Here is a 115,343-nt window from a genome sequence, read left to right on the forward strand (position 1 = left end):
CCAGATGCGGTTCTTCCGACAATGGGTGGTCAAACGGCATTAAACTGTGCATTGGCACTAGATGCCAACGGTATTTTAGAAAAATACAATGTTGAATTGATTGGTGCGACCAAAGAAGCCATCGAAAAAGCAGAAGATCGTAAACTTTTCGATATCGCAATGCGTAAAATTGGTTTGGAATGTCCGCGTGCTGATGTTGCAGAAAGCATGGAACATGCGCTTGAAATTCAAGCCCGTTTTGGCTTCCCTGTGATTATCCGCCCATCATTTACGATGGGTGGTTCAGGTGGTGGTATCGCCTATAACAAAGAAGAATTCATTGAAATCTGTGAACGCGGTTTTGATCTTTCTCCAACCAAACAATTATTGATTGATGAATCATTAATTGGCTGGAAAGAATATGAAATGGAAGTTGTTCGTGACAAAAACGACAACTGTATCATTGTATGTACCATTGAAAACTTCGATCCAATGGGTGTGCATACCGGTGACTCCATTACTGTTGCACCTGCACAGACACTAACAGATAAAGAGTTCCAATTACTGCGTAATGCTTCTTTAGCGGTGCTACGTGAAATTGGTGTAGAGACAGGCGGATCAAACGTTCAGTTCGGTATCAACCCGAAAGATGGTCGTATGGTTGTGATCGAGATGAACCCTCGTGTATCTCGTTCTTCTGCGCTTGCGTCTAAAGCAACAGGTTTCCCTATTGCCAAAATTGCAGCAAAACTTGCAGTGGGCTATACCCTTGATGAATTGAAAAATGACATCACTGGTGGAACAACGCCTGCATCGTTTGAACCTGCAATCGACTATGTTGTAACCAAGATTCCTCGCTTTAACTTCGAGAAATTCCCACAAGCTGATGCAACACTCACAACACAGATGAAATCTGTGGGTGAAGTCATGGCAATTGGCCGTAACTTCCAAGAATCTGTACAAAAGGCACTTCGTGGTCTTGAAGTCGGTGCTTGTGGTTTTGATGAGAAAATTGCAGTGGGTACTGAAGGCGCGAAAGATAAAATCTTGGTCGAGCTTAAAGTGCCAGGTCCTGAGCGTATTTGGTATGTTGCTGACGCATTCCGTCATGGCTTCACATTAGATGAAGTATTTGCTGCAACCAATATCGATCGTTGGTTCTTGATTCAAATCCAAGACATCATTCAGTCTGAAGAGCAAATCAAAACTTTAGGTTTTGGTGATTTGAACGCTGACAATATCCGTGCATTTAAACGTAAAGGTTTATCTGATTTACGTATTGCTGACTTGATGGGCATTTCGCAAAAGCAATTCCGTAAGCACCGTTGGAACTTGGGTGTATACCCTGTTTACAAACGTGTAGATACCTGTGCAGCTGAGTTCGAGTCAGATACTGCTTACATGTACTCAACTTATGATGACGAGTGTGAAGCGAATCCGTCTAACCGTGACAAGATCATGGTGATCGGTGGTGGTCCTAACCGTATTGGTCAAGGGATCGAGTTCGATTATTGCTGTGTTCACGCTGCCCTTGCAATGCGTGAAGATGGTTATGAAACCATTATGGTTAACTGTAACCCTGAAACGGTTTCAACTGACTATGACACATCTGATCGTTTGTACTTTGAACCGATCACTTTAGAAGACGTTTTAGAAATCGTACGTACAGAAAAACCAAAAGGTATTATCGTACAGTACGGCGGTCAAACACCTTTGAAATTGGCTCGTGCTTTAGAAGAAGCAGGTGCACCAATTATCGGTACGTCTCCAGATGCGATTGACCGTGCAGAAGATCGTGAACGTTTCCAACAGATGATTCAACGTTTGAATCTTCGTCAACCAAGCAACAGCATTGTTAAATCTGCTGAAGAAGGTATGGCTGAAGCATCTAAAGTGGGTTATCCGTTGGTTGTACGTCCATCTTATGTCCTTGGTGGTCGTGCGATGGAAATCGTATACAACGACGACGAACTTAAACGTTACTTGCGTGATGCTGTACAAGCGTCTAACGAAGCACCTGTACTGCTTGACCATTTCCTTGATGATGCAACAGAAGTCGATGTTGACTGTGTATCTGACGGCAAAGATGTGGTGATCGGCGGTATTATGCAGCATATCGAACAAGCGGGTATTCACTCTGGTGACTCAGCATGTTCAATTCCGCCTTACTCTCTTTCTGCAGAGATTCAGGATGAAATGCGTCGTCAAACCGTTGCTATGGCGAAAGAGCTTGGTGTGATTGGCTTGATGAACGTACAGTTTGCTGTTAAAGGCAATGACGTTTATATTCTTGAAGTGAATCCACGTGCGTCTCGTACAGTACCGTTCGTTTCTAAATGTATCGGCGAATCATTAGCAAAAGTTGCAGCACGTTGTATGGCGGGTCAATCTTTAGAATCGCAAGGATTCACAAAAGAGATTATCCCAACGCATTTTGCTGTAAAAGAAGCAGTATTCCCGTTCAACAAATTCCCAGGTGTAGACCCGATCCTTGGACCAGAAATGAAATCTACTGGTGAAGTGATGGGTGTTGGTACAACTTTTGGTGAAGCTTTCTATAAAGCTGTGTTAGGCTCTAACGATCGCTTACCAGGTAAACCAACTGATGGTGAAGTGAAGCACGTATTTATTTCAGTACGTCATTCAGATAAGCCTCGTGCCGCGGGTATTGCGAAACAATTGGTTGATTTAGGCTTCAAAATTATCGCAACTGGCGGTACTTATGATGTCATTAAAGAGGCTGGTATTGAATGTGAACGTGTGAATAAAGTAACTGAAGGTCGTCCAAATATTGTCGACCGCTTGAAAAATGGCGAGATTCACCTCATTATCAATACTACTGAAGGTAAACAAGCTCAGCAGGATTCATTCTCAATCCGTCGCTCTGCTCTTCAAGGTAAAGTGTATTACACAACTACCTTGAATGGTGCTGATGCTGTATGCCAAGCTTTAGCAATTAAATTGCCAATGGATGTATATCGCTTGCAAGATTTGCAAACACTAGGTTAATTCGTTTCCGATAAGTCCCGCCATCTTATCGGTGGCGGGCTTTTTTCATTTTATAAACCTGTATTTTTTAAATACTGAACTGAGGGACAACAATGCAACGTTATCCTATGACTCCTGAAGGCAAGGTAGCCTTAGAGAAAGAATTGCAACAGCTCAAATCTGTTGATCGTCCACGTATTATTGCAGCAATTGCAGAAGCACGTGAACATGGGGATTTAAAAGAAAACGCAGAATACCATGCAGCGCGCGAGCAACAAGGTTTTTGTGAAGGTCGTATTCAAGACATCGAAGGTAAACTTGGTGCTTGCCAAGTTATTGATGTTAAGGAACTTGAGCAAACTGGTCGTGTGGTTTTTGGTGTGACGGTAACCATTGAGAATTTGGATACTGAAGAAAAGAAAACCTATAAGATTGTAGGTGATGATGAAGCTGACTTTAAGATCAATAAGATCTCAGTGAACTCGCCTATTGCGCGTGGTCTTCTTGGCAAGAATGAAGGTGACGAAGCTAAAATCACTACACCACAAGGTGAAGTGGAATATGAAGTGGTGAGTGTTGAATATATTTAACACATACTAGGGCTGATGATTCAGCCCTTTTTATTGAGCTAAAAATATAAAATGAATAACAAAAAACTAATCGCTTTTATATTCAACCATCAGTTATTGACTAAGACAAAACGACTCAAAATATTTTTGTCAAAGCCTAAGACACAAAAATACAATTTCAATAATTAATATTCTCAATAAAATCAAAAAAATGTAGAAATAAATTATTCAATTATAAAAAGCTTGCAATGCCACACATTACATTTAAAGTCTAAATAGCTTTGTTTAGGCAAAGGGTACATCCTGTACCCCTGCATTCCCAAACATCAAGGGCAACATCCATGTCGCCCCACAGTAGGATAATCATCTAGAATTCAAAAATACAAAAACTTATTCATAGCCGAAAATTCTCAAGTTCATACAAAAACATAAGCTTCATTGATGATCAATGACAGGATGCAAATCATTTGTATATACAATTAGAAGGTTTAGCTATATAGATAAAAAGTTTAAAAACATTCACATCAGAACAATCCTGCATTCACATAGAAATTAACACTGATCACGTATCTATTTAATAAATATCAAACATCATCCATACATTTCTCAAATCTTGCTCCAAGCAAAATATGATGCATCCGCCATACGAACTCAAAGAAAACTAGCATTTATCACCAACCGCTCTAAGTAAATTGCCATTGTTAAATATTTTCGATGCATTACATTGAGGAAAAATTAAAATTCATTGAGAACGAGAATGAAAGCAGGACGAGCAAGTAAAACTGCTGAAGCAGCGGCAGCAATTAGAGCCAATCATCATTTAAATGCCAACGATCCAGTATTCTCTGACCCTTATGCATTTGAAATGACCAATTCACAATGGCGTTTACTTTTAAATAATGCTCTTCTACGTAAAGCGTTAAACTCCAATTTAATGAATCAAACTTTTGGTAAATTGACAGGCCAAGTGGTTGGACGTTCTCGCTATACAGAAGATCTTTTAAAACAAGCGATTGAACATGATCATATTCAACAATATGTATTGGTTGGCGCTGGTCTAGACTCTTTTGTATTACGCTTGGCCCAGCAATACCCCCAACTCAAAATATTTGAAATTGATCATCCTGATACACAAAGAACCAAATTAGAAAAATTAAAAAAGCTTAGTAATACAGGTGAGCTCCCAAGCAATGTGGAATTTGTTGGCATTGATTTTGAAAAAGAAAAACTGTCTGATGCTTTGGCGCGTAGTGGATTTCAAAACACCCAAGCCGCATTTTTTTCATGGCTGGGCACAACCCATTATTTAACTCCACAAGCAACCCTAGCAACCTTACACAACATTGCATCCTTTACTGGCAAAAATAGCCAAGTTGTGATGGATTATTCGATTGATTATAAAGTCTTACAAGGTATTGAGCGTTTGGGTAGCTTCGCAGTGTCACAGTTTACCCGTTTCTTAAAAGAGCCTTTGATTGGTGCGTTTGCTTCGCAAGCATTGCATCATGCAGTTGAAATGATGGGTTATCAGGTGGTTGAAGATTTATCAGGTAAAGACATTACCCATCGTTACTTTAACCATCGTGCTGATCATATTCGTCATACCCATGCCACGCATTTGATCCATTTAAAAATAGGTTAATACTTGAATACCAGCCAAGGAATAGCTGAAGAATTGATGTTTAAACCCAATACACTGAATATTTTTTAATTGCTGATCAAGATCTAAGTTCAATCTAAGGTTACAATGCGCGCTCTAGCCCTTGCACTTAAGCTTTTGTACTCCCATGACTGACGCTATTCACTCCCCCGTAAAACACTGGTGCGAATTTGAGTTTATTTCTAAAACTGTGAAAAATCCCAATATTCATATTAAAGGAAATTATTCTTATTATTCGGCATATTGGGATCAGGGATTTGAACGTTGCGTGGTGCGTTATTTGCATGATAAGCCGTCAACTGTAGAGAAACCAATTGACCAATTATATATTGGTAACTTTGTTTGTTTTGGGGCTGAATGTGTGGTCATGATGGGTGGCAATCAATTACATCGCTCTGACTGGATCTCTACATTTCCTTTTGATACCCGTAGCTTTTTACCCGCTGGGGATACAGTGATTGGCGATGGTTGTTGGATTGGCAGTCGTGCCATGATTATGCAAGGGGTAACGCTAGGTGAAGGTGCCATCGTTGCTACAGGTGCAGTCGTCACTCAAGACGTGCCAGCGTATGCAATTGTCGGTGGTGTACCGGCAAAACTCATTAAATATCGGTTTTCTCAGGATCAGATTGAAAAATTACAGTCAGTTAAATTGTATGATTTAGATGAGAAGCAGGTTTTAAAAATTCGTGAACAATTACAAAGCGATGATATCAATCAATTGATTGATTTTTTAAAAGCAGCAGAATAATACCCTCGGTATAGGTTAATAATCACACAAAAAGCAAAAAGGGCTAAATATCAATTTAGCCCTTTTGCAAAGATTAAAATCTTTTGCTACACATCAGAATTTAACACAACATTTTGCTGTGCATTTTTTAACTTTCGTTGTTTCAGATAATAAGCAAGCATCAAACAAAGAATCCATGCTGGAATCATCATTACCGCAATACGCATATTCTCGGTGAATGACATTACCACCAGAATACCCAACATAAAGATAATGCAAAGATAATTACTGAATGGATAAGCAATACTTGGAAACTTGGTGGTCTGCCCTTGTGTTTGCATGGCTTTACGGAACTTTAAATGCGTCCATGAAATAACCACCCAGTTAATCACAATTGCAGCAACCACTAACATCATCAATAAACCAAATGCTTTTTCTGGAAATGCATAATTGAGTAGTACACATAAAACCGTAACAAAAGCTGAAACATAAACCGCATTGGTTGGAATACCACGCTTATTAATATGCTTAAGGAACTTCGGTGCATTACCCTGTTGTGCTAAACCAAGTAACATTCGACTACTACAATAACTGGTCCCGTTATACACCGAAACAGCTGCGGTAAGAATGACAAAATTCAGTAAGGTCGCAACACCATGACTATCCAGTGAAGCAAATACCATTACAAATGGGCTACCACCTTCTGCCATTTGGTTCCATGGAAAAAGTGCAAATAAGATAAACAGTGTTGCAATATAGAAAATCAAAATACGATAAATAATTTGATTGACTGCTTTAGGCAGAGTTTTATCAGGATCACGCGCTTCTGCTGCAGTAATACCAAATAGCTCAATCCCACCAAAGGCAAAAATAATCACAGCCATTGCCATGACTAAACCTTCCACACCAAATGGGAAAAACCCACCCAATGCCCAAAGGTTACTAATGCTTGCCTGTGGCCCTGCTGTACCTGTTGCAAGTAGATAGGAACCAAAGCCGATCATGGCTAGAATTGCCAAAATTTTGACGATAGAGAACCAAAATTCCATTTCACCAAAAAATTTTACATGCAATAAGTTGATACCGTTGATTAAAACAAAAAACACCAATGCTGAAATCCAAGTTGGGATTTCAGGCCACCAATATTGAATATAAAGACCAATTGCGCTCAGCTCTGCCATACAGACCAAAACATTGAGTACCCAATAATTCCAGCCAGACATAAAACCTGCAAATGAGCCCCAGTATTTGTATGCAAAGTGACTAAATGAACCACTGACTGGTTCTTGCACCACCATTTCACCTAACTGTCGCATCATTAAAAACGCAATAAATCCAGCAATCGCATAACCGAGTATGACTGAAGGACCTGCAAGCTTAATCGATTGCGAGATACCCAGAAACAATCCTGTACCAATTGCACCACCTAGCGCGATAAGCTGGATGTGCCGATTGCTTAAACCATGTTTCAGGTTTCCTTGCTCATGTTTTGACATATGATTATTCTCATCCCTGTCTCGTAATTTTTGTATTCAAAATTACGTATATCATAAGTTAATCAAAAATGCCTATATCTAATCGAAAAATAATTGATTTACTTTTCTCATAACCGCGCATATAAGCAGAAAATTCAACAAATAACAATTATTATGAATTATGTAATTAAATTATGTATTGCGTAATTAAATATTTTCAGTATGATAGAAATCATAAGACACTGACAGCTTGCTTGAGTCATTTGAATAAGGCATTTAAATAAATCTATATTCATTTGTTTTTCAAATACTTAAGAAAAATATCAAAGATTTTGATCTTCTCTAACAAAATTAAAGACAAGGAAAGCAAATCATGAGCTCACATTTAACTTGTTTTCTTGAAATTGACTCACAATCAGATTTCACCATACATAATTTGCCCTACGGTATTTTTAGTGAAACACCCCAAGGCACAAAACGAGTGGGTGTTGCCATTGGAGATTGGGTCATAGACCTTGCCCACTTAGAGGCACATGGACTATTAGCGATCAATGGACATCAAGATTGTTTTAATCAAGCGACACTGAATAAATTTATAGAAACGGGTAAACACAACTGGCAAAAGGTTCGTACTACATTACAAAGTCTACTCTCTGCTGAAAATCCAACACTTCGTGATGATGTGGTTTTACGCCAAAACGCATTATTTAAGCAAAATACAGTCACTTTGCACTTACCTATTCAAGTCTCTGGCTATACAGATTTCTACTCGTCCAAAGAACATGCCACCAATGTCGGAACCATGTTTAGAGATCCTAAGAATGCATTGCTTCCAAACTGGAGCGAACTTCCTGTGGGATATAATGGTCGTGCCAGCTCTGTGATTGTCAGTGGCAAAGATATTGTTCGACCTTCTGGGCAAATCAAATTACCTGATCAAGAACGCCCTGTTTTCTCTGCAACACGTAAACTCGATTTTGAATTAGAAACTGCCTTTATCGTTGGCAAAGCGACTGAATTGGGTGAGCCTATCGTGATTGCAGATGCTTGGGATCATATTTTTGGTATGGTTTTGCTCAATGACTGGTCGGCACGTGATATTCAACAATGGGAATACGTACCATTAGGCCCGTTTAACGCCAAGACTTTTGCAAGTGCAATTTCACCTTGGGTGGTGACCATGCAAGCACTGGAACCGTTTAAAGTCAAAGGTCCAGAACAACAACCTAAACCACTTTGCTATTTAGAAGAAAATATTGCCAACAGCTATGATATTCACCTCAGTATTGAAGTTCAAAGCCCTCTATCAACACAAGCTGATGTGATTTGCCAAACCAACTTTAAATATATGTATTGGTCTATGGCACAGCAACTCACCCACCACACAGTTGCAGGTTGTAATGTCCAAGTCGGTGACTTGATGGGTTCAGGCACAATTTCAGGTCCTACAGAAGATGCTTATGGTAGCTTACTTGAACTGACATGGAATACCACCAAACCGCTAACTCTCTCGAATGGAGAAAAACGTGGTTTCTTGCAAGATGGTGACCGTGTCGTGATGAAAGGCTACTGTGAAAAAGCAGGGATCCGTGTGGGCTTTGGTGAGGTTGCCAATCGCATTTTGCCAGCGCGCCAGTTTAGCTTCCATCAAACAGAAGACTTGAGCTATGAAACTGTATAGTTATTTTCGTAGCTCTGCGGCTTATCGGGTTCGGATTGCACTGAATCTCAAACAACTGAGTTATGAAATACAACCCGTGCATTTGGTCAAGAATGAGCAACTACTAGAGCTTTACCGAGCCGTTAATCCAAGCCAATGTGTTCCAACTTTAGTGGATGAAGATCAAAGCTTTTTACAGTCACTCAGTATCTTGGAATATCTTGAAGAACGTTATCCAGCAATTTCATTATTGCCTGAAAATATCGTCACGCGAAGTAAAGTACGTGCTTTTGCACAAGCGATCGCCTGCGATATTCATCCGTTAAATAATTTAAGAGTCTTAAAGTATTTACAAGATGATCTTGCTCTCAGTGACGAGCAAAAAAAACACTGGTACCAACACTGGATCGTAGAGGGTTTTAACAGCTTAGAAGCCCAACTACAAGATTCAAATGGGAAATTCTGTTTTGGTACACAACCGACATTTGCAGACTGTTGTTTGATTCCTCAAGTCTATAACGCCAAACGCTTTAAAATTAATTTAAGCACTTTTGCAAAGATTGAGTCGATTAGTCAACACTGTTTAACCCTTCCAGCCTTCTTCAATGCTGCTCCAGAACAACAACCTGATTGGGAATAAAGATAAAGGAGTTTTATCATGAGCTTTGCGATTAAAAAAATTCACCATGTGGCTTATCGTTGTAAAGATGCCAAAGAAACCGTGGAATGGTATAAAAAAATGCTCAATATGGATTTTATTTTGGCCTTTGCTGAAGACCATGTGCCTTCGACCAAAGCCTTTGATCCGTATATGCATTTGTTCTTAGATGCTGGGCAAGGAAATGTATTGGCATTTTTTGAGCTGCCTACTCAACCAGATATGGGGCGTGACGAAAATACCCCTCAATGGGTTCAACACATCGCATTTGAAGTTGAAGACCTGAATACTCTACTGATTGCAAAAGAGCATCTCGAAGCACATGGCGTTAAAGTTCTTGGCATCACCAACCATGGCATTTTCCACTCGATTTATTTCTTTGATCCCAATGGTCATCGTTTAGAACTAACCTATAACGATGTGCATGCAGATGCAAAAATTGCACGAATTACCGAAGAAATGAAATTAGAAATGCTGGATGAGTGGAGTCGTACCAAACGCGCACCTCAGCATACTCATTTTTTGCATGAAGACGAGTTGGGAGCATAATCATACTCAATTGAATATGTCTAGGTGCCAAAGCCGACTTGGTATTTACTAAGTTTATTAATCGAATAATTCATGATTTGGTATCCTATATCTAGTTGAACATCATAATAAGCAGCTTTAATGGTACACAATGCTCGTTTTGCTGAAGCTTATATAAGCTTCAACTAACAACAGCAATCAGTATTTAAAATATTGCTGTTGGACAATGCTAGAACTCATCGGTATTGAAGCGTTGTAACTCCAATACCGATTTTTATCGGCTGAACTTTAATGGTCTAGATCTTTTGATGATGTACTGTTGTTTAACAAATAATATGTAACACCTCGAAAAACAATTGTATGCTTATAGCATTCGCCTATTTAAATCATTTAAAAAGATGATTTCTATTTTGTACAATGCTCAGGCACTATGTGTTAAATATGTAAATCAAATATCGACAGCAAATGAACACTGCTAAATCGTATGCAGATTAAGGGTTATTCAATGATTGAAGAAAAGTTGTCTGGTGGGGTTCAATCACTTGAGGTGGGCTTAGCCGTTCTCAATGCCCTTTTGGAGCATAACAAGCCGATTATTTTAAAAGAGCTGTCCAGTAAACTTGATATGCATCCAGCTAAGGTACATCGTTACCTTGTTAGTCTGATTCGCATGAATTATGCAAAACAACTTGAAAATGGTCAGTATGCGCTAGGGGATCAAGCTTGGCGATTGGGCTTAAACTGTATACAGCACACAGATGTTTTACAACTTGTTCAGCATCTTATTTATGAACTACAAAGTAAAATTGGTTGTGGTATTCAAATCAGCAAATGGTCACCTAAAGGCCCTTTAGTTGTACAGTCGATTGAATCAAATCATCCAATTTCCATTGTGACCAAAGTAGGTTCGATCATGCCCTTAGTCAATTCGGCTGCTGGGCGGGTTTTTGCCTCATATTTGCCTGAAGCAGTAATTAAACCATTAATGCACTCAGAATGGGAAAAAGTAGCACTCAATCATATTCAAATTAAACCAAACAATTGGGATGAATTTCTTGTTTTAAAAGAAAATACTTTACAACAAGGTATGGCGATTGCTCAAGGAGACTTACTTGTTGGCATCAATGCTGTGGGTTTACCTATTTTCAATGCGCATCTTGCAATGGAGTTTTGCATTGTTGCATTAGACAGTGAAATGTTTTTACCAGTCAACGCGGGCAGTGAAAAACTTGAACTATTTAAACGTGAAGTTGCTACGATAAATCAATACATACAAACACGTTAAGTTTTTAGCGAAAGATCGTGAAAAGCCAAGAATTTAATTCTTGGCTTTTCACTTTCAATACGATTTTGTTATTTGGCTTCTAACACACCACGGCGGATTTGGTCACGTTCGATTGATTCAAACAATGCCTTGAAGTTGCCTTCACCGAAACCATCGTCATCTTTACGCTGGATAAACTCAAAGAACACAGGACCAAGCATATTTTCAGAAAAAATTTGTAATAATAGTTTCTTCTGACCTTCTTTGGTATTGCCATCTAACAGAATACCACGCTTTTGCAGTTCTTCTGTCGGTTCACCATGATCAGGTAAACGATCTTTTAACATTTCATAATAAGTTTCAGGAGGCGCCGTCATAAATTTCAGCCCTAAACCTTTTAACTTATCCCATGTGGAAATTAAGTCATCGGTAATAAAAGCAATATGTTGAATGCCTTCACCATTAAAGTCAGCCAAAAACTCGGCGATTTGCCCATTGCCTTTGTCTGAGTCTTCATTCAAAGGAATACGAATCATCCCATCAGGTGCAGTCAGCGCCTTAGAGGTTAAACCCGTGTATTCACCTTTAATATCAAAGTAACGAATTTCTTGGAAGTTAAAGATTTTTTCATAGAAATTTGCCCAATAATCCATACGCCCTTTATAGACATTATGGGTTAAATGATCAATTTCATTTAAACCAGCACCACGTGGGTTGCGATTTTCGTCATCAAAGAATACAAAATCATTTTCATAAATATCACGATCGACCAAGAAAATTGGCATACCGCCTATGCCTTTAATCGCGGGGATATTTAATTCCATTGGTCCTGCTTGCGAATACATTGGCTCTGCGCCAAGTTCAATTGCATTTTTAAAAGCTTTGGCTGCATCACGTGTTCTAAACCCCATTGCACATGCTGATGGGCCATGTTCTTTAAAGAAGAATGATGCATAAGATTCAGGTTGATAATTCAAAATAATATTGATATTACCCTGACGCCATAAATAAACTTTTTTTGATTTATGCTTTGCGACTTTAGCAAAACCAATTGCTTCAAAGATTTGATCTAATCCATTTTCCGTCGAAACAAACTCAATAAAAGCAAAGCCACATAGTTCTAATGGGTTATCTAAAATATCCATCTAGTTTCCCTTATTTGAATAAATTCATCCGTTTTTTAATGCCGAGAAAAGATCACAGGTATTTAGGTCAATCGACAAAATATTCTGATTTGAACTCTTCCTTTCCATAATTTAGTCCACGTAAAGCTCTAAGTTTAAGCTGCATTTACAGTGACGTTTAACACTAAATTTATCCTACAAGAAAGCTTTGATTTATGCAATACATAATCAAATTATGTTATATGTAATTTTATTTCTTATTTTAATAAAGTCGAGCATACTATTTTTGTGCAAAATGTGCTTGAACTGACCTGTTTAAGTATCCATTTTAACCTGTGGAATTGCTTTGATTTGATCCGCAATTGCCTGTTTTTTGGAAAAAGAATAATCCAGAGCACATCATTCATTTTAATGTCTTGATCGTTTGAATCTTAAGGATAAACATCATTTATCGTACTTTAAATTTAGCTTATCTTTCATTAAAAAACGTGAACACCTTTAAAAAAATCTGCTGACTACCCCGCCTATCTTTGCAAATCCTGCTCAACTTTAACTGGGCTGGTAAAATCATTTTGCATACAGACTCGCAAAGCTATTCCAATCGCAGCAATCACAATAATGCGGCTTCCAGTATCATCTTTCAATTATGTTAAAGCCTATACAATTTCAAGGCAGATTTGCGCTGTAAAACTATTAAAGCGTTCAGGCTGATTTAAGCTCAAATATCCAGCTTCGTTTTTTCTTCGACGATAATTGTTTGATATTCCATTGTCTTTTCCTTTTAATCCATGATTTAAATTGTAATGTTCTATTCTGTTCAGTATTTATATTTAAAATATTTTAAAGGAAGAAATGGATTTACAATTTGCCAATTGTTTCATTCAGCCTCTATATTTTCTCAATTGTGTATGTCTTTTATTTAAACCATTTAAAGCTTTACTTTGATCGTGCTAGATTGCATCTCGATCTTTATTTTATTGATTGATTTATCTTTTATTTAGTTGCATTTAAAAGCAACAAAACGATGTAACTTGATGCCAATGCTTTTAATTAAATTTATGATATTTATATGAATTATCCATACACATTTACTCGGTTTTATTCATCTCATATTCACGTTATGATGGTTCTATAAACTTAGAATTGTAATAAATAATCATCTCAGCTTTTCGGTAAAATAAGGAAAATAGACATGGCTTATCAAAATATCCTCGTTCCAGTTGATGGTTCAGAAACTTCATTATCTGTTGTGAAACATGCAGTTGAGTTTGCAAAAGCATTTAACAGTAAAATCACGGTTGTGCAAGTGATGACTTTAGACCCTTATATTGCATCAGAATATTTGGCAAATGGTCAAAGCAATATGCTGATTGAACGGGCTCGTGAATTTATTCAAGCAAATATCAATGTAGCTAAAGATCAATTTGCTGCAGAAGGCGTTCAAGTTGAAACACGGTTACTCGAAGGCGAAAACATTGCGCATACTTTAAATCAAGCTGTACATGATTTAAAAGTTGATTTGGTCATTCTCAGCTCACATGGTCGTACGGGGCTAAAAAAAATTATTATGGGCAGTGTGGCGCAAAGTTTATTAACTGAATTGCAAATCCCAGTCTTAGTGATTAAATAATTTTTGTCATTCCTTTTATGATTCCTCACTACATCTGAAAGTGAGGAATTATGGTATCCATTGATATTTGTTTAAATTTATTTTGCCATCAATAACAACCACATCTTCTGCCAACAGCTTTATCGTCTGAATACACATACCTTTTTCGTCCAGTTTTTTTAAGCTGATTCGACCTTGTGAATTGACCACTCGATACCAAGGGATATTATGATCTTCAGGTAATTGTCCTAAGACACGCCCAACCAATCGTGCATGTTTAGGTAAGCCTGCAAATTTAGCCACTTGACCATAACTGGCTACTTTGCCTTTGGGGATTTGAATGATGACACTTAAGATCATCTGAGCGAGCTCATGATTTGACATTTTTCAGATCAATCAAGTAATAAAAAATAGTATTCATAATCGTCTTGGCAAATAACATTAAATTGACTTTGAAAATAAGCTTTAAACATTTTAGGCAAATGTAATTTGACTGTACATAAACTAATCTTAAATCGTACATCAAATACAACAACAAGAGTATTCAAAGATGAAAGGAATCTTCAACAAACTGATTTTATCAACGGCATTGGCAATGGGTTCTGTGGTAACAGTTGGTTTATCAACTACAAGCTATGCTGCTCCAGCAATTGACATCCAAAGTGTGCTGCAACAAGAACGAGCGTGGGCTGGCATGGAAACCAAACGTGTAAAAGTAGGTGATATTGACTGGGCATATAGTGAAGGTGGGCCAGCAGGTAAACCGACGATCATGTTAGTTCATGGACTCGCAGGAAGTCGTGACAACTGGAATCGTGTTGCACGCTATTTAACCCCTTATTACCATGTAATAATTCCTGATCTTCCAGGTCAAGGTGACAGTAAGGTACCAAATGATTTTGATTATTCATTGCCTAATCTAACTGAAAAATTACGTCGTTTTGCCGAAGCGATTAAAGTAGACAATGGCTTAAACGTCGCAGGTCACTCTATGGGGGGATCTATTTCATTACTTTACGCAGCACAATACCCTGTCGATACTAAATCATTATTTTTGATTGATAGTGCGGGTGTGTTTAAATCAGCCAATACGCCTTATTTAAAAGATCCAACAACTTTACGCAACATGATTGTCAGTAAACCAGGCGACTTTGATCGTTTAATGAAAATCGCAACCAGCATGCCTCCTTTTATTCCTAAAGAATTAAAAGATGCCCAAGAAAAATTGATGATCAGCCAATCTGCAAACACAACCAAATTGGTTGAACAACTGATTGTCATGTCTAAATTATTTACCCCAGATTCATTTGCAATTGCAGCACGCTCTATTGACCAACCCGTATTGATTGCATGGGGAGACAAAGACCAAATTATCAATGTTGAAGCTGCGGCTGAACTCAAAGGCTTATTGAAAAATGCACAAGAGCCGATAATTCTCAAAGGAGTCGGGCATTTACCGATTTTAGAACAAGAGCAACTTTTGGTGAAACCTTACCTCGATTTCTTAGCCAAAAACGCAAAATAACAGCTCTAATAAAAAAGCCAGTATTGTTACTGGCTTTTTTATGGCGCTAAACCTTTAAAAATATTTAATTTTTAGTCGCTCAGTTTTATATCTTAACTATTCATTTAGCTTAATGCGCTATGTTTAAAAGTTACCAGGATGTTCCAATCGCTTCATTTCCTGGGCTTTTTCAGGATGATGTACCGATGCCACACCATCTGCAGCTTTCTTGTCAACAAGCGCTTCAGGATTATAAATGGTAATGGTTTCATGTCCTTCGTTATCTTCCCCCACAATATATTTGATACCTTTACGATTCATTTTATTGCACATGCGCTGATACCAACCTTTAAAACCTTGTGTTTCTTCATTTGGGTTGTAATAAAATGCATTCATGACTGCTGGTAAACCCAGCCCACAGACCACACCTGAAAGTAATACACTAATGAAGGTATAACCAATTAAAATACTACTGTAATCACGTAGCTCAGGGACGTTTGCCACAGCAAGGATCAATGCAAGGGAAATTCCTCAACGAACCCCTCCCCACGAAAGAATAGCTAGACTACCGTTATAACTCTTTTTGCGAAATGATGGGAAAAATGCAAAAGCTAAGAAATTTGCAGCAAAACGAGAAAGATGCAATGCAAAGAATGCAAAAATACCGCCAAGAATCAGACTTGTGCTTAAGTCTAAAATAAAGATTTCTAGACCAATCAGTGTGAAGAGAAAAGAATTAATAATCCCTTCTACCGTATGCCAAAAATGATTAACCTCTCGAATCTCACGATCCTGTAAAATTTCTTTCCACTTATTACCTACGATTAAGCCCCCAATTACACAAGCAATTGGTGCCGATGCATGAGCAAATAATGCAACAAGATAAGAGCCACATGCCAATAACGCAGTTGTGAGAATCAATGATTCCATCTCATGCTTGCCACGTAATAAACGCAAGATTCCTAAACCAAAAGCCCAACCAATGATGACCGCAACCACAATTTCATATAAGAATGTTTGTAATGTTGCAACTAAACTAAAATGCTCACCTTCAAGGACATTTAATAAAGTCATGAAGACCGCGATACACATCGCATCATTAAATAAGGATTCACCTTCCAATTTAACAATGAGATGATGTGGCGCTCGTACTGAACTGAGAACACCTTTGATCCCAATCGGATCTGTTGCACCTAATGCTGAACCCAGTAATAATAAAACTAAAATTGGGACTGGATTACCAATCAAAAACTGAAAGCCAAAGACCAATCCTGCAAAAAATACAGCACAGAGCAGTAAGGCAATCGTTGCCAATATACTAATCGGCTTCCAATAAACTTTTAAATCTGAAACTTTAAATTTAAGCGCTGAAGATGTCAGAATGAAACAAATAACGCCATTGACTAAAAAATCATAAAAATCGACATGCCTTACAGCTTCTTCGATATTATGGATATTAATAGAGATAAATTGATTGCCATTAAGTAAACTGGCGCCCCATTGCAAAATAAAGACAAAAATTGCAGAGACAATAGGAACACCGATGGCTTGAGGGAAACCTAATATTCGCTTATTAAAAATTGTAGTCGCGATAGAAAGCGCAAAAATGACTGTAAAGACCTGAAGAAAGAAATAGTTACCCATCAGAAACCTGTTTAGATTTTTAATTTAAATGCACATCAAACACTCAATCATTTTTTTATAAAATATAAAATAAGAGACCATTTAACAATCTGGATAATTGTACAAAAAAAACTGAAATATGATGATTACTGGTTATATTTTTTAACATAAAAAATGCTTGAAAAAATTGATTCAGAAAAAAAGAGAACATGATGTTCCCTTTTTTAACGCAATACTGAGTAGCTATCTATTTAAAAGTATCACATGCATTGATATCACCAGAATTCATACCAATATTAAACCATTGCATACGTTGCTGGCTGGTACCATGGGTAAAGCTGTCTGGAACAACATAACCCCGTGCTTTTTTCTGCAAGTAATCATCGCCAATTTTTTCAGCTGCATCCATCGCTTCTTCAATATCACCCTGTTCTAAGAACTGAGTCCGTTGTTGAGTACGATTGGCCCAGACCCCAGCTAAACAGTCTGCTTGTAATTCTAGACGAACTGATAGTTGATTGCCCTGAGTTTCACTGGCACGCTGGCGTGCTTGCTGAACCTGAGATGATATTCCCAATAAATTCTGTACATGGTGCCCCACTTCATGCGCGATCACATAGGCTTGAGCAAAATCACCTGCTTCATCTTTAGCTGAAAGCTCAGATTGATTTTTTTCACCAGAAATACCCATCTGCTGGCGCATATCTTTAAAGAACTGGGTATCGATATACACCTTTTGGTCTGCTGGGCAATAAAATGGCCCCATCGCAGATTCAGCCGTACCACAACCCGATTGTATCGCACCACTAAACATCACCAGCTTAGGTGAAACATACTGTACACCTTGTTGTTGGAAAATTGGCTTCCAGGTATCTTCGGTATCTGCCAAAACCGTTTTAACAAAAGATGAGGTTTCCTGCTGTTCAGGGGTTAAATTCGTCGGTGCAGAATTTTGACTTACACCAGCCGAAGTCACCTGTTTAGTCGCTTGATAGGCTTGCTGTGGGTCAACACCAAAGAATTTCCATGCAACAAAAGCGACGATTAAGCCTAGTATACTAATCCCACCCGCTTTTACGCCACCACCACCACGGCGATCTTCGACATTATCACTTTCTCTACGTCCTTTCCAACGCATAGATCGGTCCTTTTATTTTATATTGGCTATCATTTAGAATGTGCTTTGCATTTATGCAGTAGTTGATTTACCACGAACTTTTTGAATAAGTCCAACAACCAATACCACAGCTAAGCCGGCTACGATACCAATCAGCAAATTGATTAACGTTGGTGTTAATGCACCAATAACACTACCAACGGTTGGAATATGTTGAATATGATCAACGGCTTCTTCTGACCAATGATGCAAAGTTGAAACAGCATGGGTGATGATCCCCCCACCGACAAGGAACATTGCAATGGTTCCAACAATTGTTAAAGTCTTCATTAACTTTGGTGCAAATACCAGTAAACCACGGCCAATGCTTTGTTTAACATTTGATGTTTGTTGGGTTAAATACAAACCTAAATCATCAATCTTTACAATCATGGCGACAAAGCCATAGACACCGACGGTCATTAAAATTGCGATGACAGATAGCACCATCACTTTGGTACCAAATGTTGCAGCCGCAACAGTGCCTAAAGAAATCACCACAATTTCAGCAGAGAGAATAAAATCTGTACGTATTGCGCCTTTAATTTTATCTTTTTCAAATGTGGCTAAATCAGTTTCAATTTGTTCAAATTCCTCTTGCGCAGCTTCACCTGTTTTGGCTTTTTTATGCTGCAAACTATGTAGAACTTTTTCAACACCTTCATAGCAAAGAAACAGACCACCAATCATCAACAATGGGTTAATCAACCATGGTGCAACTACACTGATCAACAAAGCCAAAGGTACTAAAATTAATTTATTGATAAATGAGCCTTTCGCGACACCCCAAACCACAGGAAGTTCACGCTCTGCTCTTACACCACTCACTTGTTGTGCGTTCAGTGCTAAATCATCACCTAAAACACCTGCAGTTTTTTTAGCCGCCATTTTACTCATGACTGCAACATCATCGAGTACCGCTGCGATATCATCTAATAATATTAATAGACTACTTGCCATTTTTTATCCAAAATTTTAGTTATCCTGTCATTTTAAAGTGAAAATTCATTTTTCTATATAAAATTTTGTAGATTTTCACATTTATTGATAAAAATTGGTTCTACACCATTTTTCGCTGACATTAAAATAAATTATCTCGTACAATAGTGCCCATTCATAAAACACGACTGTCTATATAAAGACTTTGGAAGCGATAATGACGAATCAAGATAATCGTCCTGTGATTTTGACAGGCGACCGTCCTACTGGACAACTACATTTGGGACATTTTGTAGGTTCTTTGCGCTCACGAGTAGGCTTACAAGATTCTCATCATCAACACCTCCTTCTCGCAGATGCTCAAGCTTTAACAGATAATGCGGATAACTTTGAAAAAGTTCGTCGTAATATTCTTGAAGTAGCAACAGACTATTTAGCAGTCGGCATTGACCCAACAAAAACTACAATCTGTGTTCAATCTTGTTTACCCGCGTTGAATGAACTCACCATGTTGTATTTAAACTTTGTGACGGTTTCACGTTTAGAACGTAACCCAACCATCAAAGCTGAAATTCAATTACGTGGTTTTGAGCGTGACATTCCAGCTGGTTTTCTTTGCTACCCTGTTGCACAAGCTGCCGATATTACTGCATTTAAAGCCACTGTCGTGCCAGTTGGCGAAGACCAAATTCCAATGATCGAACAGACCAATGAAATTGTTCGGCGTTTAAACCGTCAAATTGGACAAGAGGTTTTACCAGAGTGTAAAGCGCTTTTATCTAACATGAGCCGTTTACCTGGCTTCGATGGTAAAGCAAAAATGTCGAAATCATTGGGCAATACCATTGTATTAGATGCAACCGATAAAGACATCAAAAAAGCAGTCAATGCAATGTATACCGACCCAAACCATCTGCGTATTGAAGATCCTGGTCAGGTTGAAGGAAATATTGTATTTACCTATTTAGATGCTTTTGATCCAAATAAAGAAGAAGTTGAAGAACTTAAAGCACATTATCGTCGTGGTGGTTTAGGTGACGGTACTGTGAAAAAACGTCTTGAAGGTGTGTTAAAAGAGTTGATTACACCAATTCGTGAACGTCGTATGGAACTTGCCAAAGATCCAGATTACATCATGGATATCTTAAAAACTGGTACGGAAAAATGCCGTATCATCACTCAAGATACTTTAGATGAAATTAAAAATGGTTTAGGCGTATTTCATTTCTAAAATGCCCTGATTGTCTAAGCAAAAAAAAGCCACTGAATTCAGTGGCTTTTTTTACAACATCTTTTATAACATCATAAATTAATTTTTATGACGCATATGTGGGAATAAGATCACATCACGGATACTTGCTGCATTGGCAAATAACATCACCAAACGATCGATACCAATACCTTCACCTGCTGTAGGAGGTAAACCGTATTCTAATGCTTCAATAAAGTCAGCATCGAAATGCATTGCTTCATCATCGCCCGCATCTTTTTCAGCAACTTGCGCTTGGAAGCGTTCAGCTTGGTCAATTGGATCATTTAATTCCGAGAAACCATTTGCCAACTCACGACCACCGATAAAGAATTCGAAACGGTCAGTGATATGCGGATTATCATCATTTCGGCGCGCTAACGGGGAAGTTTCCGCAGGATATTCTGTGATAAATGTCGGCTGACGTAATTGAGTTTCAACAGTTTCTTCAAATACGATCGTTTGTAATCGACCTAAACCAAAACCTGGTTTAACTTGCTCTTTTAACTCTTCACGAATAAATGTTGCCAAGAATTCACGATCCGAAACATTTTCAGCAGTGAAATTTGGGTTATGCTCAAGAATCGCATCAAACATCGAGATTTTCTTAAATGGGCCTTTGAAGCTATACACTTCTTCACCATAAGGAACATCCGTTGAGCCCAAGATGTCGATTGCTAATTTTTCTAGCATACCTTCAGTCAAAGCCATAAGATCTTTGTAATCAGCATAAGCTTGATAGAATTCAATCATCGTAAATTCAGGGTTATGACGCGTTGAAACACCTTCGTTACGGAAGTTACGGTTAATTTCAAATACACGCTCAAATCCACCAACAACCAAACGTTTTAAGTAAAGCTCAGGTGCAATACGCAAGAATAATGGCATATCTAATGCATTATGATGTGTTTCAAATGGACGCGCTGACGCACCACCTGGAATCACATGCATCATCGGAGTTTCAACTTCCATAAAACGTTCATTAATGAGATAGTTGCGAATACCAGACACAACTTTTGCACGAATTTCAAAAGTTTTACGTGTTTCTTCATTCACAATTAAGTCTAAATAACGTTTACGGTATTTTACTTCTGTGTCATTCAAACCATGAAACTTGTCTGGAAGTGGACGAAGAGATTTCGTCAATAATTCAAAATGTTCAATATGAACATATAAATCACCTTTGCCAGAACGACCGATATAACCTTGTACAGCAATAATATCACCAAGATCTAGACTTTTTACAGTTTCTAAAACTTCTGGTGCAAGCTCTTTGCGTGGCACATATAATTGAATACGGCCCGTCATGTCTTGAATCACGATAAATGAACCACGATTCAACATCACACGACCCGCTACAGATACGTGAACTTGCTCGCCTGCTTCGATTTGTTCTTTAGATTGATCTGCAAATTGTTCTTGTAGATCTTGCGCATAATGCTCACGTTTAAATGTGTTTGGCCATGCGCTAACACCTGTTTCCTTGGCGTGATCTTGAATTTGCTTTAACTTGGCATGACGCTGTGCAATTAAATCGTTTTCGGAAATGTGTTGTTCAGAAGTCGATTGAGCGTTATGTTGCGTCATCTCTGCCTCGATTATATTAAAAAACGGAAGTTGCATAGCATAGCAGATTTACAACATAATGCGTATGAATATAACTCTACGAACCATTTAAAAATTAAAAATCATGAGTAAATACTGGCAAAGATTCGCCCAAAGTATCATTCTTTTCAACGTTTTGTCATTTTCAACTGTAGTTGGAGCCGAGCAAATCATTGTTATGAGCAATACTCAAAAAGATCTTCTCATAAAAATTGAAAGTACCAATCTCAATAATCAAGATTATATTTGGCAATTAGAAATCACTCCAAATCGAACTAGTCTGCAAAGCCAAGTCAAATTAATGAATCCACACCTCACTCAAAAAGCACTCAATTTAAGGGCTTTAGAACTGGCAAAAAAACTCACTCTAGATCAATTACCACAGGTCACTAATGATTTTAAAAATAAAGCGCTTAATTTTGATGAGCAAAACATCGCAAAAACAAAATACTATTATGGAAAATACATTCTGTTTATTAAATTTCCCACCACCGTCCAATACGCCATAAAACCTAACTTCTCACAACTACAAAGCGCTTTAGAACCTTTTTGTACTCAAAGTAAGACGCCATCTCAGAATAAAATTAAATTTGATCAACAAGGTAATATCTTGCTCTCAGCAAAATTTTTAGTAGAGGCACAAGGGCAAATCCTTAATATCCGTTACCCCCCTTTAATTCACGAACATATGAAATCAATACTCCAACCATTACTAGAAAAAATTCGCTTCCAACCACGTAATGAAAATGGTGTGGCAAAATCATTTTCTATTGAACAACCACTGATCATTCAATGCCATTAAATAATGAGAAAAAACATCAGGGCTAAGCTACGCAGTAAGCGCAAAGTTTCTCAATGGTTTTGTTCAGCCAATGATTTGACTATGGCAAACCCTTGCTGGAAAGCACGATCCATCATGTCCTTATATTCCTCAGAGGTTTCTATTTCAGCAGATAATGTGGTTATTTCACCCTGTTCATTTAAGAAATATTTTTCTAAAGAGCCACTCCAACTTTGAACATCTGCACTTGTTGAATCTAAAACACCATTTTTCAAAACACCCAAATGTTTAAATACCACTTTTTTAAACTGCTCCAACTCTACAATGGTGGCGACCATACCATTGCCACTAGCATCCTGAAATAAGGTTTCCCCGCCAATTTTCCAGTCAGACTGCATCTGCGAAGTTTCCGAAAACGGTTGGGTCCATTTGGAATAAGTATGGGTATCCCACAGAATATTCCATACTGTTTGTGCATTCGCTTGAATGACAATGTCATAGCTTAAAGTCATCATTTCTTTCTCTTATTTTATTGATCCAATCTATAGCTTAGTACAATAAAAACCCAGAATGATTAATTTTTGTTAATAAAAATCCATCACCTAAAAAATTTAAACCTAAACATTCAATATGTTAAACAATAAATAACAAGCATGTTGATCTGTTACACAACACTCTTAGACCAAAATCTAAGTTTTTAAAAAAGTGCAGCTAAGTAGAATATTTGAATATAAAAATAGTTAAATGGAAAATTTTAAATCCATTGATAACTTTTTCTAGCTTTGTTCAATTTCTACCTTTGCTCAATAAAGAAAGACCATATGAAAACGATAACAATGAAGAGTATTCATTCTAAAATCTTATTTTTACATGGACTAGATTCTTCCAAAGAATCGACAAAATTCCATGCAATAAATGCTGAAAAAAAATACTGCATTGATGTGGATTACCGTAACCTTAACTACAAAACGGTTGAATGTTTCTATCAAGATATTATTGAAAAAATTAAACCCGATTTATTGGTAGGTCATAGTTTAGGGGGATATTGGGCATTAAAAATGTCACAACAACATCGAATTCCTGCAATCATTGCAAATCCAAGCTTAGATCCAGATTTCCGTGAGGATTATGTAGCGATTGATGAACATGATTTAGACCATGATATACCACAGATTGCTTATCTGGAGCTTGGTGATGAGGTTTTAGATATGTATAAAGTAGTTGAGCAACTAGAATCCTATATGCAGATTGAAGCTGTTGAAGGTGGACATCATCGTTTAGTCCAACCTGAAAACTTAAATCATTTAATTGAATATATGGAACAAACCTTTATTGCTTGAAAAAAATCAGCAAAGCACAAATTGGCGTACTTGGCATAAAAAAGCCTTGTATTTACAAGGCTTTTCCCACGACGAGACAGACAAACAAAATGATTTAAGTATTCAATGACAAAAATTGAGTTCGAAAACTTAACCTGTTATTGCCTTTAAGCAACCGCTTTTCCAACTGGCTTGGAATCCTCATCGAGCACTGACCAAACCTTTAAACCAAGATCTTGATGTAAATCAGGTAGGTCAAGAAAAATACTTGCACCCAATACCGTATGTTGGCATTTATGCATCAATTGATGGACTGCTTTTAAAGTACCGCCTGTAGCCAAGACATCATCTACAATAATCACTTTTTGTGCTGCGATATCCGCTGACATTTCCAAGCGATCTAAACCATATTCTAAGCTATAGCCCACACCAACCACTGGAGGTGGCAACTTACCTGCTTTACGAACCAACAATAAGCCTTTGCCGGTACGTTGTGCCAATAAGCTGGCTAAAACATAACCTCGTGCCTCAACTGCAACAAAACTATCCACTGCATCCAATTGCTCTACAGGAATACTCGCAATCAATGCATCGGTTAACTCCACAAGATTGTTCATAAACAATGGGGTTAAATCATAAAAACAAATACCTGGTTTTGGGAAGTTTTGGACAGTACGAATACTTGACCACAAAGCAGTAGACATGTTCATCATGGGGGAGATTTAAAAAAAGATAAATAATACGTGAATTTTAACGTTTATTAGCCAAAATTGACAGCAGCTCGCTACCTATTCAATATTATGTTCCGCTAAGCTGTTGAATTTATTAAGTCCATTTTCACACAAAATGATGGCTATAGAATGAGCTAATTTTAGCTTAATATTTTTGGCTAAAATATTCATCTAGACCTTTGTCTAAATTCAAATATTTTTAAACTTTTATATCAGCGCTCAACCCTTGTTATGACAGGATTGTAATTAAAATTGTCTGACAAAGTTGGCATAATAAACATCGCTTTTGTCCTGAGCTGCCATTCAGCTTTGAGATTAGTTAGATAAACTCCGATATTTACTTTACTTTAGATATAGAACTGCGTAAGAATTTAGAGGAATATGTACACATTTTATTTGCATATTATTTGAGTCAAGCAGCAGAAGGAATTTTACTGACAGAAAAAACAATGCATCTGTCAGATATCGGAGAATCAGATGAAGAAATATCAATGCATCGTTTGTGGTTGGATTTATGACGAAGCAGAAGGTTGGCCACAAGATGGCATCGCAGCAGGTACCAAGTGGGAAGACATTCCTGATGACTGGACATGCCCAGACTGCGGTGTTTCTAAAGCAGACTTTGAAATGGTCGAAATCTAAGATATTGCGTAAAGACCATGTTTACATGGTCTTTTTTACATTTATTTTCAACAATACAAAATTATTCAATTCACCGCTAAATTTGAAACAGGTATGGAGAAAGATATGCAACCGATCATCATCATAGGTTCTGGCATGGCGGGTTATACCCTTGCAAGAGAATTTCGTAAGTTAAACACCGAACAGGAATTGGTGATGATTTGCGCAGATGATGCGGTGAATTATGCAAAACCGACCCTATCTAATGCATTAGTTGGGAAAAAAGCACCTGAACAAATTGGTTTAGGCGATGCTGAAAAGATGAGCACCCAACTGAACATGCGGATTGAAAAAGAGACATGGGTTAAAAATATTGATGTAGAGAAACATGAATTAACCCTTGAAAAAGATGGACAATCTTCAACTCAAGGCTACTCAAAACTTATTCTTGCCGTGGGCGCAAATCCGATTCGATTAGCGATTGCTGGTGATGGGAGTGATGATATTCATGTGGTTAACTCACTAATTGACTATCGAGCATTCCGTGAAACTTTAGACAATTGCAGCACGGGTGAATGTGGCAACAAACGTGTGGTGATTTTAGGCGCGGGCTTAATTGGTTGTGAATTTGCCAATGACTTACAAAATACTGGGCATCAGGTTACGGTGATCGACTTAGCACCACAACCTTTAGGGCGTTTATTGCCTAATCATGTTGCACAAGCATTTAAAGACAATCTTGAACAATCAGGAATTAAATTTGCCTTGGGTACCACTGTAGAAAAAGTTTCTAAATCTGAGCGTGGTTATATCGTTTCATTGGCCAGTGGTCAATCCTTGCTCGCGGATGTTGTGCTTTCTGCAATTGGCTTACAACCTAATATTGCCTTGGCTAAAGCTACGGAAATCAACACCAGTCGTGGTGTCATTACCAACACCTTGCTCGAAACCAGTCAAGCAGATATTTTTGCCATCGGTGACTGTGCCGAAGTGAATGGAACACTCTTGCCATTTGTCATGCCAATCATGCAACAAGCGCGTGCATTAGCCAAAACCTTGAGTGGACAAACCACCACTGTACACTACCCTGCAATGCCAGTCGCGGTGAAAACCCCAGCTGCACCTTTGACTGTACTTCCAGCTCCAATTGATGTAGATGTTACATGGGAGAATGAAGAGTTTGAAGATGGGATGTTATCTAAAGCAACAGATGCTGAAGGTACCTTACGTGGTTTTGTATTGTTAGGTGCAACTGCTGGAAAACAGCGTTTAACTTTAACAAAACTGGTTCCAGACTTGATTCCTGCATCCGTTTAAGGTTTTAATAGCAAGGATATTTTTTAATCAAAGAATATCCTTGCTTAGGAAAATAACAATGAATAGCGCACTTCAATTTCAAGTTTCACCTTATGCCTCGTTCATGAATGAAACCAAAGTCGACTTAGGTAATGGTATTCAGCTTCATGTTGAAACTGGTGGAAATCCACAACACCCGACCATTCTGTTGATTATGGGTTTGGGTGCGCAAATGTTATTTTGGCCTGATTTTTTTTGTAAATCACTGATTGATCAAGGCTTTCATGTGATCCGCTTTGATAATCGTGATATTGGCTTATCTTCAAAAATTCGCCACCAAGGTCCACGTTTAAACTCTTATAAGCTGATGGGTCGCTTTGCTTTGGGCTTACCAAATGACGGCGCGCCTTATAACTTATTTGATATGGCGGATGATGTTGCATTATTGATTGATCGTTTAGGCATTGAAAAACCACATATTTTGGGTGCTTCAATGGGGGGGATGATTTCTCAAATTTTAGCAGCAAAATATCCTGAAAAAATTGATAAAGTCGGCTTACTCTTTACCAGTAATAATCAACCTTTGCTACCTCCACCATTTCCAAAACAACTCTTTAGTCTTATCGGTAAACCTGAATCACGTGATGAAGAAGGGATTGTGAATCATTCCTTGAAAGTTTTTCATATGATTGGTTCACCTGGTTATATCAACCAAGTTGAAGCAATTCAAACTGCTCGTAAATTATATCGTCGTAGTTATCACCCAGCGGGTGTACTTCAACAGTTTTTAGCAATATTATGTACAGGTTCCTTACTTAAATTGGATAAGCAGATCAAAAAGCCAACTTTAGTGTTACATGGCTCTAAAGATCGGTTACTACCTCCAAGTCATGGTAAGGCAGTTGCTAAAGCAATTTCAGGCGCTAAATTTGAATTAATTGAGGGAATGGGGCATGATATCCCACCGCATTTTGTTCCTCAACTTAGCGGGTTATTTGCACATCATTTTAAATCATAAGCATTAGGACACTATGGCTGCATTACCATCCCTAAGACAGTTGTCATATTTAGTGACACTGTCTGAGACGCTGCACTTCACTGAAGCAGCGCGCCGTTCGTTTGTAACTCAATCTACTTTATCTGGTGGAATCATGGAGTTAGAACGTTTATTGGGTGGCGTACTCGTAGAACGTGATCGCCAAAACGTACGTTTAACTCCTCTAGGTGAGCAAGTTGTTGCCCGAGCCCGTGTTCTACTCGCCGATGCTCAGGACTTGATGCGGTTAAGTCGAGAAATGAGTGAACCGTTAACTGGTGATTTGCATTTAGGGATTATTCCAACCATCGCCCCTTTCATTTTGTCGCAGCTTTTGGAAGAAGTGCATAAACAACTTCCAAAAATTCAGTTGCATCTGCATGAAGCACAAAGTGAAAAAATTGTTGAAAAACTTGAGCATGGCAATCTAGATGTGATCATGCTGGCTTTACCATTCGACACACGTGGTTTGAAAGTTGCTGAAATTGCGAAAGAAGATTTATTCTTAGTCTGCAATAAAGCAGATCAAAATGCGATGAATGCAAGAAGCTTAGATGATTTAGATCTTTCTCATCTCATGCTCCTTGAAGAAGGTCATTGCTTACGTGATCATACCTTAAGTGTTTGCCCAATCGGTGAGCGTAAAAATGATCACCGTTTAAAAGCAAGCTCATTGCCAACTTTAGTGGAAATGGTCAGTTCAAACTTAGGCTATACACTGCTTCCTGAGATTGCAATTCATGCACATATGCTGAAAAACAATGATCAGATTGTGGTTAAACCTATTGAGAATGCGCCTTCACGCACTTTGGCTTTGGTTACACGTAAAAGTACACCGCTACAAAGTGAATTTGATGTGTTGGTACAAATTCTTCAAAAAATCACGCCAAATTTACGTTAATTTTCCAATACTGAAAAGGAGTCATGATTGACTCCTTTTTTATTGAAGATCTAAAAAGTCTATAGATCACCTCAGCATAAGCAAAATTAAAACGATCTTGTTTTTACTAGATCAAGAATGATAATATTTGAGCAGTACAAAATACTCGCTTATTTTTGTATGTATTGTTACGATGAAAATCGCGAAAAATCGACCTATCCTCAGCTTGTTTTAAAAAGCATGCATCCATCTCGTCGACACATATCCAATCCTTTGCATTGGTCAGCGTTCCACAGGGCTTGAATCTTCCAAGCATCGTTAACAGGTTTTCACAGTTTTCTGTGCCTGAATTTTCGATAGGACGCGTATGAACCGACCTTTATATATTATTTTTTCAACGATTGTCTTAGATGCAATTGGCATTGGCATCGTATTCCCTCTGTTTCCCTCACTACTGAAAGACCTAAGCCATCAGCATAACGTTGTCTTGTTAATGGGGGTTTTCCTAAGCCTGTATGCGCTTATGCAATTTATGTTCTCCCCGATCTTAGGTGCTTTGAGTGACCGCATTGGTCGAAGACCTGTTTTGCTGATTTCACTTGCGGGTTCTGCAATCAACTATTTTTTTCTTGCTTGCTCACCCTCTCTTATCTTGCTGTTCATTGGACGAATCATTGCTGGAATAAGTAGTGCCAATATGTCCGTGGCTTCAGCCTATATCGTTGATACCACGTCAGAAGAAAATCGAGCAAAATACTTCGGTTTAATGAGTGCCATGTTTGGTATAGGATTTATTCTCGGTCCTATCCTCGGTGGATTATTGGGCGGGTATTGGTTACGGCTACCTTTTTTCGTTGCGGCAATTTTAACAACAGTTAACTTGCTTATCGCATTCTGGCTACTCCCTGAATCCCAAAGCAACAATCCTTTACCCACCATTTCTCGACCTGCGATTTCTTTACTTTCCAGTTTAGAAATGAATCCATTTAAAAGTCTTAGTTTTATCCTTGCTCAAAAAAATATACTGCCCATTTTACTGATATTTTTTCTGTTTAGCGCCTGCGGTGAAGCTTATGGTGTCTGCTGGGCACTTTGGGGACATGATACCTTTAAATGGAATACATTTTGGGTTGGTCTTTCTTTAGGCACTTTTGGTTTATGCCAAGTACTGGTTCAGTCATTTATACCTCAACATGCCGTCCGATATTTTGGTGAAAGAAATACCGTGCTGATTGGTCTGGCATGTATATGTATGGCATTAATCATCATGGCTTTTACCCAACACGCTTGGATCATTTTTGCAATCATGCCGATCTTTGCCCTAGGAAGTATTGGTACTCCTGCACTACAAGCTGTTGTTTCACAAAAAATCCCAGCTGCACAGCAAGGACAGTTTCAAGGTGTTATCACCTCAACCATTAGTCTAGCCTCGATTATTGCCCCCTTATTGTTTTCTACACTTTACTTTCATTTCCAAACACGATGGACTGGCGCTATATGGTTGGTTGTCGCGATGATTTATTTAATTGCACTACCTGCAATTTTATCGAGTTTAAAACCACAACAGCTTAAGTCATCCTAGTATTTAAGAACTTCAATGCTTTATTAGAAGCGTTGATTGCTGATTTAAAAAAGCTTAAATCTAAAATAACCAAGTCATTCAATTTCATTAAAATCCGACTGACTGATACAAAAAAGCCCGATTAATTTTAATCGGGCTTAAGACAATCAGATTATCTTGGCTTAACCATTTACAAAGTGCTCAAGCAAAGTTTGTTGAGCATTGTAAATTGCCTCGCCTTCTTTAGGTTGCACACGAGTCCAAGTCCCATCGCCTTGCAATAGCCAAGCGCGGATATTGTCTTTTAAGTAATTGACTAAACCTTGCTGGTAAATGCGTTTTTTTAATGCTGGATCTTCGATCGGGAAGCACACTTCTACACGATTAAATAAATTACGATCCATCCAGTCTGCACTGGAACAGTATATACGTGGATTGCCATTATTTCCGAAATAATAGACACGGGTATGTTCTAAGAAACGCCCGACAATTGAACGAACTCGAATATTTTCAGACAGATTTGGTAACCCTGGACGTAAACAGCAAATTGAGCGAATAATCAGATCAATTTGTACCCCTGCTTGCGAAGCTTCATATAATTTATTGATCAATTGAACTTCAGTTAACGCGTTAACTTTAACAATAATTTGTGCAGGCTTGCCCGCTTTGGCATTGGCAATTTCATCATCAATAAAAGCAATTAACTGAGCATGAAGAGTAAACGGCGCATGTAACAGTTTTTTCAACTTTGCCATTTTCCCCATACCAGTCAATTCTTGAAAAATACGATGTACATCTTCGCAGAGCTCTTTATCTGTAGTGAGCAAACCATAATCGGTATAAATACGAGCATTTGTTGCATGGTAGTTACCCGTACCCAAATGCACATAACGTACTAACTTATTATTTTCACGGCGTACCACCAAGATCATTTTGGCGTGCGTTTTATAGCCCACGATGCCATAAACCACAACAGCACCCGCCTCTTGTAATACATTGGCAACGGCGATATTTGATTCTTCATCAAAACGCGCCCGTAACTCAATCACAGCAGTGACTTCTTTACCATTACGTGCCGCTTCTGCAAGTACCTGAACAATTTCAGAGTCAGCACCACTACGATATAAGGTTTGTTTGATCGCTAGCACTTGGGGATCACGTGCAGCTTCACGCAACAAGTTAATAACTGGTGCAAATGATTCAAATGGATGGTGTAAGAGAATGTCTTGTTTTTGCATTGCTGAAAAAATATTTTCAGACTTTTTCAATACTTTTGGAATCGCGGGTACATGCGAATCATAACGCATATGTGGACGTTTAAAATTTGACACAAGACGTGCCAGATTTACTGGCCCATCCACTTTATAAAGTTGTTCTTGTTCTAGATCAAATTCTTCAAGCAAGTATTCATAAATATGTTTTGGACAGTTTTCTGTCACTTCTAAACGTACTGCACGGCCAAAACGACGTGAACTCAATTCGCCTTTCAATGCTTTGGCTAAGTCTTCTACATCTTCATTCAGCGCCAAATCCGCATTACGTGTGACACGGAACTGATAACAACCTGTAGCTGTCATCCCAGGGAACAAATCCGATACATGCTCATGAATAATCGCAGACAACATCACAAAATGTTCTTTACCGCCTGTAAGCTCATCAGGTAAACGCACTACACGAGGAAGCGAACGTGGTGCTGGTACAACTGCTAAATCAATTTGTCGACCAAATGCGTCTTTCCCTTCTAGAGTCACAATAAAGTTTAAGCTTTTATTGACCAGTCGTGGGAATGGATGTGCAGGATCAAGGCTAATTGGGGTAAGTACTGGTGCAACTTGTTCTTGGAAATATTTTTTAATCCACACAGATTGTGCAGGCGTTAACTCACCACGACGTAAAAAACAAATGTCTTCTTCACGTAACTTAGGAAAAATTTCTTCATTAAGAATACGGTACTGACGCTCAATCGCTTCATGTGCAGTTTTAGAGATTTGGTCTAAAACTTGTTTTGGCGTCAAACCATCTGGTGAACGACTTTCATTCCCTAAAGTTAATTGCTCCATCATTCCTGCAACACGGATTTCAAAAAATTCATCCATATTACGAGAAAAGATCAACAAGAAATTCATACGTTCAAGCAAGGGGTGTAAAGGATCAACGGCTTGCTCTAAAACACGTAAATGGAAATCTAAAATTGAAAGCTCACGATTTATATATCGTTCATTATAAGAATATTCTGTAGGCGTTGTTGTCGTCACTGCGGTATTCATGCAATAAACCTGCATCAAAAAAAATGTCTTAATTCTAGTATGCTTCAAATTTGTGACAATTTCATAAAAAAAGCACATCAATTTGTGCTTTTTTAAATTCATTTATTTAGTGTCAATCTGGAATACGGGTATAACGCATATACTTCAAAACCAAACGCTTACGGTATTGAAGCTTAGAATCATCACGATTTTTTTGATAATACTTCGGATTGGTTAAAATCACCGCTAAAAATGCGGCCTGCTCACGACTTAAACTTGCCGCACTCTTAGAAAAGTAATGTTGTGATGCAGCTTCAACACCATAGATATGATCACCAAATTCAACAGAGTTCATATAGACTTCTAAAATGCGCTGTTTAGTCCACATCCGCTCCATCATGGTGGTGGCAATCGCTTCCTGACCTTTGCGGATAAATGAGCGACGATTATAGAAGAATAAATTTTTAGCCAATTGTTGAGAAATCGTTGAACCACCAGCGACTACTTTGTCTTTTTTTAGATTACGTTGTAGTGCATTTTCAATACCATCCCAGTCGAAACCATGATGATCGAGAAATTTAGCATCTTCAGCAGCGACAATTGCATGTTTAAAATTATCACTGATCTTGTCATAGTCGCGCCATTGATGTTGAATCGGCTCAAAATCAGACAGATATGTCCAACGCATAAACATGGTGGTTTCTACATCATGGGTACGCCAATAAATTAAACTTGAGAAAATCCATAGCTGAATCATGATCAAAATACTGACCACAATTAACAAAGCACGAACAATAAAAGCTTTCATGTCAGCTGCTTACTCCGAAAATTCTGACGTTTCATGTTAAGCTGAATCTATCTATAAAAAGCTAAGCAATAGCATGTCTAAATATCAAGATCTTTCAACTTATAGCCAACCCAATTCTATTGGTAAAATAACCTTATTGCTGATTGTCATCAATGTCGGTTTATTTGCCATCCAAGTCTTATCAGGTGTCAATATTACTGACCCGACAACATTGGACGCGTTGCGTTGGGGTGCTGATTATGCACCTTTAACCTTCTTAGAGGAACCATATCGCTTATTCAGCAGTATGTTTTTTCACTTCGGTATCCTGCATCTAATGATGAATATGTGGGCACTGTATATTTTTGGTGATGTTGCTGAAAAAACTTTAGGAAAGTTTTATTTCCTTGGACTTTATATCCTTGCTGGACTCATGGGAAGTTTATTAAGTGGTTATTTGGATATTCGAAATAGCTACGAACTGCTGCAAAATTTTGATCAAAAACTCTTTCCTCATGTATCTGCAGGTGCATCGGGTGCTGTAATGGGACTTGGTGGTGCACTGACACTACTATCGTTGTTCCCACCTACCCCGAATCAAAGATTCATTTTAGATAAAAGATCACTTTTAACCGTACTTGCGGTCAACTTAGCTTTTGGCTTTTTAGCCTCTGGAATTAACAATGCGGCCCATATCGGTGGGATGTTAATGGGTGCGGTCATGGCTTTGGCTTGGTATGCAACACAGCGTGCCAAAATGGGTAAAGCTGCCAATATTATCATTGTGATTTTAGGGATTGCAGCAACCTATGGCGTTTATCTCTATTGCCAGCATCTCGTTGGACCACTTAGCCCACTTTGGCAACAAGCCATTGCACAAATGCGTGAGCAATTAAACTTTTAATCTCTAAAATAGCTTGTCTATGCCGTAATAAAACATTACAGAGTACACTGAATTCAAGAAGCATAAAAAATGGCGACCTAGTAGGTTGCCATTTTTTAATTTACTGTCTTCACTGGGCAGCCTTTTAAAGGCTCAACTGAGATTAAACAGTCAAATAAAACCACTTAAACAAAGCGGTTTAATTCAACTCTCTTAGACTTTGCAATGGTGGGATTTCAGATAAATAGCTCAATCGGTAACGTCCAATCAATGCGCACAACACTGCCATCGAAATTGGTAAAATCAACCAAATTTCCCAATGTAATTGCACCACCATTTCCATACGATAACTGGCAACTGCACTAATCACCTCTGCAAAGAAACAGGAAACAATCCCCGCCAATAATCCAATAAAACCGATTTCAAAACTCATCATATTTTTTAACTGACGCTTTGAACTACCAAAAGAACGTAACAATGCCACTTCTTTTTTACGTTCATCCATCAGCAAATTGATACAGGCGATCAGCACCAAAAAACCAGATAAACTTACCAATACTGCCAAAACTGTAATGATTTTGACCAACACAGAAACCAAGTTTTTAATTTCATCAAAAATTAAAGTGACGTCAATAAATACCGTATTGGAAAATTGCTGAATCAGATTAACCATCTTGATTTTTTCACTCGGTGGCACATAAAAACTCCCTAAGTAGCTGCCTGCGTTTTCATCCAACGTCTTTGGAGTAAAAATAAAGAAAAAGTTTGGACTAAAGCTTTGCCATTCCACGGTACGCAAATTCACAACTTGCGCGTCCAAATTTTCCTCAGGCAAACTAAAGGTTAAACGATCACCAATTTTAATGCCCAATTCTTCAGCCAATTTGGCCTCTACAGATACCTGCCCAATTTGAGTTAATTGAGCATTTCCCGCAACAATAATATTATCTTGTGGATAATGATCTGCTTGGGTGAGATTTAACTCACGACGTAAAGAATTATTGGTTTTTACCAATTGGGCAGGAAAAGCTTGACCATTTTTTGCCAATAAGCGCCCTTTTACATTGGGATATAACGGTGTACTTTTCCATTGTTGCTGTGCTAATTGTTGCTTAAAGGCATCCAGTTCAAATGGTGGTAGACCATAAATAAACTGGTTAGGCGTTCCTTCAGGCAATTGTTGCTGCCAACGCTCTAATAAATCAGTTCTCAATACAGCAAGTACCGTGATCAGACTTAAACCCAATGCCAAAGCGGTAATTTGCAATGCGGTTTGCGAAGGGGTTCGGATATAGGCTGAGAGCCTATTTTTCATTGATTTTAAAGTCTTTAAAATCATCCAAACCACTGCATATAACAAAGCTGTTAACACAATGACTGCACCCATTACCAACGCAGTAAGTATCAGATTTTCGGTCAAGACCAAACTAAAAATAATCAAGCTGACTAAACCTGTAGCCATCATCCACAACATTGAACGTGCCGACTTTTCTTGTTGGCGTATCACCCGAATAGGCGGTGTATTTAACAGTTGCCACAAGCTCGGTAAAATAAATCCAATCAATACAATTGCACTGGTAAAAATTGCAATAGGCAAAGGACCAACCAGCATCTGCAACATTGAAAATTGCAACTCTAGGTTCGGAATCATCTGCAACATCAATTGCAACAACGAATAACCTAAAATCAGTCCTAAAATACTGCCAATGACAATGGCGATTAAAATAACAACGCTCAGCAACCCGAGATAGGTTTGAAAAATCTGCCGTTTCGTTGCCCCCATACAACGCATCAGTGCAATATGATCTTGGTTCTGCTGTACATAACGCTGACTGGTTAAAGCGATGGCTAAACCACATAAAAGAATCGTCAGAATATTGGCCAATTGTAAGAAAGTATCGAGGTTTTCAATTGGTTTAAGTAAGCGTGAATTACCCTCATCTGCATTACGTAGTCTTAAATTACTTTGTGCATCTAGTTCATTATCCGCATTTTGTTGATCTTGTATGGATTGATCTGTTTGTGAGTGTGTTGCTGGCTGATTTTCAGTCGATGTAGTGGCACTTGGTGCACTTAAAGCTGAATCTGCATCCGAATTTTGTGCAATCTTTGGATTCACATTTTGCTTTTCTTGCGCTTTAAAAGTCTTAAAAAATTGCTGATATGTTGCAATCGACTCCGCATCCCCTGCCATCAACAAACGATATTCAATCCGACTTCCAACTTGAATTGCACCCGTTTTTGCAACATCTGCTTGAGAGATAATCACGGTTGGCGAAAAGGCAGAAAAGCCTAATTCTTGATTTGAATCATGTTCAATGATGCCAGTAACTTTAAACTGACCATTGGCAATTTGAACGCTATCGCCTAGGTTTAATTTTAATAACTCTTGTGCGCGTTTGCTTAGCCAAACCCCGCCACTTTGTAAGGCTTGTTTTGGCGCAATCCTTAATTCACCACGTAAGGGAAATGCTGTGTCAATGGCTTTCACATTGACCATAACAAACTGATCCTGTGTAGAGGCCATTGAACCAAAAATGGTGACATGGGACTGTTTTAATTTTAAATCATCAGCCTGTTTGATCCATTGTTGGTCAATTGGATCTGTATCACTAAGTTGTAAATCTGCAGCTTGCATTTTGGCAGCTTGTAAGGTCACTGCTTGTTTGACTTGATCATTGCTAAACTTTAATGCAGTAGTCGCACTAATGGCTAAACTCAATGCAATAATCAGCAGATATATGCCTGAACTGGCAAAACTTTGCCTAAATAAGGGTTTAAACAAGGTCAACATTACACCACCTCATTCGATTGAGGAGTTTGCACATGTTCAATCAATTGACCATCTTTTAATTCATAATGACGTTGGCACTGTGCGGCCAATTGCGAATCGTGAGTGACAAGCACTAAAGTTGTACCGAGTTCTTTATTTAAATCAAATAAGAGTTGTTCAATTTCAAAGGCGGTATGTTCATCTAAATTGCCTGTAGGTTCGTCGGCAAAAATAATTTTGGGGTCAGAAATTAAAGCTCGTGCAATGGCAACCCGTTGTTGCTCCCCACCAGACAATACTTTCGGTGTTTGCTGGCTTTGTCGTTCTAAACCAACTTTGGCCAATAAACTTAAAGATTTTTGTTCTGCGTGTGCATAATTAAAATTCTTCTGTAAACGTAATGGTAACATCACATTTTCTAAGGCAGAAAGATGTGGGAGCAACTGGAAAGATTGAAATACAAAACCAATATATTGAAGTCGAATCAACGCACGTTGTTCTTCATTTAAATGCTCAATTGATTCACCACAAACACTGAGTTGACCTGCACTGGCTTGATCGAGAGTAGCAAGGATGCCTAATAAAGTTGATTTTCCGGAACCAGAACGTCCAGTAATCGCGACCTGTTCACCTGTATAAATATTAAGATTTAGATTTTCAAAAATTGTAAGCGTTTGATGAGGTAATTCTATCTTTTGTGTAAGTTGCTGTGCAGAAATTATCACTTGTGGCATGATGGGAGAAGTTGAATCATCCTGAACCTTAGACATCATAAAGTACCTTATATGCAAATCAAAAAATTGTTAAATTTGAAAATGATGAAAAATCTAATTCATTGTTTATTTTTTAGCATATTCTGTCTGTTGCCCGTTAGTAGTTTTGCAAAAACGATCATGATTTTAGGTGATAGCTTAAGTGCGGGTTATGGTATTAGCCCACAACAAGGCTGGGTTTTCTTGCTACAGCAACGCTTAAACCAACAATTTCCTAAACAACATAATGTGTTGAATGCCAGTGTAAGTGGTGAAACCACCAGTGGTGCGTTGGCGCGTTTTCCAAAACTATTACAAAGCCATAAACCTGATATCGTGGTGATTGAGTTGGGTGGCAATGATGGTTTACGCGGTCAACCGCCACAAATGATTCATAAAAATCTTGCGCAATTAATTCAACAAAGCCAGAACAGCCAAGCCACGGTCATTTTATTGGGAATGAAAATTCCACCGAATTATGGCGCAGCTTATAGTCAAGCTTTTGAGAAAAATTACCAAACCCTAAGCCAACAATACAAAGTTAAAATGCATCCGTTTTTTATGAATGGAATTGCAGGCAATAAAAGTTTGATGCAAAAAGACTTAATCCACCCCAATGCAACGGCACAGAAAATTCTGCTAGATAATATTTATCCTTTAATTCGAGGCGCGCTTTAATTTTTTCTCAAAGCCGAAATGATTGCAGCTGTTTATTTGACTAAATCGGATGTCGTGTTTTTAAGGACATCCGCAAAATTAAATAAACGCGCTAATAAATGGTAAATATAGTCCAAACTCGATTCTTGTTCGGTAAATAGAATCCGATGTAACATCGGTGCAATAACAATTTCAATAATCAGTTGATTTTCGATGCTTGTTTCATTCCTTTGCTGGGCACGTTGCTGGATAATGTCTAACTGTTGAATCAAAAAGTCATAACACTTACCAGAGGTCGGCGAATCATTTTCCGCCACAATATCGCTTAAGATTGTACGCCCAACGGGTGAGGCATATTCCTCAAAATATTGCTCCATCCATGCATATAAGTCTTGCTTAAAACTACCAAGATCCGCAGGTACACTGTCTGGATGTAAAATATTAAAGCCAACATCTGCAAGCAGTTGAGATAAATCTCCCCAACGTCGATAGATCGTAGAGGGGGTGACCCCTGCAAATTCAGCAATCATCGGAATCGTCAAATCTGCCACAGCAACATTTTGCTGTAATGTTTGCACTGCATTATGAACTGCAGCTTGTATTCGTGCACTGCGCCCACCGGGACGCAAACCTGTAATCACTTTCGTCATCAGCAAATCACTACAAATCTATAAATGAAAATCTATCAATGGGTTAATAATTAAAGAACAGCTTTAAGCAAAAATCATCTTAGCTAAACCTTTGTGTTTAATCCAAAATACGGTATAAAAGCTAATTAATAGCTTTTATGTACATGTTGATTATGCGCAACTCTAATTTTAATCGTCAAGTGACTTCCTATAAATTAAGCCATAATGCTGCACTGTACACACATACTTTTACCCTGATGACCTTTTTGGCAGCCTCAAGCGCACCAACACCGTTATATCGTTTGTATCAACAACACTTCCATTTTTCTCCTGTTTTATTAACGCTTATCTTTGCCACCTATGCGTTTGCATTGCTATTAACCTTATTGGTGGCAGGATCATTGTCTGATTATATTGGACGTAAGCCAGTTATTTTTGTGGCATTGATTTTAGAAATTATGTCCATGGGCTTTTTCTTGTTTGCATCCAATATCGAAATGCTGTTTATCGCACGAGGTTTGCAAGGTATTGCCACGGCTTTAGCCGCATCTACATTTGGAGCAGCTTTACTTGATTTAAGTAAAACACAGGGTTCTTTAATTAATAGTATTTCTCCAATGCTCGGCATGGCTGCGGGTATGCTGATGACCTGTATTGTTTTAGAGTTTTCAACTGTTCCATTGACACTAATTTTTGAAATACTCATCTTTCTTTTTGTATCTACCAGCTTTATCGCAATTTTTAGCCCTGAAACAGCAACTAAACGTGTGGGTGCTTTGGCATCATTAAAACCGCAACTGACTATTCCAGTACAAACCCGAAAAGCACTCTTGATCGTAAGTCCAATTAATATCTCGTTATGGATGGTCAGTGGGTTCTTCCTCTCGTTAATGCCGTCATTGCTGGCTCAAGCTTTCCATGTGCAATCGGCATGGCTGAATGGCATGATGTTTATTACTCTATCAGTTTCAGGGGCTGTTGGGATTTTAACACTGCGCAATGCGTCAACATTTAAAATTCTAATTACTGCTGCAATTACGATTGTCTTGGGCTCAAGTGTTATTTTGCTTGGCATTCATCTGGTGCAACCAATCTTATTGTTTATTGGTGCTGTGGTGACTGGGATTGGCTTTGGTACAGGTTTTATGGGTGCAATTCGTGCTGTAATGCCCTTAGCTTTACCTGAACAACGTGCAGGTTTAATGGCCGCATTTTTTGTTGAAAGCTATTTGGCCTTTAGTATACCTGCGATTATTGCTGGATACTTTGTCAATAAAGTTGGCTTAATTTTTACAGCAGATGTCTATATTTGTATGATTATTTTGTTGGCCAGCTTGGCGTTTGTTTTTGCTTTTAAAAATAAACAGAACATCCACTAAAGTATGTTAAAAATCAAAGCAAAACAAAAGGCGCATTGAGCGCCTTTGGATTTAAATCTTAGATTAAGCAGGAATATCACGGATAGATGCTTTGCGAATTGCTTCTTTAAGGGCGTCATAGCCATGAATTGGTGGGAACTGTGGAAATTCACGAATCACATTTTCAGGCGCATCAAATAAGAAACCATGATCAGCTTCACCCAACATTGTTGTATCGTTATACGAATCGCCTGCTGCGATGACACGGTAATTTAGACCATGTAATGCTTTTACAGCTTCACGCTTTTGATCAGGTTGACGCAATTTATACGCAGTGATCATACCATTTTCATCAGTTTCTAATTTATGACAGAAAATTGTTGGCCAACCTAACTGTTGCATCAACGGATGTGCAAACTCATAAAATGTATCTGAAAGAATAATCAACTGAAAATGGGTACGTAACCATTCTACAAACTCTTTTGCACCCGGAAATGGCCCCATGTCTGCAATCACAGCTTGAATGTCATTTAAGCCTAGACCATGCTGTTTAAGAATATTTAAGCGTTGAGTCATCAACACATCGTAGTCAGGGATATCACGAGTTGTTGCTTCTAATTCTTTGATTCCTGTTTTTTTAGCAAAATTGATCCAGATTTCTGGTACCAATACACCCTCAAGATCAAGACATACGATTTCCATGGGTTCTCCCAAATGTCAGTTAAAAATTTTGGGCTTATCATAGCACTAAAGTTTAAAAAGAATGCTGAAAGTTTTTACAGCAAATCTATTTCATTTGGTTATGCATAAGGCTTGTAAATGTTTACAAATCTGTTTTATTCATAAGCATTTTAATTAATCTGCTAAGTGGCATATTTCATTTACTTTAAAATATCTGATTGTCAAAAGCAGCAATTCACAGAAGTTGAATTGAGCTAATTTTTGCCAAAATGCTTAAATTCAAATATCTTTTGAATATGTTTACGAAAAATGTAGCTTCAAGCTAACTGCCAGGAGCAGATATGACCGCCATTCCAACCATAGATCTTGTGGACGCACTTGCGACTGAGTATGCCGACAAATCACCTTCTGAAATTTTAGAACTTGCGCTTTCTCAGGAAGGTGAAATTGCAATTTCATTTTCTGGCGCAGAAGACGTTGTTCTTATCGATATGGCACATAATTTAGGCAAACCATTTCGTGTTTTTAGTTTAGATACAGGCCGTTTACATCCTGAAACCTATCAATTTCTTGAAACAGTTCGTAAGCACTATGGGATTAAAATTGAAATTTGCTTTCCTGAAGCTGATGCCGTTCAACAATTGGTTAATGAAAAAGGCTTATTTAGTTTCTATCAAGATGATCATAAAGAATGCTGTGGTATTCGTAAAGTTCAGCCCTTACGTAAAAAATTAGCCACTTTAGATGGCTGGATCACAGGACAACGCAAAGATCAAAGTCCAGGCACACGTACAGAAATACCAGTTATTCAAGTGGATAGTGGTTTTTCTGGTGAAGGGAAACAACTAATTAAATATAATCCATTGGCAAATTGGTCCAGTGCGGATGTATGGAACTATATTCGTATGATGGAGATTCCTTATAATCCATTACATGAAAAGGGTTTTATCTCAATTGGCTGTGAACCATGTACCCGTCCAGTATTGCCAAATCAACATGAACGCGAAGGCCGTTGGTGGTGGGAAGAAGCAACGCATAAAGAATGTGGCTTACATGCAGGTAACTTAAAAAAGTAATAGTAGAAAAAGTCATGAAAACTCATGGCTTCTTATTAACTTATCGTTCATCGAAATGCTTGGATTTTACGCTTAGAAAAGTTTTATACTAAGATTTGTTGATATTTCCCCTATAGCTTGCGTTGTGGGCTAGAGTTGAGTAGGTAACGACATGTAAAAATAGCAATACTATTTTCAAGTTTCATCACACAGACTGAGATAATTTTAGCTATACACTGAGTATCTACAAAGCACTGCTTTGTCGGCACCACAAGACGCAGCGATGTACAAATTGTTTTCCAACATGTCATCGTTGTAACCATGGATGAATGATCAACAGACCCAAGTTACACGGCTCTATAATTCTAACAATTCACCAACTCATAAATGAGTTGTGGTAGAAATTGCAGTGAGGCAATCCAAGACTATGCGCCCATTACACCCCATTGATTTTATTTTTTTAAATTTAGAAAAACGTCAACAACCCATGCATGTTGGTGGGTTATTCTTATTTGAAATACCCGAACATGCGCCTTCTACATTCATTCAAGATCTCGTTGCGGATATTCGTAACTCAAAATCTATCCCGGTCCCACCTTTTAACAATCGCTTAAGTGGTATGTTTTGGGATGAAGATGAAGAATTTGATATTGATCATCATTTCCGTCATATCGCATTACCTCATCCAGGACGTATCCGTGAATTATTGATTTATATTTCACAAGAACACAGTTCACTGATTGACCGAGCAAAGCCACTTTGGACTTGTCATATTATTGAAGGCATTGAAGGCAATCGTTTTGCCATGTACTTTAAAATCCACCATGCCATGATTGATGGTGTAGCAGGTATGCGTCTTTTAGAAAAATCATTTTCAAAAGATGCTGATTCCAAAACCATTATTCCTCCTTGGTGTGTCGAAGGTAAACGTGCAAAACGTTTAAAGGAAACCAAACTGGATAAAGCTAAAAAAATATTCTCTGCACTAAAAGGACAAGTTGAAGCAGCCCCCAAGGTCACCCAAGAGCTATTCCAAACTGTATTTAAAGAAATGGGGAAAAACCCCGATTATGTTTCAAGCTTTCAAGCACCCAGTAGTTTATTTAACCAACGCGTAAGTTCATCACGTCGTTTCGCTGCCCAGTCCTTTGAACTTGACCGTTTCAGAGATATTTCCAAAGCTCTTGGCGTCACGATTAATGATGTAGTACTGGCTGTCTGTGCGGGCGCGTTACGTGATTATTTAATCACACAAGAGGCTTTACCGAAAAAGCCACTGATTGCAATGGTTCCTGCCTCATTACGTGATGATGACTCAGATATGAGTAATCGTATCACCATGATTTTGGCAAATTTAGGAACCCATAAAGAGAGTCCGTTAGAACGTTTAGACATCATTAAGCGCAGTGTACAAAATGCAAAAAATCGTTTTAAACGTATGAGTTCCGATCAAATCTTAAACTATAGTGCTTTCGTTTTTGGTGCAGCAGGCATCAATATTGCATCAGGACTTATGCCAAAGCGTCAGGCATTTAATGTGATTATTTCCAATGTACCTGGACCACGTGAACCTTTGTATTGGAATGGCGCTAAATTAGATGCCCTATACCCTGTTTCAATTGTTTTGGATGGTCAAGCACTGAATATCACCATGACTAGTTATTTAGACAAATTAGAAGTGGGTTTAACCGGTTGCCGTAAATCTCTGCCTAAATTGCAAAATCTTCTGACTCATTTAGAAAATGAAATCCAAAAATTTGAGCACATTATTGCTGAGAAAAATGCAGTTGAACTTGCCGATAAAAAGCCAAATGCTCAAACAAAAGCAGATACTCAAGCCAAACTGAAAGAATCTATTGCCGAACGAAAGTCAGTATAAGATTTTATAATTGATTTTATTTTAGGGTTAATTTAAATATAAAACATAAATTGATTCAAAATTAAGGGGCTAATTAATGCCCCTTAATCTTTAACATTACGACACTTGTTTAACAGTTGATGACAGACATTTACAACCATGTCTTTGGTAATTTTCACTTCTTGACCATTGTCATCTAACATGACACATGTATTTTTAGGTTGGCTTTCCAATACATGTTTTATACTACGACTGATTAATTGTTCACTTACACTCATTTTTTGACCTCACTTGCTAAGACTGTGGAAGGGAGAAAGTCTTTGGCTACCTTTGTAATCTAGTATTGTGAAATCAGTCCTAAAAGTAAAATTTCAGATGTAACAACTGTTTAACGATATCCTGTTACAATTTCAACTTAAAATGATATCGTATTGCTCTTGCGTGTATAAATTTTCGACTTGGAATTTAATCACACGATTAATAAAATGCTCTAAATCCGCGACTGCTGGGGCTTCCGCAGTGAGCAGGCGATCAATTACAGATGGATGACCTATAACAGTAAAGCCACTCTTAGACTCATAAGCACGGGTATATCTTAAGATTTCTCGAAAAATTTCGTAACATACTGTCTCAGCTGTTTTCACAAATCCGCGCCCTTGACATGTTGGGCATGATTCACACAACAAATGCTCCAAAGATTCACGTGTACGTTTACGTGTCATTTCAACTAAGCCAAGTTCGGAAACTTGAGTAATTTTAGTTTTTGCATGGTCACGTTCAAGCATTTTATCAAATTGATTCATGACCTCTTCACGATGTACAGCTTCCTGCATATCAATGAAGTCGATAATAATAATGCCACCCAAATTACGTAAACGTAATTGGCGTGCAATCACTTGAGTTGCTTCCATATTGGTTTTAAACACAGTGTCTTCTAGTGTACGACCACCGACATAGGAACCTGTATTGACATCAATTGTAGTCATCGCCTCAGTCTGATCAATCATCAGATAACCACCCGACTTCAATGCAACTCGGGTTTGTAATGCTTTTTGAATATCTTCTTCGACATTGTACAAATCAAAAAGTGGACGTTCACCAGGATAATGCTGCAAACGGCTTTCCATACTCGGTACAAATTCACAAACGAACTCTTGCAACTTGGCATGTATTTCTCTTGAATCGACATAAATCGTTGCCGTATCATCATTGGCTAAGTCGCGAATAACACGTTGTGGTAAAGGAAGCTCTTCAAAAATCAACGAAGGAACTGCAATAATTTTTTGTTTTTTCTGAATAAATTCCCAAAGCTTGGCTAAATACGCCATATCTTGAGCAATTGAAGCCTCTTCAATGCCTTCAGCAGCTGTACGTACAATGACCGAACCAGGCAACTTATGCTCACTTTGAATCCTTTCAATCATTGAACGTAAACGGTCACGCTCTTCTTCGGACTCAATCCGCTGTGATACCCCAATATGGCTGCCATATGGCATCAAAACAAGATAACGAGATGGGATAGAAAGATCTGTACTCAGTCGTGCACCTTTAGTACCCAACATATCTTTCATCACTTGAACTGTCAGAATTTGACCGGGTTGTAATAACTCAAAGACATTCGGCGTAGGTTGATTACGCGACCAAATCATATCATTGATATGTAAGAATGCAGTACGTGATAAGCCAATATCCACAAAGGCTGCTTGCATCCCTGGAAGTACACGGACAACTTTTCCTTTATAAATATTCCCGACTAACCCGCGTTTAACAGTCCGCTCAACAAACAGTTCGTTAACCGTACCATTTTGAATTAGCGCCACACGACATTCCATAGGTGTGACGTTAATCAATAACTCGTCAGACATAACTAAACTCAAAACATTATAAAAATTCTTTTCAGCAGTTAATTTAGTGCCTCAACTGCGCTGATCTATACGATCAAGTAACTGTATCGTTTCATGCAACGGTAGCCCAACCACATTGCTATAACTACCATTTATACCTATCACATACTTTGCCGCAATGCCTTGAATTGCATATGCGCCAGCTTTCCCCAAAGGTTCACCTGTAGCCCAATATTCTTCCATATCATTCAGACTGAATTGTTGGAACTCAACTTGCGTGCGAACCACGACACTCAATAATTGATGTGCATTTGCAACGCAAACACCTGTCAATACTTCATGTTTTTGACCTGACAATAATGTCCATATTTCAAAAGCATGCTGCTTAGATGTTGGCTTACCAATAATTTGATTGGCAAAAACCAAGCTTGTATCTGCTGCAATGACAGTGCTTTGCGGGTACAATTTCAATACCACTTTGGCTTTGCTTTCAGCCAAACGTTGTACATACTGCTCAATCTGTTCATGCTCTAAGACAGATTCGTCAATATCTGGGCTGTGGATGCTAAAATCCAAGCCCACTTGTAAAAGCAGCTCTTTACGCCTTGGCGAGCCTGAGGCCAGAATTAAATGCGCCATCTTCTTAATAAATAATAAAGAACTGGCCAGCAAAAAATACTCGAAACCAATGTCTGCCAATGACGGGTAATCGAAAAATGCGTACCTGCCATCACTTGTGCCATAAAGGTAAATACCAAATGTGCTAGGATTGCAAACATACTAATAATCCAAAGATTACTAAATGTCAGCACACGTCTTTCTCGAATAAAATAACGAGTTAAAAATGCAATCAGCACATAGCTCAACGCATTCATCCCCAAAGGTGCATCTAATAATAGATCGGTAAATAGACCCATGGTAAATGCAAACCAAATTCCACACCATGTAGGTTGACACAACACCCAAAACAGCATGATCAAAAACATATATAGTGGTCGCCATCCTGCTATCGCATAGGACATCGGATACACCACTAAAATTGAACCAATAATAATGGATACAACAATGATCCATAATGGATCTTTACGTTGCTTTTCAGAAGGTAATCTTTTAGCGATCAACATTTGGCTGCTCCATCGCTAAAGAATCTGAGAAAAGTACCACAACATGATGACCGCCTGCTAATTGTGCAGCTGGAACCACATCAATTTGCGCAAACTCACCCGTGTTGTGACGCATAACTTTAGATACTGAACCGACCAAATAACCGGCTGGAAAATGTTGACCTAAGCCTGAACTATAGACCTTATCACCCACTTTGATATTGGCACTTGTTGGAACATATTCCATTTTCAAATGTCCTAAATCACCAGTACCCGTCACGATGGCGCGCATACCTGAGCTTTCTAAACGTACAGATAAAGAATGTTCTTTATCGGAAAGTAACATAACGCGACTACTATGGGGATAGACGTTGATGATTTGCCCCATGATTCCTTTATCATCTAAAACGGTTTGCCCGACTTTTAAATGATTAGCTTCACCGCGGTTGATGATAATGATATGGCGCAATGGGTCAGCATCGGTTCCAATCACTTCTGCAATTTCCATACGCCCATCGATAATCAATGGCGTATCAAGCAAACCACGTAAACGGGTATTTTCAGCAGAAAGTTCAGAGAGTTTTTGCAGACGTACTTGAGCCTGAAGCAATTCAGCTTGCATCGCAGTATTTTCACGACGTAACTGAGCCTCAGATTTAGTTTGTTGATTTAGCCATTCTTTCGACAATACAGGATAACTTGCTAAGGCATAAATTGGATTATATGCCGCATACAAGACATCTCTTGCCGGTTGAATCACTTGTGGCATGCGCCAGTTAAAAAACAGCACTACCAAACAAGTGATGACCGCAATGATGAACGAGCGAAAAGATGGCGGTTGTCTTGAAAAGAGATTCGGTTGCACCGCCTCATCCTTAAACTTAATCGAGTATAGTTTAGCCTACAAAAAGCATATCATGGTTTGGATTGTCAAAGAATTCTAAGACTTTACCGCCACCACGTGTTACACAAGTTAAAGGATCTTCTGCTACAACAACAGGTAGACCTGTTTCTTGAGCAAGCAACTTATCTAGGTTACGCAGTAATGCACCACCACCTGTCAGCACAATACCACGCTCAGCGATATCTGAAGATAACTCAGGTGGAGTTTGCTCAAGTGCCGATTTCACAGCAGAAACAATACTTTGTAATGGATCAGAAATCGCTTGGGTAATCTCATCTGAGGTAACCGTAATCGCACGCGGTACACCTTCAGCAAGGTTACGACCACGAACTTCAATTTCTAAAGTTGTGCCGTCAGCAACAGCCATACCCACTTCTTTTTTGATAGTTTCAGCCGTTGTTTCACCAATTACACAACCATGTGCTTTACGTACATAGTTAATAATTTGTTCATCAAAAACATCACCACCAATACGTAAAGAATCTGCGTACACACAACCTTGTAAGGAAATGATGGCAATTTCAGTTGTACCACCACCCACATCTACGACCATAGAACCACACGCTTGCTCAACAGGCATACCCGCCCCAATCGCAGCAGCCATAGGCTCTTCAATCAAACGTACATCACGTGCACCTGCGTTAAACACAGCTTCACGAATCGCACGGCGTTCTACCAATGTTGATTTACATGGTACACATACCACTACACGAGGTGCAGGTGGAAATAAACGTTTTTCATGCACTTTACCAATAAATTGATTTAACATGGTTTCAGTAACTTCGAAATCTGCAATAACACCATCTTTCATCGGACGGATTGCAGAAATATTGGCTGGGGTACGACCAAGCATTTGCTTAGCATCTAAACCTACAGCTGCAACAATTTTCTGCGAACCACTGTGACGAATTGCCACAACTGTCGGTTCGTTTAATATAATGCCCCTTCCTGGTGCATAAATAAGTGTATTTGCAGTACCTAAATCAATGGCTAGATCTGGCGAAAACAAGCCAATTAGTCGTTTTAGAATCACGGGTCGTTCTCAGTTTAAACTTTATATGGACGCAAGATGGCAACTTTAACTAAATGTGATGATTTGAACAAGTCAATCGCTTATTATAACGCACGATATTTTGAATTTTTTTAAAACTGATTAGGTGAGACATCATGTCAAGTTCAGATGTTCAGCATTCTGCAGAATTAAATGCACAAACTGTATCGCAAATCGCCAATCTTGCTCGATTGTCGCTGAATGATACGCAATCTGCTGAATATGCTCAAAGTTTAAATAAAATCTTAGGAATGATGGAGACCTTAAAAGCGATCAATACCGATGGTGTTGAGCCACTTAAGAGTCCATTTGATAATCCGCAACCACTTCGTCCAGATGTTGTGACTGAAGTGAATCATCGTGAAGAATATCAAGCCATTGCTCCTGCAACTCAGGATGGTTTGTACCTTGTTCCGAGAGTGATTGAATAATATTTGATCAAATGAACTTATTTTAAAAAATTAATCGTAAAGAATTGTACTCATGACTGATTTACACCGTTTATCGATTCGTGAAATGACAGAAGGCTTAAAATCTGCCCAATTTTCATCTCGTGAATTGACTCAGCATTATTTGGATCGTATTGCGAAAATTGATGATCGTGTCAAATCGTATGTAACGGTCACTCCCGAACAAGCGTTGGCACAAGCTGATGCTGCTGACAACTTACTAAAATCTGGAACAGCTGGCGTATTGACTGGTGTTCCACTGGCGCATAAAGATATTTTTTGTACCCAAGGGATTAAAACCACTGCGGGTTCAAAAATGCTGGACAATTTCATTTCACCTTATGATGCAACTGTAGTGGCAAAAACCAAAGCAGCTGGCCTAGTGACTTTAGGTAAAGTGAACATGGATGAATTCGCAATGGGTTCAACCTCTGAAAGTTCATTCTACGGTGCGACTAAAAACCCATGGAATTTAGAACATGTTCCTGGAGGCTCTTCTGGTGGTTCGGCTGCTGTTGTCGCGGCTGATCTTGCACCGCTGGCAACAGGTACCGACACAGGTGGGTCAATTCGCCAGCCAGCTTCTTTCTGTGGCTTAACTGGTCTTAAACCGACTTATGGCCGTGTCTCTCGTTTCGGGATGATTGCGTTTGCATCATCACTGGATCAAGGTGGCCCAATGGCACGTTCTGCTGAAGACTGTGCTTTTTTGATGAACACCATTGCTGGACATGACCTCAAAGATTCAACCTCTATCAACAAAGAAGTGGATGACTATGTTGCAAACTTAAATGCAACAGCTGTGAAAGGTTTACGTATTGGTATTCCAAAACAATACTTCAATGTTCAAGGCCTCGATACAGAAGTTAAGACACGTGTTGAAGAATCGTTGAAAAAATTGCAAGACATGGGCGCAACGTTGGTTGAAATTGACCTCAACATGACTGAAGCCTATGTACCAACTTATTATTTGATCGCACCTGCGGAAGCATCTTCTAACTTGTCACGTTATGATGGTGTTCGCTATGGCTACCGTTGTGAAAACCCAACAGATATTTTAGATCTCTATAAACGCTCTCGTTCAGAAGCATTTGGTGCAGAAGTACAACGTCGTATCTTGATTGGTACTTATGCGCTTTCTGCTGGTTATTACGATGCTTATTATGTGAAAGCACAAAAAGTTCGTCGTTTAATCCAACAGGATTTCTTAAAAGCTTTTGAGAATGTCGATGTCATTGCAGCACCATCTGCACCAACGACAGCATACAAAATCGGTGCGAACTTGAGTCCAACCGAAATGTATTTAGGCGATATCTATACACTTGCGGTGAACTTAGCGGGCTTACCAGCCATTAACGCACCTGTTGGTTTTGATACGAATAATCTCCCAGTAGGTTTACAGTTAATTGGTAACTATTGGTCAGAATCACAATTGCTTTCAATTGTGCATCAATATCAACAAAATACAGATTGGCATACTAAACGTGCGGCAATTGCTGAGGAGAATGCATAATGACCGAAGCTCAAAAGTTAGCACCGTCCGTGTCAAAGCTGATTGACGGTTGGGAAGTCGTTATTGGTATTGAGATTCACACACAGCTTGCAACTCAGTCTAAAATCTTTTCAGGTTCATCAACTGAATTTGGTCAAGATCCGAATACTCAAGCCAGCCTTGTTGACTTGGCAATGCCAGGTGTACTTCCTGTGCTAAACCAAGAAGTGGTTGATCTTGCGATTCGTTTTGGTTTGGGGATTGATGCCTATATCGATCAAGCCTCTGTATTTGCGCGTAAGAACTACTTTTACCCAGACTCGCCAAAAGGCTACCAGATCAGCCAGATGGACAATCCTATCGTCGGGCTAGGTCATATCGACATCCAGCTTGAAGATGGCACAGTGAAGCGTATAGGCGTGACCCGTGCGCATTTGGAAGAAGATGCAGGTAAATCAATTCACGATCAATTCGAAGGCATGTCTGGTATCGACTTAAACCGTGCTGGCACACCTTTACTTGAAATCGTGTCTGAACCTGATATGCGTTCAGTTGAAGAAGCTGTTGCTTATATCAAATCGATTCACACTTTGGTGCGTTGGTTAGGGATTTCTGACGGTAATATGGCTGAAGGTTCATTCCGTGCTGACTGTAACGTATCGTTACGTCGTCCTGGGCAACCATTTGGTACCCGTTGTGAGTTAAAAAACCTCAACTCATTCCGTTTTATCGAACAAGCCATCAATGTTGAAATTCAACGTCAAATGGACATTTTGGAAGATGGCGGTCGTATTGATCAAGAAACCCGTTTGTTCGATCCGAACAAAATGGAAACACGTTCAATGCGTTCTAAGGAAGAAGCCAACGATTACCGTTACTTCCCTGACCCTGACTTGCTTCCAGTGATCATTGCCAATGAGCAAATCGAAGCTGCTCGTGCTGCACTTCCTGAGTTACCTAAAGCGCGTCGTGCGCGTTTTATCGAAGACTTTGCTGTGACTGAATATGATGCACATGTACTGACTCTATCTCGTGAATTGGCTGACTTCTATGAAGCGGTTGTTACTGCTTCTGGCGGCGCGGCTCAAGGTAAAGTTGCTGCCAACTGGGTGATGGGTGAGTTCTCTGGTGCTTTAAATAAAGCCAGCCTTGAACTTCAAGACTCTCCTGTTTCAGCAGAACAACTGGGTGGGATGATCGCACGTATTGTTGACAATACCATTAGCGGTAAGATTGCTAAGCAAGTGTTTGGCTTTATGTGGGAAGAAGGCAAAACTGCAGATGACATCATTGCTGAAAAAGGCTTGAAACAGGAAACTGATACAGGTGCCATTGAAGCCATTATCAAAGAAGTGCTTGCTGCCAATGAGAAGATGGTTGAAGAGTATAAATCTGGTAAAGAGAAAGCATTCAACGGTCTAGTTGGTCAAGTAATGAAAGCCTCTCGTGGTAAAGCCAACCCTGCTCAAGTCAATGAATTGATGAAGAAATTGATTGGTTAAGCTGATTTAATTTTAAAAGAAAACCCGCTTTAGAGCGGGTTTTCTTTGTTTAAAGTATTTATATGTTTAGTTTTTAAAATTTGGCATACATTTAAATCTATTATTTTTCTCATTTTTTTATCTGGCAAAATACCCTCAGCCGATAAAAGCACTCGGTAAAACAACACTTATTTCAGCAAATTTATAGTCCTGAATATTTCTCGTCACGATTTTGCTACAACCAAAACTCAACGCAGAAAAATATTGAATTGCATCTTCAAAATCAGAAAACTTAGACACCAACGCTTGAGAAATCCCAACATGATCAACAGGGATAATTACCAAGAATTTTAAAAGTTGTTGAATAAAAAGACGCGCTTTCTCATCACCGCCCAACTTACGCAAAATATAATAAATATTGGCAACACTGTTCGAAGAAATGCACCCTGTAAAATGCCCTTTCTCACACAACGCTACAACAGTTTGACTTGCCTCAACAAAAGGCTGACGCGCTAAAGCCACATCCAAAATTACATCAGAATCAATAAATATCCGCTCGCTCATTTATGTTTTTCCATTCGAGCTTCAGAAAGCAATGCCTTATAATCTTGCCCTTGGTCTTGAATGGCAAACATCCCAGTCAAACTTCCAGTAATAGGCGCTTGAACATCACTCGAAATTTCAGTGTGTGCTGAAATACGATCTAAATAAGCTTCAACCAAACTCGAAACACTCTGCTCATGTTCCTGAGCATAAAGTTTCGCCCGTTCAATCACTTTTTTATCTATAGATAAAGTTAATTTCGCTTGCATAAGATTTCACCTCATACGTATCATTTAATTAATTATACGTATTGGTTAATTTTTAACAATTAAATTTTAACCAAATGAGACAACGATTGATTTCGCATACCTAACTTATTTCTAATATCAGAAAGCAAAAATCATCTGCTATTTTTAAACTATCAAAGCGCTCTACGTTCAGGTTCATACTGATGAATAAAGACTGTATATGTATCGGCAGGATGAACCACCTGAGCATGATGTAAAGCATGTGCGATATTGCCTCTATGGTATGTTCCATGATTGATGATATGAAAGAAGATCTCTTCTATTGAAAGACTGCCCGTTTTTTTATCTATAAATTGAAAATGAATAATTTCAGCAAGTTGATTCGATGGAATATTTTGGACAAATTCAATAAACCATAAATGTGATTCAGCAATTCGATGCTTAAGTTCATCTAAGGAGGGTAAAAATTCAGTATTGGTTTGGGTGTGCAATGCTTTTTTGTTTTCTAGTCGAGATCTAAATAGCTCTTCGACAATGATCATATGATTGAATTGTTGCTTGGCAAAATTATAATCTTCTAAATATTGCACTTGATTGATCTGATCTACGGCTTTAAATAACCGCTGATCTGACCATTGTTTATATAAAAAGAGTTTTTCAAAATTCATTAAATTGACCTAAAGCTTTCTTTGAATCAAATCATCAAGATAGCATGCAATCACTGAAAAAAACCAATCTTTTAAATATCCTCAAATGCCACGTTTTTACACACAAAGACTCAATTTAGCTTTAATAAGCTTTCTTGATGCATTCATTCCACTCCCCAAACCCTTTCAATAATAAGAAGAGCTTCGTTGAAATTTCTATAATTATTTCAATTGAATCATCAAGACTCCCACTCCTTTAAACAGATAAGAAGTCTTGCTCTGTAAAGGTAAAGTGATTTATGGACGAATCACACCCAACTTATTCCAAATATCAGGGGTTAAAAAAGTCATCACCAATTTATTTAAGTCGATATAACGCAATACACCCTGTAACTGTTTTTTCACTTCAGGGTTTTTAATAATATCTTCACCTGTCGTACGACCTAGCTCTTGGAAACTGTCACCTACTGCTTGCACACCTTCAGCGGCAATCACTGCTTTGGTCTGTGCGGCACACTGCTCTACAATCACCCGTTGTAAAACCTGAGCAAACTTTTGATCGAGTTGTGTTCTTTGTGCATCACTAACATTACTCAATGCTTTTAGATCAGGGTGTGTAGATAACGCAGCAAAGGTCCACTGTAATACTGTAGTTTTATCTGTTGCTGTGGTTGCTTTTACCAAACAATCGCTAAGTTGATCAACGGTTGGTCCTGCGACAGCAAATTGTGCTGTTCCCATTAATGCCGTCGCCATAAATACAGAACGACCCATATGGGAAAATTTAGAATACATTGAGGAGAAAATTTGGCGTGACATAAACAAAGTCCAATTCGAAATTAAATCCTTTGTATCACAAGCGCTACCTATTCGCCTGTTATGACTCTGTAAACAACCACTAATGAAAATAATCTTGTTTGCTGTGCTAAACTCGATTCAATATTTAGGTTGTATTTAAAAATAGAAAGCATCTCAAATTTCAAAAATAAAATACTTTCTTAATCCATCATCTAACTTAAACTGATTAAAGATCTAAAAGACCAATATCTCAGATCTCAATCGATAATCTATATTCAAAAACCTACATTTGTTGGATTTTTTGACATAAAAAACAATCCTCATGGTCATTAGTTCATCAATAGCACATACGTTTTAATAAGATATGCCATAACTGTTTATAGGGAAATATATATGAAAATGGTTCAAACTCTCACAATAACTACTTTATTCGCACTTTCAATACCTGCTTTTGCAAAGCAAGTTGTATGTGTTTTTGATCCGGTTGGTAAAGCAGGTGATGCATATGCCCTAGCTAAAGATTATGCACTTGAAGCAAAAAATTGGGGTGCTGATATAGATTTAAGAGCCGTTACTGACGAAAGTCTCGCCGCAGAAGACTTAAAAGTGGGTAAATGTGATGGTGCCATTATCAGTGGTTTACGTGGGCGCCAATTTAATAAATATATTGGCTCCTTAGATGCGATCGGTGCATTAACGGATATGAAAACAGCCATTTCAGCCTATAAATTATTGTCTTTACCTCGAGCAGCGGAGAAAATGGTCAATGGTCCTTATGAAATTGCAGGATTAGGTACAATTGGCCCAGCATATCTTTTTGTAAATGACAAAAATATCAATACTTTAGCAAAAGCTGCCGGTAAAAAAATTGGGGTGTTCCGTTATGACGAAGCGCAACCAAAATTGGTTCAACAAGTGGGCGCACAAGCTGTTTCTGTTGATGTCACCAGTGCAGGCGCTAAATTTAACAATCATGAAATTGATATTCTTCCTGCACCTGTTGTTGCATTTAAACCTTTTGAGCTCTATAAGGGCCTAGGAGAAAAAGGCGGAATTGTAAAATTTCCACTGACTCAAATTTCGGCCAATTTTATTATTCGCAAAGACAAATTCCCTCAAGGCTTTGGACAAAAATCTCGAACTTGGGTCGCGAGTCAATTGGGCAGAACATTTAACATCGTAGCAAAATATGAAAAAGAAATTCCCGCAAAATATTGGATGAATATCCCAGCCAATGAACAACTAAACTATATCAAAATGATGCGTGAATCTCGTATTGCACTGACTAAATCAGGTATTTATGATCCACAAATGATGAATTTCCTCAAAAAAGTTCGTTGTAAAGAGAATCCGAGTAGTTTTGAATGCTCATTAAATGATGAATAAAGCTTTTTGTTTATTCGGGTATTTCACTCCATTGAGATGAAATACCCCATTCCATTACTTAATCTGCTTTAACATATGTTTGGCAACAGCATGATTTTGATTAGCCGCCAGATTCTGTAAAATACGTTTGGCTCGATCTTGCGGATTAGAAAAACGCTGACTGTAACCCGGCACATTGGTTAAACATCTTGCCACCATTACACCTGATTCGGCATAGACATTGATTCCACTTGCCCCATGCAAGCGTCCATAATTATAGGCGCGTTCTGCATTGTTACAGGCATTGATCTGATTTTGCCCCCGCCCTAAATCCTTACGCGCTGATGTATATAATTGCATCTGTTGTGATTGCGGTGTAGTCACGATTTTTTCAGGCTGAAGTCTTTCTTTTACTTCATCTGCAATTGTGGCGACTGGCTTTTTTTCTTCCACGACTTTAACAGGGGCAGTTTTTGCTACGTTGTTGATAGCAATATTTTTTGAATTGTTCGTTTTTATATCAGTGCTTTTTGCATCACTGCTTTTTGAATGACTATTTTTAGATTTCTTTTCTTGGGTAACTGTCGCCATATTACTTTTGTTGTTATAGAATTTGTTAAGCTCATCCAAAGATAAAACTTTGGTTTGCAAATTTACAACTCGAGTTCTAGTTTGATCAAGTTTACGCTCAGATAAAGGTTCGATAGATACATACCATTGCTGACCATTACTTTCAGTACATTGGTATGCACCGATCCCCTGTTTAACACTGCTATAAGTATTTAATAATTTTTTTGCCCAAATATCCTTAACCGAACTCATTGTGCTTTTTTGCACTTGAGAAAAATGACCACCTTTGGCACTACAATAACGGTTTAAGTAACTTTTGGGTGTTAAAGACTGCACCTGCTGATCACTTTGCTTTGATCCCCAATCATAAACATATTCTTTAGATGCGCTATTGTTTTCATTAATATTGTACTTCTCAATGAGTTCTTGAGCAGAAGCATATTGTTTAAAAGCGTCTGATGTTGATGTATTCATGGTTGTACAACCCTGCAATACAAAACCTACCCCACTCAACAATAAGAATATTTTTAAATTCACCTGACATTTCTCAATTATATTTATGCATAAAAATATCTTAAAATACTCAAAACAACAAACTTATTACATTGAATTTATTAACTATTTATCGAAATAAAGTGATAAAAAAGTCACAAAAAAAATGATTAGAGATAATCAATTAAGTTAAAACTTAAAAAGCTCTATCTAGACATCTATTCCATTGCGATTTATTTATACAACATGTGAAAAAAATGTTAAAAAGCTGCCAAGTGTTGATACAGCTTGGCAGGCTTTTAGGTCAGATTATTACCAAATGGTCACGCGTTTATTGGCAGGTAAATACATTTTATCGCCCTGCTGAATATGAAAAGCATCATAAAATGGCGCTTGATTTAGCAAGGTAGCATTGCCACGAACTTTATCAGGTGAATGCGGATCTCTTTTTAAGAATTCAACTTGCATTGCATCAGTAATTTTAGAACGCCATGCTTGTGCCCATCCAATATAAAAGCGTTGTTCACCTGTTAAATTATCCAATACTGGCGCATCCTTGCCATTTAAAGACAGTTGATAAGCTTTGTAAGCAATTGCCAATCCAGAGTTATCTGCAATATTTTCGCCTAAAGTTAACTCACCATTGACATGATAGCCTTTGATTGGCTCATAAGCGTTGTATTGAGCAACCAATGTATTGGTTTTTTCTTTAAATTTTCGATGGTCTTCTGCCGTCCACCAATTTTTCATATTGCCCAATTCGTCAAATTGACTGCCTTGATCATCAAAACCATGACTGATTTCATGTCCGATAATTGCACCAATCGCCCCATAGTTCACTGCATCATCGGCATCCATATCAAAGAATGGGGGTTGTAAAATCGCTGCTGGAAAGACAATTTCATTTAAAGAGGCATTGTAATACGCATTGATGGTTTGCGGTGTCATGCCCCATTCATCACGATCAACAGGCTTGCCCAATTTATTTAAGGCATATTGATGTTCAAATTCACGTGAACGGATCACATTTCCAATCAAGTCATTATTTTTGATTTCTAAAGCTGAATAATCACGCCATTTGTTTGGATAACCAATTTTCACCGCAAAACTTGCTAACTTTTTCTGCGCTTGAACTTTCGTTGTTGGACTCATCCAATCCAGTTTGTCTATGCTTTGAGAGTATGCTTTCATTAAGTTTTGCACCAAGACTTCCATGCGTTGTTTTTTCTCAGCAGAAAAATACTTTTTCACATAAATCTGGCCCAGACTTTCACCTAAAGTTCCTTCAACCAATTGCACACCACGCTTCCAACGTGGTTTCTGTTCCTTGATTTCTCTGAGCTGTTTGCTATAAAAATCAAAGCTATTGTCTACGAAAGCTTGACTAAGCAGTGATGAAAAATCACTGACTAAATGAAATTTAAAATAAGCTTTCCAAACCTCTAATGAGGTATTGTCAACAATTGGGCCTAAACCTTTGAAGTAACTCGGTTGAATGACTTGTATGGTTTTAATCTTATCGGACAATTCTTGTTTTTCTAGATAAGTTTGCCAATCAATTTTTGGACTAAGTTTGGCTAAGTCTTGCGTTTTATAAATATTATAGAGTTTTGTTACATCACGGTTTTGGACATTACTCCATTGTATCTTGGCGATTTGAGTTTCTAATTTTAAAATCCCTTGCGCATGCTGGGCGGCTTGCTTGTCTCCAGCTAGGCTTAAAGTTTTTTCAATATACTTTAAATATTGCGAACGGATTTTCTTAAATTTGGCATCATTTTTTAAATAATAATCACGATCAGGTAACCCTAAACCACTCTGTCCAAGCATTGCCACCATTTCAGTTGAATTTTTCATATCTTGGTCAATGCCCACATCAAAAGGGCTGGTTACACCAATACGTGAAAAATGTGCGGCCAATTGCGCAATATCTTTTTTGCTTTTCAATGCATCAACATTGGTAATTTCCGCTTGAATCGGCTGGATCCCCAATGCTTCAATACTTTTTTCATCCATAAAATTAGCATATAGACTTGCCACTTTTTGCTCAGAACTTCCTTCCACCAATTGCTGTTTTGAAAGCTCATCGACAATGTCATGCAATTGTTTTAATGATTCTTCATGCAAAATATCAAAAGTTCCCCACCGTGATTTATCTGCAGGAATTTCAGTATTTTTCAACCATCCTCCATTTACATGTTGATAAAAGTCATCATTTCCTTTTATATTTTGATCAAAATATTGATGATCAATCCCCGATTTTTTTTGATCTTTCACAATAGCTGAAGTGGTTTGAGTGATTTGCCCTGTTGTTTCAGCCCATACTGGTGCAGATGACAACATGATTGCAGATGCTAAAACACTTTTTACAAATCCAAATTTCAAAGCGATATCCTCAATTCTATTTCTAAGGTTTGAATTTAAAACAATAATAGTAATCTTGAGCTCAGACTTTATGTGTAGCAAAAATGCAATGATTCACTGATTTTGTTTTTAAGATAGAATTTCAAAGCATAAAATATTCCGAAACAGCTTAACCTAGATCTTTAATCACAGTGAACAGCTCAAATATTCAAAATATATAAATCCACTTATTTAGCTGAAGCTTTAGCAAGTCAACCTATAAATTAAGCGAGCAAATTTAAAATATGTTTTAAACGGATATTTTCAGCATCCTGCTTATAGACTGCATAAATTGGTGCAATACACGGCGTATCCGCTTTAAGCGCTTTGTAAATAATTTGCTTGTTCCAAAAATCTCGAATGGCCTCTGGAACAATCGACAAACCAATCCCTGCTGCAATCAAATTTAAACTCGACGTTAAACGTGGAGCTTCTTGAACGATCTTTGGACTAAACCCAGCCTGATAACAGCTGGCCAAAATATTATCAAACAAGTCTTGTCCTGCTAAACGGCGATACAGTACAAAATCATAAGGCTCTAAATCAAGTAATTGGATGGCATCAGGATGTTCGGTTAAGGGATGGTTATTGGGCAATGCCACAATTAAAGCCTCATCAAGTACGTGCAAACTGGTGAGTCCCAAACCAATCGGCGCAGGCTTACGCAAAAAAACGATGTCATTCTTTTCATTGATAATCGAATCAATCAATGAGCTACTGCCATCTTCTTCCAAATGAATAGATACCGCTGAAAATACTTCACGAAAATTACGCAGTAAAGCAGGCAAAAAGGAATGTAAGCCGACTGAGTTGGTAAAACCAATATTGATTTGCCCTTCCAAACCTTTAGAAATATTTTGCACGCGTTTGGGAATAGCCTGTGCATGCGCAAGTATGGTAAGTGCCTCTTGGTATAAGGCCTTACCCGCTTCAGTTGCTTCTACGCCACGCGGTAAACGCTTCAATAAATCTGTGTCTAATTCATCTTCTAAGTTTTTGATAATCCGTGTTAAAGGCGGTTGCTGCATATTCAGAAGTACGCTGCCCGAGAAATATTACTTTCCTCAACCACAGCCACAAACGCATTAAGCTTATGAATATCAATCATCTTTTCGCCTCAATATCGATCTTTTCATTTTTATCGTGCTAATTCACGTTTAAAGCATACTTTTTAGGTATGAATAACAGCAAAAATAGCATTTTTCTTTATAACTCAACAAGCAGATAATCATATTCAAGCCAAGTACATCACAGCAAATTGAAGAGGTCTAAATGAATACTGAAGCAATCCCAATGGAACAATCCATGACCACACCCAATTGCAAAGCATTATTTTTAGGCTTTATGAAACTTGGCCTCATGGGATTTGGTGGGGTACTCCCTCTCGCACATCGTTTAATTGTAGAAGATCAGAAATGGTTAACATCTGAAAAATTTACCGACTTGTTGGGTGTCTGCCAAATCTTACCCGGTGGAAATATTGTAAATATGGCAGTGGCAATTGGTTATGATTTTGCTGGTGTAAAAGGTGCGATGAGTGCGGTATTTGGTCTTATGCTGGCCCCGACCATTATTGTTATCTCGTTGTACCAGTTATACAGCAGTTTTCAAGATATCCCAATGGTGCAGCACATGATTCAAGGTTTAGCTGCCGCTGCTGCGGGTCTACTGTTTGCTACAGGTTTTAAGATGTTAAAACCAATCATGAAAAGTAAGCTGACCTATTTCACCATTATCTTGACCATTATTTTTATGCTGTTGATTAAATTGCCCTTGGCACTGACGCTGTTGATTTTAGTCACCGTGAATATGGCAGTTTTAGCATTTAATCAAACTAAAGTGACTCAGGAGTAAAATAAGATGTATGTTCTCATCGCACTGACTTTAGTGTTTACTCAACTGTCTTTATTGGCCTTTGGTGGCGGGAATGCCATCTTACCTGAAATGCAACATCAGGTGGTTGTGATTCACCAATGGATGACTGCTGAGCAATTCAGCTCTATGTTTGCAATGGCGCAAGCTGCACCCGGTCCCAACATGATGATTGTTCCTTTAGTGGGATGGCATGTCGCTGGGCCAATGGGACTGATCGTGACGTCTTTTGCGAAGTTTGGTCCGTCTTCAATCATCACCATTTATGCACTTAAATTTTGGAATAATTTTAAAAGTCATCCACTGCGGGCGAAATTTGAAAAGGCGTTAAAACCGATTACAGTCGGTTTGGTTTTAGTCAGTGCTTGGATTATTGCCCAAGCCTCTGCTCAAAATATTTTACTGATTGCAATCGTCGCCATCACCATTTGCCTAAGTCTGTTTAAGAACGTTCACCCAGTTTGGTTAATGGTGATTGGTGCTGGTACAGGTGCTTTAATTCTATAGATATTGATTAAGACCGCCTATACAGGTTCATTCATAAAAATTCAAACAAGACATCTTCCTCCCTCTAAGCAGTGCATCACACAAAGCAAAGAGGGAGAAAATTTATAATATAATATGAGATTTAAATCGCGACTGCTCTATATAGCTTAATTTATCTATTTTACTGCTGGTTTTCTAAATCACGTTCACGACAAGAAAGCTCATAATATTCTGCCGTTGGTAATGCTTTCAGTTTAAAACCATAATAATTACTGGCATCTGACTCTACTTTGCTTAACGAACACTGATTAGTTTTGGCAAATTGAGTCAAGAGTTTCATATCACTCTTTTTAGCTAAAACAGCTCCCCAGCCCTCACTGACACAACAACCAGCATACTGTGTCATATATTCGTCTGATAGGAGTGCAACTGTTTGCCCCATAAATTGAAGCGGTTTTTTTAATTTATATACATCATTATAGTCATTTCTTGAAATATCCGGTTTTTTATTGATTATCCCCTGCTTTTGCATCTTTTTAAAGCTCGGAAACTGTGCAGATGCCTCGCCCATTCCTCTATACACTGTTTCTTCTACTGCAGCATGGTTGCTCATAGCAGCAGTCGCGATCACTAAACCCAATAGATACTTTTTCATATTTTTCTCATTCATCACTGAATACAATTTTTATTACAGTTAAGTCTGTTAAATTAAGACTAAAGCCGTATAAATTCAACTTAAAACTGCAACTAGAGCATGCTATTTTACATGAAATAAATCATAAAATTTAAACAAAAGGTGTAAAAATGTCTAAACAAATTCTAATGTTAGTGGGTGATTATGTAGAAGATTATGAAGCCATGGTTCCTTTTCAGTTCCTCACTGGATTAGGCTATAGTGTTCATGCAGTCTGCCCTGATAAAAAAGCTGGCGATACAATTGCAACAGCGATTCATGATTTTGAAGGTGAGCAAACCTATAGCGAAAAACGTGGTCACAACTTTGCAATTAACTATGACTTTAACCAAGTCAACAGCGACAACTACGTAGGATTAGTGATTCCGGGTGGCCGTGCACCTGAATATTTACGTATGAATGACCGAGTAATTGAAATTGTTCGTGAATTTGATGCGATTAAAAAACCAATTGCCGCTGTTTGCCATGGCGCACAACTGCTTGCCGCAGCCGATGTATTAAAAGGACGCTTATGTTCCGCTTATCCTGCATGTGCCTCAGAAGTTAAACTAGCAGGCGGGCAATATGCAGATATTGCAGTCACTGAAGCAGTCACAGATGGACACCTGGTAACAGCGCCAGCATGGCCAGCACATCCTGCTTGGTTAGCCCAATTTGTTAAAGCGCTTGGTGCAACGATTACTTTATAAAATTTAAAACTGTCTAAGCTAAGTTTTCCGCTGAGAGAAAACTTAGCTTTATACAACAGTGAAACTTTAAAAATGTTTAGGCTACATAAAGACCTATCAATGTTGCGTTTTTTAACGCTGTATCTCAGCAAAGCGCTTTGCGCTGTGCAATAATTATTTATAGAATTTTATGTTCAAACAATAGGTTAGTATAAAAGTGGAAATCATTGAATTACTCCAACCCGTTACCTTAAATAAAGATAATTTAGAACCAATTACCATTAAAACAGGGACTTTATTAAAGGTACTGATGGTGAATCCATCCTCATATCTTGTTGGTGATGAGTCAGGTGTTTCGTTTCTGGTTAATTTCTCAGAAGAAAATCGACAATGGAAAAAGATATAAGCTTTCAATTCGGAATCAGGATAAGGCTCAGTCCATAATTAATCACTGTGATAAATAAAATATAGGTTTCATATTTTACAATTTATTAGTGTAAAATTACACTCAAACACAACCAATATTTGATAATTTATAAATCAAAATCATACACTTCAATTCAAAACCCCATCTAAATTTTGCATTTATATCATCCATAAAAAAGTTTAAAAATTATGTTTTATTTGTATCTTTTTGTATGTTAATTGATAATAATAATGATTCTTATTTACTAATTTCTATTCTTATGGACAATCTACGTAAACAAACGGCATTAAACATTGCAATAAAATCAATTCTTATTTGCAGCGCTATTTCCCATAGTGCTTTTGCACAAGAGCAAAAAAGTGATGAAGCGAATACTTCTGTACTCCCAACCATTACAGTTAAAGCAGATGCTCAGGATGAAAAAACTGAGGGAAGCGGAAGTTTTAAAGCAAAGTCCTCAAGAAGCTCATCAAAATTAAAATTATCTTTAAAAGAAACACCACAATCTGTAAGCGTGGTCACCCGTGAACAAATTGAACAACGCGGGCTGACCATTCTGGATGATGTTCTTGCCGCAACACCAGGTGTTACCGCCACTAAAAATGACAGTGAACGTTCTAACTACTATTCCCGTGGTTTTCAAATTACCAATAGGCAAATTGATGGTATGCCTGTAGGAGACAATGCTCCCCGCTTTGATAGTTTTTTCTTTGACCGAGTTGAAGTGATCAAAGGTGCTTCTGGCTTAACTGGTTCAACAGGCAGCCCTTCTGCAACCATCAATATGGTGCGTAAGCGTCCTGAAAAAGAGTTTAAGGGCAATGTCAGCTCAACTTATGGCTCATGGGACAATACCCGTGTTGAAGCAGATGTATCCATTCCACTGACTCAAGATGGCAGTGTCCGAAGTCGATTCATGGCAGCGTATACCGATAAAGAATCCTATATGGATCGTTATAAGCTCAAGTCAACAGCCGCAATGGGAATCATCAGTGCAGATTTAACCCCAACAACAACAGCCTCAGTAGGATTTCAATATCAAGACAACGATCCTAAAGGCTCAACGTGGGGAACAGTACCATATTTCAATGCTGATGGAAGCAAAGCAAATTTTCCGCGAAACTTTAGTTTATCTGCGGACTGGAGTTCAATTGCCAATACTGATAAAACCGTTTTTGCCGATCTTGAACATAATTTTGCCAATGACTGGCTGGTTAAAGCAGCGATTGCCCACAGTACCTCAGATAATAGTTGGATGGTGGCTTATGGTGGTAGTGGCTTTCCAGACCCAAAGACAGGGAAAGGCTTAAGTTTATGGACCAGTGTTAGCCCTTATGCTGAAAGTAAAAAGCTCAATATCGATTTGTATGCCACAGGACCATTTCAGTTGTTAAATCGCCAACATGATTTAATTATTGGCTATAGTGGTTTTAAAAGTGAAAGTACCTCATTGAGTGTAAAAAGCAATGTCGAGTATCCAGCAGCTATACCTGATTATCGTAATTGGACAGGTAATATTGCAAAACCAACCTATGAGAAAACCGGAGCTGGAAGTACCAATACCACAGAGCTTTACGGGGTATATTCGACTTTACGTTTAAATCTAGCTGACCCGCTTAAGTTAATTTTGGGCGCACGTTATAGCTCATATGACTATAAAGTTAACAAGTGGGATCCTAATGCCCCAGTTTCTCCTACAAAGCCACGTAACTTTGATCAATTGGTGCCTTATGCAGGGATTTTGTACGATATTAATGATACTTATACGGCCTATACCAGCTACACCAATGTATTTAATCCATCCACTAGACGAGATCGTTTCGGCGATTATCTAGACCCTGAAATGGGAAGCACCACTGAGCTAGGGATTAAAGCAGATCTATTGGATGGTAAGTTATTGACCAGTGCTGCTTTATTTTGGTCAAGTGTCAAAGACCTTGCTGTAGAAGATGTTGAATATCGTGAAGGTGTAAAAAATGGCACTATTCCAAAAGTAGATGAGATGGATACTGCATATATATCATCGGGCAAAGGACTGAAAGTTAATGGGTTTGAGTTAGAAGCCATAGGAAAGATACAGGAAAATTGGAATGTTAGTTTCGGCTATACCTATGTCAATAGTGTAAGTTCTGCAAACGCCAATGCTCTAAGCAATATTCCTCAAAACCAAGTAAAGTTATTTAGTAGTATTACTCTTCCAGAAAATCTTTGGACAGGTTCAGAAAAGCTAACATTAGGTGGTGGATTGAATTGGCAAAGTGAAATCTCACAAAAATGGGGGGGAGCTCCTGCAAATGCCTATAACGGTGGTGTAGTCACACAAAAGGCCTATGTATTGGCCAATGCTTTTGCCAGTTATAAGTTAAGTGATGAGCTGACTGCAAGTGTGAATATCAACAACTTATTTGATGAAAAATACTATTTAAATGTAGGTTTCTATAATGGTGTTTATTGGGGAGAACCACGGAATGTGACTTTCACCTTAAGAGCGAAATTTTAATAAAATATAAAGCCAAGCATGAGCATATGATTAAAAGCGCTCATGCTTGCAAGTATTCTCAGCGATGCTTTGGCTGAATTGAACGGATCATAATGAATTAATGGCTAATAATAGAATCAGTCCACCCACTAAAAGGATTTTCAAACTCTTGCCATTTTTCTGCGCCTAACGCCATTTCATCATCGTTTAATAAACAATTATCAAATTGACGAATAAGTTCAGATTGATCCATCTGCATCCCAATCAACACGATTTCTTGTCGTGCATCACCTGTTTGAGCATCCCAGCTTTGTTGAATTGCATCTCGACTTTGTTGATCCGTAGGCCAATGTTCGTCTGGCACTGCTGCCCACCAATATCCAGCAACACCATGGCGTGCCATCGCCCCTGCTTGAGACCAAGATCCAGCAAACTCGGGATTTGAGGCTAACCAAAAAAAGCCTTTGGAACGGATTACGCCTTTCCATTCGGAGTTGATAAAATCAAAAAACCGTTGTGGGTGAAAAGGTCTGCGCGCTCGATAAACAAAATTATTGATTCCATATTGCTCTGTTTCAGGCGTATGCTCACCTCTTAATTCCTTTAACCAACCCGGAGCTTGTGCCGCTTCGTTAAAATCAAATAGCTGGGTATTTAACACCCGATCAAGATTCACCTTGCCAAACGCAGAAACTTCAATTTTTGCTCTTGGGTTTAAAGACTGCAAAATTCCAAATAATTTTTCCAGCTCGTCTTGATCAATCAAATCTGTTTTATTCAATACAATCACGTCACAAAACTCAATTTGATCAATCAGTAGATCAACAACATTTCGCTCATCTTGTTCACCTAATGATTCACCGCGCGCTTGTAAGCTATCCAGCGAACTATAATCTTTTAAAAAGTTATAAGCATCGACCACAGTCACCATTGTATCTAAGCGGGCAAACTCATTGAGAGAAATCCCATTTTCATCTTCAAAGGTAAACGTCTCTGCAACAGGGAGTGGTTCAGAGATCCCTGTAGATTCAATCACCAATTGATCAAAGCGCTGATCCTGTGCTAAACGACGTACTTCAACCAGTAGGTCTTCTCTTAAAGTACAACAAATACAACCATTACTCATTTCAACTAACTTTTCATCCGTTCTTGAAAGCTCAGCACCGCCCTCTCGAACTAAAGCGGCATCAATATTGACCTCCGACATATCATTCACAATCACTGCAATTTTTCGGTCTTCACGATTGTTTAAGATATGATTGAGTAAGGTGGTCTTTCCAGCCCCTAAGAATCCAGAAAGCACGGTGACGGGAAGTTTTTGCGGAGTGGCTAAAAGAGTATTCATTGGCATTCTCACTTTATATTTTTGTGTTTTCATATCGAGATCGACATGAAAATACTGACTGAATAACTCCAAACAGATCGCTTTAGAGTTAAATTTTAGCTGTGCTTGCACATACATTTTCAACACTGCAATTTGATGATTCGGTTTTAATCATTCGGTGATGATTACAGCGTTTTTCCAGATCCTATAAATCTAAGCTGAGGATTGAAAAACATCAGGATTAAGATTATTTAATAGCGGATAAACATGTGTCGCTTGAATTTCTCGTATTAAAAGTTGTCTGATGTCACGGATGAAATTTGACTTCATGGCGATTCACTCACTTTTTTATTGTTGCCAATTAAAGCGTTATTGATACATGGTGATGAGCTATAGCGATGGTCTGCACCCCAAGTACGAAAACCTGCACTATCAATATGAATCTGTCCTGATGCATAGACGCCTAAGCCCATGTGAAGTTCCTCACCAGAATCCAGCCAAAATTGACATAATTTTGCTTTGCGCTCTTGAATCATCAGCTGTTGGTTTAAGTCCGGATTTTCATCACCGATACGAAAATCTAATGCGGCATTAAAAATATGTTTGGAGGAAGCAGCGCCTTTTGCACACTGATTAAGCTTGAAATTTCGATAGACAGAAGTCACGCTAAACTGGGTTAAAATTTTTTCATCCACAAGAAGATTTAAAATTTTTAATGTTGGCACAATATTGCCCCACAGCTCTTGTGGCGGAACTTCAAATTCAGATGCATCACATTGTTGCCAATCTCTGGCTGTTTGTAAAAATTCAAAAATAGGAACATAAGCAGAAATACCTTGTTGCTTTAAAAAGCGCTGATAAGCCTGAACGCTTTCAGCATTTGTCGGCTCACTGAGCCATTTTAAATAAGCAGGCGGCAGATTTTTCTCTTGTTTTAAAATACCTTGCTGCTGAGGAAAGTCTGCTTTTAATGGCACTTGTGGTGACGTTTGCTGAACTGTACGCATAGCATGCATTGTATTTGAGTTATTTTGACTACATGCAGAAAGGCAGAGTATGAATCCGATCAAATATTTTTTGTTCATCTCAATTTGCAATGATCTCATAGCGTAAATTTAACTCAGATGAGTAGTGTTGATTAATATTGTTATGTTATAACATAACAATATCTATTTCAACTTAAGCTATTCCCCCTATGAATCTTGTTCTTCCAGATGTTTCTGCTGAATCCTCACTCACAAGAAGCTATCACTACCCGCTCGATTGGGTCGGTATGGAAAAAATCGCGCTTCCGCTTTATCTAGAAAATAGTCTTTGTCAAAGCCAAGTGAATGCTTATGTCAGTTTGGATGATGTGTTTGCCAAAGGTATTCATATGTCGCGCTTGTATACGCGACTTTTGAAATTGAGCACGATCAAAAATCTAGCTCTACTTGATATTAAAGATGCTTTATTGGATTTCTTAGCCAGCCATAAAGATTTATCAGCACATGCCAAAATCGAAATTCATAGTGAGCTTTATATCGAGCGCCCTGCCTTAGTCAGCCAATTGTCTGGCTGGAAAAGCTATCCTTTTGTGTTGTCCTGTCAGCTTTTAAAAGATGATTTTTATGCTGAATTAAAAATCGAAATTCCCTATTCATCTACTTGTCCTTGTTCCGCAGCACTTGCCAGAAATATCATCCAACAAAGATTTGCAACCGCATTGGAAAATCATGAAATTCAGTTAGACCCGCAAGAAATCCTCAGTTGGCTAAATAGCACAGATGCAATTGCAGCAACGCCTCACAGCCAAAGAAGTTTTGCTCAGTTAAATTTCAAATTAGATCAAAACATTCAGTATATTCCACTGATTTTATTTATTAATCAGGCTGAACAAGCCTTGATGACACCCGTACAAACGGCGGTAAAACGTATTGATGAACAAGCCTTTGCTATTGCAAATGGTCAAAACCTGATGTTTTGTGAAGATGCCTTAAGACGCTTGTATACCACATTTATCCATCATCCCAGTATTCTAGGCTTTAACTTTAAGGTGATTCATGCGGAAAGTTTACATGCCCATGATGCAGTTGCTCAGGGTGCCTGGCAATGGTAATGCCTTATCTTCCCTCCCTCATTGTTTAACTTATTTAAAATGGTCTAGTCATGCTTAGAAAAAACCCATCTGGTGATCTCCCTGTTATAAATCAATCAGCCTATGTTGACCAAACCGCAATTATTTGTGGAAAAGTCATTATCCATGCCAATGTCTTTATTGGTCCTTATGCAGTGATCAGAGCAGATGAAACCAATGACGCAGGTGATATGGAACCCATCATTATTGGTGCAAATTCCAATATTCAAGATGGTGTCGTGATTCACTCCAAAGCCGGGGCAGCAGTGAGCATTGGTGAAAATTCTTCAATCGCACATCGCTCTATTATTCATGGTCCCTGTGAAATTGGACATCATGTTTTTGTTGGCTTTAACAGTGTGTTATTTAACTGCAAAGTGGGTCATCACAGCGCGATTCGTCACAATGCCGTGGTTGATGGTCGTGATTTACCCGATCATTTTTATGTACCTGCAATGAGTTATATCAACCCTAAAACTGATTTAAAGCAATTTCCACCCATTGATATTTCAATCAGTGAGTTTTCAGAAAGCGTTGTCAGCACCAATATCAAACTGGTTCAAGGCTATAAGGCATTGCACAATGAGTTTTAAAAATTCGCCCAATCTTATTATTCGTAATGCCAATATTGTCAATGAAGGCAAGCAGTATTATTCCGATGTACTGATTCGACATGGACGGATTGAAAAGATTCATCCTAATATTACAGGGGCTTATCCTGCGAAAAATATAGAGGCTGAAGGTTCGTGGCTAATTCCCGGCATGATTGATGACCAAGTTCATTTTAGAGATCCCGGCGCAGCGCATAAAGGCAATATTGCTTCGGAATCAATGGCAGCAACGATTGGTGGAATTACTAGCTACATGGATATGCCAAACACCAATCCAGCCACCTTAACTGTAGAAGCTTTGACCCAGAAAAAGCAGATTGCAAAACAACATAGTCGGGCCAATTATGCTTTCCATTTTGGAGTCAGTGCGCATAATTTAGATATTATTGAACAACTTGATCCTAAATCAATCAGTGGTGTTAAAGTTTTTATGGGTGCTTCTACGGGTGATATGCTCGTCGATGACCCTAAAGTTTTGGAACGTTTATTTGCAAATGTTCCAACAGTTTTATTGACCCATTGCGAGTTTACCCCTGCCATTAAAGCCGAAGAAAATTTCTATTTTCAAAAATATGGGGAAAATATTCCAGCTGAAATTCATGCTCAGATTAGAAATAAACATGTTTGCTTTGAAAGCTCAAAATTAGCGGTATCTTTGGCCGAGAAATATGCCACACAGTTGCATGTTTTACATATCACCACCGCGAAAGAACTGTGTTTGTTTAAAAATCTGCCTTTAAATCGAAAACATATCACAGCAGAAGTGTGTATCCATCATCTCAGTTTTGATGATGCCGATTATGCTACTTTGGGTCACTTAATTAAATGTAATCCCGCCATTAAAACCCAGCAAGATAAAGATGCTTTGATTAATGCCCTTGCCAACAGTAATCGGTTGGATATTATTGGTACTGACCACGCACCACATACTTGGGATGAAAAACATCAATCATATTTTTATGCCCCTTCTGGCCTACCTTTAGTACAACATGCGTTGCCTGCACTGATGGAGCTAGTTGCAGCAGGTAACCTGAGTATTGAAACACTGGTTCAAAAAACTGCTCATCAAGTGGCAGACTTATTTAGGATCAAAGACCGTGGTTATATTCGAGAAGGTTACTGGGCTGATTTAGTGATTCTTAAAGAAAATCAACAGCACATTGCAGTGAAAGATCAAAAAAACTATATGAAATGCAATTGGACACCATTTATACATAAAACACTTGCTTATGAAGTCAGCACTACAATTGTTTCTGGACAACTTGCTTGGCATCAACAACAACTGTTTTTGAATTGTCAGGGACAGCAACTAGAAATTGACCGTTAAATTAGCAAATAAAAATTACTGACGTGGTTTTTATCTAAGTTAAGGATGCCCAATTGTCTAGACTTATTAAGTGTTTAAGTTGCTTGATTTTCTAAAGCATCGATGATGGCTAAAGCCGTACGACGTGCAGAAAATGGATTTTGTCCTGTGATTAAGTTTTTATCTCTTACCACATAAGGTGCGAAGGGAATAACTCTCTTATCATAATTTGCACCATGTTCTTTGGCCAAATTTTCTGCATTATAAGGAACAATTTTTGCAACTCCTGCAACGACTTCCTCAAGCCATGCAAAACCCGTCAACTTCTTACCATCAATCAGATATTGACCATTTGAAAGTCGTACATTGAGCAGCCCACAATAGCCATGGCATACACTGGAAACAATAGCGCCTTTTTCATAAATATTTTTAGTGATTTCTTGTAGCTCAGGATTGTCTAAGAAGTCCCACATCACCCCATGACCACCAGTATAGTAAATCACATCATAATCTTGCCAATTGATCTCTGAAGGCTTTTTGGTATTCTCAAGAAGCCGCATAAATCCTGGATCATTTTTCCGTTTTAATACCGATTCATCGGTAACAAAACGTTCTAACGATTTTGGCTCAATAGGAGAGTTTCCACCTAAAGGACTAACAATATCTTGAATATAATTGTACTTTTCGAACTCATCATAAGCATGGGTTAATTCACCTAACCATAATCCTGTAGGTCGCTTTATCTGATTATATTCAGCGATGTTCGTCACAATGTGTAATATACGTTTCGACATGATTAGCCTCAGCTTTTAAGTTATTTCTGATCTTTCTTTTAGCTTACTATAAGCCTAAAGTTAACTTTAATGTCAAGTGGAAATCAGTAAAATGAATCTTAGCGAGTTATCCAAACAGAGTGATTTGAGTACCCCAACGGTTCGTTATTATGAACAAATCAAAATATTTCCTAAAGCAAAACGTAAATCTAATGCTTAATATAAATATAGCGACAATGACCTAAAACAATTATTTCTAATTTAGCAAACTCAACAAGTTGAATTTTCATTGACTAAAATCAAAGCTTACCTGCCTTCAAATGTAGGCAAATGGAATCAGGATATTCTAATTGGATTACTCGAAAGTAAAATCAAAGACATTGAAGATCTAGAACAAAAGTTGTTGATCAGTAAGCAAAACCTAGGCAGCATGATCACTGCAATCAATAGTAAGCCTGACGAAATCGCCTGTGAAGAAAACGCCAACCGTTTACTGAATCTCTATTATGCCAATGATAAATGTTAAAAATTTCCATGTTATCGGAAAATCATAAAAGCGATTGAGCTTAAATCTCACTTTAAGCTCAGGATTGTGCATAGGTCATTGATATGTGATCTATGATTTTCAAATATTGAAGTCTGCAAAACTGTTTGATCAGTATTCTCATCATTACTTTTAATGAGTGATCATACCTAAACATCTGGTAAATCCTCTTCGAGCCACAGCTGTAGTACAATCTGTCAGATCAAATCCAATATCTAAACAAAGCACTGTACTTAAGCTGAAGGTGAATACTGATGCATACGTTTTTTATACTGACGTGTGCGGCATGTCGTTTCTGTTTGTTGTAATATCAAGGCCCATAAAGGTGAAACTTTAGGATTCGGTGTTTTCCCATGGCTGAGTTTCCGTAACTGGAATTTAACTGTTGCCATATTGGCAAGTGAAGCTAATGTTTTATTTTCCCAGCGAATCGGTTTCAATTCAGGTGCGATATTCTGACCTTGTCTCCATTTGTTGGGTAAGTTAGGTTCGATTGCCAAGCCTGTTGCAATTCCTACCATATCGATCCCACTGTCAAGGACTTGTTCTGCAACGGGTTTACGGCGAATACCACCAGTCACCATAATCGGCATATGGGCAACCTTGCCAATCTCTTGAGCAAATTCTAAGAAATAAGCTTCACGTGCCAAAGTCCGTCCATCTCTGGCTTGGCCTTGCATAGCAGGTGCTTCATAACTCCCCCCTGACAATTCAACCAAATCAACCGACAGATCATTTAACATTTTAACTACTTGCTGAGCATCTTCAGCACTAAAACCACCACGTTGGAAATCTGCAGAATTCAGTTTAACAGCAACTGTAAATGTTGATGACACCACCGCACGTACTGCTTTGACGATCTCAATCAAAATACGCGCACGATTTTCCAATGAACCGCCCCATTGATCTTGACGTTGGTTGCTTAAAGGCGAAAGGAACTGACTGAGTAGATAGCCATGAGCTGCATGAATTTCTACACCGGTAAATCCCGCTTTTTCACCCAAATATGCGGTATGGGCAAAACGTTGAATCACTTCGTCAATCATGGCCTGAGTCATTTCAATTGGAGTATTAAAACGATCTGACATTTTACCTAAATCTAAAGCCACAGCAGAAGGTGCCCACGTTGACTGACCTAAATTTGACTGCATTTGGCGACCTGGATGGTTGATCTGCAACCATGCTTGCGCGCCTTGAGAACGTGCGATTTGAGCCCAACGTTTGAAGTGCGCTAAATGCTGTTCATCTTCCAAGACCACCCCACCCGGTCCTGTCATCGCACGACGATCCACCATCACATTACCGGTAATGATTAAACCGACCCCACCATCTGCCCATGCCTGATACAAATGCATAAGCTCTTCTGATGGTGCATGATTGAGATCTGCCATATTCTCTTCCATCGCAGCTTTTGCAATACGATTTGGAATCTGAGTACCATTAGGTAAAACTAATTTTTCAAAGACGTTCATTTTTATAGCCTCATAGAGTATGGACTTACTTTAAGATTAAAGCTCACTTTAATGTCAATCCTTTTTTTGCATTTAATTTTTATTATTTTAAGAACTAATTTTATTTAAAGACTTACATCAGAATAAAATGGTTCAATGCTTTAATAGCAAAAAAATAGAGGCCGCAAGGCCCCTATTAATATTCTGTTTTTAAATCAAACGACAACTGTTCACTCGCGAATAAACGCCAACAAATCTGGATTAATCACATCTGCATTAATGGTTAACATACCATGTGAATATCCTTTATAGGTTTTTAACCGGCCATTTTGAACCAGTTTGGCAGAAAGTACCCCTGAGTTTTCATAAGGTACAATTTGATCATCATCTCCATGCATGACTAAAACAGGCACTGAGATTTTTTTCAAATCTTCGGTAAAGTCAGTCTGTGAAAATGCAACAATTCCATCATAATGCGCTTTTGCTCCACCCATCATGCCCTGACGCCACCAATTCAATACGATGGGTTCCGAAGGTTGAGCATCTGGTCGGTTAAAGCCATAGAATGGCCCCGCTGGTAGATCATGATAAAACTGAGCACGATTTTTAAAGAGCTGATTCTGTAAGTCATCAAAGACTTCTTTGGCTAAGCCTTGCGGATTTTTTTCCGTTTTCACCATAATTGGAGGTACAGCACTGACCAATACGGCCTTTGATACATTTTCCTCACCATGACGTGCGATGTAGTGAGCAACCTCACCACCACCAGTAGAATGTCCAATATGCACTGCATTTTTAATACCCAAGTGTCTGACCACTTCTGCAACATCATCGGCATAGTGGTCCATATCATGACCATCCCATACTTGACTTGAACGTCCATGTCCGCGACGATCATGTGCAACTACACGAAAACCTTCATTTAAAAAAAACAATAACTGAGAATCCCAGTCGTCTGAGCTTAATGGCCATCCATGATGAAAAAATAATACTGGGGCATCTTTCGGTCCCCAATCTTTATAAAAAATATCAACACCATCTTTTGTCGTAACATATGCCATGTTAATTTCTCCTATGTATGATTTACACTTTGAATAACTTATTGCTGTTCTCATTAATGTCAATAAATTACAATGTTTGATACGATTCGTATGGACCGTCATTCTATACTAGGATTAAAGTTAACTTTAAGGTCAATGCTTTTGGTGATTTTCTGATAGCAGAAATGTAAATCTATAAAAAATAAAAACACGCAAATATCAGTATTTATCATTGAAAGAAAACAGCTTTATTTTTTATTCAAGATTGTTGAGGCTTTATGTCGTTACATAATTTAAACCATTACAAATTTTCTGTTCAAAGTTTCAACGACAACCCACAGTATTTTTTATCGGTATAAAAATGAATATAAAAAAGCCAAGACTGGCTTAAAAATCTTGGCTTTAACATCTTGCAATGGAAGTTAGGCGATACGATATTTTGCCTCTTCAGAAATACGCTGTAATGCCTGACGCTGTTTTTTGAAATAAGGTAAAACATGTTCGCCAAGGCGATAAGCTTCTTCTAAATGTGGATAGCCCGCCAAGAAAAACAGATCAATCCCAATACTATTATATTCTTGAATCCGCTCGATAATCTGCGAATAACTTCCCACTAAAGCAACACCGGGTGGAATGCCAATATAGCCAAAGCCTGACCAAACATTGGGATGGATAAAGAAATCATCAACGTTTTTACTGCCTGCTTTTTCACTGTATTCTTTTTCAAAACTCAATACACGCGCCGATCTCAAACCTGCATGTGCAGCAGACGCATGTAAGCGTTGTTTTTCAGCAGCTTCATCCAAATAGCGTTGTGCCTCTGCCAAAGCTTCTTGTTCGCTACGGCGTGCAATCGTATCAATGGATAAGCCAAATTTAATATTATCTCGCCCATATCTTGCGGCACGTTTACGCACATCTGCAATCAATTCGGCAATTTCACTGGGTTTTTCAGCACGCATTAAATAATAATCAGCATGCTTTGCACCAAACTCACGGGCAGCTTCAGATGATCCTGCCGTACAAATGATCGGTAGTTCAGCTTTATTCAAAGGATATTTTAAACCGCCACCTTCTGCAGAATAATATTTGCCCTGGTAATGGAATGATTCGTTATACCAATACCCTTTCACCACATCTAAAAATTCAGTCGCACGGATATAACGGTCATCGTGTGGGGTAACATCTCCAACTTGGCGCTGAATGACCTCAGAGCCGCCATTGATAATATTCCAGACCAAACGATTCCCAGTCGCGCGCTGATACGTTGCTGCACTTTGTACTGCATTATAAGGACTAAAATGATAAGGCTGGAATGCAGTCACAAAGTTCAAGCGTTTGGTTTCTCTTGCCAATAAGGAACACACTGTCCATGGTTCTTCACCTGTAGGTGCATTCACCATCAGCGCACCTGCAAAAGCGTTGATTTCAGCCGCTCGAGCCACTTGGCTAAGATAGTCGATATAGGTAAAGTCATCACCAACTTGGTAGTTTGATGTCGCACCAGTATTCTCTACACCCGCCACACGTGACCAATCACCACGATTCCTTGGATCGCCTGCTAAGTACTCTGCTTCACCGTGTAGTGGTAGACGGGTAAAAAATTCAATTCCCATGAGGTTCTCCGTATAACTTAGAATTTAGCAGTAAGAGAAACACCAACTTGGCGTGGGTTTCCATAAGTTAGAACATATTGTCCAGCGGGTCCATTGGGACGACCATGTACTTGATATTCTTCATTCAATAGGTTTTTAACATAGGCATTGATTTGGTATTTATTATTAGCGCTATGGTAGCCAACATTGGCATTCCATAAGGTATATGCTTTTTGGCTTAAGATTGGATCTACCGAATAGTCTTGACGGTTTACGAGGAAAAATTCACGATCACGGTAGCTGGCATCTGTACCTACAACAACACGAGCACCGTCATTGAGATTAAAAGTATATTCTCCTCCCAGACCGACGGTGTATTTTGGCGAACGGACTAGACTGTTGCCTGTATTATCTGCATTAACCACATTGGTTACTGGGTTTTTATCGACGAAATCGGTATATTCGCTGTCAAGATAAGCACCAGCAAATCGTAAACGTAGATTTTCAGTCACTGAATAATCTAATTCTAATTCAGCACCTTTAACTTCAGCTTTTGGTCCATTGGCGAGAACAGAGGTCACACCGCCACCTTGTCCCTCTGTTGCAACCAGTAAATTGGTTTGAATATCTTTATAGTCATAGTAAAAGATATTGGCATTTGCGATTAAATCTCCGTCCAATAACGTAGACTTTAAACCAAGTTCATAACTATTTAAGTATTCAGGATTCACGTCGGCAAGTTGGGTTAAACTGCTGGATAAACCAGTGTTAAATCCACCTGAGCGGAAACCGCGTGCGAATCTAAAATAAGTATTTAAATTAGGATTAATTTCATATTCTGGGGTGATGTCATAGGTCAACTCATTCCAAGTTTTATTGCGACTTGTTGACCCATTTGCATTTGGAGTTGGGTTATAAACTGCATGGCTATAGCCATCTTTTTTCCACCAACTGCCTTTTGTATAGTCTCCTGTTGTGATCTGAGTCAGATTGAGATCAATATCTTTTTCTTCACTGGTCCAACGTAAACCACCTGTCACTTTAAATTTATCTGTAAATTTATAGGTACTGTTACCAAAAAGTGCAAAGCTTTGAGTGGCTTGGTTATAGGTTATATCTCTAAATGCTGGCGTAGACGCAGTTTGAGAAGCAGCGCCATTTGGCAATGTTTTATTGACACGTGCACTGACTCCAGTGGAATCTAAATCCTCATTGAAATAATGAAATCCTGCAATCCAACTTAAGCGTTTTTCAGCATCAGAAGCGATACGGAACTCTTGGCTATATTGACGCCATTCGTTATCACTATAGCTTCGTGCGACATCATAAGGGGTGTAATCACCATCTGAAATCGACTTTTGTGTGGTCTTATCAAAAGCAGTAATCGAAGTAAAGCTATATCCGCCCCCCAAATCTCCAGTTAAGGTTAATGAAGCACCATCATGCTGAATCTTATTGTTTTCGTCTAAATCTAAATTGGTGTCTCGCCCTTTAGGTCTTTCATAAATACCCCAATATTTACCCACGCTTAAGGAACCATTACTGCCTAAACCATTATAAGTTTGGCTGTGTAGATTGACCAAAGCATCCCATTCATCATTGATTTTGCCTAGCACTTGGAAGCGAAAAGATTTTTTATCCACGTTGCCATAATCTTCACCATTGGCAATATTCTTTGCATATCCGTCACGGTCTTCAGAGTAAAAAGCCCCGCGCACCGCAACATTTTCCGAAATTTTGCCGTTTGCAGCACCTTCAAATGTTCGCAGGTTATGATCCCCTAAACCAATGGTTGCATATCCATTGGGTTTATCTGAAAAATTAGGCTTTTTAGAAATATAATTGACTGCACCCGCAGTGGTGTTTTTCCCATAGAGCGTACCTTGTGGACCACGTAAAACTTCTATACGCTCTAAATCAAACAAGTCACCTGCACCTGCAACTGGCGCATTTAAATAAACCCCATCTGCATACACGCCAACAGGAAATACTGTCGATGCAGCCACATCTCCCGTACCTAGACCACGAATATACCAACGTGGACGACTATCCCCATCTGGGTTTTCAGCTGCAGCATTTGGTGTATAGGTTAAAACATCCCCAATAAAAGTAGAGCCTTTCGCAGCCAAGTCCTTACCCGAAACAGCAGTAATTGCAGTTGGAACTTTCTGAATATTTTGCGCCCGATATTGTGCAGTAACGATCACATCACTTAATTTTTTGACATCTTTGGCTTTTTCAACCTGTGCTTGTTGTGCTGGTGTAGTCTCGATCTCTTCATTTGCAATAGCCAGTGTTGAAAAACTCGCCGTTACGCCCCACATAGCAGTTAAAATACTCTGCCTAATTTTTGTAACCTTAAACATGGTGACTCCATTTAAATAAATCTATTCTTGTTATTGGCAACTTTTGTGCCATTCTATTTATTTAAATATTTTCAAAGTGTTATATAAAAAATCATAAAAAAATTATTTATTTTTGCTGATAGATAGACATTTTTAATTGTCGTATTGTTGTTATTTCAACATTTTGCTGTTTTTTATTTTTAATGATATCTACTAAGAATAAATTTATAAAAAAGCCATACAAAAGTATGGCTAATGCAATCAAAAATAAAAATCTGTTTAATTTAGAATTTATAGCTAAATTGTCCTTGTACCGTCAATGGACGCATTGGCTGTAAAAACTCGCTATTTGCACCAGCTAAACCATTTACGAAATTACGCTCATTGGTCAAATTAAGAATATTTAAGCCCACTGTCCACTGCGGTTGACGATAATAAAGTCCCAAATCTAAATTATAATTATTGGGTACCTTTACGGTCTGACTTAAATTGGTATACCAGTTACTTGTCCACCAGCCCGATAAGTTTAGCCCAAAACCTGACTGGTGCTGATAGTCCACATAAGCACTTGCAGAATATTTAGGAATGCCTGCTGCATCATAACGTCCAGCTTTGCGTTGGTTTAAAGCATTGCTATCGCCCCATACCGTCGCATTGTCTGCATGGAAACCAAAAGGTGAAAAACCAGCCGGAATAATGGAAGAATATTCAGCATTGAGATAGGTTAAGTTTGCCCCGATCGCGATATTTTTTTGTAGCTGCCAACGTAATGATGATTCAAGGCCTTTAATTTCAAAACGCGCCATATTGCCATTGGTATCAGGTGATAAATCGCGCTTCTGTTCAAAACCACTGAGCGTTAACAGAAGTTGATCAGTGATCGGCTCGTATTTCACTCCCACTTCTTTTAATTCACTTTGGCTGTCAAAAGCCAAAGGATTTAGCTGATTTACAGCGCCCCAAATTAAAAATGGACCAAATACACCCGTATTCAAAGCTGTACTTTTATCATAAGTAAAATATAGGGTACTTTTTTCAGTAGGTTTAATAAAGGTACTGGCTTGATAGCTGAGTAAACTGTATTTATTGGAATCTGAGCGGACATCTGTAGGGACTAAAACCAGTGGATTCTCTAATTTTGCTTTTATAGAACTGTGGTTAATTCCCAGATTAATCCCAAAACCATCATTAAAGGTAAAATTTTGCTGTGTAAATACGCTGTAAGTGTCCCAAAAGCCTGTTCCTGTATAAACTGCTCCACCTCCATTGGGAGGAAAACCGCCTTTTTCAGCATATAAGCCATGACCCACAGGGTACATTCGAGGTAGATTTAAATAGCCAAAATACTGCGAATACTGTGGAACACCAGCCTGCCCAATCCAGCTTCCAGTCGAACCACCATGATTGACCAACCCCAATAAATCTCCAGGGTTTTTCTGTGATGGATCATTGGTTAAATCATAAGGATTGATATTAAAACTATTGTTTGCTGCGAGAGAGGTAAATTTCTCATGCCGATAAGCGCCACCTGTACTGCTTTTATTGTTGATTTTGACACCCAATAGCTCAAAGTCATGATCGCCTAAAAACTCTAAGCGGTTATCCAATAATTCATGGTCCAAATCGGTAAAGAAACTCCCAACAGAATCACCCAAATCACGACTCTTTTGATATAGCGTACTATTGGCCACAGACCAATTTTCATTGATATCTTTGACCAGTTTAAATTGTGTACTAAAGCGCTTTGCACTGTTTTTATCTTCGCTCCGACCAGAAACATCATCATCTAATTTGACTAAGCCATTGCCTGCGATTGATGGATCATAGACCCAGCCTCGAATTGTACCCGCTTGATCAGCAGTAGAACTTGGCAAAGGAGAAGTCTGTACTGGACCTACAGCAATATATTGATTTTTGTCATTCTTCTGCCGAGTTTGCCAACCAATCACTTTAGAGTGAGCTGCACCAGACTCAAAGACTGGAGACCAAAAGTTTGAACCGTTTTGAATAATCGGGGTCGCTCTGCCTTTATAGTAAAGCCCTTGATCAACGGATTGTTGTGTCGCTCTGTTCCAACCATGCGTCACATTAAAATCTGAATAATCGTCATAACTGATATTCCAGTCAACCCGCAGACTGTCATCTGGACGCCAAGCCAAAGCACCATAAAATGCATTAAAATTATTTTTTACATTGTCATAATAGTCATCTGTTCGTTGTGCTGTTGCACTGACACGAAATGCCAATTCTTTAGAAATAGGTGCAGTATGATCAATACTGACTGAGAAATTAGGCTCAGCACCTTGCCCTGCATAAATTGAACCCACTGATCCCGAAATCGTAGTTTGTGCTTTATTAAAATTCGGTTTTTTGGTGAGATAATTAATATATCCCCCTGAACCTGAGGTCGGTGCAAAAATTACTCCCGTTGGTCCCGCAACAATATCAGCAGCTTCATAGGCATTTAAATTGGTCGGATGTCGGGTACTGTATATTCGTTGGCTATCTTGAAAAACTTCGGAGTTTTGACCTCGTATTTGTGGCGCGAAATTGGCATTTTGCCCACCTCCTCTGGTGATACTTGGAGCATACTTAACCAAATCATCTGCACTACGAATAACATCTTCACGAAACTGTTGTTCTGATACTTGTGAAACGACACGTGGGGTATCTAGCACAGAACTATCCGTTCCATAAATCGAAGTGACTTTACGCTTGGGAAGAATGGTGGCTTTTTTATTTGCCCCTGTCACCACAACATCAGCTAAGGTAATTACATCACCATCAGAATCCTTGGCTTGCTCTAAGGTTTCTTCAGCAAAAATAGCGCATGGAAAAATTGCCCCAAATAGCCCTAGCGCAATCACCAGTGGCTGTAATTGAAAGTTCTGTTTCATATCACACTCAGTAAAATAAATTTACACTGCGTTACGCAAAGCCTATGCCAATCTTTAAATAGGCAAAACTCAAATATAAGACATTGATTTTTATTAATTTTAAATAGCCTTCATTGATATACAACTTTTATGCATGTTTATTTTTTCAACAGAAATGCTGAAAAAGCAACAGTGACAAAAAACACAATGCTTATAATTAATTGATAAATATTAGAAAAATATAAAAAAGAATTGGCATTCATTGTGCAATCTCCTCTGGATACGTTCTAACTGAGTATTTTTAATGACACATGAAACCTTGTTACTCTCACGTCGAAAATTTTTAACCCAGAGTCTTACTGCGCTCGGTGGCGTTTCTTTAATCAGTGGTTTATCTGCTTGTGGACAATCTCCACAACCTAGCGCTGACTCCCAAAGTTCACTTTCCAGTACCCCTAAGCATGGTGGAACAATTCGATTAGGGCTGATTGGTGGACAACAATCAGGTAGCCTTGACCCTCACCTTTCAGCTTCAGGAAGTGGGATTACCCGTGGATTTGCGATTTATAATAAGCTCTGGGAGTGGGACGAAAACATGCTTCCTCGTCTTGCTTTGGCTGAATTTGCAGAACCTAATCATAATGCCAGCGAATGGACCATACGACTGCGTAAAGGTTTAGAGTTTCATCATGCTAAAACCGTCAGCGCAGATGATGTCATTTTTTCATTGCAACGTTTAACAGATCCAAAGCTTGCCTCACCTTTTCGGAATCTTGTGCAATGGATTGATCGTGATCGTATCCAAAAATTAGATCAATATACGGTACGCATCCCTTTTATTAGTTCAATTGCTGGCTTTGTGGCGCTGCCTGAAACTTGGGTCAATTTTGGTGGTATTGTCCCCACTGATTTTGATCCCATTCATAACCCTGTGGGCGCAGGTCCTTATAAAGTCAAAGAATTTATCCCCGGTCAACGTTCAGTCTTTACTCGGTTTGAAAACTATTTTAAAGCAGATCGGCCTTATGCAGATCGTTTTGAAGTCATTGACTTTAAAGATCAAGTTTCTCGACTAAATGCATTATTGGCAGGACAAATTGATCTTGCAAATGCGATTTCACCTGAATACATTAAAATTTTAGAGCAAGCAAAACATATTCAAACGGTTCGTTCTCAAACCAATACCCACAATAGTTTTGACTTTAATACTCAACAGGCACCATTTAATGATCCCAAAGTCCGCCAAGCATTTCGTTTAATCGCCGACCGTCAAGAGCTGATACAACGGGGTTTAAACGGTCAGGGACGCATCGCCAATGATCTATATTCTCCACAGGATCCAGCATTTCTAAATTTGCCACAACGTCAACAAGACATTACGGAAGCCAAGAATTTATTGGCTCAAGCGGGCTTTAAAGATGGCTTAAGCGTTGAACTGATTACCCCCGTTGGCAACGCCCAACCTGCCCTGATATTTGCAGAACAAGCAAAGAAAGCCAATGTCAGTATTCGGGTCAAACAAGTTGATTTAGCTACCTTTAATGGACCTGATCGAAGTAAATGGCAATTCTCCAGTAATGCAACCAACGTGGGTACACCCTATTTATCCACTGCTGTAGTGAATGATGCGCCAATTTCAACAACCAATCGTGTCAACTTTAAAGACCCAGAATATAGTGAGCTGTTTTATAAAGCACTGGCTGAACCCGATTTAGCCAAGCGTAAAGTGTATTTGGCTCAGGCACAAAAAATTCAACATGAACGCGGTGGAATGCTGATTTGGGGTTTTAGCCATAGCATAGATGCTGCATCGAAACAGATCGGAGGATTAGCGGCAGAACACACTATTTTCCCAACGTGGCGTTTTGAGAAATTATGGACCGATCAAGCCTAAAATAAAATTTGCAGAGCCTTAACACCAGCAAGCATCTGCTGTAGTCAGCGATCTTCTGACTTTTCAAGGACGAAAAGTCAATCCAGTATGGGGCTCTGATGATGCATCCCGACTATTGCTACCCAACACAACGACCTTAATGTTGCTGATCAAAATCGTGAATAACACATTCATTTTGTACATATTCAGTTTATAAAAATCAGGCTTATATAAATCATGCTTATACAAAGCAACAAAATTTGAACGCTGTTTTTATTTTAACTACTCATATCTTTAGGCACTAAAAAAGCTGCCGTAGCAGCTATTTCATTCAGCATCCAAAGACTACTTGGGTACGGTAATCACGGATAATTTTTCTACCCCTACTCGCTCAATACTGGCAAGTAATTTTGCAACTGTTCCATAAGGAATGGTCTCATCGGCATTTAAATTCAAAGCCAATTTAGGGTTACTGTTTTTACGTGACTGAATCTCTTTTTCAAAACTTGCCAAAGTTACTTTATCCTTGTCAAGGAAGATTTCTCCTTGCGGATTAACACTAATGACAACCGCTTTATTCTGATCCGTTGACTGCGTCGGTGCAGCCTTGGGTAAATTTACTTTCACGGTATTGGTTAACAGGGGTGCTGTAACGATAAACACGATGAGTAAAACCAGCATTACATCAACCAATGGCGTAATGTTAATTTCACTCACCACATCATCTTCTTGGGAGGTTGAAACGGCCATTATGCAAACACTCCTTTTTCTTTGACTTCTTTACTGGATGCATCATGATTGACTACAGTATTTCCAGTGGTATTTTTTGGCTTAGCGACAGGTAATTGAAAACCCGCTTTTTGATTTAAACTGACAAAATCAGTAGCAAAATCATCGAGGTCTGCACCGATGGTTTTAACTTTACGTATGAAATAGTTGTAAGCCAACACAGCGGGTACCGCCACAGCAATACCAATACCTGTAGCAATCAAGGCCTCACCAATTGGCCCTGCAACCACATCCATACTTGCATTACCTGAATGTGCAATGGCCTGTAAAGCATGAATAATCCCAAACACGGTTCCAAATAGTCCAATGAACGGTGCGTTATTACCAATCGAAGCCAATAATGCAGAACCTTTTTCCAATTGACGACGTTCAGTTAAAATTTGCTTGCGTAAATGACGCTCTAATAAATCCTGACGACTCCAACTGTTTTGCAAATCTTGATGAGTCTTTTCATCTGCCTCAATCAAGGTTTGAAAACCTGCATTTGCAACACGGGCTGTAGGGCCTTCACCTTGTTGTGATTGAGTCACTGCCTCAGGCAAATTTTTGGCTTTCCAAAAGGCTTCGACAAAAACCTTACTTTGCTTGCTGGCTTTCTGTGTCTGTACCACTTTAACCACGATCAACACCCATGTGACGATGGAGAAAGCAACCAATAACCAGATTGTGCCGTCATGGATTAATGAATTTATGTCTGTCATGTAGATATCCTCTTAATTTAAAATAGTTTATTTCGGTAATTGATAATGAATTGGAACATCAACCCAACCTTCGACAGGTGTTTTACCTTTTAAGGCCGGTGAAAATTTCCATTGCTTTACTGTTCTTACAGCCGCGCTGTCTAAAAGTTTTTTGCCGCTACTTTGTTTAACCGTTACGCTATCTGGGCTACCGTTTGGCAATACTTTGACCCTTAAAATCACCGAGCCTTCCCAACCACGTTCTAAGGCCTGTTCAGGGTACTCTGCTGCAGGGTTGCTTAGATAACCTGCATACCCCTTGGCTTCTGTCACAGGTAAATTGTCATCAGCAGGCTTCACTGGTTCTGCTGTTTTTGGAGCAGGTTCAGCGCTCAGTTTTTTGCTTACAACAGGTTCCTCAGTTTTTTGAACTGTGTCTTGCGCAATGGGTTTTACAATCGGTTTGGCTTGCTCCACAGTTTTTTGAACAGGTTTCGGCTGTTCAATAGGTTTCGCAATCGGTTTTGGTTTTTCGACCACAGGCGGAATTTTGGGTTTTTGCGTCACTGGTGGAATTTTAGGTTCAATGACTTTAGGTGGTTCCACTGGTTTGACAATTTCAATCACCACGGGTTCTGGCTTTGCAATGTCCAAAGCTGGTGTCGGTAATTGTTTTGCGATATACCAAATACCCAAATGTGCTGCTGCAACCGTAATGATCGCGATCCACAATTTATTCAATTTTGCTGGAGGTGATTGACTCACATCCAAATGATGTCGTGTAAATGGGTCTGATATGCCAGTTGCAGTTGAAGCAGATGCATATTGCCCAAATAGCAACGCCCGCTGATGGGGATTAAATATTCGTTCACTCATGGCAATTTAAACTAAAAAATAAAATACTGTATTGAAAATTGCACAAGTCATGCCAACAATATAAGCTACTAATTTTTATAAATTTAATTAAAAACACTCTTCGATTTGTCAGCAAAGCTGTTGGTTTTAAGACAGTTCTATGCTGTTGAAACAACAAGATCCCTCTGATATCTCAAAGGGATCTAAACTTATTATTTTAATTTATATCCAACCAAGGGTAAGACTTCTTCAGCAACCCGATATGCTTCTTCCAAATGTGGGTTACTGGCGAGAATAAAATGCCCAACACCAATGTCGATATATTCTTGTAAGCGCTGTGCCACTTGTTCATAGCTCCCCACTAAAATACAGTTTGGCCCACCCCTTACATTTGACATACCAGCCCAAACATTTGGACTGACAAATAAGTCTTCAAAACGATTGCCTTGTGCTAAAGCCTGCTGACGTTTTGCACCAACCGACTCAGTATCTTTACGTTCAAATGCATTGCCATCAACAGCAATGGTTTCATACATCTGTTTAAGCTCTTGAAATGCTTGTTCCTGTGTGGGGCGTGCCAAAATATCAATACGCATACCAAACTTTACCTTATGGTCTGGGGTATTTTGTGCAAGAAAGGTTCGCGCCTGTTCAATCACTTTTTTTTGCTCTTCAACGGGTTCACCCCAAGTTAAATGGATATCGGCATGCTGACCTGCAACTTGCAGTGCCGCTGGACTTGCTCCCGCTAACCACAAACGAGGAACGTCATATTGATTCATTGGGTATTTCAAACCACCTTGTTCAACATGGAAAAACTTTCCATCATAGTCAAAAGGTGCCTGATGCGAATACCCTTTTACAAACTCTAAAAATTCATTGGTTCGCGCATAGCGCTGATCATGTTCAATAAAATCACCATAGGCACGTTGCTGTGCCCCACCGCCACCTGAAATCACGTTCCATTCGACCCGTCCCTGACTGAGACGTTGCAAACTTGCTGCCATTTGGCTTGCGTATGCAGGATGAATAAACCAAGGTTGAATCGCAATCAATAGTCGGAGTCTTTTGGTTTCTCTTGCCAATGCCGATGCCAGCACCCACGGTTCTTCAGTATGTGGAAAAGCAGGAATCAATGCGCCGTGAAAACCCACGATATCTGCGGCTTTTGCTACCTGTTGTACATAATCATAGTAGGCAAACAATTCATCTTGATGTTGAGGTGCCACACGTTGAGGGGATTGTACTGCTGGGCCCAACTGGTTCCATTCACCTCGTGTATGTAACTGATGTGCTCGACGACCATCCCCATGTACAGGGATTCTCCATAAAAATTCAACAGACATAATACTTCTCAATAATTTAAAGGTTTTACACGCTATCGTGAGTGATACAACTCATGAGCAGAAACCATGCCGTTTTTTATGCAATATTGAATTCATCTATATTGTTGTTTTATCTAAATATTATAAAAACCCAGCTAAACATGGTGTTGAAATTTCAACACTTATCCATCCAATACTGTCGGTTTCACAACATAACCTGTTTAATCCATTCAAATAGCACCAATCATAAAAACATAACAAACTGATTTATATAAAATAATTATTTTGGCTTGGTTCTTGCTCTATCCCCCTTATATTTCTAGATTTTTATGATGATATGCGTATTTTTTCTGGTCTTTTTTTAAGTTTTAGTCTTTTAGGATTGGTTGCTTGTGGCGTACAAAAAACCGAAGATCCAAACCAAAGTAAAACCAGTCAACAACAGCTTCGTATTGCGGTTGTGGCCAATGGAACTTCTGGCGGTCTGGACTTTATTGGTGTACCACAACTTATTGCACAGGACCCCATTTTTCTAAAAGCATTAAAGCAGAAAAATATTGAATTAAAGTGGGAACCTGTAACCACTGCGGCTGTGGCCACCTTAGTCAATGAAAGCTTTATCAACAATAAAATTGATTTTGCTTTTTATGGCAATCTTCCTGCGGTAGTACTCAATGCCACTGGTGTTAGAACACAAATTGTCGTCCCTGGCGGAGTCGGTAATAATGTTTATTTGGTGGTTCCAGCGGATTCACCCATCAAAACCATTGAGGACCTCAAAGGTAAAAAGATTGCCTTACATCGTGGTCGTCCTTGGGAAATTAATTTTGCTCAATTGATACAGAGCAAAGGTTTAAAGCTTAAAGATTTTCAAATCATCAATCTCAATCCACAGGCGGGAGCTGCTGCTTTATCCGCTAAAAGCGTCGATGCATTTTTTACCTTAAGTGATGCGCTCACTTTACAAGATCGCCATCTTGGCAAAATTATTTGGTCATCGCAAAGTCTACCCGCTGACTGGAAAATGCGTGCTGAACTATGGGGACGCAAGACTTATCTGGATCAACATCCAGACACAACCCAACTGCTTGCTGATGCGACAGTACGGGCAATGCAGTGGATTTCACAGCATCAAGATGAATTCCAACAAAGCCAAACCAAATTTGGTCAGCCTCTAAGTGTGATTCAACGCGAAAGTCAAAATACCAGCAGTAACTGGCAACAAGATTGGTCACCTGAGTACCAAGTGGATTTTCTTAAACAGCATTATGCAAAAGTCATCGACCATGCTGTAAAAAACCAATTGATTCAAACGCCAATCAAAGCTGAAGAGTTGCTCAATGCTCAGTTTACCAGTCAAGCCATTCAAAATTTACAACCACTTGATATTCAACATAAGCAAGGAAACTAGGTTATGAAAATCCTCGTAAATCCGCTTATCGAAAAAAAAATCGTGGCGATCAAAGCACCATTATGGAGGCGATTGTCTTCTGAGCAGGTCTATCGCTTGCTCTCATTCCTTTCACCCATCTTGGCGTTACTGGTTTGGCAATTGATTAGCTATTTACAGATTTTTCCAACCCAAATTTTAGTACCACCTATAACGGTATGGCAGACATTTCTTGCCTTGTTGCAAAGTGGTGAACTCCAACTGCATTTAAAAGATAGCCTTTCTCGACTGCTGATGGGTTTTTCAATTGCGGCCACCTGTGCGATTTTGTTTGGCATTGCCTATGCATCTCTCAGCTCTTTCCGAAATTACACCTATATTTTGTTCAATATCCTTTATCAAATTCCAATCTTTGTGCTTATTCCTATTTTTATTTTGGTTTTTGGCATTGGTGAACTATTTAAAATTTTACTGATTATTAAAGCCTGTTTTTTTCCAATCGCACTCACAACAGCGGATGCTGTTAGAAATATTCCTAAAAAATATATTGAATTGGGCCAGATCTACAAACTAAAAACTCCAGCATGGTTGAGATACATCATCATCCCTTGCATCCTCCCACCATTAATCGGTGGACTGCGGATTGCTCTAGGTCGTGCCTGGTTGATTTTGGTGGCCGTTGAATTACTTGCTGCAGGCACTGGCATTGGTCAAATGATGGAGCTCGGACGACAAATGTTACGTTTAGACGTTGTCATGGTCGGAGTTTTTATTACAGGAATCATTGGTTTTGCTTTAGATAAAACTTTACGTCAGCTCGAACAATATCTTGTATCACCTGCATTGAGTTCAAGGGGGAAATAATGTCACAGCAGCCACTTAACTTAAAAAGTGCTTTTGCGCAACCACTGATCTTGATCAAAGGTCTGCTGCTCCCGCTCCTTTTACTGGCTTTATGGCAATACAATTCAAGTTTAGGCGCCAGTCATGCCTATGCATTTGTGCCTTTACAGAAGGTGTATTTTGCTTTTATTCAGCTGCTTGAAACAGGTGAATTATGGTTAAACACATGGGGAAGTCTTAAAAAAGCTGGACTGGGGTTTTTACTTGGCTCGACAACAGGGCTACTACTCGGTGCCTTACTTGCCTATTCAAAAATTTTAAATGCCTTGGTTTCACCATTATTTAATAGCATTCGCCAAGTACCCTTACTTGGTTTAACCCCATTGATTGCACTGTGGTTTGGCAATGGTGAGCAGGCAAAAATCTTTATTATTGCGCTTGCTTCTTTTTTCCCGATGGTGATTAACAGCTTTCAAGGGCTAAGTCATTATGATCAGAAATACAGTGAAGTCGCTCGTATTTACAAATTATCTTTTTGGCAGGAATTTAAAAAAATCCGTTTCCCTCAAGCTCTCCCATATATTTTAACAGGGTTGAATTTAGCGGTGCCTTTTACATGGATTACCACAACTGCCAGTGAGCTGTTATTCAATGCTGGTGCAGGCTTAGGCAATTTAATGATGAAAGCTGAAATCAATGCCGAAATGGATATTTTGTTGGTGTGTGCAATCACGGTCACCCTCAGCGGTATTGGCATGACGCTTTGCATTCACTTGATTTCTAAACGACTACTGCAATGGCGTGTTTAACTGAATCACCCATCTTCTCAGGATATTGATATGAGCTTTTCCTTACTCTCGATTAAAAAACTCAATAAATCATTTTATCGAGACCAACACACTTTCACCGTATTAGATGGTATTCATCTCGATATTCAACAAGGAGAATTTATTTCTATTGTCGGAAGCAGTGGCTGTGGTAAATCGACCTTGTTGCGCTTAATTGCAGGATTAGATAAAGACTATCAAGGTGAGATTTTACTGAATCAAACACCAATACAAGGGACAGATTTAAAACGAGGTTTAATTTTTCAGGAGCACCGTCTATTGCCTTGGCTCAGTGTTTCCGAAAATATTCATTTAGCGCTCGAAGAAACCGACTTAAGCCGTGCCGAAAAAAATGCCCGTGTGGCAGAACATCTTACAATGGTGGGTTTAAAAGGTTTTGAAAATGCTTATCCACATGAGCTATCGGGGGGTATGGCGCAGCGGGTAGCGATTGCACGAGGCTTGGTTAATCAGCCTGATATTTTACTTTTAGATGAACCCTTTGGTGCTTTAGATGCAATTACACGTAGCCATCTGCAAACTGAATTACAACGTATTTGGCAAGATCAAAAGATCACCATGATTCTAGTTACACATGATATAGAAGAAGCAGTTTATCTGGGTGATCGCGTGATCGTAATGTCTGCTCGACCAGGAAAAATTAAAGAAATCATTCAAGTTCCTTTGATCCATCCAAGACATAAAGACAGCGAATTATTATTTAACTATCGTAATCAAGCACTCAATATGCTGGACCATAGCGCATAATGAAATCGAATATTCATCGATATAAATATTATTTAGAAAATATATTCAAGCATGATATTTATATCAACAAGTTTTAAATTATTAAGGAAATATGAAATGGGTTTATCAATTTGGCATATATTATTATTTGCCGTGATCGTTATTTTATTATTTGGTACATCAAAACTTAAAAACTTAGGTAAGGATTTAGGTGGTGCAATTAAAGATTTTAAAGACTCGGTTCATTCTGATGATCAAAAACTGTCTGAAACAAATCAGCCTAAAGAAATCCATCATCTCGATTTAAATAAAGAAAAAAACACTAACCGGTGAGTACTAAATCATTATGTTCAATATCAGTTTTGGTGAACTCTTGGCTTTTGCTGTTATTGCACTGATTATATTGGGACCTGAAAAGCTCCCTCAAACATTAAGGGTGGGATTACTTAAATATAGAGCCCTTAAAAATAATCTTAACAAAATCCAGCTAGAGTTAGAAAATGAACTGGAATTGCTTGAACTAAAAAGGATCATGCAAGAAGAGCTGCTCAAAATAAAACAAAACGAAGAGCTGCTCAAACAGCAGCTTGCACAAATGCAACACGAAATCCAAAGTGTACATAGCGCTGTTGCTATAGCACATCAAGCGCCCCCTTATCCCACACATGATTATGTTTATCAAATCTCTGCGCGTGAATTAAAAGTACCCTTTTTAATTTACACAACATCATCCAATATCTTGCGTGAGGATCAAGCTGCATGACCGAACAAATACTCAGTGAAACACTCACTGAAATGAAATATAGCGAACATTTAAAAGAGCTTAGAAAGCGTTTGATCTATAGCATTGCTACAGTCTTAACTATTTTTTTACTATTATTGCCCCTTGCACAACACAATTATCATTTTTTGGCTCAACCCTTAATATCCCGATTGCCTAAAAATTCAACCATGATAGCTACAGATGTGATGAGTACATTTTTAGCGCCCTTTAAACTCAATATTTATTTTGCAATTTTATTGGCGATTCCCTTTATTCTTTATCAATTCTGGCGCTTTATTGCACCTGCTCTATATCAAAGTGAAAGAAAATTTGGCGTGGCGCTTGTACTCTCCAGCATCGGTTTATTTTATCTTGGCCTATTATTTGCCTATTATTTGATTCTGCCTTTGGCGTTAAACTTCTTTGTCTTAGCTTCACCAGATAATGTTTTACCGATGACTGATATCAACAGTTATCTTGATTTCTGTCTCAAGCTTTTTCTGGCTTTTGGTATCGCCTTTCAAATCCCTGTACTCACCTATATTCTTATTTTTATTGGTATTCTTTCTATTCAACAATTGGAACATTACCGTAAACACATCATTGTTTTGTTTTTCTTTATCGCAATGTTTATTACACCCCCTGATATTTTTAGCATGCTTGCACTGGCAGTACCAATGTGGCTTTTGTTTGAACTGGGTTTATGGATCACAAAAATGACCAGCCCAAAATAAAACATCCATGGGTAAAATGGATGTTTCTATTGCACAGCCCAATTAAACAATTTCATTTTTATTTGGTAATAAATTATATCTTGATAACAAATTACGTAAAACATTGCGCGACAGTCCTAACATTTTTGCAGTCTTAACCTGATTATTCCAGCAACTTGAAAAAGCGGTATTGACGATTTTATCTTCAATGATGTGCCATGCTTCACCCTCATATTCTTGAAATAAACGCTTGAGTACATCCTCAAACTCTTGAATCAAATCATTATCTGGTAAAACGCTTGAGCCACCCTCCTCTGAAAACCTTAAATGTTCAATATCAATGGTTTTGCCACCACTGATGAGCAGTGCATAATGGATATTATTTTCAAGCTCACGGATATTCCCCGGCCAACTATAGTTGAGTAGCGCATTTCTGGCGCGATCACTGATGTTGGGTTTCGGCGTAATCATCTTTTGCGAATAGGAGTTTAAGAAAAAATCCACCAAAGGCAAAATGTCACCCTTACGCTCTCGCAATGGTAAAATATTTAGCACAACCACATTTAGGCGATAGTATAAATCTAAACGGAATTTATTTTCCGCGACAGCTTTACGCAAATCAACATGTGTACCAGACAAGATGCGTACATTAATCGGGATCGGTTTACGTCCACCGACCCGAACAACTTCCTTTTCTTGCAATACACGTAACAGTTTTACTTGCAAAGACAACGGCAACTCACCCACTTCATCCAAGAATAAAGTTCCGCCGTCGGCTGTTTCAAAAATACCAGGGCGTGTCTTATGCGCACCCGTAAATGCGCCTGCTTCATAACCAAACAATTCAGATTCTGCAAGTGTTTCAACTAAAGCACCACAATTGACAGCAAGAAACGGCTTATTTTGGCGATCACTTTTCAAATGAATTTCACGTGCGATTAATTCTTTACCTGTACCTGATTCACCTTGGATGATCACACTGGCAGAACTTGGTGCAATGGTTTCAACTTGGCTTAATAGCTTACGAGAGTTTTGATCAGAAAATATAATCGCTTTTGCTCTTATTGGCTTAATTGGCACACCATTATCAGGCAAGGTAATTACTTTATAATCATTATCCAAATAGGATTTCATAATTAACCCTTTAAATAGCTGAGGAGGATATTAAAATAGAATAGTACAATTCTATTACAAAGCTGATAAATAATAATTACAGATATTTAATCCTAAATTTATATATTGAATGATTTTATAGACGTTTTTTATTATCCATTTATAATCAATATATTTCTATTTTTATGCAATGTTGCTTTTTAAACAATATGTCTATCAATTGATCATATATAAACAGCTTACAAAAATATTTTTGAAAAAATTATATATTTTATCTCTCCTCTCTATTTGGCATCTATTTTGCTATTTTATTTAAAATTTATAGTATAGGTTAAATGATGAGCATAGAGTTTGTGGGTATGGTTTTTCCAAATCAATGGTCTGAAACCAAAGGGACCCGAGTTGGTCATAAAATTGATCTCGAATATTTACGCTATCATGCTCGTGCACATGAATATGCAGGCTTTGATAAAGTTTTAATCGCCAATGGACCAAGTAGCCCTGATAGTACTCAAATCGCAGCTTATCTGGCACAACAGACTGAACGACTGGGATTTATGATTGCACATCGCCCTGCGCTGATGACGCCTAATCTGGCTGCACGTTCCTTTGCCACACTGGACCATACCACTGGCGGAGGACGCATTCGTTTACATGCCATTACGGGAATTACCGCTGAACCGCAAGAAGGTGATGATATTGTTGATAAAATTCAACGTTATGAACGCACAGGTGAATATCTAGATATCATCCAAAAGCTTTGGAAAAGTGAGCAACCGATTCACTATGAAGGCAAATACTTTAAATTGGAAAATGCTTTCTGCCCTTTAAAACCGGTCAATGGAACTTCTATTCCGATTTCATTCGGCGGTTCTTCAGATATTGCCTACGATATCGCAGTGCGTCATGCAGATCTTTATTCTCTTTGGGGTGAGCCTTTAGCGGGCGTGAAAGAGCAGATAAATAAACTTAAAAAGGCAGCAGAAGCAGCCAATAAACCACAGCCGCAGGTCAGTTTATCAGTACGTCTTATTATTGGGCCAACAGAACAACTCGCATGGCAACGTGCACAACAAATTTTAGCTGATATTCAGCAAAATCCAACTTTCCAAAATAATGGTTCACTTTCGGGACATAAAATTAAAGGCGTAGGTTCACAACGGTTACTGGCAGCAGCACAACAAGGTGATCGCCATGACCGAGCCTTATGGATGCCAACTGCAAGCGCAGTTGGGGCCTATGGTGATACCACCGCCCTTGTCGGAACGCCTGATACGATTATTGCCGCATTACTTGATTATGTAGATCTGGGCGTCACCACCTTTTTAAATCGTGGTTATGATCCAATTTACGATACTGTGGACTATGGTCGTTATATTATTCCTGCGGTACGAGATGAGGCGGCCAAGCGAAACAAACAGATTGCCTAAGTCCTCAAGCTAAATAAAAACCGCTCATTTAATCGGATTGAATGAGCGGTTTTTATTGCTTGCTAATTTAAGGTCTTGTCATAACCATGAGCATCATTATGAGGGATGGTTATTTTCTTCTGATTTTCTATTGTAAATCTGGTTTGCAAATGGACTGAATCTTCTCCCCTGCAATGACCTTTTTGGCAAATGGAATAGAATCTTGTAGGGAAGCATTCACTGTCTCACTATGTCCCAATCCATGATACAAATGCCCTTCAACGACTGTACCTGCCTTACAGGCATCCGCCACCAACTTCATTTGATTACGTGCATCTGGTGTACGATCATTTGCCCCAGTGCCAATAAATAATGGATGATTGATTTTTAAGGTCGGGTAATAGCCATAATCATTGGATTGTTTTTCCTGTAATTTTTTATAGATCGATGGTGGATTCGCCTTATAGGCTTGCGCAGGTGAAAGTCCTGCTGTTTGAATATCTCCCATAAAACTGGTCAAACAGGCATTTCTTGCTTGTTCCACCAAAGGCACTGCTTCAGTGGTAAAAATATCTTCAGTTTTGATTTCAGGAAATAAGCTTTGCGTCACTAGAAAACTATAAATACCATATGCTAAGGATGGACTAACTTCATAAGGATTTAACTTTAACTGATTCTTTTCAGCTGTTGCCTCTGGGTCCTGATAAATCACCCCTGTGCCAATAGATCCTTTAATATTTAACTCTGGCGCATAGGTTGCTGAATAAGCTGAAGCTGAAACAGCCCCCGCCCCACCTTGAGATTGCCCCACAATAACAAAACGATTAGCTAGAGGTAATTTCGTTTTAAGCGCAGCTCGACCGCTGTCTAAAATACTATAAGCAAGCATTGGATTATTGATCAGCAAGTGCGGGCCAGCCACACCAAGTCCTTCATAGTCAGTTGCTACTACAGCGAATCCTTCTTTTAACCATCGGTTTAAATATTGTACATCTCGATAAGATCGTCCATTCCAAGAAGGTGCGCAGGCATCGGCTAGACCAACCGTACCATGTGCCCATAACACAACAGGCCAACCTTCTTTCGGTGGCGTACCTTTAGGAAGATGTACTGTCCCAGAAACCACAATGGGGGTCTTACTATCCCGTCCACTTGTTGAACTATATAAAATACGAATGGCCGTACTATCATTGTCCAAACGGATATAAGGGTTGCTGATGTCCTCTGTCTTTAAGAGTTTTCCAGCTTGTTCTGGAATCGCAGCTTTCCATGTATAAAATGCTGAAACACGTCCATCCCCATAACGATCTTCAGGCTGAGGGGCTTGCTGGGCATTTGCCATTCCAGCAGACGTTAGTATGCTTGCGACAAAAACGGATTTAACCACATTAGATATAAACGTATTTTGCATTTTCATGATCTTGAAACCTATTTAAAAACTGTTTTAAAAAATTTATTTTTTAATTTAAAAGTCGTAACTTACACGGCCATATAAATACGTTCCAAAGGCACCTTCTGGCGCATTAAAACTGTATTTGACGATGTTCCCTACAGATGAGTCTTTGGCTTTGTCTGGGTAACTGTTAAATAAATTATTTGCGCCCAGATTGAATTTTAGCCCTTTTACCCACGCATCTGCTTTGTAGCCAAAGTCCAAATCAGCAATCCATTGCGGATCAAAGGTCTGATCCAATGAAGTATTGGTATTATTTAAAGTAGTCCATTTATCATAACGACGGACTGCGGCATTGATACTCCACGCTTGATTTGACCAAAGTGCCCCCAATGCTAATTTGGTTTTTGGCGCTGTAGATTCAATTAGGCTTTGGGTATTTCGACCAGCAATACTGGAGACTGGAATTCGCTCACCTTTTGCAGTGATTGAGTCTCGGCTGTCAGTGATTTTATTTTTATGATAAGCCAAGCCTAAATTCAGCTTTAACTTGCCATATTGTTCAAGATCAAGATCATGTTTTAACGCGAACTCCAAACCACGCGTTTGTGTATCTAATAAATTATTAAAAAACGCCACATTGGCTATATTTGCATACGGTGTATTTGCAAAAGCATTATTGATCACGCTACCAGTAATATTGTCAGAAAGTAAAATACGATTTCGAATATCGATTTGATAAAGATCTAAAGTTGCAGAAGTATTGATAAATGGTTTGAGTACCAAACCTAAAGAATAATTGGTCGATTTCTCAGGCTTAAGTGAAGTTCCACCGATCAGTAAAGCAGCGTCACTTCCCGCAACTAAAGTCCTTTGCTGTACATCTTGCCAACCTGTCGGAGTTTGCACCGTTTGTACACTATAAGCGGAGTATCCTTGCTGGGCTAATGACGGTGCGCGATAACCTGTATTGACAGATCCACGAAGGGTCAACTGCGGAGAGATATCATATTTGGCAAAGAGTTTGCCGTTGGTTGTCGAACCAAAGTCTGAATATTTTTCTGTTCGAATAGCAGCACCAACATTTAAATCTTTTACAATATCGGTTTCGAGATCCAAATAAACGCCGTACACATCTCGACTAATTTTGCGTTGGTCTTGATCTGTAATACCCGCGTATATACCTGGGATACCCGTACCTAAAGCCGTACTTGGATTAAAATAGGGTCCACGGGTATAAGCAATGGGGTCGCCTGCATTTTGTTTATATTGTTCCCAACGGTATAGCGCTCCCGTCGAAACAGTCAATGGACTGGCTAAACCATCAATTGCAAAATCACGACTATAGTCCAGTCCTGTATTGAGTTGGGCAAAAATGTTTTCCCCTAAATCATAATCAGAGGGTGAATCTGCACCATAACTTGGGTTAATGCCATTGCCTTGTTCAGTGCTGACTTTGTTTTGTCCATAAGTGGCATACAGGTCATATTTTCCTGAAGTCTGGTTGCCTTGTTTAACCCCAAACGTGGTCGCAAAATCATCTACACTGACTAAACTCAAAGGTGAGCGTCCATCAGGATAACGTTGCTTAAAATAACTGGATTGATTCAGTACTGTTTTGGTGGTTGGAGGTTCATAAAAATTTTCCCCGATGGTCTTACGATGCCCATAACTACTAAAACCATACAAGGCAATTTCATCAGTTAAAGGTAAATCTAAATTCGCAGTGATATTGATTTGGTCTTTTTGTTCAGGAGAACCAAATTTCCAAGTTCTAAATGGTGTGTTCTGCTCGGTATATTGGGCTTGGGTTGAACCATCATAAAATGTTCGCGTATCTGGTGCAGTATTACTTGCAGCTTCACGCTTTCCTAAATCTACAGCAACAGTTAAAGCACCATCATTGGGTAATTCAAAGCCTTTCCAAAGATTGATTTTATGCTGTTCACCATCCCCTTGTGTATAGCCTCCAGTTTGATAACTCACGCCACCACCATGATCACGTGATTTCAATATAATGTTAACCACGCCCGCGATCGCGTCAGAACCATATTGAGCTGCGGCACCATCTCGTAAAATCTCTATACGTTCAATGGCACTAATCGGGATTAGGCTTAAATCTGTTACCGCAGCACCTCTCCCCCCAGCATACGCTTGTCGAGTGAAGTAAGCCGCTGTATGGCGACGTTTACCATTGATCAAAATTAAGGTTTGATCTGCAGATAAACCTCGCAATGCAATACTCGGCGGCACCGATGCACCGAAACCACCCGCAGGTGATGTTGGTAAACTCACTGACGGCGATAAGCGTGTTAATGCAGCTGCAAGATCACCTGCCCCTGTTTCTTGTAGTTCTTTGGCTGTCACAATGTCTACTGGAGCAGGAGCCTCTAAAGCACTATTGATAGCTCGCCGAGAACCCGTTACAACAACTGATTGCAATGTCACGACATCCTCTTTTTCTGATACAGGCCTTTGTTCATTTGCCAAAGTGATTGAGGCGGTAAGTGTACTGAACGCAAAAACAGAAGAATGAAGAATGAATTGAGAAAAATATGTACGCATATAAGCTTCCTTAACGATCTGCACCGATATAGCAAAGCCAATGCCAAAATTTTTATTATTGAATATCAAAAACTTGTCATTAAAAATAAAAAAATCATTGTTTATATTTAAACAATGATTCGAAAAAATGTTTATAAAACCACAGATTTACTCGTGGCGCATAAGCTTATACAAGTTGATTGTGTAAATAAGATTGATACAACTGATAGTAAGATTGTTGCTGTTGAATCAGTTGTTCATGAGAACCTTGTTCCACTACAGCCCCATTCTCAATCACCACAATTTTGTCTGCTTCTTGAATGGTACTTAAGCGATGTGCGATCACAATACAGGTTCTATTTTTACATAAGCGTCGAAGGGCATATTGGATTTTCTGTTCCGTATAAATATCAATCGCAGAGGTCGCTTCATCTAAAATTAAAATTTTAGGATCAGCCAAATATGCACGTGCGAGACAAACAAGTTGGCGTTGCCCATGACTTAAATTTTTTCCGAGTGTTCCAACTTCAGTAAAATAACCATGAGGAAGCTGTCCTAGAATATCATCTGCACCAAGTTCTTCAATCGCCTGAATCAGTTGTTGATCTGTAGCTTCGGGTTGAATTAAACGTAAATTGTCTAAAATTGTGCCGCTAAACAAGACATTGTCCTGTAAAACAATACTGACATTTTGTCTTAAACTGTCCAGATGAATATCCTGTATCGGATAACGGTCTAAGAAAATCCCACCCTGCTGAGGCTCATAAAACCGTGTCAGTAACTGAACGATCGTGCTTTTACCATGACCTGTAGGCCCCACGATCGCAACCACCGTTCCAGCGTCGATCTCTAAATCAAAATTTTGTAAAACAGCTTTGGTGGTATAAGCAAAATGTACAGACTGAAAACGAATATGCCCGTTAAGTTGCCCTAATTTCAACGCATGTGGTGCATCTTGAATGCTAGATTGGGTATCTAAAAGTAGAAATATCCGTTGTGCACACGCTGCACCATTGGCATAACGCTCAAATAAATCGGTCAATTCCTGTAAAGGTGCCAAGAATAAAAACACATAAAAAATACTTTCGGCAAACTGTCCAATACTGATGACACCTTCACTATAAGCATAACTTCCAATCACAATAAAAACTGCGGTTGCCACTGTCGAAAGCAATCCAGTAAATGGGGCAAACCAGCTGGTCCGCTTACTTCCATAAATAATAGAATCATTAAAATCTTTTAAGAGCTGCTGATAGCGCTGTTGATTGGTTTCACTATAATTCAATTGCTGAATAATTTTGGCGCCATTTACCGTTTCAACCAAATGTGCAGTAAATCGACTGCGTTCTTCGGCAACCCGTCCCCAATGCCGTTGTGATGACTTTTTAAATATTGCAGTCATTGTCAATAAAATCGGCAAAGTTGCAAATAAACACCAGAAAAATGGGGGATAAATATGCCACAAAAGCACAGATGCTAATCCGCAACGTAAAATCGAAGAAAGTAGTTCAGGTGGTCCTTGTATCAATACTGGTTCTAAAGTATCGACATCACGATCCGCTCGTGAAATAATTCGGCCCGCTTTAGTTCGATCAAAATAACCAATATTTAAAGCTTGAATATGTTGAAATAATGAACGTCTTAGATCATTAATGACACTTAAAGCCGCTTTTCCAGACAAGTATTTTGATATACCCGCTAATCCAAAACGACACACCCAGCTGAATGCCAGAATAGCAATTGCTATAAAAAGTACTGGCTGATACAACACCAGTTTCCCACCCACTTGCTGAAATCCAGAATCTAAAATGTACTTGACTGCCCATGGACGTACAAAGATGCTCAGCACTTGTAAGATCTCTACTGAGATCATGGCTAGAATTAAATAACGAATCGGATAAAGCAAAGGAATGAGTTTTTTTAACATTCCGCGATGTAGCGCGGTTTTTGCTAAGTTTTCTTCGATCTGCAGATCAGAGATTTTCGTCAGCGGTTGGAAATTTTTAACCGTGGTATTCATGCTTGAATCTCCTGTTGCGCTTTCTGAAATCCCATCAACTCCCGATAAAATTCGCAATGCTGGAGCAAATCTGTGTGGCTCCCTTGAGCAAGAATTTGTCCCTGATCTAATACGATAATGCGATCTGATAAAGAAATCGTGGTCTGTTTATTTGAATTGATCAGGATGGTTCTTTTGAGCTGATTTTTATTGTCAGCCAAGCCTGATAAACGCTGTAACACCTGTTTTTCTGTAGTGGAATCTAAAGCACTGGTTGAATCATCAAGCGCCAAGATTGGCGAGTTTTTTAAAATTGACCGTGCCAGTGCAATCCGTTGTTTTTGCCCTCCAGATAAGGTGACTCCCTTGTCCCCTATTGGTGTCTCCAGACCAGCATCGAGTCGCTGTAACAGTTCAGATGCTGAAGCCAAATGCAACGCGTCTCGCATCTCCTGTTCAGTCGCATCCTGTTTGGCTATTTTTAAGTTATCCGCCAAGGTTCCTGAGAAAAAGAAATTATCTTGCGGAATAATCTGAACCATATGACGTAAGTTAACCAAACTCAGATCTTTAAGATTGAGCCAACCGCGTTGATCTGAACCAATCCAGACCTGCCCTGCGGTTGGATCGATAAAACGATTGAGCAAGTTCATCAGTGTGGTTTTACCCGCTCCAGTTTTCCCCACAATGGTGACGATTTCACCTGCTCGGAATTCAACATTACACTGTTTTAAAATATACTTTTCTGTGTTTCGATCCTGAAAACTGACATTTTCCAGTCGAATATTTAAACCTTCATCCCCTTCAGCATCCCCTTGTAGTGGCAAAGCATGTGCAGCATCTACAATTGCCGATTTCTCATCTAGCATTTGCCATATTCGAGTTGCCGATGAACGTGCATCTGCAAAAATATGTAAGACCTGTCCAATACTTTCAATACGAAACACCAATAAATTTGCCATAAGTACAGCAGCCACAAATTGCCCAATCTGTAATTGATTTTGTCCAATTAAGTAGCCACCAAACCCAATCACCCATAAGTAGGAACAGGCAATAATCATTTGAGGAATCGGTAAGCGTTGTGCACTGGTGCGAATGGTTTGAATAGAATGACGAATAAAGCTATCAACTGCTGCATCAAAACGTTGTAAGAGCTTTTCCTCAAGTTGAAAGGCTTTGACCACTCGAATGCCATTGACGCTTTCAGCCAAAGTATCACTGACTTTTTCATAGGCATAGGCAACTTGATGATCCAGCACCACCAACTGATTGGTCAGTTTAAACAGCACTGCTAGGCCTAGAAAAATAAAAATAAGCGGGACGATCCCCAACCAAGGATGATACCAACACAACAATCCGACTGTTGCGGCGACCACTAGACTGGATTCAAACACTTGTCGCCAAAAATTAATCAAAGCTTCTTTTAATTTATCTGAATCTCGGGTGGTTCTTGATAAAACTTCACCTAATCCGTGTTTCCAGTGCCATGAAACATCTAAATGCTGGACTTGGCTAAAGATTCTTTCTCTTAAAATACTTAACAATTGCTGTCCAATCGTCAAGGCACTTAAACCCGCTAAATATTGAATAATGGCACGAAGTAAAGCGATACTCGTCAGTAGAATAAACCAAAACCACGGATTTAACGGATCTGTAAAAGCATGCTGAAATAAACGTTCAGGTTGGCTGTGTTTTAGCGTATCAATCGCATGTCCGATTGAATATTGCTGTAGTGCTAAGCCAAAATTGGCAAGGACAAATAATGTTGCCGTCAATACAAAGCGAAATGGCATAAAACGATATAAGGCCAAACTTCGCAGCAGTGGATAATTTTTAAACATAAAAATAAAACAACAACTAAAGATCTATAGCTCACTGCGAGATCTATGCCAAATTTTTCAAAGGCATAAATATTTTAATCTACTGTTTTATATTATTTTTTTAAAAAACATGTTTGATGAGATGTTTGATTTAAAACATCCGCACTTGTTATCTGTTGTTATTGCAACAATATTTGATATATCAACATCACAAAAATAGATATTAAAAATATATTTTAAATATCAACAAGTTAAACAATGGCATCAATATTGCTTTAAAGCATTCAAATCACAACAGGATGTCACAATGACAACACTTCAAACGCAACCATTGAATACACTTTGGTATACACGCTGTCCAGTTCCTACAGGGCTCGGAATCTCGATTCAAAAAGGCTGGCTAAAAGAAAAATTTATTGAGCAACAAATTGAAATTAAATCAATTCGTGAATCGAACTCAAAAGAGATTCGTAACTCACATTTTAACCATACCCTTGCCAATTCAGTTCGGCATGGTGGCAGTATTCCTGCAATTTGGGCATATGCTTCTGGACAAAAAACCAAAGTCATCGGTTTATCTTGGGCAGATGAAGTCCAATTACTGCTGACTCGATATGATTCCCAAATTAAGACGGTTGAGGATCTAAAAGGTAAACGCTTTGGGCTCCCACTCAATCATGATGCCATCATCGATTTCTCTCGTGCTCAAGCCATTCGCGGTTTAGAAAATGCATTAAAAACAGTAAATCTTAAGGTCAGTGATCTGGAACTGGTGGATTGTCTGCGTGCTGATATATTAGTGGCGCAACAGCAAAATCATACCGAAGAAAATGATTCGAGTTTCTTTAGCAATCGTAATAAACTGAGCGCAAGTGCAGAGATTGTGGCTTTAATCAAAGGGGATGTCGATGCCATCTTTTTAAAAGGTGCACATGCAGCACAAATTGCCCATGATTTTGCCCTGCATACCATTATTGATATTGGTTCACATCCCGACCCTATCCTACGTTCAAATAATGGTACCCCTCGAACACTAACTGTGGATGAAGATTTTCTATCGCAATATCCACAACAAGCTCAATCCATTGTCGATGCGGTTTTACAAGCTGAACAATGGGCGCATGTGCATGCAGATGAAACTCACCGCTATCTGGCTAAAGAATGTAATAGCAGTGAACAATGGGTTCATGCAGCTTATGGCGCAGATGCACATCTCAAACTGAATACCAATTTTGATGAAACATCGATTATTGCCTTACAAGACCTCAGTGACTTTCTCTATCGCTGGAAGTTTATTCCAGCTCAAATTAATGTTCGTGAATGGCTAGCACAAGACATTGCTATTCATGCACAAGTGGCTTAACAATACGAAAAAATAAAAGGTTGTCGTAATGACAACCTTTTATTTTTCAGCTTTCAAATTTAAGACATCCTCCTATACAAAAGCTTCTGACTATTCTCAACGCATAAACCACTGCTATGCTCATGAATAACAATTATCTTAATGGCGTCTTACTGAAGTTCTTAACCAGCTCTTACCTAGCCTCAGAATCAGTCAACGGCTCACGCTACTTTTGTTCCGGGAAAATGAGACGCCAAACTTTGCAAGAAAAGCATCTTGCAGAGTGCTGCTTCTCACCGTAAAACTCACTGCCCACCATCAGCTCGTTTAATCAATCGCAAAAAATATGCGATTAAGTACTGCCTCAAACAGTTGTGGATGAGGTTTACGAATAGCATATTTTTATCGAACTCAAATTATGACTTAAATTTGGTCACATTTTCAGCCTGTTTCTTTAAAAGTACAGAGTTATATTCACCAGGTGGAATATTATTTAAATAATAATTTCCAACATGATATAAACGCCAACGAATCGGATCATGTGTGGTATGCGTACGTGCATTACGCCAGAAACGATCTAAATTCCATTTTGACAAAGTAGAGCTTGCTCCAAGTAAGCCAAAAATTTCACTGGAAATTTTCAAAGATGCATGGTCGGACTGACTCCGTGTGGCAGCCACAGATAAAATCAATTCAGTTTGTAAAGCTTCATCTTCCAGATTGGTTAAATGCTGCTCAAAAATCGCTGCTGAGCGATCTAAAAGTGCTTCTGCTGAACGGACCAAAACTGCAAACTCGCCAATTTGCTTAATGATATGCGGTTCCTGTGTCGGGGAGTCGACACCACTTTCCACCCAAGGACGAGCATTCTGTTGCAAATAATCAATCCCCCCTTCAAGTGCACCTTTGGCAATACCTGTATCCATAGCTGCATGCAAAATCTGAGGCCAAGTTAAACCTGTGCGTAGCACTGTCCCTAAACCACCAGTATTGCGCTTGGCAACATAGCGTTCATCGACAATAACGTCTTTAAAATTGACTGTACCACTGACACTATTGTTTTGCCCCATTGCATCCCAATCATCAAGCAGTTCTACCCCATGCGTATCACGATGAATCAAGATCGAAACAGGTCCATCATCACTGCCTGCAAATAAAGAGATCCACTCAGCCAATAAAGAGCCTGTGGAATAAAATTTACTGCCATTTAAGATTAACTGCCCTTGTGAATTTCTTTCTACACGAGTCTTATGCTGAAATTTATCTTTTCCGCCCACTTCTGCGAGTGCATTGCCTAAACGTTTACCACTCAATACATCACGCAATAATTGATCGCGAATATCATCCTCATAACCCGTTAAAATTCCTCGAAACATGGTGAAATGAATTTGTAGAAGTTGTCCCACACCACCATCTGCAGATGAAATGATCTTTACCACATTGACCAATGTGCTAATACTCGCACCTAAACCACCAAATTGTTGAGGAACAATAATCGCTGTCAGACCTGCTTCTGAAATTAGGCGGGCCTGTTCATAAGGAACACTTTTGTTATATTGAGGATCTTGGGCAAATTCTGTCAGTTGTTTTGCTACTGCCTTGGCAATATCCAATGCTTCTTGTTCACTTTGAATATGTCTTATACTGCCTAATTCTAAAAAATTGTGTTGCTGAATATCGTTCATTTTAACTCCGGAAAATCTCTTTTTTTATGCACAGATACGCTGTGCTGTAGTCTTAAATAAGCTGGGGGCATGTGTAAGCAAAGTTTTGGTATACGCATGTTGCGGATGACTCAGTACTTGATCGGTTTCACCGTATTCCACCAGATGGCCATTTTTTAAAACGGCAACTCGATCAGCAATTGCTCTAACTACCCCAAGGTTATGGGTAACAAAAAGTAAAGTTACGCCTTGCTTTTGCAATTGTTGCAACAGTTTTAAAATAGATGCTTGTACTGAGACATCTAAAGCAGAAGTAATTTCATCGCAAATCAAGACATCAGGCTGACATAACAGCGCTCGTGCAATCGCTACACGTTGCCGTTCTCCGCCAGATAAATCTCTTGGGTAGAGTTCTTGAACCTGTGGAGGAAGCGATACTTGTTGAAGTACCTGAACGACCTTTTGTTGAGTTTCTTGCTGAGATGTAGCAAAAAAGTGCTGAACCACTTTAGTGAGTGTCTGTCCTATGGTATGTGCTGGATTCAAGGCTTTATATGGATTTTGAAAGATATATTGCAGTTTATGTCGTTGTGTTAACTGACGTTTTTGTCCCTGCAAGGACAATACTTCATCTGCTAAAATCACCTGACCTTCTGCATTTTCATTCAGTCCTGCAATCACTCTAGACAGTGTGGTTTTACCTGAACCAGACTCCCCGACTAAGGCCAAACATTCTCCACGCTGTATTTGAAAAGAAACATCGAAAAGTGCTTGTTGCTGGCCATACCAAGCATTGATATGTTCTACTTTAAGCAGTGCCTGTTGATCTGTTTTTAATTCAATCATATGCGGATCAAGCTCTTGAAAATTGATCACGCTCACTTCATCCCAATGATGACAAGCAACAAAATGTGGATCAAATGCTTGAGATAACAGGGTTAATTTCGGTTGCTGTTGATGACATAATTCGCTAGCGAAAGTACATCTTGCGGCAAAAGCACATCCTGTTGGACGATCATTCGGTGAGGGTGCATGTCCTTCGATGGGGGATAAATATTTACGAATCGACACATCGGGGATGGCATTGAGTAAACCTTGGGTATAAGGATGTTTTGGCGTTTCAAATAACTGGCTTAATGCGGCATCTTCTGCAATCTGGCCTGAATACAGGACGATTACGCGATCTGCAATATCTTTCACCACAGTCAAATCATGTGATACATAAATTGCTGCGACATTATATTCGCGACATAATTTACGAATAATATTCAGCACTAAAGTTTGGGTCGTAACATCCAATGCTGTTGTCGGTTCATCCAAGACAATTAAGCGAGGCTGTAACAAAAATGCCAATGCTAATAAAATCCGTTGTTGTTGCCCGCCAGAAAGTTGATGAGGATAGCGCTTTAAAAACACATCATCCTGAGGCAATCCCACTTCATCTAAAATTTTAGCAACTTTATGATTTCTTTCACTACTGGATAAGCGTAATTGATGGACTTCTAATAACTCAAGTAGATGCTGTCCAATGGTTAATGCTGGATTTAGTGCCGTTCCCGGATCTTGGGCAACGTGACTGATTTTATAACCTCGAATTTGACGCAAGGCGTGATCGTCAAGACTGAGGATATCTTGTCCATCCAGCGCAATTGTGCCTTGAATAATTTTGGCACCATGTCGTGCATAGCCCAATAACGCACTCGACAATGTGGTTTTACCTGAACCACTTTCTCCCACCAACCCAAGGACTTCGCCCTCATTTAAATGAAAAGAAATATTCGAAACCACATGATTGCCTGTGTTGACCAATGCCACCGTTAAGTCTTTTACCTGTAGTACCGTATTCTTTAAAATCTCTGTCATGGTGATTTTTCCTCAATCCGTGCTGCGGCACGCCCTACACCTTCAGCCAACACATTGGTTCCCAGCGCAAACAAAGCAATTAAAATCACCGGTGCAAATACTGCCCACGGTTGAACCAATAACCCAGCACGATTTTCATTAATCATCAGGCCCCAATCGGCTGCAGGAGGTGCGATACCATAACCAAGAAAAGCCAGACCAGATAACATGCTAACAGCCCACGTCAACATCACCCCAAGATGAATTAATAAGGGTGTCAGCATATTGGGTAGGATTTCACGGAATAAAATATAGCTTTTCGAGTAACCTAAAATTTTGGCGGCCTCTACATACTCTTGCTCAACCAAATTTAGCGCAACACTTCGTGCAAGACGTACTACCCCAGGAATAAAAGCAATCGAAACAGTGAGCACAATCAGCCATGGCTCACGCCCTAGCATCGAAACGATTAATAGCACTAAAATCAGATCAGGAAATGCCATAAAAACATCCGTCAGCCAAGTCACAAACTGGTCAACTTTATCTCGTGCAAAAGCAGCCAATATGCCTAAACTGGAACCAATAATTAAAGCCACCAGACTGGCAGCGAGGGTCATCCAAATAATTGAAGCACCACCCGCTAATACACGAGACCAAACATCATGCCCAATATAGTCATAGCCAAGAAAAGCCTGTGCTTCAGGCGCACCATAGGTCATGCCCACTAAGGCAGTTGGTTCAAAAGGAACCAGCACTGGGCCAATAAGCGCAAATATCAAAACTAAGCTTGTCACTACAAAACCAAAACGAACTTGTCGCTCAGAAATCAAGGCTTTAAAAAACTTACGTTGATACCAATGAAGTGTGCTCATTTTCCCTCTCCCGAATTGATATTCTTCAAGGCATTACGGCGATCCACAGGCTTTACCGTAATCGGTCGGCCAGATTTCCATAAACGTAATGCCTGACGTAAACCAGGTGAGCGGGCTTTATGTTTTTTTGCAGTGCGTATTTTCGGTGTGAGTAAAGTCGTAATTAAGTCTGCAATTAAATTGACCACCACCACACAGATGGTCAGCAATAACACAATCGCTTGAATCGTAGGAATATCCCGCATTTCAATTGCTGCATTCAATGCATTGCCAATTCCCGGATAACTAAATACAACCTCAATAATTAAAGCCCCACTGAGTAAAACCCGTATGGTCAATGCCGTGCCTTGTACCACGGGCACTAAAGCATTAGGTAAAACATGCTTCCAGATAATGCGACGCTCTGGAATACCACGTAATCGTGCTGAAGTGACATAATCGGACTCTAAGGCATCGATCATTGAGCCTCGCACAAGACGCATGAGATAAGGAATAAGCGATAAAGCTAAAGTTAAAATGGGTAAAATTAAAAACTCTAGCTGGCTAAACGGAGACTGCCCAGGAATCAACAATGATGCAGCAGGTAATACATGCATGATCGAAGTTGAAAACAACATCATCAGCCAAATGGCAATGACAAATCCGGGCACTGCTTTAAAAATAATCGAGCTAGATACAATGATTCGGTCTAGTTTGCTATCACGACGTAGCGATAACCAAACCCCAAGTAAAACTGAAATCGGTACAGTGATTGCCACTACCAAGCTACTCAAAGCAAGCGTATTACCAAAATAGTTTTGAATAATCTGTAACACAGGTACATTAGAATCAATTGAGCGTCCAAAATTACCTTGTAATAATTGAGTCAGCCAATTCCAGTATTGCACCAATATCGGTTGAGTCAGCCCCAATTGTTCACGCAGTATTTGAACCGTAGCTTCTGGTGCTTCTGGCCCTAAAATGACCCGCGCAGGGTCAGATGGAAGCGCTTGAGTCGCGATAAATACAATTAAACTAATCACAAAAATCACTAAAATTCCTGACACGATACGGGTCAAAAACCAAGGTAACCATGCAGGAAATTCAAACGACTTGGCGATAGCTGGATGTTGAATCGAGCTTTCAATTTTGCTGGCTTGAGTCGTCATCATTACTCCCCTTTACGCCAAAACTCATCAGTTCGCCATGCTGCAAAACCGGTTCGATCAGGTGTTACACCACCAATCTGATGAGAATGTGCATCTAAAACATTGTTAAAACCCCAAATCAGTAAGCCACCTTGTTCATGTTGAATTTGCTGTGCCTCATGCACCAGAACTTTGCGTTTTTCCAGATCAGGCTGTTGCAATGCGTGATGCACCAGCTCCGTAAAACGGGCTTGATTAAAACGGGTTTTGTTATTGGCTGCACCGGGTCCATCAATCTGCAATACCGTCAATAAAAATGGACGAGAAACATTTGAACCTGTACTCAATGCCCAATCTTGTTTGACTGCATCTGCAAATGTTGCAGCTTCAACTTGTTTAACGTTTACAATCACGCCAGCTTGCGCTGCATGTTGCGCAAACACCAAGGCGGCATTGCTATCTGGTCCTGTATATAAATCAACTTTTAAGTTTTGATCAAAACCAGCAGCTTTTAATAGTGTTTTAGCTTTGGCTAAATCTTGCTTACGCTGTGGAATTTCATGGTTATAAACAGGATCACTAAATGAATACAGATCGTTGGCAATTCGTCCTTGACCCGCCAATGCCCGTTTCACTAAATCATCCCGATTGGCAATCAAACGAAATGCTTGTCTGACACGAGGATCATTAAACGGTGCTTTAGTGGTATTCATATCGAAGGATTGCCAAGCATCTGTTTCAGATGAAACAACACTCAGTCGTTTATTGGCTTGAATCAAAGATAAATGCTCGGCACTAATACCTGATGCAATATCAATTTGCCCTGATTGCAAAGCAGCAAGACGCCCGGTTTGCTCTTTAAAATCTATAATTTCAATGGCATCTGCATAAGGCTGATTGTCTTTCCAATAATTTTCAAAACGTACGAAACGGGAACGTTGACCTGGGGTAAAACTTTCTAGTTTAAACGGGCCTGCTCCGACGACATTCTTGATTGGGTCATAATCTGTTGGAACAATACCGCCCCAACTCATCCATGCTTCAGGTAGGGCTACTAAGCCTTTGCCTTGAGCAAATGGAATTTCAACGGTGTAATCATCCCGCTTTTTAATCGCATCGCGCTGTAGTGAATACAGATAAGCCGCAAAGGGAGACGCCAGTTTAGGATCGGTCAAACGACGTAAAGAGAAAATGACATCATCGGCTGTAATGGTTTTACCATGATGAAACTCAAGCCCTTTCTTTAGCCGAATCGTCCATTTAGTGCCATCCTCATTGGGTTCTGCAAATTCAGCAAGCGCCAATTTAGGTTGAATATCTCGCCCCCATTCCCATAATTTGGCATATAACGGCCAACCTCTAAAGGCACTCGACATCCCAATCGGCTTATGGGCATCTAAATTTCCAGCTTGATTACCATTAATCACCCCAATTTTGATCACTCCACCTTTTTGCGGTGTGGTATGCTGGCTTGTATGTGCAGCAGCTTCATTTGATGCTGAGGAATCGGAACGAGAACACCCAATCAGGCTTGCTGCTGCAATCGTACCTAGACCTAAACCCGTATTTTTAATTAATACTCTGCGCGTAATTTTACTCATAGGATTCTCCTTTTAAACCACAGTTTCTTGATTCAACAGAGAATCTACAGACGAGCATTTTTTTAACTTCGGTAACTCAAAACCATGATCGAGCTCAAGTAAAGGAAACAACAAGTCTGCAACACGATAAACTTCCGTAATTAAAGGAAAACCTGACAAAATAAATGCAGATGTACCGTAGCTTTCATATTCTTGGATACGTTGAGCAATATTTTCAGCGCTCCCGACCAATGCGGTCCCCGCAGCGGGATTTAAGATATCAAAACCAAACAGTGATGGCCCTGTCCAAATATTTGGATAAATTTCAAAGTCTTTAGCTTGAGGTAATATCCCCTGACGTAAGCGTTCTAAATTTTTTTGAACAATCGGGTTACTACTCTGATAGCTTTCGAAAGTTTCATTGGGTGGAAGCTGACGTTTTACAGCTTCAATCGCATAATTCACATCAATTTTATCGAGTAGAGACTGCGCGTATTGCCACGCTTCTTCTTCGGTTTCACGAACGATAATTTGTAAGCGAGTTCCATACTGCAAAGTTCGTCCAACTTTAGCGGCTTCTTTTGCAACTTTACTGAATTTTTCTCCCAGCAGCGGCGGTGTGTTGGCAAAGCTTAAATACACATCCAGCAATTCCACTGAATGTTGTACCCCTTTGGCTGATGTGCCAGCTCCCCACAGCGGTACGCCTTGTTTTTGGGTTGCCCCATGCCATTTTGACATCGGTGAAGCCCCCTCTTGACGTGGAGCAACTTGAATAAACTCACCCTGAAAGCCAGATTTATCGCCTAAATAATTCTGTTGAAATGTGCTCCAGTATTCTTTACTAAAGTCATAGCGTTCATCATGTGAATAATGAATACCCAATGCGGCAAGTCCCTGATCATTGCCATTGACCACATTAAACAACAAACGTCCCTGAGAGAAAGAGTCAAAAGTTTGTGCATATTTGGCTAAGACTGCGGGTTGAACTTCACCTGGATGCTGCGCCACCAAAAACTTCAGGCGCTCAGTAAAAGGAATTAAACTCGCAGCAACTGCCAGTGTTTCATACTCACTTGTACCCATGAGTGAACCGTAAAACCCCAGACGATCTGCGGTAATTGCAATTTGTTGTAAATGTTCATAATCGGTATCCCAGCGTCCCGACTCCAACCAAGGATAGGGACCATCAGGAGAGGTGAGATACCATAAAAGTTTTACAGCCATAATATTCTCTATATTTGTTTTTAAATCATGTTTCTAATGGAGTGGAAGTAATCCCAGTGATTTTGCTTTTTCAGTCAATCCACTCATTTTCCACTGTTGCTGTAGCACCCCTTGCCCATATTCACGACTTCCCCCAACCAGTTCTGCTAACAGTTGAATTTGAGCACCTTCTTCAAGCAATAAAATAAATTCAGCAGTTTCTTGTAGACCTTGACGCCCCCAAACTGTGGCACCGCCATTGGCTTCCAAAATAGCCCGATGCTCAATATCAATCTTGAGTTGATCTAAAATAAAATCGACTTCTGCTTGACGGCGATCGATATAAATCGGCAGTTCATTAAATAAATGAAAACGCTGAACAGGCACATAACGAATCGGTAGGGTTCGGTGTGTTTGGGCCCAAGCACCTAAATTCGGTGCATGTACATGAGAGATTGTGGTGACATCTGCATGTTCACAAAATAGTTTGTTATAACGGCCACCCGCACCTTTTCGTCCCAATAAAACTTCACCATCAAGTTTCTCTACCAATACTTTGCTTTTTTTATCTCGTGACCAAGGACCTGCATAGTTAAAGGTCACCAAGGTATTTTCAGGGGCGCGTTCAACAAAATTGACTGTGCCATTGGCAGTGATGGTGCCCGTCTCACGGAACACCTCAAATGCAAATTCAGCTTTTTGACGGTTGCGTTCAATAAAATCATTAAGTTCAGGGGAAAGTGGCGATTGAATCAGTGTAGTCATGATAAATATCCTGTTTTAACGTTGTTTATTTTGGCGACGCTTTAAAACTTCGAGTAATGGGCGATGATCGACCCATGTATCAAGATCGACGTCTTTTTCAAGGAAGCCATGTAACCAAAGGAAATCTTTTTGTTGTTTTAAAAGCTCAAGGCGTTCTGCACTTAATGAAGGATGTAAAGATTTATGAAAATTATTACGATACGCTGTAGCCACACTTTCAGCACCCGCAATGGTTTCATCTTGTAGAATAACCAGCACTTCATCTAAATGATCTTCTGCCCAATCTGCGGTATCAAAAAGCTCTTCCAGAAAGTCAACGACGACATCAAAGTGATGTTCCAATAAATCTTCATGTACCGTGATAGGTCGAGGTGTCCCGTTGTTCACACGCGAAGTCACATCTGTAAATTGATCTAAATCGATACCGACTTTTAAACCACGTTTGGTGGCTGCCTCAACAGCCGATGCCCCTTTGACATACACGGCATCCACTTCACCTGTAATCAAGGCATCAAGGCCTGACCAATAGGCACTGGCATCACGATCTTGTTTCGATTCAGCTCGCTCAGGAACTTCAATAAAATCAACATCACGAAAACTTAAATTTGCAAGTTGTAAAGCCCCTCGAATACCTTGTAATGACATGGCTCTAAAAATACTGCCTGCACGTTTATCGGCATATTCAGGTAAAGCCACTTTGGTATTTTTTAAATCTTCAGGCTGACGAATTGCTGAATCTGGTCGAACAATAATCACTTGCCATTCATCAATCCAAGTTAATCCAATCAGACGACTTGGGGCACCTTCTGAACGCGCAGCCAAAGCAGGTACATTACCTCCTTCACGGAATAAAGCCGGGAGCTGATGATCAAAATGATGCACAGACAAGCCTTTACGCGCATCTTGCAATACCGCAACATCAATACCATGTCGCTCAAATTTTTCGACTAAGGTGCCGCGTTTTAATGAGATTCCTGTTGCAGTGGGTACAGGACATCGTGTGACCCAAATTTCAGATAAAGTACTTTTTACAAACTCTTTAGAATTTTCTTTTTTATCGATGACAAGTGACATAGGTATTCCTTAAGATACTTCCAATTTCATATCACTTGTATTGAGCAGCTTTTATGCCAATATTTATTTTTATAATTTTCAATATCTTATACAAAATCTAATTTTAATAAATGTTTAGATTTCATCACTTGTTTTAGATTTAGTGTTGTTTTATCAACAGCGCTTTAAGCAAGCCTGCCCTGAGACAAAAATCCCATCCGCATTATTTTTTGATTGAACAGATTTAAAGCCCCTCATTGAATCAACATACAGCACCATATAAAAATATAGTGCTGTATCGCTTAAATTAAAAATCGATAGAAGCCGACAGCATAAAAGTTCGAGGTGCACCCAAGGCTAAACTGGACAATTGTGGCATGCCCCAATACGCCTTATTGGTCACGTTATTGATACTCGCAGCTAAGTTTAGTGGAAAACTTGAAACATTGGTCTTATATCTCGCCTCAACATCAAACAGTGTTCGTTCAGAAGCATGTAGTGTATGTTCCTGATTGATATATTGCTTTGAAACTGCTGTGGCATTTCCAGTCTAGATTAAACCCTGCAAAATCGAAATATCCCACTCCA

General features: G+C 39.0%; 97 protein-coding genes and 4 pseudogenes (2 of these 101 only partly in view). 46 read left to right on the top strand and 55 right to left on the bottom strand.

Features of this window, described 5'->3' with window-relative positions; translation table 11 throughout:
* The 4 genes from carB to AC4CUY_RS15075 all read left to right on the top strand — a co-directional run.
* On the top strand, positions 1–2,988 hold the 3' portion of the coding sequence (carB, locus tag AC4CUY_RS15060) for a carbamoyl-phosphate synthase large subunit (protein ID WP_336951813.1). It extends 246 nt beyond the left edge of the window; 2,988 of the gene's 3,234 nt are visible here — the last part of the coding sequence; the start codon falls outside the window, past its left edge; the stop codon is at positions 2,986–2,988.
* 92 nt (positions 2,989–3,080) lie between these two features.
* Positions 3,081–3,557, top strand: a complete 477-nt coding sequence (greA, locus tag AC4CUY_RS15065; RefSeq protein WP_336951814.1) for a transcription elongation factor GreA — start codon at positions 3,081–3,083, stop codon at positions 3,555–3,557.
* Between the two features lie 736 nt (positions 3,558–4,293).
* Positions 4,294–5,178, top strand: coding sequence for a class I SAM-dependent methyltransferase (locus AC4CUY_RS15070; RefSeq protein ID WP_419327148.1), 885 nt, complete (start codon positions 4,294–4,296; stop codon positions 5,176–5,178).
* A gap of 145 nt (positions 5,179–5,323) precedes the next feature.
* Complete coding sequence (locus AC4CUY_RS15075; protein WP_419327147.1) at positions 5,324–5,947, top strand: CatB-related O-acetyltransferase; 624 nt, start codon at positions 5,324–5,326, stop codon at positions 5,945–5,947.
* Positions 5,948–6,033: 86 nt separating this feature from the next.
* On the opposite strand, the gene AC4CUY_RS15080 is transcribed toward AC4CUY_RS15075, so the two are convergent.
* Entirely contained in the window at positions 6,034–7,422 is a 1,389-nt protein-coding gene (locus AC4CUY_RS15080; protein WP_004823234.1) for an amino acid permease, read from the bottom strand.
* Positions 7,423–7,774: 352 nt separating this feature from the next.
* Between AC4CUY_RS15080 and fahA the strand changes: the two genes are divergently transcribed.
* The 4 genes from fahA (at position 7,775) to AC4CUY_RS15100 (ending at position 11,532) form a co-directional block, all read left to right on the top strand.
* Entirely contained in the window at positions 7,775–9,082 is a 1,308-nt protein-coding gene (gene fahA, locus AC4CUY_RS15085; RefSeq protein ID WP_419327146.1) for a fumarylacetoacetase, read from the top strand.
* Positions 9,069–9,701 carry a maleylacetoacetate isomerase gene (maiA, locus tag AC4CUY_RS15090; protein WP_419327145.1) on the top strand — a complete coding sequence of 211 codons (633 nt, stop codon included), beginning with the start codon at positions 9,069–9,071 and terminating at the stop codon, positions 9,699–9,701. The genes fahA and maiA overlap by 14 nt, the downstream gene beginning before the upstream one ends.
* An 18-nt stretch (positions 9,702–9,719) precedes the next feature.
* Positions 9,720–10,268: a VOC family protein gene (locus tag AC4CUY_RS15095; protein WP_336951819.1), complete on the top strand. Its 549-nt coding sequence runs from the start codon at positions 9,720–9,722 to the stop codon at positions 10,266–10,268.
* 484 nt (positions 10,269–10,752) lie between these two features.
* A complete protein-coding gene (locus AC4CUY_RS15100; RefSeq protein ID WP_490774345.1) occupies positions 10,753–11,532 on the top strand; it encodes an IclR family transcriptional regulator in 780 nt (259 codons plus the stop codon).
* A gap of 68 nt (positions 11,533–11,600) precedes the next feature.
* Here AC4CUY_RS15100 and hppD read toward each other — a convergent pair whose 3' ends face one another.
* Positions 11,601–12,656, bottom strand: coding sequence for a 4-hydroxyphenylpyruvate dioxygenase (gene hppD / locus AC4CUY_RS15105; RefSeq protein WP_336951821.1), 1,056 nt, complete (start codon positions 12,654–12,656; stop codon positions 11,601–11,603).
* A gap of 1,171 nt (positions 12,657–13,827) precedes the next feature.
* On the opposite strand from hppD, the gene AC4CUY_RS15110 reads away from it, so the two are divergent.
* Positions 13,828–14,265 carry a universal stress protein gene (locus AC4CUY_RS15110; RefSeq protein WP_336951823.1) on the top strand — a complete coding sequence of 146 codons (438 nt, stop codon included), beginning with the start codon at positions 13,828–13,830 and terminating at the stop codon, positions 14,263–14,265.
* Positions 14,266–14,313: 48 nt separating this feature from the next.
* On the opposite strand, the gene AC4CUY_RS15115 is transcribed toward AC4CUY_RS15110, so the two are convergent.
* Positions 14,314–14,628, bottom strand: coding sequence for an MGMT family protein (locus AC4CUY_RS15115; protein ID WP_490774346.1), 315 nt, complete (start codon positions 14,626–14,628; stop codon positions 14,314–14,316).
* Between the two features lie 166 nt (positions 14,629–14,794).
* Here AC4CUY_RS15115 and AC4CUY_RS15120 point away from each other — a divergent pair, with 166 nt between their 5' ends.
* Positions 14,795–15,769 carry an alpha/beta fold hydrolase gene (locus AC4CUY_RS15120; protein ID WP_419327143.1) on the top strand — a complete coding sequence of 325 codons (975 nt, stop codon included), beginning with the start codon at positions 14,795–14,797 and terminating at the stop codon, positions 15,767–15,769.
* Positions 15,770–15,892: 123 nt separating this feature from the next.
* On the opposite strand, the pseudogene AC4CUY_RS15125 reads toward AC4CUY_RS15120, so the two are convergent.
* From AC4CUY_RS15125 to AC4CUY_RS15135, 3 genes and pseudogenes are all read right to left on the bottom strand, one after another.
* A pseudogene (locus AC4CUY_RS15125) lies at positions 15,893–17,392 on the bottom strand (cation:proton antiporter).
* 226 nt (positions 17,393–17,618) lie between these two features.
* The gene (gene ypfJ / locus AC4CUY_RS15130) at positions 17,619–18,509 is read right to left on the bottom strand and encodes a KPN_02809 family neutral zinc metallopeptidase (RefSeq protein WP_336951828.1); all 891 of its coding nucleotides are present in this window, start codon (positions 18,507–18,509) and stop codon (positions 17,619–17,621) included.
* A gap of 51 nt (positions 18,510–18,560) precedes the next feature.
* Positions 18,561–19,487, bottom strand: a complete 927-nt coding sequence (locus AC4CUY_RS15135; RefSeq protein WP_336951829.1) for a DUF808 domain-containing protein — start codon at positions 19,485–19,487, stop codon at positions 18,561–18,563.
* Positions 19,488–19,683: 196 nt separating this feature from the next.
* Between AC4CUY_RS15135 and trpS the strand changes: the two genes are divergently transcribed.
* A complete protein-coding gene (gene trpS, locus AC4CUY_RS15140) occupies positions 19,684–20,697 on the top strand; it encodes a tryptophan--tRNA ligase (RefSeq protein WP_004717376.1) in 1,014 nt (337 codons plus the stop codon).
* Positions 20,698–20,775: 78 nt separating this feature from the next.
* Here trpS and lysS read toward each other — a convergent pair whose 3' ends face one another.
* Positions 20,776–22,302, bottom strand: a complete 1,527-nt coding sequence (gene lysS / locus AC4CUY_RS15145; RefSeq protein WP_336951831.1) for a lysine--tRNA ligase — start codon at positions 22,300–22,302, stop codon at positions 20,776–20,778.
* A gap of 103 nt (positions 22,303–22,405) precedes the next feature.
* On the opposite strand from lysS, the gene AC4CUY_RS15150 reads away from it, so the two are divergent.
* Complete coding sequence (locus AC4CUY_RS15150; RefSeq protein WP_490774347.1) at positions 22,406–23,122, top strand: hypothetical protein; 717 nt, start codon at positions 22,406–22,408, stop codon at positions 23,120–23,122.
* A 50-nt stretch (positions 23,123–23,172) separates the two neighbouring features.
* Here AC4CUY_RS15150 and AC4CUY_RS15155 read toward each other — a convergent pair whose 3' ends face one another.
* Positions 23,173–23,616 (bottom strand): SRPBCC family protein, encoded by a 444-nt coding sequence (locus AC4CUY_RS15155; RefSeq protein ID WP_490774348.1) that lies wholly within the window; start codon positions 23,614–23,616, stop codon positions 23,173–23,175.
* Between the two features lie 321 nt (positions 23,617–23,937).
* On the opposite strand from AC4CUY_RS15155, the gene AC4CUY_RS15160 reads away from it, so the two are divergent.
* Positions 23,938–24,441 carry a YqiA/YcfP family alpha/beta fold hydrolase gene (locus tag AC4CUY_RS15160; protein ID WP_490774673.1) on the top strand — a complete coding sequence of 168 codons (504 nt, stop codon included), beginning with the start codon at positions 23,938–23,940 and terminating at the stop codon, positions 24,439–24,441.
* 146 nt (positions 24,442–24,587) lie between these two features.
* Here the strand turns inward: AC4CUY_RS15160 and AC4CUY_RS15165 are convergent, their stop codons facing one another.
* On the bottom strand, positions 24,588–25,133 hold the full coding sequence (locus AC4CUY_RS15165) for an adenine phosphoribosyltransferase (protein ID WP_490774349.1): 546 nt from the start codon (positions 25,131–25,133) through the stop codon (positions 24,588–24,590).
* A gap of 495 nt (positions 25,134–25,628) precedes the next feature.
* On the opposite strand from AC4CUY_RS15165, the gene rubA reads away from it, so the two are divergent.
* From rubA to AC4CUY_RS15190, 5 genes are all read left to right on the top strand, one after another.
* A complete protein-coding gene (gene rubA, locus AC4CUY_RS15170; RefSeq protein ID WP_004678010.1) occupies positions 25,629–25,793 on the top strand; it encodes a rubredoxin RubA in 165 nt (54 codons plus the stop codon).
* A gap of 105 nt (positions 25,794–25,898) precedes the next feature.
* Entirely contained in the window at positions 25,899–27,089 is a 1,191-nt protein-coding gene (locus tag AC4CUY_RS15175; RefSeq protein WP_336951836.1) for an NAD(P)/FAD-dependent oxidoreductase, read from the top strand.
* 58 nt (positions 27,090–27,147) lie between these two features.
* Positions 27,148–28,086, top strand: a complete 939-nt coding sequence (gene estB, locus AC4CUY_RS15180) for an esterase EstB (RefSeq protein ID WP_004823254.1) — start codon at positions 27,148–27,150, stop codon at positions 28,084–28,086.
* Positions 28,087–28,099: 13 nt separating this feature from the next.
* A complete protein-coding gene (oxyR, locus tag AC4CUY_RS15185; protein ID WP_004717396.1) occupies positions 28,100–29,005 on the top strand; it encodes a LysR family transcriptional regulator OxyR in 906 nt (301 codons plus the stop codon).
* Positions 29,006–29,351: 346 nt separating this feature from the next.
* Positions 29,352–30,566 (top strand): TCR/Tet family MFS transporter, encoded by a 1,215-nt coding sequence (locus AC4CUY_RS15190; protein WP_490774350.1) that lies wholly within the window; start codon positions 29,352–29,354, stop codon positions 30,564–30,566.
* Positions 30,567–30,727: 161 nt separating this feature from the next.
* On the opposite strand, the gene ppk1 is transcribed toward AC4CUY_RS15190, so the two are convergent.
* Positions 30,728–32,812, bottom strand: coding sequence for a polyphosphate kinase 1 (gene ppk1, locus AC4CUY_RS15195; RefSeq protein ID WP_004823258.1), 2,085 nt, complete (start codon positions 32,810–32,812; stop codon positions 30,728–30,730).
* Positions 32,813–32,924: 112 nt separating this feature from the next.
* Entirely contained in the window at positions 32,925–33,599 is a 675-nt protein-coding gene (mtgA, locus tag AC4CUY_RS15200; RefSeq protein ID WP_004717400.1) for a monofunctional biosynthetic peptidoglycan transglycosylase, read from the bottom strand.
* A gap of 73 nt (positions 33,600–33,672) precedes the next feature.
* Between mtgA and AC4CUY_RS15205 the strand changes: the two genes are divergently transcribed.
* Positions 33,673–34,482 (top strand): rhomboid family intramembrane serine protease, encoded by an 810-nt coding sequence (locus tag AC4CUY_RS15205; protein WP_336951842.1) that lies wholly within the window; start codon positions 33,673–33,675, stop codon positions 34,480–34,482.
* A gap of 178 nt (positions 34,483–34,660) precedes the next feature.
* Here AC4CUY_RS15205 and AC4CUY_RS15210 read toward each other — a convergent pair whose 3' ends face one another.
* Positions 34,661–37,255, bottom strand: a complete 2,595-nt coding sequence (locus AC4CUY_RS15210) for an ABC transporter permease (RefSeq protein ID WP_490774351.1) — start codon at positions 37,253–37,255, stop codon at positions 34,661–34,663.
* Positions 37,255–38,004 carry an ABC transporter ATP-binding protein gene (locus AC4CUY_RS15215; RefSeq protein ID WP_303576326.1) on the bottom strand — a complete coding sequence of 250 codons (750 nt, stop codon included), beginning with the start codon at positions 38,002–38,004 and terminating at the stop codon, positions 37,255–37,257. The genes AC4CUY_RS15210 and AC4CUY_RS15215 overlap by 1 nt, the downstream gene beginning before the upstream one ends.
* A gap of 45 nt (positions 38,005–38,049) precedes the next feature.
* Between AC4CUY_RS15215 and AC4CUY_RS15220 the strand changes: the two genes are divergently transcribed.
* Complete coding sequence (locus tag AC4CUY_RS15220; RefSeq protein WP_490774352.1) at positions 38,050–38,664, top strand: arylesterase; 615 nt, start codon at positions 38,050–38,052, stop codon at positions 38,662–38,664.
* A gap of 32 nt (positions 38,665–38,696) precedes the next feature.
* Here the strand turns inward: AC4CUY_RS15220 and AC4CUY_RS15225 are convergent, their stop codons facing one another.
* The gene (locus AC4CUY_RS15225; protein WP_336951850.1) at positions 38,697–39,293 is read right to left on the bottom strand and encodes a TetR-like C-terminal domain-containing protein; all 597 of its coding nucleotides are present in this window, start codon (positions 39,291–39,293) and stop codon (positions 38,697–38,699) included.
* Between the two features lie 152 nt (positions 39,294–39,445).
* Between AC4CUY_RS15225 and AC4CUY_RS15230 the strand changes: the two genes are divergently transcribed.
* Positions 39,446–40,651: an MFS transporter gene (locus AC4CUY_RS15230; protein WP_490774353.1), complete on the top strand. Its 1,206-nt coding sequence runs from the start codon at positions 39,446–39,448 to the stop codon at positions 40,649–40,651.
* Positions 40,652–40,714: 63 nt separating this feature from the next.
* Here the strand turns inward: AC4CUY_RS15230 and thrH are convergent, their stop codons facing one another.
* Positions 40,715–41,332 carry a bifunctional phosphoserine phosphatase/homoserine phosphotransferase ThrH gene (thrH, locus tag AC4CUY_RS15235; protein WP_004717409.1) on the bottom strand — a complete coding sequence of 206 codons (618 nt, stop codon included), beginning with the start codon at positions 41,330–41,332 and terminating at the stop codon, positions 40,715–40,717.
* Between the two features lie 320 nt (positions 41,333–41,652).
* Here thrH and AC4CUY_RS15240 point away from each other — a divergent pair, with 320 nt between their 5' ends.
* Both AC4CUY_RS15240 and AC4CUY_RS15245 read left to right on the top strand, forming a co-directional pair.
* The gene (locus AC4CUY_RS15240; RefSeq protein WP_336951854.1) at positions 41,653–42,387 is read left to right on the top strand and encodes a phosphoadenylyl-sulfate reductase; all 735 of its coding nucleotides are present in this window, start codon (positions 41,653–41,655) and stop codon (positions 42,385–42,387) included.
* Positions 42,388–42,793: 406 nt separating this feature from the next.
* A complete protein-coding gene (locus AC4CUY_RS15245; protein ID WP_336951856.1) occupies positions 42,794–44,245 on the top strand; it encodes a WS/DGAT/MGAT family O-acyltransferase in 1,452 nt (483 codons plus the stop codon).
* 83 nt (positions 44,246–44,328) lie between these two features.
* On the opposite strand, the gene AC4CUY_RS15250 is transcribed toward AC4CUY_RS15245, so the two are convergent.
* The 6 genes from AC4CUY_RS15250 to AC4CUY_RS15275 all read right to left on the bottom strand — a co-directional run bounded on the left by AC4CUY_RS15250 (position 44,329) and on the right by AC4CUY_RS15275 (position 49,108).
* The gene (locus AC4CUY_RS15250; RefSeq protein WP_004717412.1) at positions 44,329–44,502 is read right to left on the bottom strand and encodes a PA1571 family protein; all 174 of its coding nucleotides are present in this window, start codon (positions 44,500–44,502) and stop codon (positions 44,329–44,331) included.
* A 132-nt stretch (positions 44,503–44,634) separates the two neighbouring features.
* The gene (rng, locus tag AC4CUY_RS15255; RefSeq protein ID WP_336951858.1) at positions 44,635–46,089 is read right to left on the bottom strand and encodes a ribonuclease G; all 1,455 of its coding nucleotides are present in this window, start codon (positions 46,087–46,089) and stop codon (positions 44,635–44,637) included.
* 51 nt (positions 46,090–46,140) lie between these two features.
* Complete coding sequence (locus tag AC4CUY_RS15260; protein WP_336951859.1) at positions 46,141–46,707, bottom strand: Maf family nucleotide pyrophosphatase; 567 nt, start codon at positions 46,705–46,707, stop codon at positions 46,141–46,143.
* Entirely contained in the window at positions 46,695–47,192 is a 498-nt protein-coding gene (gene mreD, locus AC4CUY_RS15265; RefSeq protein ID WP_336951861.1) for a rod shape-determining protein MreD, read from the bottom strand. Before mreD ends, AC4CUY_RS15260 begins: the two co-directional genes overlap by 13 nt.
* Positions 47,179–48,036 (bottom strand): rod shape-determining protein MreC, encoded by an 858-nt coding sequence (mreC, locus tag AC4CUY_RS15270; protein WP_004717416.1) that lies wholly within the window; start codon positions 48,034–48,036, stop codon positions 47,179–47,181. Before mreC ends, mreD begins: the two co-directional genes overlap by 14 nt.
* A gap of 31 nt (positions 48,037–48,067) precedes the next feature.
* Positions 48,068–49,108 (bottom strand): rod shape-determining protein, encoded by a 1,041-nt coding sequence (locus AC4CUY_RS15275; protein WP_004717418.1) that lies wholly within the window; start codon positions 49,106–49,108, stop codon positions 48,068–48,070.
* A 134-nt stretch (positions 49,109–49,242) separates the two neighbouring features.
* Between AC4CUY_RS15275 and gatC the strand changes: the two genes are divergently transcribed.
* From gatC to gatB, 3 genes are read left to right on the top strand one after another with little or no spacing between them, the layout of a single operon-like run.
* A complete protein-coding gene (gene gatC / locus AC4CUY_RS15280; protein WP_336951862.1) occupies positions 49,243–49,557 on the top strand; it encodes an Asp-tRNA(Asn)/Glu-tRNA(Gln) amidotransferase subunit GatC in 315 nt (104 codons plus the stop codon).
* Positions 49,558–49,609: 52 nt separating this feature from the next.
* A complete protein-coding gene (gene gatA / locus AC4CUY_RS15285; protein ID WP_336951863.1) occupies positions 49,610–51,088 on the top strand; it encodes an Asp-tRNA(Asn)/Glu-tRNA(Gln) amidotransferase subunit GatA in 1,479 nt (492 codons plus the stop codon).
* Entirely contained in the window at positions 51,088–52,569 is a 1,482-nt protein-coding gene (gatB, locus tag AC4CUY_RS15290; protein WP_336951864.1) for an Asp-tRNA(Asn)/Glu-tRNA(Gln) amidotransferase subunit GatB, read from the top strand. Before gatA ends, gatB begins: the two co-directional genes overlap by 1 nt.
* Before the next feature lie 135 nt (positions 52,570–52,704).
* On the opposite strand, the gene AC4CUY_RS15295 is transcribed toward gatB, so the two are convergent.
* The 4 genes from AC4CUY_RS15295 to AC4CUY_RS15310 form a co-directional block, all read right to left on the bottom strand.
* On the bottom strand, positions 52,705–53,112 hold the full coding sequence (locus AC4CUY_RS15295) for a PIN domain-containing protein (RefSeq protein WP_096734841.1): 408 nt from the start codon (positions 53,110–53,112) through the stop codon (positions 52,705–52,707).
* Positions 53,109–53,360, bottom strand: coding sequence for a DUF6364 family protein (locus AC4CUY_RS15300; protein ID WP_262780984.1), 252 nt, complete (start codon positions 53,358–53,360; stop codon positions 53,109–53,111). Before AC4CUY_RS15300 ends, AC4CUY_RS15295 begins: the two co-directional genes overlap by 4 nt.
* A gap of 152 nt (positions 53,361–53,512) precedes the next feature.
* Entirely contained in the window at positions 53,513–54,007 is a 495-nt protein-coding gene (locus AC4CUY_RS15305) for a DinB family protein (protein WP_490774354.1), read from the bottom strand.
* A gap of 276 nt (positions 54,008–54,283) precedes the next feature.
* On the bottom strand, positions 54,284–54,805 hold the full coding sequence (locus tag AC4CUY_RS15310) for a hypothetical protein (RefSeq protein WP_336951868.1): 522 nt from the start codon (positions 54,803–54,805) through the stop codon (positions 54,284–54,286).
* A 372-nt stretch (positions 54,806–55,177) separates the two neighbouring features.
* On the opposite strand from AC4CUY_RS15310, the gene AC4CUY_RS15315 reads away from it, so the two are divergent.
* Complete coding sequence (locus tag AC4CUY_RS15315; RefSeq protein ID WP_490774355.1) at positions 55,178–56,170, top strand: putative solute-binding protein; 993 nt, start codon at positions 55,178–55,180, stop codon at positions 56,168–56,170.
* A gap of 54 nt (positions 56,171–56,224) precedes the next feature.
* Here AC4CUY_RS15315 and AC4CUY_RS15320 read toward each other — a convergent pair whose 3' ends face one another.
* From AC4CUY_RS15320 to AC4CUY_RS15330, 3 genes and pseudogenes are all read right to left on the bottom strand, one after another.
* On the bottom strand, positions 56,225–57,256 hold the full coding sequence (locus tag AC4CUY_RS15320; RefSeq protein ID WP_490774356.1) for a hypothetical protein: 1,032 nt from the start codon (positions 57,254–57,256) through the stop codon (positions 56,225–56,227).
* 267 nt (positions 57,257–57,523) lie between these two features.
* Entirely contained in the window at positions 57,524–59,596 is a 2,073-nt protein-coding gene (locus tag AC4CUY_RS15325; RefSeq protein WP_490774357.1) for a M13 family metallopeptidase, read from the bottom strand.
* A 242-nt stretch (positions 59,597–59,838) separates the two neighbouring features.
* Positions 59,839–60,722: pseudogene (locus AC4CUY_RS15330) on the bottom strand (LysR family transcriptional regulator).
* A 164-nt stretch (positions 60,723–60,886) separates the two neighbouring features.
* Between AC4CUY_RS15330 and AC4CUY_RS15335 the strand changes: the two are divergent.
* Together AC4CUY_RS15335 and AC4CUY_RS15340 are read left to right on the top strand one after the other, a co-directional pair.
* Positions 60,887–61,468, top strand: coding sequence for a chromate transporter (locus AC4CUY_RS15335; RefSeq protein WP_419327129.1), 582 nt, complete (start codon positions 60,887–60,889; stop codon positions 61,466–61,468).
* Between the two features lie 6 nt (positions 61,469–61,474).
* Positions 61,475–61,993 carry a chromate transporter gene (locus tag AC4CUY_RS15340; RefSeq protein ID WP_004823357.1) on the top strand — a complete coding sequence of 173 codons (519 nt, stop codon included), beginning with the start codon at positions 61,475–61,477 and terminating at the stop codon, positions 61,991–61,993.
* 160 nt (positions 61,994–62,153) lie between these two features.
* Here the strand turns inward: AC4CUY_RS15340 and AC4CUY_RS15345 are convergent, their stop codons facing one another.
* Complete coding sequence (locus AC4CUY_RS15345) at positions 62,154–62,627, bottom strand: hypothetical protein (RefSeq protein ID WP_336951874.1); 474 nt, start codon at positions 62,625–62,627, stop codon at positions 62,154–62,156.
* A 149-nt stretch (positions 62,628–62,776) separates the two neighbouring features.
* On the opposite strand from AC4CUY_RS15345, the gene AC4CUY_RS15350 reads away from it, so the two are divergent.
* The 3 genes from AC4CUY_RS15350 (at position 62,777) to AC4CUY_RS15360 (ending at position 66,261) form a co-directional block, all read left to right on the top strand.
* On the top strand, positions 62,777–63,355 hold the full coding sequence (locus AC4CUY_RS15350) for a DJ-1/PfpI family protein (RefSeq protein ID WP_419327128.1): 579 nt from the start codon (positions 62,777–62,779) through the stop codon (positions 63,353–63,355).
* Positions 63,356–63,551: 196 nt separating this feature from the next.
* Positions 63,552–63,740 (top strand): hypothetical protein, encoded by a 189-nt coding sequence (locus AC4CUY_RS15355; RefSeq protein ID WP_262086650.1) that lies wholly within the window; start codon positions 63,552–63,554, stop codon positions 63,738–63,740.
* Positions 63,741–64,020: 280 nt separating this feature from the next.
* Complete coding sequence (locus tag AC4CUY_RS15360) at positions 64,021–66,261, top strand: TonB-dependent siderophore receptor (protein ID WP_490774674.1); 2,241 nt, start codon at positions 64,021–64,023, stop codon at positions 66,259–66,261.
* A 97-nt stretch (positions 66,262–66,358) separates the two neighbouring features.
* On the opposite strand, the gene zigA is transcribed toward AC4CUY_RS15360, so the two are convergent.
* Both zigA and AC4CUY_RS15370 read right to left on the bottom strand, forming a co-directional pair.
* Positions 66,359–67,585 (bottom strand): zinc metallochaperone GTPase ZigA, encoded by a 1,227-nt coding sequence (gene zigA, locus AC4CUY_RS15365; protein ID WP_336952135.1) that lies wholly within the window; start codon positions 67,583–67,585, stop codon positions 66,359–66,361.
* Between the two features lie 305 nt (positions 67,586–67,890).
* Positions 67,891–68,649 carry a peptidase M15 gene (locus AC4CUY_RS15370; protein WP_419327127.1) on the bottom strand — a complete coding sequence of 253 codons (759 nt, stop codon included), beginning with the start codon at positions 68,647–68,649 and terminating at the stop codon, positions 67,891–67,893.
* Between the two features lie 110 nt (positions 68,650–68,759).
* Between AC4CUY_RS15370 and folE2 the strand changes: the two genes are divergently transcribed.
* From folE2 to AC4CUY_RS15385, 3 genes are read left to right on the top strand one after another with little or no spacing between them, the layout of a single operon-like run.
* Positions 68,760–69,662 (top strand): GTP cyclohydrolase FolE2, encoded by a 903-nt coding sequence (gene folE2, locus AC4CUY_RS15375; protein WP_336951877.1) that lies wholly within the window; start codon positions 68,760–68,762, stop codon positions 69,660–69,662.
* Positions 69,663–69,712: 50 nt separating this feature from the next.
* Complete coding sequence (locus tag AC4CUY_RS15380; RefSeq protein ID WP_336951878.1) at positions 69,713–70,273, top strand: gamma carbonic anhydrase family protein; 561 nt, start codon at positions 69,713–69,715, stop codon at positions 70,271–70,273.
* Positions 70,263–71,618 carry a dihydroorotase gene (locus tag AC4CUY_RS15385; RefSeq protein WP_490774358.1) on the top strand — a complete coding sequence of 452 codons (1,356 nt, stop codon included), beginning with the start codon at positions 70,263–70,265 and terminating at the stop codon, positions 71,616–71,618. Before AC4CUY_RS15380 ends, AC4CUY_RS15385 begins: the two co-directional genes overlap by 11 nt.
* Before the next feature lie 74 nt (positions 71,619–71,692).
* Here the strand turns inward: AC4CUY_RS15385 and AC4CUY_RS15390 are convergent, their stop codons facing one another.
* Positions 71,693–72,391: a type 1 glutamine amidotransferase domain-containing protein gene (locus tag AC4CUY_RS15390; RefSeq protein ID WP_336951880.1), complete on the bottom strand. Its 699-nt coding sequence runs from the start codon at positions 72,389–72,391 to the stop codon at positions 71,693–71,695.
* Between the two features lie 91 nt (positions 72,392–72,482).
* Here AC4CUY_RS15390 and AC4CUY_RS15395 point away from each other — a divergent pair.
* A pseudogene (locus AC4CUY_RS15395) lies at positions 72,483–72,896 on the top strand (MerR family transcriptional regulator).
* Between the two features lie 251 nt (positions 72,897–73,147).
* Here the strand turns inward: AC4CUY_RS15395 and AC4CUY_RS15400 are convergent.
* The 5 genes from AC4CUY_RS15400 to AC4CUY_RS15420 form a co-directional block, all read right to left on the bottom strand.
* The gene (locus AC4CUY_RS15400) at positions 73,148–74,386 is read right to left on the bottom strand and encodes an NADH:flavin oxidoreductase/NADH oxidase family protein (protein WP_490774359.1); all 1,239 of its coding nucleotides are present in this window, start codon (positions 74,384–74,386) and stop codon (positions 73,148–73,150) included.
* A gap of 209 nt (positions 74,387–74,595) precedes the next feature.
* On the bottom strand, positions 74,596–75,426 hold the full coding sequence (locus tag AC4CUY_RS15405; protein WP_336951882.1) for an alpha/beta fold hydrolase: 831 nt from the start codon (positions 75,424–75,426) through the stop codon (positions 74,596–74,598).
* Between the two features lie 401 nt (positions 75,427–75,827).
* A complete protein-coding gene (locus AC4CUY_RS15410; RefSeq protein WP_490774360.1) occupies positions 75,828–77,021 on the bottom strand; it encodes an LLM class flavin-dependent oxidoreductase in 1,194 nt (397 codons plus the stop codon).
* 17 nt (positions 77,022–77,038) lie between these two features.
* The gene (locus AC4CUY_RS15415; protein WP_490774361.1) at positions 77,039–79,366 is read right to left on the bottom strand and encodes a TonB-dependent receptor; all 2,328 of its coding nucleotides are present in this window, start codon (positions 79,364–79,366) and stop codon (positions 77,039–77,041) included.
* 263 nt (positions 79,367–79,629) lie between these two features.
* Positions 79,630–82,242, bottom strand: a complete 2,613-nt coding sequence (locus AC4CUY_RS15420; RefSeq protein WP_490774362.1) for a TonB-dependent receptor — start codon at positions 82,240–82,242, stop codon at positions 79,630–79,632.
* 283 nt (positions 82,243–82,525) lie between these two features.
* Between AC4CUY_RS15420 and AC4CUY_RS15425 the strand changes: the two genes are divergently transcribed.
* Positions 82,526–84,115, top strand: coding sequence for an ABC transporter substrate-binding protein (locus tag AC4CUY_RS15425; protein WP_336951886.1), 1,590 nt, complete (start codon positions 82,526–82,528; stop codon positions 84,113–84,115).
* Between the two features lie 324 nt (positions 84,116–84,439).
* On the opposite strand, the gene AC4CUY_RS15430 is transcribed toward AC4CUY_RS15425, so the two are convergent.
* The 4 genes from AC4CUY_RS15430 to AC4CUY_RS15445 form a co-directional block, all read right to left on the bottom strand.
* Positions 84,440–84,844 carry an ExbD/TolR family protein gene (locus AC4CUY_RS15430; protein ID WP_004717481.1) on the bottom strand — a complete coding sequence of 135 codons (405 nt, stop codon included), beginning with the start codon at positions 84,842–84,844 and terminating at the stop codon, positions 84,440–84,442.
* The gene (locus AC4CUY_RS15435; RefSeq protein ID WP_096734860.1) at positions 84,844–85,584 is read right to left on the bottom strand and encodes a MotA/TolQ/ExbB proton channel family protein; all 741 of its coding nucleotides are present in this window, start codon (positions 85,582–85,584) and stop codon (positions 84,844–84,846) included. The genes AC4CUY_RS15430 and AC4CUY_RS15435 overlap by 1 nt, the downstream gene beginning before the upstream one ends.
* Positions 85,585–85,611: 27 nt before the next feature.
* Entirely contained in the window at positions 85,612–86,439 is an 828-nt protein-coding gene (locus AC4CUY_RS15440; protein WP_490774363.1) for an energy transducer TonB, read from the bottom strand.
* Positions 86,440–86,630: 191 nt separating this feature from the next.
* Positions 86,631–87,764, bottom strand: a complete 1,134-nt coding sequence (locus AC4CUY_RS15445; protein WP_419359770.1) for an LLM class flavin-dependent oxidoreductase — start codon at positions 87,762–87,764, stop codon at positions 86,631–86,633.
* Positions 87,765–88,080: 316 nt separating this feature from the next.
* Here AC4CUY_RS15445 and AC4CUY_RS15450 point away from each other — a divergent pair, with 316 nt between their 5' ends.
* The 7 genes from AC4CUY_RS15450 (at position 88,081) to tatC (ending at position 93,047) form a co-directional block, all read left to right on the top strand.
* Positions 88,081–89,154, top strand: coding sequence for an ABC transporter substrate-binding protein (locus tag AC4CUY_RS15450; protein ID WP_336951889.1), 1,074 nt, complete (start codon positions 88,081–88,083; stop codon positions 89,152–89,154).
* A gap of 3 nt (positions 89,155–89,157) precedes the next feature.
* Entirely contained in the window at positions 89,158–89,997 is an 840-nt protein-coding gene (locus AC4CUY_RS15455) for an ABC transporter permease (protein ID WP_315074354.1), read from the top strand.
* Entirely contained in the window at positions 89,997–90,785 is a 789-nt protein-coding gene (locus tag AC4CUY_RS15460; protein ID WP_490774364.1) for an ABC transporter permease, read from the top strand. Before AC4CUY_RS15455 ends, AC4CUY_RS15460 begins: the two co-directional genes overlap by 1 nt.
* Positions 90,786–90,815: 30 nt before the next feature.
* Positions 90,816–91,571, top strand: a complete 756-nt coding sequence (locus AC4CUY_RS15465) for an ABC transporter ATP-binding protein (RefSeq protein WP_336951890.1) — start codon at positions 90,816–90,818, stop codon at positions 91,569–91,571.
* Positions 91,572–91,667: 96 nt separating this feature from the next.
* Positions 91,668–91,883, top strand: a complete 216-nt coding sequence (locus AC4CUY_RS15470; RefSeq protein WP_004823388.1) for a Sec-independent protein translocase subunit TatA — start codon at positions 91,668–91,670, stop codon at positions 91,881–91,883.
* 13 nt (positions 91,884–91,896) lie between these two features.
* The gene (tatB, locus tag AC4CUY_RS15475) at positions 91,897–92,313 is read left to right on the top strand and encodes a Sec-independent protein translocase protein TatB (protein WP_004823389.1); all 417 of its coding nucleotides are present in this window, start codon (positions 91,897–91,899) and stop codon (positions 92,311–92,313) included.
* On the top strand, positions 92,310–93,047 hold the full coding sequence (tatC, locus tag AC4CUY_RS15480; RefSeq protein ID WP_004717500.1) for a twin-arginine translocase subunit TatC: 738 nt from the start codon (positions 92,310–92,312) through the stop codon (positions 93,045–93,047). Before tatB ends, tatC begins: the two co-directional genes overlap by 4 nt.
* Before the next feature lie 42 nt (positions 93,048–93,089).
* Here the strand turns inward: tatC and AC4CUY_RS15485 are convergent, their stop codons facing one another.
* Positions 93,090–94,160 carry a sigma-54 interaction domain-containing protein gene (locus tag AC4CUY_RS15485; protein WP_419327117.1) on the bottom strand — a complete coding sequence of 357 codons (1,071 nt, stop codon included), beginning with the start codon at positions 94,158–94,160 and terminating at the stop codon, positions 93,090–93,092.
* Positions 94,161–94,477: 317 nt separating this feature from the next.
* Here AC4CUY_RS15485 and AC4CUY_RS15490 point away from each other — a divergent pair, with 317 nt between their 5' ends.
* Positions 94,478–95,569, top strand: a complete 1,092-nt coding sequence (locus AC4CUY_RS15490; protein WP_419327116.1) for an LLM class flavin-dependent oxidoreductase — start codon at positions 94,478–94,480, stop codon at positions 95,567–95,569.
* Positions 95,570–95,696: 127 nt separating this feature from the next.
* On the opposite strand, the gene AC4CUY_RS15495 is transcribed toward AC4CUY_RS15490, so the two are convergent.
* From AC4CUY_RS15495 to AC4CUY_RS15510, 4 genes are all read right to left on the bottom strand, one after another.
* Complete coding sequence (locus AC4CUY_RS15495; RefSeq protein WP_490774675.1) at positions 95,697–96,959, bottom strand: lipase family protein; 1,263 nt, start codon at positions 96,957–96,959, stop codon at positions 95,697–95,699.
* A 54-nt stretch (positions 96,960–97,013) separates the two neighbouring features.
* Positions 97,014–99,506 carry a TonB-dependent receptor plug domain-containing protein gene (locus tag AC4CUY_RS15500; protein ID WP_490774365.1) on the bottom strand — a complete coding sequence of 831 codons (2,493 nt, stop codon included), beginning with the start codon at positions 99,504–99,506 and terminating at the stop codon, positions 97,014–97,016.
* A gap of 166 nt (positions 99,507–99,672) precedes the next feature.
* A complete protein-coding gene (locus AC4CUY_RS15505; protein WP_490774366.1) occupies positions 99,673–101,505 on the bottom strand; it encodes an ABC transporter ATP-binding protein in 1,833 nt (610 codons plus the stop codon).
* Positions 101,502–103,325: an ABC transporter ATP-binding protein gene (locus tag AC4CUY_RS15510; protein ID WP_490774367.1), complete on the bottom strand. Its 1,824-nt coding sequence runs from the start codon at positions 103,323–103,325 to the stop codon at positions 101,502–101,504. The genes AC4CUY_RS15505 and AC4CUY_RS15510 overlap by 4 nt, the downstream gene beginning before the upstream one ends.
* A gap of 286 nt (positions 103,326–103,611) precedes the next feature.
* On the opposite strand from AC4CUY_RS15510, the gene AC4CUY_RS15515 reads away from it, so the two are divergent.
* Positions 103,612–104,667: an ABC transporter substrate-binding protein gene (locus AC4CUY_RS15515; RefSeq protein WP_490774368.1), complete on the top strand. Its 1,056-nt coding sequence runs from the start codon at positions 103,612–103,614 to the stop codon at positions 104,665–104,667.
* 395 nt (positions 104,668–105,062) lie between these two features.
* Here the strand turns inward: AC4CUY_RS15515 and AC4CUY_RS15520 are convergent, their stop codons facing one another.
* From AC4CUY_RS15520 to AC4CUY_RS15560, 9 genes and pseudogenes are all read right to left on the bottom strand, one after another.
* The gene (locus AC4CUY_RS15520; RefSeq protein ID WP_336951897.1) at positions 105,063–106,331 is read right to left on the bottom strand and encodes an acyl-CoA dehydrogenase family protein; all 1,269 of its coding nucleotides are present in this window, start codon (positions 106,329–106,331) and stop codon (positions 105,063–105,065) included.
* A 24-nt stretch (positions 106,332–106,355) separates the two neighbouring features.
* Positions 106,356–108,173, bottom strand: a complete 1,818-nt coding sequence (locus AC4CUY_RS15525) for a dipeptide ABC transporter ATP-binding protein (protein ID WP_336951898.1) — start codon at positions 108,171–108,173, stop codon at positions 106,356–106,358.
* The gene (locus AC4CUY_RS15530; protein ID WP_490774369.1) at positions 108,170–109,024 is read right to left on the bottom strand and encodes an ABC transporter permease; all 855 of its coding nucleotides are present in this window, start codon (positions 109,022–109,024) and stop codon (positions 108,170–108,172) included. Before AC4CUY_RS15530 ends, AC4CUY_RS15525 begins: the two co-directional genes overlap by 4 nt.
* Complete coding sequence (locus AC4CUY_RS15535) at positions 109,021–110,172, bottom strand: ABC transporter permease (RefSeq protein ID WP_224965543.1); 1,152 nt, start codon at positions 110,170–110,172, stop codon at positions 109,021–109,023. The genes AC4CUY_RS15530 and AC4CUY_RS15535 overlap by 4 nt, the downstream gene beginning before the upstream one ends.
* Positions 110,173–110,174: 2 nt before the next feature.
* Positions 110,175–111,752, bottom strand: coding sequence for an ABC transporter substrate-binding protein (locus AC4CUY_RS15540; RefSeq protein WP_336951901.1), 1,578 nt, complete (start codon positions 111,750–111,752; stop codon positions 110,175–110,177).
* 12 nt (positions 111,753–111,764) lie between these two features.
* A complete protein-coding gene (locus AC4CUY_RS15545; protein WP_336951902.1) occupies positions 111,765–112,958 on the bottom strand; it encodes an LLM class flavin-dependent oxidoreductase in 1,194 nt (397 codons plus the stop codon).
* A 33-nt stretch (positions 112,959–112,991) separates the two neighbouring features.
* A complete protein-coding gene (locus tag AC4CUY_RS15550) occupies positions 112,992–113,702 on the bottom strand; it encodes a class II aldolase/adducin family protein (protein ID WP_336951903.1) in 711 nt (236 codons plus the stop codon).
* 15 nt (positions 113,703–113,717) lie between these two features.
* On the bottom strand, positions 113,718–114,776 hold the full coding sequence (locus AC4CUY_RS15555) for an ABC transporter substrate-binding protein (protein WP_336951904.1): 1,059 nt from the start codon (positions 114,774–114,776) through the stop codon (positions 113,718–113,720).
* 286 nt (positions 114,777–115,062) lie between these two features.
* Positions 115,063–115,343: pseudogene (locus AC4CUY_RS15560) on the bottom strand (TonB-dependent siderophore receptor); its annotated part runs 151 nt beyond the window's last position; the annotation flags it as partial.

This window comes from Acinetobacter sp. 778_lipA (genome assembly GCF_058242985.1).

What these genes read in the sequence shown, in the direction of transcription:
- AC4CUY_RS15385 (WP_490774358.1), top strand. Translation starts at nt 70,263, where the DNA reads ATGAGTTTTAAAAATTCGCCCAATCTTATTATTCGTAATGCCAATATT.
- AC4CUY_RS15555 (WP_336951904.1), bottom strand. Translation starts at nt 114,776, where the DNA reads ATGTCACTTGTCATCGATAAAAAAGAAAATTCTAAAGAGTTTGTAAAA.
- AC4CUY_RS15440 (WP_490774363.1), bottom strand. Translation starts at nt 86,439, where the DNA reads ATGAGTGAACGAATATTTAATCCCCATCAGCGGGCGTTGCTATTTGGG.
- oxyR (WP_004717396.1), top strand. Translation starts at nt 28,100, where the DNA reads ATGGCTGCATTACCATCCCTAAGACAGTTGTCATATTTAGTGACACTG.
- AC4CUY_RS15305 (WP_490774354.1), bottom strand. Translation starts at nt 54,007, where the DNA reads ATGAATTTTGAAAAACTCTTTTTATATAAACAATGGTCAGATCAGCGG.
- AC4CUY_RS15430 (WP_004717481.1), bottom strand. Translation starts at nt 84,844, where the DNA reads ATGGCCGTTTCAACCTCCCAAGAAGATGATGTGGTGAGTGAAATTAAC.
- AC4CUY_RS15550 (WP_336951903.1), bottom strand. Translation starts at nt 113,702, where the DNA reads ATGACTACACTGATTCAATCGCCACTTTCCCCTGAACTTAATGATTTT.
- AC4CUY_RS15080 (WP_004823234.1), bottom strand. Translation starts at nt 7,422, where the DNA reads ATGTCAAAACATGAGCAAGGAAACCTGAAACATGGTTTAAGCAATCGG.
- AC4CUY_RS15210 (WP_490774351.1), bottom strand. Translation starts at nt 37,255, where the DNA reads ATGTTGACCTTGTTTAAACCCTTATTTAGGCAAAGTTTTGCCAGTTCA.
- AC4CUY_RS15155 (WP_490774348.1), bottom strand. Translation starts at nt 23,616, where the DNA reads ATGATGACTTTAAGCTATGACATTGTCATTCAAGCGAATGCACAAACA.
- AC4CUY_RS15420 (WP_490774362.1), bottom strand. Translation starts at nt 82,242, where the DNA reads ATGAAACAGAACTTTCAATTACAGCCACTGGTGATTGCGCTAGGGCTA.
- ypfJ (WP_336951828.1), bottom strand. Translation starts at nt 18,509, where the DNA reads ATGCGTTGGAAAGGACGTAGAGAAAGTGATAATGTCGAAGATCGCCGT.
- AC4CUY_RS15460 (WP_490774364.1), top strand. Translation starts at nt 89,997, where the DNA reads ATGTCACAGCAGCCACTTAACTTAAAAAGTGCTTTTGCGCAACCACTG.
- AC4CUY_RS15350 (WP_419327128.1), top strand. Translation starts at nt 62,777, where the DNA reads ATGTCTAAACAAATTCTAATGTTAGTGGGTGATTATGTAGAAGATTAT.
- tatC (WP_004717500.1), top strand. Translation starts at nt 92,310, where the DNA reads ATGACCGAACAAATACTCAGTGAAACACTCACTGAAATGAAATATAGC.
- trpS (WP_004717376.1), top strand. Translation starts at nt 19,684, where the DNA reads ATGACGAATCAAGATAATCGTCCTGTGATTTTGACAGGCGACCGTCCT.
- AC4CUY_RS15405 (WP_336951882.1), bottom strand. Translation starts at nt 75,426, where the DNA reads ATGGCATATGTTACGACAAAAGATGGTGTTGATATTTTTTATAAAGAT.
- AC4CUY_RS15245 (WP_336951856.1), top strand. Translation starts at nt 42,794, where the DNA reads ATGCGCCCATTACACCCCATTGATTTTATTTTTTTAAATTTAGAAAAA.
- AC4CUY_RS15530 (WP_490774369.1), bottom strand. Translation starts at nt 109,024, where the DNA reads ATGAGCACACTTCATTGGTATCAACGTAAGTTTTTTAAAGCCTTGATT.
- AC4CUY_RS15110 (WP_336951823.1), top strand. Translation starts at nt 13,828, where the DNA reads ATGGCTTATCAAAATATCCTCGTTCCAGTTGATGGTTCAGAAACTTCA.
- AC4CUY_RS15425 (WP_336951886.1), top strand. Translation starts at nt 82,526, where the DNA reads ATGACACATGAAACCTTGTTACTCTCACGTCGAAAATTTTTAACCCAG.
- AC4CUY_RS15500 (WP_490774365.1), bottom strand. Translation starts at nt 99,506, where the DNA reads ATGCGTACATATTTTTCTCAATTCATTCTTCATTCTTCTGTTTTTGCG.
- AC4CUY_RS15095 (WP_336951819.1), top strand. Translation starts at nt 9,720, where the DNA reads ATGAGCTTTGCGATTAAAAAAATTCACCATGTGGCTTATCGTTGTAAA.
- AC4CUY_RS15205 (WP_336951842.1), top strand. Translation starts at nt 33,673, where the DNA reads ATGTCTAAATATCAAGATCTTTCAACTTATAGCCAACCCAATTCTATT.
- AC4CUY_RS15115 (WP_490774346.1), bottom strand. Translation starts at nt 14,628, where the DNA reads ATGTCAAATCATGAGCTCGCTCAGATGATCTTAAGTGTCATCATTCAA.
- AC4CUY_RS15510 (WP_490774367.1), bottom strand. Translation starts at nt 103,325, where the DNA reads ATGTTTAAAAATTATCCACTGCTGCGAAGTTTGGCCTTATATCGTTTT.
- AC4CUY_RS15070 (WP_419327148.1), top strand. Translation starts at nt 4,294, where the DNA reads ATGAAAGCAGGACGAGCAAGTAAAACTGCTGAAGCAGCGGCAGCAATT.
- gatC (WP_336951862.1), top strand. Translation starts at nt 49,243, where the DNA reads ATGTCAAGTTCAGATGTTCAGCATTCTGCAGAATTAAATGCACAAACT.
- AC4CUY_RS15545 (WP_336951902.1), bottom strand. Translation starts at nt 112,958, where the DNA reads ATGGCTGTAAAACTTTTATGGTATCTCACCTCTCCTGATGGTCCCTAT.
- estB (WP_004823254.1), top strand. Translation starts at nt 27,148, where the DNA reads ATGAATAGCGCACTTCAATTTCAAGTTTCACCTTATGCCTCGTTCATG.
- AC4CUY_RS15225 (WP_336951850.1), bottom strand. Translation starts at nt 39,293, where the DNA reads ATGACGAAAGTGATTACAGGTTTGCGTCCCGGTGGGCGCAGTGCACGA.
- AC4CUY_RS15215 (WP_303576326.1), bottom strand. Translation starts at nt 38,004, where the DNA reads ATGTCTAAGGTTCAGGATGATTCAACTTCTCCCATCATGCCACAAGTG.
- AC4CUY_RS15075 (WP_419327147.1), top strand. Translation starts at nt 5,324, where the DNA reads ATGACTGACGCTATTCACTCCCCCGTAAAACACTGGTGCGAATTTGAG.
- thrH (WP_004717409.1), bottom strand. Translation starts at nt 41,332, where the DNA reads ATGGAAATCGTATGTCTTGATCTTGAGGGTGTATTGGTACCAGAAATC.
- AC4CUY_RS15410 (WP_490774360.1), bottom strand. Translation starts at nt 77,021, where the DNA reads ATGGGAATTGAATTTTTTACCCGTCTACCACTACACGGTGAAGCAGAG.
- AC4CUY_RS15120 (WP_419327143.1), top strand. Translation starts at nt 14,795, where the DNA reads ATGAAAGGAATCTTCAACAAACTGATTTTATCAACGGCATTGGCAATG.
- AC4CUY_RS15315 (WP_490774355.1), top strand. Translation starts at nt 55,178, where the DNA reads ATGAAAATGGTTCAAACTCTCACAATAACTACTTTATTCGCACTTTCA.
- AC4CUY_RS15485 (WP_419327117.1), bottom strand. Translation starts at nt 94,160, where the DNA reads ATGAAATCCTATTTGGATAATGATTATAAAGTAATTACCTTGCCTGAT.
- AC4CUY_RS15515 (WP_490774368.1), top strand. Translation starts at nt 103,612, where the DNA reads ATGACAACACTTCAAACGCAACCATTGAATACACTTTGGTATACACGC.
- AC4CUY_RS15230 (WP_490774353.1), top strand. Translation starts at nt 39,446, where the DNA reads ATGCGCAACTCTAATTTTAATCGTCAAGTGACTTCCTATAAATTAAGC.
- AC4CUY_RS15380 (WP_336951878.1), top strand. Translation starts at nt 69,713, where the DNA reads ATGCTTAGAAAAAACCCATCTGGTGATCTCCCTGTTATAAATCAATCA.
- tatB (WP_004823389.1), top strand. Translation starts at nt 91,897, where the DNA reads ATGTTCAATATCAGTTTTGGTGAACTCTTGGCTTTTGCTGTTATTGCA.
- AC4CUY_RS15490 (WP_419327116.1), top strand. Translation starts at nt 94,478, where the DNA reads ATGAGCATAGAGTTTGTGGGTATGGTTTTTCCAAATCAATGGTCTGAA.
- AC4CUY_RS15370 (WP_419327127.1), bottom strand. Translation starts at nt 68,649, where the DNA reads ATGAACAAAAAATATTTGATCGGATTCATACTCTGCCTTTCTGCATGT.
- AC4CUY_RS15190 (WP_490774350.1), top strand. Translation starts at nt 29,352, where the DNA reads ATGAACCGACCTTTATATATTATTTTTTCAACGATTGTCTTAGATGCA.
- rng (WP_336951858.1), bottom strand. Translation starts at nt 46,089, where the DNA reads ATGTCTGACGAGTTATTGATTAACGTCACACCTATGGAATGTCGTGTG.
- AC4CUY_RS15505 (WP_490774366.1), bottom strand. Translation starts at nt 101,505, where the DNA reads ATGAATACCACGGTTAAAAATTTCCAACCGCTGACGAAAATCTCTGAT.
- AC4CUY_RS15175 (WP_336951836.1), top strand. Translation starts at nt 25,899, where the DNA reads ATGCAACCGATCATCATCATAGGTTCTGGCATGGCGGGTTATACCCTT.
- AC4CUY_RS15520 (WP_336951897.1), bottom strand. Translation starts at nt 106,331, where the DNA reads ATGAACGATATTCAGCAACACAATTTTTTAGAATTAGGCAGTATAAGA.
- AC4CUY_RS15335 (WP_419327129.1), top strand. Translation starts at nt 60,887, where the DNA reads ATGAATACTGAAGCAATCCCAATGGAACAATCCATGACCACACCCAAT.
- mtgA (WP_004717400.1), bottom strand. Translation starts at nt 33,599, where the DNA reads ATGAAAGCTTTTATTGTTCGTGCTTTGTTAATTGTGGTCAGTATTTTG.
- AC4CUY_RS15295 (WP_096734841.1), bottom strand. Translation starts at nt 53,112, where the DNA reads ATGAGCGAGCGGATATTTATTGATTCTGATGTAATTTTGGATGTGGCT.
- AC4CUY_RS15135 (WP_336951829.1), bottom strand. Translation starts at nt 19,487, where the DNA reads ATGGCAAGTAGTCTATTAATATTATTAGATGATATCGCAGCGGTACTC.
- AC4CUY_RS15470 (WP_004823388.1), top strand. Translation starts at nt 91,668, where the DNA reads ATGGGTTTATCAATTTGGCATATATTATTATTTGCCGTGATCGTTATT.
- AC4CUY_RS15525 (WP_336951898.1), bottom strand. Translation starts at nt 108,173, where the DNA reads ATGACAGAGATTTTAAAGAATACGGTACTACAGGTAAAAGACTTAACG.
- fahA (WP_419327146.1), top strand. Translation starts at nt 7,775, where the DNA reads ATGAGCTCACATTTAACTTGTTTTCTTGAAATTGACTCACAATCAGAT.
- AC4CUY_RS15435 (WP_096734860.1), bottom strand. Translation starts at nt 85,584, where the DNA reads ATGACAGACATAAATTCATTAATCCATGACGGCACAATCTGGTTATTG.
- ppk1 (WP_004823258.1), bottom strand. Translation starts at nt 32,812, where the DNA reads ATGAATACCGCAGTGACGACAACAACGCCTACAGAATATTCTTATAAT.
- AC4CUY_RS15450 (WP_336951889.1), top strand. Translation starts at nt 88,081, where the DNA reads ATGCGTATTTTTTCTGGTCTTTTTTTAAGTTTTAGTCTTTTAGGATTG.
- gatA (WP_336951863.1), top strand. Translation starts at nt 49,610, where the DNA reads ATGACTGATTTACACCGTTTATCGATTCGTGAAATGACAGAAGGCTTA.
- greA (WP_336951814.1), top strand. Translation starts at nt 3,081, where the DNA reads ATGCAACGTTATCCTATGACTCCTGAAGGCAAGGTAGCCTTAGAGAAA.
- AC4CUY_RS15240 (WP_336951854.1), top strand. Translation starts at nt 41,653, where the DNA reads ATGACCGCCATTCCAACCATAGATCTTGTGGACGCACTTGCGACTGAG.
- AC4CUY_RS15345 (WP_336951874.1), bottom strand. Translation starts at nt 62,627, where the DNA reads ATGAAAAAGTATCTATTGGGTTTAGTGATCGCGACTGCTGCTATGAGC.
- AC4CUY_RS15310 (WP_336951868.1), bottom strand. Translation starts at nt 54,805, where the DNA reads ATGTCACGCCAAATTTTCTCCTCAATGTATTCTAAATTTTCCCATATG.
- AC4CUY_RS15445 (WP_419359770.1), bottom strand. Translation starts at nt 87,764, where the DNA reads ATGTCTGTTGAATTTTTATGGAGAATCCCTGTACATGGGGATGGTCGT.
- AC4CUY_RS15535 (WP_224965543.1), bottom strand. Translation starts at nt 110,172, where the DNA reads ATGACGACTCAAGCCAGCAAAATTGAAAGCTCGATTCAACATCCAGCT.
- AC4CUY_RS15465 (WP_336951890.1), top strand. Translation starts at nt 90,816, where the DNA reads ATGAGCTTTTCCTTACTCTCGATTAAAAAACTCAATAAATCATTTTAT.
- AC4CUY_RS15300 (WP_262780984.1), bottom strand. Translation starts at nt 53,360, where the DNA reads ATGCAAGCGAAATTAACTTTATCTATAGATAAAAAAGTGATTGAACGG.
- AC4CUY_RS15495 (WP_490774675.1), bottom strand. Translation starts at nt 96,959, where the DNA reads ATGCAAAATACGTTTATATCTAATGTGGTTAAATCCGTTTTTGTCGCA.
- AC4CUY_RS15260 (WP_336951859.1), bottom strand. Translation starts at nt 46,707, where the DNA reads ATGGCGCATTTAATTCTGGCCTCAGGCTCGCCAAGGCGTAAAGAGCTG.
- AC4CUY_RS15400 (WP_490774359.1), bottom strand. Translation starts at nt 74,386, where the DNA reads ATGAACGTCTTTGAAAAATTAGTTTTACCTAATGGTACTCAGATTCCA.
- AC4CUY_RS15160 (WP_490774673.1), top strand. Translation starts at nt 23,938, where the DNA reads ATGAAGAGTATTCATTCTAAAATCTTATTTTTACATGGACTAGATTCT.
- AC4CUY_RS15360 (WP_490774674.1), top strand. Translation starts at nt 64,021, where the DNA reads ATGGACAATCTACGTAAACAAACGGCATTAAACATTGCAATAAAATCA.
- AC4CUY_RS15220 (WP_490774352.1), top strand. Translation starts at nt 38,050, where the DNA reads ATGATGAAAAATCTAATTCATTGTTTATTTTTTAGCATATTCTGTCTG.
- AC4CUY_RS15250 (WP_004717412.1), bottom strand. Translation starts at nt 44,502, where the DNA reads ATGAGTGTAAGTGAACAATTAATCAGTCGTAGTATAAAACATGTATTG.
- gatB (WP_336951864.1), top strand. Translation starts at nt 51,088, where the DNA reads ATGACCGAAGCTCAAAAGTTAGCACCGTCCGTGTCAAAGCTGATTGAC.
- AC4CUY_RS15455 (WP_315074354.1), top strand. Translation starts at nt 89,158, where the DNA reads ATGAAAATCCTCGTAAATCCGCTTATCGAAAAAAAAATCGTGGCGATC.
- rubA (WP_004678010.1), top strand. Translation starts at nt 25,629, where the DNA reads ATGAAGAAATATCAATGCATCGTTTGTGGTTGGATTTATGACGAAGCA.
- AC4CUY_RS15150 (WP_490774347.1), top strand. Translation starts at nt 22,406, where the DNA reads ATGAGTAAATACTGGCAAAGATTCGCCCAAAGTATCATTCTTTTCAAC.
- maiA (WP_419327145.1), top strand. Translation starts at nt 9,069, where the DNA reads ATGAAACTGTATAGTTATTTTCGTAGCTCTGCGGCTTATCGGGTTCGG.
- lysS (WP_336951831.1), bottom strand. Translation starts at nt 22,302, where the DNA reads ATGACGCAACATAACGCTCAATCGACTTCTGAACAACACATTTCCGAA.
- AC4CUY_RS15390 (WP_336951880.1), bottom strand. Translation starts at nt 72,391, where the DNA reads ATGTCGAAACGTATATTACACATTGTGACGAACATCGCTGAATATAAT.
- hppD (WP_336951821.1), bottom strand. Translation starts at nt 12,656, where the DNA reads ATGGATATTTTAGATAACCCATTAGAACTATGTGGCTTTGCTTTTATT.
- AC4CUY_RS15100 (WP_490774345.1), top strand. Translation starts at nt 10,753, where the DNA reads ATGATTGAAGAAAAGTTGTCTGGTGGGGTTCAATCACTTGAGGTGGGC.
- mreD (WP_336951861.1), bottom strand. Translation starts at nt 47,192, where the DNA reads ATGTTGATCGCTAAAAGATTACCTTCTGAAAAGCAACGTAAAGATCCA.
- folE2 (WP_336951877.1), top strand. Translation starts at nt 68,760, where the DNA reads ATGAATCTTGTTCTTCCAGATGTTTCTGCTGAATCCTCACTCACAAGA.
- AC4CUY_RS15540 (WP_336951901.1), bottom strand. Translation starts at nt 111,752, where the DNA reads ATGAGTAAAATTACGCGCAGAGTATTAATTAAAAATACGGGTTTAGGT.
- zigA (WP_336952135.1), bottom strand. Translation starts at nt 67,585, where the DNA reads ATGAATACTCTTTTAGCCACTCCGCAAAAACTTCCCGTCACCGTGCTT.
- AC4CUY_RS15165 (WP_490774349.1), bottom strand. Translation starts at nt 25,133, where the DNA reads ATGATGAACATGTCTACTGCTTTGTGGTCAAGTATTCGTACTGTCCAA.
- AC4CUY_RS15340 (WP_004823357.1), top strand. Translation starts at nt 61,475, where the DNA reads ATGTATGTTCTCATCGCACTGACTTTAGTGTTTACTCAACTGTCTTTA.
- AC4CUY_RS15415 (WP_490774361.1), bottom strand. Translation starts at nt 79,366, where the DNA reads ATGTTTAAGGTTACAAAAATTAGGCAGAGTATTTTAACTGCTATGTGG.